Below are 115,343 nucleotides of genomic sequence, written 5' to 3'. Positions count from 1 at the left end.
TGGCGCACAGGTTGTCTTGTGCGCCGTTACCGAAGCCGATGACCGAGGTGGCGCCCGCCGCGGTAGCGGTGCAGACCACCAAAGCGGCTGTGGCCGCGGCGACCGAGACTCCCCGCTTGCTCACTGACATGGTGAACTTCCTCCTGCCTATGACAGAAATGCACCGATATTGGTGCAATGTGTACCTTGCGGCAACGATCCCGCTGCCTGCCGCGTTACTGGTTGCCCGAGTGGCCGAAAGAAGGGCGGTTCGAGCCCGGTGGACATGCCACATGCTGGGGACGCGTGTTCGGATGTCGCGTGGAAGTTGTACGGACCCCCTTGTTGAGAGGTTGGACGGGCCCGGTGAACGACATTGTGGCTACGAACTCCTCGCCGGATGCAGCGGCGAGCAGAGGAGCGGTCGAGGATGTCTGGGCGGTTTTCTGACGGCCAAGGCCCTTGGTGCTGCCGGGCGGCCGCCCCTGCCCGTCGGAGACAAGGTCATCGAACGCCGCTGACCGCTAACCAACTACCTGACTGCCTGCGGCACGATCCCGCGCAAGGGAACACTCCCGCCGGACCGCAGAGGCGATCCGCACACCGTCGTGACGCATCGGGGCGTCACCCCGCTGCCCGGTAGCGACCAGAGCGGCGAGCGGACGGGCAGCTGTCGCTGCGCCGTAGCAAGGCGGTAACAGCTCTCGTCAGCCGCTCGCCTGGTCTGACGAGAGCTGCCTCACCGGATCAGCCTTTCAGACCGTAGAAGTGGATAGGGGAGTTCGGCTCGAACCCGATGCGCGGGTACACGGGGGCCCCGGCGGCGGTGGCGTGCAACGTGGCGCGGGTCAGCCCGGTGGCCCGCGCGCCCTCGTACAACGCTTTGCGCGTGACTGCTTCGCCGTAACCCTTGCGCTGCCATTGCGGGTCCGTGGCGACGAACGCGACGAACAGGCGGCCTTGTGCTTCGACCGTGGCCGCGCACGCTACTGGTTCGTCATCTCGCATGGCCAGGTAGGCGTGCAGCTCGTTCTTCCAGAGGGCGGATCCCATCAGTCCGTCGCGGCTCTCATCCATGGGGAAGCCGTACGCGCGTGATTGGAGGTCGGCGTAGGCCCGCAATTGCTCGTCGGTGCGCACGCGGGCGAATGTCAGATCGGGGTGGACCGGCTCGGGGATGGGGAGCAGGTCGCCGGCCATGCCCGTGCCGGGGAAGGCGTACTGGAGGCCGGCCTGTTCGGCCGTCGCCTCCAGCGCGGAGCGGGCCTCGTCGTCGAGAAGATCCTCGAAGAGCCAGACGAAGCCCGGGTGCTTCTTCGTCCGCATGATGTCCGCCGCCTGGCCCAGACGGTGCCTGAGAAGTTCTGCTCCCGCTTCGGTCTCAGTCAAGGTGATGCAGTTCAAGAATCCGAAACGGCTGTCGGCCCAGCGAACAGTGATGCCCGGAAGCTCGCGCACGTCTGCGCCTGCGGTGCGGTCGAGCACCAGGGTCCGCCAGACCGTGGTGAGCTGCTGTACCGATTCGATGGACTCCGCGGAAACCGTCACCGTGCCTCCATTGCTCGTTGTGTCGGGAGGAGCCCCTGTCCGTGCCTTCGCGGCATGGGGACACGAGGGGCAACGTGCGAGTCTGCTGTCATCAGATGATGGTCTCAGCCTCTTCGGCCCGGTCGTGGGCATTCACCGTGCTGCTGCTGGAGCGGGGCACATCGTAGGAGCGGCGGCCGAAGCGCCACCACAGGGCGGCCATGGCGAGAGCCACCAGCAAAGCGATGGGAGTGTAGTTGAAGGTTGTGGCGGTGACCGGACTGGCCTGTGGCAGCAGGAACAGCACGGTCACACCGGCTGCCCACAGCACTGCCACCCAGCCGATCGGCCGGCTCCAGCGGCCCAGGTGCCAGGGCCCGGGGGCGAACCGGCCCGGGTGGCGCAGGCGCAGCAGCACCGGGATGGCGTAGGCCGGGGTGAAGCCCACGACGGAAATCGCGGTCACCGCCGAGAACGCCGAGGCGGAGTACAGAGACGGCAGGGCCAGTAGGAAGGCGACACCGACCGCGAGCCGGACGGCATTCGCCGGGACGGCAGTACGGCGGTTGACCTTCCGCCAGTGCGCCGAGCCGGGCAGGGCACCGTCCCGGGCGAAGGCGTAGATCATGCGGCTGGCGGAGGCGGTGACGGTGTAGCCGCACAGGAACTGCGCAACGATGATCACCAGCAGCAACGCTTTCGCCGTGGCCACGCCCAGAGCATCCAGGAGGATCTGGGCCACCGGCACCCCGGTCTCGCTGCTCAGCGTCCCGGTGTAGTCCTGGATGGCGAACAGCAAGGCGGCCAGCAGAATACCGCCGGCGATCCAGGACACCGCCACGGAGCGGACGATGCCGCGCGCCGCGGCCACGGAAGCTCCATTGGTCTCCTCGCTGAGGTGGGCCGAGGTGTCGTAACCGGCCAGGGCGAAGCACGGCAGGAGCATGCCCAGCAGGATGACGTACATGGAGCTCGACCAGCCGGTGTTGTTGGTGAATTCGGAGAACACGAAGCCGGCCGGCTGGTGGTGCGAGGGGACGAGCGTCAGGGCACCGATGATGACGACGGCCCCGGCCAGGTGCCACCACGCGCTCAGAGAGGTCAGGACGCTCAGCAGACGGGTGCCGAGGAGATTCAAGGCGGCGTGCAACGCGAGGATGACCGCGTACAGGACCAGCAGGGACCCCGGCGTCGGCACGAAACCGCACTGCAGGTTCGCCCAGGCGGCGGTGAAGATCGCGATGCCGTAATCCTGGGCCGCGATGCCGCCGAGCAGCCCCAGGAGGTTAAGCCAGCCGGTGTACCAGCTCCACCGCTCACCGCCGAGCTGGCGGGCCATGTAGTACAGGCCGCCGCTGGTGGGGTAGCGGGAGGTGATCTCGGCCAGCGCCGCGGCCAGGCACAGCACCAGCGGTCCCCCGACGAGCCACCCCCACACCACCACCGCGGGTCCACCGCTGTTCAGGCCGTAGCCGAAAAGCAGCAGCGTCCCGGACATGATGGAGATGACCGACAGGGAGGCGGAGAAGTTGCCGAAGGCGCCCATGCGCCGGTGCAGTTGCTGGGTATAGCCGAGCTCCTTGAGCATGCGCTCGTCGTCATCCAGTGGCTCGGACCGCTGCCATCGTGCAGGTCTTGATGGACGCATCGAGAGTCTCCGCACAGGAAAGAGCAGAAGAGAAAGAAGGGGGAGAACGGGGACACGGATGCCGTGACGCGGCTGTCGCCTGACAGCCGTCGGCAACGTGGGGCACCGTAGCAGTCCATCATGCGCCTGAAGAAGTGAAGTACCCGCCAATTTGCCATAGTTGATGGCGTTCGTACTGTCACGCGGCGGCGCCACTGGCCATCCCGCTGTGCTCCTGGTCGCCGCCGCTGCGTTCCTGCGGCTTCTGCCGCCGACCGCCGCAGTGTCCCCGGGTGAGGGCCGGGCTCCTCATGCACCTCGCGCACGATGGCCGCTGACGGCGCTTCGCCGGCGTCGATGGCACCGGCAGCAGGCATACGTGGCGGTAGTCGACGTGGTTCGGTGGAGTCACGGGGTGCCGGGAGGGCCAAGGCAGGCATGGCGGCGTCGGCGAGGGGCTGGTGTCCGGCGCAGACTGCATCCTCCCGAACGGCACGTCAGTGGCCGTTGACGGGCCCTGAGAGCCGGTCAATTACGCGCCCTGCCGCCATGCATGGGGTGGCGGAGCAGTCGTCGGCGCATCAGTACCAGGGGCACGGCGCCCGCGAAGGCCACCGCGGTCGGGGCGGCGACGGCCGCCTTGTCGATGCCCTTTTGGCCGAAGGTATCGGGGACGGACAGGGTTTCCCAGCGATCGACAGGCCAGGCGATGACGATGGCGCGGCCCACTACATCGTCCACAGGGACGAAGCCCTTGTCGTCCTCTTCCTGGTGGTAGCGGGAGTCCTCCGAGTCCTCGCGGTGGTCGCCCATCACCCACAGCCGGTCCTTGGGCACCGTGACCTTGAACTGGCTCCTCGGGTTCGTGCTGCACGGAGCATTGCCGGGAAAGACGTACGGCTCCTTCAGCGGTTTACCGTTGACTTTCAGCGGACCGGTGCCCTGGCACTCGACGGTGTCGCCGGCAACGCCCACGACCCGCTTGATGAGGTCCTTCTCGCCGGCGGACGGCAACAGCCCGATGAAGCTCAGCGCCTTTTGTGCCACATTGGGCTCGGGCGTCGGGTGGCCCTTCATCCACTGCCCCGGGTCGTGGAAGACGATCACCTCGCCACGTTCGGGCTTCGCACCGAACCAAGGGGTCAGCTTGTCGACCAGGACCCGGTCACCCGGTTGCAGGGTGTTCTGCATGGAGTTCGAGGGGATCGAGAACGCCTGGACCAGGAAAGTCTTTATCAGTAGTGACAGCACCAGCGCGACGACGATGAGCAGCGGCAGTTCCTTCCAGAACGGCCGCTGTGTTCTCGCGGGTTTTCCGGCCTCACCCCTCCTCCTCCTGGTCATTCCCGCCGGCCGCCCGGGCCCCTCACCCGGGCCGTCCTGTTCCGACTGCGCGCCGATCGTCACCCGTCCCCCACATCCCCTCTTCGCTTCAACCACGGCCCGCTCCGTCCGCGGTGCGGGCCCCGGAACCCCTAGTGAGTGGGATGTTCCGACGATGTCACCTTATGTGAAGGAGGATGACGGCCGTTCCGGAGGCCGTAAGGGCTCCCTGGTGCGGTAGCCCAGGCTCCAGGACCTTTTGCGGAGGGTAGTGACGGTGGCCTGAGGCCGGAGTCCCCGATCAGCCTGCCAGTCGGGCGAGGGCCATCGCGTGAGCGCGGTCGAGGGAATCAGCGGCGGCGCAGGGGATGTCCGGCTGGACGCCGGTGCCCTCCCAGTTCGTGCCGGAGACGGGGTTGATCGCGCGGCCGACAGGGATAGCGGCTTCCAGGTGCGGGTGCACGGTCCAGCCCTTGCGCGGGTGCGCCCCGCCGCGGGTGCGCTCGCCGACGACTACGGCGCGGCCGAGCTGCTGCAGGTCGTATGCCAGTTCCTCGGCAGCAGAGAAGGTGTTGTTGCTGGACAGTACGTACAACGGCTTGCTGCTGCCGAAGCGGGCGCCCGGGACGTGCGGCAGGCTCCAGGACTGTTCTCTGCGCTCGCCGTCGCGCCAGTGCATGGTGTTGAGGTGGGTGCGCTTGTCCAGGAGGTAGCTGCAGACGAAGGCGACTGTGTCCGGGTCGCCGCCCCGGTTGGAGCGGAGGTCCACGATCAGTGCCTGGGCGCGGGAGGCCAGGGTGAGCGCGGCGCTCAGCGGTTCGGCGGCCCATTCCAGCGGAAACAGCATCGGTGCCAGCTCCACCACGGCGACCCCGCCGTCGAGCAGCTCCATCCGGGGCGCACCGCCCAGCGAGGTGTCGAAGTCCCGGCGCATGGCCGCCAGGGTGGCCGCCCCTTGCTCCGGGGGAACCGGGTCGGCGTAGTGCTTGAGGCTCAGGTGTCGGTCGCCGTTGACGGACTGCAGATCCGCGGTGACCAGCCGGGCGAGGTCCTCGGCGCCGTCGACGTCGTAGGCGCCCTCGTTGAGGCGCCGTTGCAGCAGAGCGGTGAGCTGCTCGGCTATCTCGGGGAAAACGTAGTGCTCGACCAGGAGCCGGGCTGTCTCGTTGATGACAGGAGCCGGTCGAAGCTTCGTAAGCGTCGTCATGACCGGGAGTAGACACCGCCCTTGCGAAAGCGTCAAACAAATTAGACACTTTCAGCATGAGCGACCAGCCTTCTCATCCACCGCCTCCTGAGGACATCCTGGAGATCAGTGCGCCTGAGCAGTTCGCGGCGCTCGCCCACCCGTTGCGTCAGCGGTTGCTCTTCGCCCTGGGCCACCGGCCTGCCACCATCAGCCGGCTTGCGGCGCAGCTCGACGCGAAGAAGGGCAACGTGGCCCATCACGTCAAAGTGCTCCGCGAAGCCGGGCTGGTCCACGTCGCCGAGAGCCGCCAGGTCCGCGGCGGCACTGAGCAGTACTACCAGCGCACGGCCCGTCGCATGGTCGTCGCCGAACCCCAAGCGGCAGGCACCGCCGCGATGCTCGCCGCGGTCGCCCAGGAACTGGACCTCTCACCCGCCAAGACACATCTGACGCTGCGTCATCTGCGCCTGAGCCCCGCGAAGGCAAGAGAGCTCGGCGAGACGCTCGCCCAACTGGTCGACGAGGCGGAGGAAAATGGAGACGACCAACCCGTGCACGGCGTGTTGGTAGCGCTCTATCAGCAGGGCCAAGATCAACGACCTGGCGACCGGACATCTTCTCTACGATGATCGCTGCTGGTCCGGGCGGGTGTGATCCACGAGCGTCCGCACATCGGTGTTCGCGCCGCAGAGCACCACGGCGACCTTCTCGCCGCTGCCGGGCCGGTAGCGGCGGCCGGGCTCGACGGGCCGGCTCGGCAGGTCCCGTTCGGACAGATGCTGGTCGGACAGGCGCTGGTCCGGGGACGTCAGTGCCGCCAGAGCCGTCGCAGCGCCGTGCTCGGTCGCGACGCGGCGGTGGTCCCACAGTGCCTGGCGGGCCCGGACGATCTCGCTGTCCGTGACCAGCACGGAGTGCACGCCGCCCTGCTGGGCGGCGTGCAGGGCCATTGCCGAGGCGCGGCGGGCGCCGAGGGAATCGGCGGCGATCGAGTCCACCGCCACGTCGACCGGGCGGCCGGCTTCGATGGCGGCGTTCAGGGCGCGGCTATTCTCCGGCTCGACCGCAACCGTGCGGATGCCGTGGTGCTGGGCGGCTGTGGCCACCCCGGCGAACAGCCCGCCACCACCGACCGCGACGACGACAGTGTCCAGGCCCGGGATCTGCTGGCGGATCTCCTCCAGCAGGGTGCCGGCCCCGGCGGCGATCAGCGGGTGGTCGTAGGCGTGCGAGGCGAGCGCGCCGGTCGTCGCGGCGAATGTCTCGCAGGCGGCCAGGGCGTCGGCGTACTCCAGGCCGACCATGCGCACGTCGGCGCCGTAGCCGCGGAGCCTGGCGACCTTGACCGCCGGGGCGGTGGTCGGCAGGAAGACGGTGGCGGTGACGCTCTGCTGCTGGGCGGCCCACGCGCAGGCCAGCCCGGCGTTGCCACCGGAGGCGATGGTCACCCCGGCGTCCGGCAGGGTGCCGGAGTCGCGGTGGGCCTGAAGGAAGTTCTGCGCGCCGCGGGCCTTGAACGAGCCGGTGTGCTGCATGAACTCCAGCGCCAGCCACACCTCACAGGGCTCGGGCTCGCGGCCGCCCAGGGGGTCGCGATGGGCGGTGCTGATCGCACCCGGATCCACCCGGGACAAGGCGACGGAGCGGACGCGTCCGGCGATCCGACCAGTAGCGGCCTTGATGTCGCCGTACGTGAGCTGGTGCACTGCGTTACTCCTGCGATAAGAGGGTCACGACCAGGCGATGAGCCGGCCGGTGGTGGTCAGGGCAGGGAAGAAGGCGAACGCGATACGGCGTTCGTCCGGGTTCGGCTCGACCGCATGAAGTCTGAAGGATCGACCAATTCCGCACTGTACGAGCTGCCGACGGGCTGCGCACCCCCACGGTGCCGACCCCGCCGGGCTGCCGCCATCACCTGTCATGCTGAGCGAGTTCGAATCGATCCTCATACCTTGGAGGCTTGATGCGTTCTGGTGTCGTGGTCGCCGCACACCCCGGTGTGGAGGATCTCGCTGTGCGGGCCGAGGAATTGGGCCTGCACAGCATCTGGGTCAACGACACCCCGATGGTCCACGGGGACCCGTTCGTCGCCTTGAGCCTGTGTGCGAAGGCCACCCGTCGCATCCGGCTCGGCATCGGCGTGACCTCGCCGGCGCTGCGTTCCGCCCCGGCACACCAAGCTCTACCCCGGCTACCTCGGACGCATCGCACCGCGAGACCGGGACCTGGTTCTGCCCTCGCTGATGGACACCCTGGCCCTGGTCGGCACCCGCGACGATCTCCTCGCTCGCATCGTCACCCTGGAACAGGCCGGCGTCGACGAACTCCTCATCCAACCCGTGATCGACCCGCCCACCGAGATGGCTCAGCTCGCGTGGCTCCTCGCCTGAGCGGGCCTACTGACCACAACTGCCGATGCCGCAGCCCACCACTGCGCGTCTGAAACTTCGACCTGCGAAAGGAGCTGAGACAGCTCTCAGGCAGCGCGACCGCGCCTCCGGCCAGCCCCTTGGGCGCCCATCGGTGCCTCCGTCGCGGTCGGTGATCCGCAGTGCGATGCGCTGGTCCGGTACCGGCCGTGAAACCGCGGGGCAGGGGGCGCCGCATGCTGAGTGGTGGCCGGTTTTGAACGGGGGAGTGAAGGGACGTACAACCCCTTTGGGGCGTGGAGTGTCTGTATGTGCACGAGACGGCCGTCCCGCGTACGTCCACCAACCGGCACCATGCGACTTGAGACTTCCACGGAGGACGCAGTGAAGCATGCTGTACGTGCCCGCGTTGCGGGAGCCGCACTACTCGCCGCCGCCACAACCGTCACCGCGCTGGTGGCGGGCACCGGGACATCCGTCGCCGCTCCGGCCCGCGCCGCCGCGTACAACCGGGAGTGCGGCACGGGATACGCGCAGGTCAACCAGGTCCCGATACCGGGCCGCGGAACGGTCTTCCTGACCTATAACGCCGCCACCGGCAAGAACTGCGTGGTCACCAAGCGGAACAGCTCGACCGGCTCGCCGGTGTGGATGGGCTCCTGGCTCCAGCGCAACAAAGAACTGAAGTCGAAGCAGGAACAGTACGGCCTCTACACCTCGTACTCGGGGCCGGTCTATCTGGACGCCAAGGGCAAGTGCGTCGACTGGGGCGGCGAGATCGACGGCTACGTCGTGGCCCGCTACAAGACAAACTGCGGCACCCTGGCCCAGGCCGTGCAGCAGACCCGCTGACCCGGGACCACGTCGGTGAGTGGAGCGGTGGGCGGCAGACGTACTGCCCTGCCTGCCGCTCCGCTCACCGACGTCCGAGCGTGAGGGAGAAACCGTCACGCCTTTCAGCTCCAGGTGTCCGGCAGCGTTGCTGACGACCATGCTCCGCGGCCGCCGGACCGGACGCACGCCGCGCGAGCACCAACCGCGCCGGCCTTCATCAGCAGGGACCGGTGGCCGGCCCGTGCCCGCGGCCCGTGGCGGAGGCGAAGCCGAGCCAGGTGTGGCGGTTGCCCCACCAGCACCAGCCGACCTTGGGGGCGTTGCGCCGCTCGCGGCCGTCCCGCCCGGTGCCGTTGCTGATCCAGATCGCCGGGGTGCGGGCGTCCAGGGCACCGTTCGCCTTGCGCAGTCGGGAACCGATGGTCATGAAGCAGCGGTTGCGTTCCAGGATCGCCGGCTGCTGGAGCACCCAGTGGATGCCCTCGGTGAGCAGCAGCGGAGTGCGGTCCTGCTGGGTGAGGGCGGGCAGCGCCTCCTCCGGGCTCCAGTTGGCCATGTGGTCGCCACGGTCCGGGCCGGTGACGAGGTAGAGGGGGGTGTCGGGCAGCTCCACGGCGCAGGGATCGAACCGGTCGACGTCGGGCATGTCGGTGACGACGAAACCGGGCTTGCCGTCGCGCCGGAGCAGCGGGGCGAGAGCGGAGGCGGGAACGCGCTCCGGGTGGACGGCGAGCAGGGCGTCGCCGCTACCGCGGCCGGCGTCCGTAGCGAAGGCACGTAGCCGGTCGGCAGGTATCCCTGCGAGCTCGTGCACCCCGAGGTCGATCAGGCGTTCTGCCTGGGCGACGAGCGAGGGGAGAGGGGCCGCGGTGACGGAGGGCGGGGTGACAGGCAAGGTATTCCTCAGTTCGAGGTCAGGAGCGGCAGACCCAGGATCAAACGAGGCGGCCCGCCGGAAGGTTCCCGGCGCGGCAGCACCGCGACAGACCCACGTCAGAGATGGATCTATAGCTGAACAGGACGTTCCCTCGGTTGCCCCCGGCGCGGTGCGCGACGATGAAGCCGTTACCCGTACGGCTCAAGGAGGCTGCCATGGGTGAGCACAAGGAGCCCGCGCCCTGGTTCCACGAGCTGAGCCCGGCCGGCAGCGACTCGGGCGTTCTCAAGGGAGCTTGGGCGCTCGGTGCCCTGCTCGGCCGCTAGCCGCAGCATCGAGCGCCTGTGCGAGGATCTCGGCGTGAACGATCTGCACTTCCGCCTCGCCGGCGACGCCGACCTCGCCACTCTCGTTCGCCTGCGCGACGACTCTGCCCGCTGGATGCTCGCCCAGGGCATTACCGGCCAGTGGCAGCCCGGGGAGCTGGGTGAGGACCACTTCCGGCGGATCATGGCGAGTGGCGAAGTCTGGCTTGCGGAGGCCGGTGGCCGCGTGGCCGGGGCCTGGGAGCTGTGGTGGGCGGACCAGGACGCCTGGGGGCCGCAGCCGCCGGTGGCCGGATACGTGCATCGGCTGATGGTGGACCGCAGCAGCGCCCGGCCGGGCGTGGGGCGGCTGCTGCTGCGAGCCGCGGAGCGCCGAGTCGCCGAGGTGGGTCGGGAGTTCGTACGGTTGGACTGCCTGGCCGGCAACGCGCGCCTGAACGCCTACTACGTGGACGAGGGCTACCGGCCCGTCGGCCACAAGGCGGGCAAGCCGCAGCCGGGCGGCGCCCCCAAGTCGTTCACACTCCTGGAGAAGACCTTGCAGGACGGCCGCCAGGGCTAAGGGCCTGGGTAAGGGTAACGAGCCTACTGAGGCGAGGATAAGCATGGGGCGCGGGGGAGCCCCCGGAGAACGTGCCCGGCCGGACGGGAGCGCTTTGCGCGGGGCACCTGGCGGAGCCATGCCAGGCCCCCGGAAAATCAGTGGTGGGCCGGCCCACCCGTGGTAATGATCGCGGTATGCCTCACTTCCTGGAGACCGAGCGCCTCGTCCTGCGCGCATTCACGACGGCCGACATCGACCACCTGCTCGCCCTGGACAACGACCCCGAGGTGATGCGCTTCATCAACGGCGGCCGCCCTACGAGCCGGAAGGCGATCGAGACAAGGACCCTTCCCCGGCTCCTGCACGACTACCCGTGCTGGCAGACCCGCGGTTACTGGGCCGCGCAGGAGAAACACACCGGTACCTTCCTGGGCTGGTTCGAGTTCCGACCGCTGGAGGAGAACAGCCCCGCCGTAGTCGAACTCGGCTACCGGTTGAACCAGGCGGCGTGGGGATGCGGCTACGCCACCGAGGGATCTCGGGCGCTGATTCACAAGGGGTTTATGGACCTGGAGGTCGAACGGGTCACAGCGGACACCATGGCCGTCAATACACGCTCCCGTCGCGTCATGGAGAAGTCGGGCCTGTCCTTCGTTCGGAACTTCAAGGGAGACTGGCCGGAGCAGATCGAGGGCTCCGAGCACGGTGAAGTCGAGTACGCACTCACCAGGACCGAGTGGGAGCAGCTTCAACAAAGGTCAACGGATTGATCGCCAACTCGTGATCGCTATCTCCCTCTTCGGCCGATCCCAGGCCCTGGACCCGCGTCCCTTCTCCCGTGCGGGCGTCCGCGTTACGCATCGGCACACTGGTCGTTGACGTCCGTGAAGACCTCGCGGAGGAGCACAGGGGCTGGGGGATCCGATTGACCCGTGACCACTACCGACGCCATGTCATGCCGTACTACCGAGCGTTCGAATCACGGCTTGGGTACGCTACGTTGCTCGGCCGGACGCGTCACTTCGGCTGGTATGAACCCGGTGCTTCCCCTTGGAGGTTCTCGACGGCCATGCGCCGTATGGAAGTCGTCCTGACCCGCAAACTGGCCTTGCCACCGACGGCTTCGGTACTCGATGCCGGATGCGGGGTCGGTGACACGGCACGCACGGTCGCACGAACGGGCGGGGTACACGTCACCGGAATCGATGGGATCGAGTCGGACATCGCCATCGCGCGTCAGCGATCCGCCCGTGCGGGCGAGCCGGGCAGTCACACTGGCTTCCTCCTGGCCGACTACCACGCGCTCCCGTTTACCGACGCCTCCTTCGACGGCGTTTACACGATGGAGTCCTTCGTTCACTCGCCCGACCCGCCGCAAGGGCTTGCCGAATTCTTCCGCGTCCTGCGCCCTGGTGGGAAGCTTGTGATGTTCGAGTATTCGAGCACTCCTCAAGACCAGTTGACACCGCCGGCGCGAACCGCGCTGCTCAGGGTCTGTGAGCTCTCCGGCATGCCGGGGATGCTCACGCTGATCCATGGGCAGTTGGAGCGGCTTCTTCAGCAGACCGGTTTCGCTGTCGAATCGACATACGACGCAACAGCGAAGATCCTGCCGATGCTGAGGGCCTTCTCCGTGCTCGGTCGACTGCCCTACGCGCTCGCGCGCAGCCTGGGGCGCGGCGACAGGCTGGTCAATGCGATGTCCGGGGTGGAGATGTACCGGCACCAGGACGCATGGCGGTACACCATCTATGTCGCCACCAAGCCGTGAGCCCAAGGGCAGGCCTGATAAGAAAAGGGAGTCAACCGCGCTGGTCAGCCCGCTTGGGTGAGGTCTTTGCGGAGGGCGGTGCCGCACTGCCGTCGACGTCCGCTCGGCACAGCCGGACGCCCAGCGCACCGTCCGCCGCACCTGCTCCCAGGTCACAGAGCCCAGGACCCCAGAGACCTGCGTGGAGGCGGAGGGCGTGTCCGGCTTGGCACTCACTATGGCGGCGGCCGGAGCGCCCCGCACGCCGCAACGCTCTACGCGCGCCGGACGGACTCGCCTGCCGCGCGCGGGTCACGGCGGCCCCTTGGCCGTCGGCCCGCGTCGCGCCACGCGGTGGGAGGATCGAGCCCATGACGACTGAGCCCGGCGCATTCGAGCTGACCATGGATGAGCTGCGAGTCGTGGCGCTCTACGTGGCACAGAGCGCTCAGGAGGTCCTCCCCGTGTTCGAACGGGCCGTTCCCGGTGATCCTCGTCCGCGCGCGGCCCTCGATGCCGCCCGGGAGTTCATCAACGGCGCGAAACGGACCAAGCTGCAGCGCGTCACCTCACTGGATGCGCACCGGGCCGCGAAGGAAGCAGGCACTGAAGCGGCACGTCTTGCCGCACGGTGCTGCGGCGATGCCGCATCCGCCGCGTACTTGCACCCGATACCGCGAGCCACCCAGGTAGGACACATCCTGCGCGCCGCCGCTAGTGCCGCGCGCATTGCCGAGCTGCGCGCAGACAACGACCCCGCCGTCGGGAACATGCTGATCGAACAAGCCCGGGAACGGGCCACGCCGACATTGGTCGCCGTTCTCTCCCGGTACCCTCTCGCACCGACCGCCAAGAACCGCGTGGCGCAGCTCATGAGCACCCTGGACGCTTCCCTGCGCGCCCCCGACTGAGGGACCGCCGCACGCGCCCCGGCTCCGCAGCCGGCTACTCTGCCGCCCGCTATGACGGGGCCCCGCCCCAGCTCCCGCCTCGCTGAAACTCGTGCAGCGAGGATCAGCGCCCAGCGATCACCCCGCACGGGCGAGCAGGTGGCTGTGTCTGTGTCAGCTGAAGGTGCGGCGGTAGGCGTTCGGGCTGACGCCGGTGGTCTTCTTGAAGCGGTCACGGAAAGCGGTGGGCGAGCCGAATCCGACCTGGGCGCCGATGCGTTCGACGGAATGATGGGTGGTCTCCAGCAGATGCTGGGCCTGGCGGACGCGGGCGCGGTGGAGCCACTGGAGCGGAGTGGTGCCGGTCTGCTCGCGGAAGCGTCGTATCAGGGTGCGGGTGCTCGTTCCGGCATGGGCGGCGATCTCGGCGAGGGTGAGATCGGAGCCCAGGTTGTCCTGCAACCAGGCCAGCAGCGGTTCGAGTACCGATCCCTGAGGGGCGGGCGCGTGATGGTGGACGATGAACTGTGCCTGTCCGCCCTCACGCTCCAGAGGCATGACGGACAGCCGGGCGGCGTCGGCGGCGACGGCCGAGCCGTAATCGCGACGGATCATGTGCAGACACAGGTCCAGTCCCGCTGCGGCGCCGGCGGAGGTGAGGATCTGGCCGTTGTCGACGTACAGGACGTCCGGATCCACCGCGATGTCCGGGTGGGCGGCGGCCAGGAGATCGGCCGCGGCCCAGTGGGTGGTGGCGCGCAGGCCGTCGAGGAGCCCGGTGGCGGCCAGGGGGAAGGTACCCGAGCAGATGGAGGCTATGCGCGTGCCGTTCGCGGCGGCTGCGCGCAGCGCGTCGCGAACGGCCGGGGCGAGGGGGAGGGCGGGGTCGGCGACACCGGGAACGATGATCGTGTCCGCGGTCTCCAGTCCCTCCAGCCCCCAGGGCACCCGCAGGGTGAACACACCGGCGTCGACCTCGGGCCGCTCCGCGCAGACACGGACCTGGTAGCCGGGGCGCCCGTCCGGAAGGCGGGTGCGGGAGAAGACCTCGATCGGGGTGGAGAGATCGAAGGGGATCACCTGGTCCATGGCGAGGACGGCAATGGTGTGCATGGCCAGAAGGTACCCGCCCTTCCGTAGCCGCGCCCTCGTCCCAGCACCATGAATATCGCCCTCTGGGCAGTCCAGAGCTTCACGTACAGCTCTGGCGATATTCCGTTGAAAGGTGTCACTCATGCCACTGGGGGCCGGGCTGACAGGCCGTTAGCGTCGGGAGCACTCCGGCGAGGACCGGACGGCGACCGCACGCGGAGGAACCGATCCATGCACGCCCAGATCATCCTGTTCGACGGCTTCGATCCGCTCGATGCCATCGCCCCCTACGAAGTGCTGTACGCCGGTGGCATCGCCTCCGGCGGAGCGGTGAGTGTGGAACTGGTCTCCGCCGAGGGACCGCGCGAGGTGGTCAGCGGCACCGGGGGCCTGGCACTGCGCGCCACCGCCGTCCTCGACCCCCGGCGTGCGGGCCTGATCCTCGTCCCCGGCGCCTCCGGCCGCGTGGGAGAGCCGGTCGAGGCACCCGGCCGCGACCCGGAGGACGGGGAAGGGCAACGGGACGCACCCATCCCTGTGCTGCTGGGCCGCGTCCTGACGACCGAACTGCCCACGCTGCTGAAGGCGGCGAAGGACAACCCTGAGGTGACGCTCACCGCGGTGTGCGGAGGGTCGCTCGTCCTGGCCATGGCCGGCCTGCTGGAGGGCCGCTACGCCACCACCCACCACCTGGGCCTCGACCTGCTCGATGCCACCGGCGTCCACGCGGTGAGCGCCCGCGTCGTCGACGACGGCGACCTCGTCACCGGGGCAGGCGTCACCTCCGGTCTCGACCTGAGCCTGTATCTGCTGGAGCGCGAGGTGGGCCCCCGGATCGCCCACGCCGTCGAAGAACTGTTCGCCTATGAGCGCCGTGGCACCGTCTGGCGCCACGAAGGCCCCGCGCCCGCCGGCCTCTGAACGCACATCCCGCCCGCACCTTTCATCGCACCGCACACGTGAGGAAGAACAGCACCATGGCCGTAGAAGGCATTTGGGACCTGGCCGTCTCCACCCCCATCGGCACGATCAAAGCCGTGGTCGAACTCTCCCGCAAGGCCGGTGTCCTGACCGGGACAGCCCACGGGGCAGGAGAGGACGTTCCACTCGGCGACATCACCCTCGACGGTGACCGACTCACCTGGGAGCAGGCCATCACCAAGCCCCTGCGCTTGAACCTTGCCTTCGCGGTCACGGTCGACGGCGATACCCTGACCGGCACCTCCACGGCCGGACGCCTTCCGGCCTCGAAGGTCACCGGCCGGCGCCGCGCCGTCCCGGCGGCCGTGGAGCGCTGAACATGACGAAACTCTTTCTCTCCCTTCACGTCCTGGCGGCAGTACTGGCCGTAGGACCGGTCACAGTCGCCGCGAGCATGTTCCCCACAGCGCTGCGCCGCACGCACAGCGCCCCGGATCACCGCGAGGCGCTCGCGACCCTGCGCACCTTGCACCGCATCTGCCGCGTCTACGCCGGCATCGGCATCGCGGTTCCCGTCTTCGGGTTCGCCACGGCCGGCACTCTCGGCGTCCTCGGCAGCGGGTGGCTGATCACCTCGATCGTCCTCACCGCCGCAGCGGCCGCCGTCCTGGGCCTGCTGATCCTGCCCGCCCAGGACAACGCCCTCACCGCCGCGCAGGCCCCCGCCTCCGGCCCCGCCCTCCACCCCGCTGCCCGACTCGCCATGCTCACCGGTGCCTTCAACCTGCTGTGGGCAACTGTCACCGTTCTGATGATCGTCCGTCCCGGCTCCACCACGGGAGCATGACCGTGCGCCTTCATCCCCTGCGCATCGCGGCGCAGATCGAACTCATCTCGTTGATCGCCATGCTGGCCAACCTCGCCACCGCCCACGTCAAGCCCATCTCCTCCCTGATGGGCCCCACCCACGGCTGTGCCTACCTGTTCGTCGTGATCGCGACATGGCGCCTGGCATCGGCCACGGCCACCACCAAGGCCGTCGCCGTCATTCCCGGCGTCGGCGGTCTCCTCGCACTGCGCCGACTCCACCGTTTCCGCGTCAAGGACGAGACCCCGCCGGCACCGCGAGGCCAGTGATCGTGCGGCACCGGGCCATGCGCGACCGCTCCGATGACGACGCCGCCTCTGAGAGAGGGCGCGCTGCCCGTGGCTGTGGCGCGGGGCCCCGGCTGGTGCAGCGGCGCCGGCGTCAGGCCGGACACGCTGGTCGGTGGCGAAGGATCACCTCATCGCTTCTACTCCCGCGATAAGCATGGTCAGGACTGATTCGAACAGGACGTCCGGGGGCTCGAAGTCGGACTCGGCTATGACGCGACGCAGGTGCGGAAGCTCCCCGGCTGCCAGGTTCGATGGCACGCCGGTCCACGCGGCCGGGTCCGTACCGGGCGGTGGCCGGTCGTGCCAGGCGTCCCACATCTCTGCGAAACCGGATACCTGGAGGACGGTGATCGACCAGGCCCGATAGGCGTTCTGCGGGGAGAGCCCGAGGCCGAGGAAGAACTCTACGAGGATGTCGTCGGGCCGCAGCAGGTCGGCGGATGCGAACGGGGTCAGGTCCTCGGCGCGGGCGAGAGCCGGCATTCCCGGGTGCGCGCGGTACCAGGCCCGCAGATCCCGGCAATAGGTCCGCAGGCTTTCCTGCCAGCGGTCGGTGTCCAACCGGGGCTGTGGCCGGGCCCGCTGACAGACGGCAACCATTTCCCCCAGCAGATCCCGCCGGTCGGCCACGTAGTTGTAGAGGGCCCGCGGCGATACACCAAGGCGCGCACCGACGGCGCGCATCGTCAGTTCCGCCGGTCCCGTCTCACTCAAGATCTCCAGGGCGGCCCGAGCGATCCTCTCCCTGGTCAGAGTGGGCCGGCCCTTGCGGAACTCAGGGCGCCTCCGGGCCCCGGCCGCATGCTCACCCGGGGATGCTGTGAGCCTCTCGGTGTCGTCTGTCTCTGCCACAGCATCATGCTAACGAACCTAGAACTTCATAGTGTGTTGACTTTAAAGGTGGGGGAAGGTTAGGTCAGGCTTGCCAAAGTCGAATGCTTCGGGAGGTTGGCATGCAGTGGTCGGCAGTCCTTGGGTACGGTTTCGGCTACGGAGTCGCGTTCAGCGTGCTGTTCACTGCGGCGGTGTTCGCAGGAGCAGCCATGAGCAGGGACTTCCTGCTGAACGACTACCCACCCGAGATCCAACGCCGTTACGGCAGACCCAAGAGCGCCCGCGGCCGCCGCGTGGCGGTGCTCTTCGGCGTCTTCATCTGGGCCGCCTGCGGCCTTCCCTTGATGATCGGGGCGATGATCGGTCTCAACGGCGCACTGCACGACGGCCTGACATTCCTGCCCGCAGCTGTGTGCGCGGCCCTCATCTTCGCCACGCTGACCGTGTGGGACCTGGTCGTCTTCGACTGGATCATCTTCGCCGGGCTGCGCCCCCGCCTGCTGGTCCTTCCCGGCACCGAGGGCATGGCCGAGTATCGCGACCTCCGCTTCCACCTCAACGCTGCCCTCAAGGGCAGCCCACTGATCATCGTCGTGGGGCTGCTCACCGGAGGCATCGCCACTCTGATCACCTGACCCACGCGCGAGCACCACCGAGCCCTACGGCCCCGGCGTCGCGTCACCGCCCATTCCACCCGGCGGGGAACGCGCCTCAATGCGCCCACCCCGCCGCGTGTGATCCGGGCCGGCTCCGCGAATGAACGAAGCATGAGCAGCGCAGCGGAACCGCGGAACGCCCCCGTCGCACGCGACTTCTGGGACCGGCTCCCCTTCGACGTGCGCAGCGCGGAGTTCCACGCCGACCCCTACCCGTTCTACGAGCGGCTGCGTGCCGCCGCCGGCCCGGTGACCCCGCTGCCCGACGGCGCGCTGGCCGTCACCGGTTACCAGGAGAGCCTCGCGCTGCTGGGGGACCCGCGGTTCGGGTTCGGTGATCTGCCGCTGGAATCCGCGTCGTTCCTCATGGCCGATCCGCCGGAGCACCGGAGCCGGCGCGCCCGCGTCGCCGCTCCCTTCGCGGTACGCGCGGTGGAGCGGCTGCGCCCGGTGATCCGGCAGAAAACCGATGCGCTCCTCCTCCGGGCCGCCGACCGCGCCGAGTTGGACGTGGTCACCGATCTCGGCGTCCCCCTGGCCCTCGACCTGATCTGTGCCCTGGTGGGTGTGCCGCTCGACGCCCGGTCGCGGTGGTACGGGGCGCTGTCGTGGCTCGCTGCCGGCTTCGACCCCGATGCGCTGCGCGCTCCTGCCACAGGGGCCCGCGTCGAACCCGCCAGGGTGGAGTTCGCCCAATATCTCGGTGCTGTGATCAAAGAACGACGCCGGTCACCGCACGACGATCTGGTCAGCGCTCTGCTGGCACCCTCAGCGGACGGCAGCCTGCTGACGGGGCAACAGGTCATCACGGCCGTGGGACAGCTGGTGGTCGCGGGTTACGAGCCCGTGGTCAACATGATCGCTAACGGGATGCACGCGCTGCTGCGCCACCCCGAACAGCTGGAGCACCTTGCCGGTCACCCGGCTGCCGCGCCCTCCGTGGTGGAGGAGCTGCTGCGTTACGACCCCCCGATCCAGCTGATCCCCCGGCTGGCGCTGACGGATGCCGACGTGGGGGGCGTGCGCGTGCGCGCGGGCACGGTGGTGGGGGTGCTGCCAGGTGCCGCCAATCGTGATCCCGCGGTGTTCACCGACCCCCACCGGTTCGACGCCGGACGTTCCCCGCAGCATCTGGCGCTGGGCCACGGTGAGCACTTCTGTCTGGGGGCCCGGCTCGTCCGCGTGCAGGCTCAGGTCATGCTGAGCGCCCTGGCCCGCTGCCGCCCGGTGCCCACCGGAGAGCCGGTGCGCTACAAGCCGACACTCATCAGCCGCGGTGTCGAGAGGCTGCCCGTGGTCCTGACACGCCGCCCGGACGAGGGGGACGACGGGGAATGAGCGCAGTCGGGCCCGTGGTCAGAGGGGGGTACCCGGCTTGACCCGGCCGAGCCGCCGGACGCAGGCCCGTGCGAGACCGGTGACGTTGCCGCTGTTGAGGATCTCCATGGCGGGAAGGGCACAGCCGAGCTGCTGATGGACCGAGGTCATCAGTTCCGCCCCCATGAGCGAGTCCATGCCGAGCCCGCCCAGGGACTTGTCCGGCGGAATGCGGTCGGGCGTGGTTTGCAGAATCCGGGCGAGAATGCTGGTGAGTACCTCGGTGACCAGGGCCAGCGCCTCCTCCGGCGTCGCCGCCGCCAGGGTCTGGAGAACCTGCTTGCCGGTCCGGCCGTTGTCGTCCTCTTCGTCCGGCCGGACCGCGGAGAAGCGCGGGGCGGCGATGGCCGTGACACCGTGCCGCGTCCGGCTCCAGTCGATCCGGGCCACGACGGCGACCTCGTCCCCCCGGCCGAGCAGTGCGCCCAGAGCGGAGAACGCCTCGCGCGGAGTCACCGGGTCGAGGCCCACGCGCCCCATGAAGTCGGTCAGTTCGTTCCGCGCGACATAACCGACTTCGGCCAGGGCTCCCCAGGCCACCGCGAGGGCGGGCCTGCCGGAGCACCGCCGGGAACGGGCGAGGGCTTCGAGGAACAGGTTGGCGCCGATGTAGTTGGCCTGGTTGTGGTTGCCCAGCAACCCCGCACCCGAGGAGTACAACACGAACAGGTCGAGTTCACGGTCGCGGGTCAGCCGGTCCAGGACGTCCGCGCCCAGTGCCTTGGGCGCCAGCGACCGCCGTACGCGCTCGTCGGTGAGCTTCACCAAAGGGGCGTCGTCGAGCACCATGGCCGCGTGGACCACCCCGCGCAGGGGGTGTTCCGGCTTGTCCACCGCGTGCAGTACGGCGCTCATCGCCGCCGCGTCGGCGGCATCGGCGGTATGGGCGGTGACGGTGACGCCCCGGTCCTGGAGCTCCTTGAGGAGAGCCGGGGCCTCCGGGGCGCCGGCTCCGCGCCGGCCGACGAGCGCGAGGCGCCTGGCGCCGCGTTCGGCGAGCCAGCGCGCGGTGGCGGCACCGAAGCCGCTGAGACCACCGGTGACCAGATAGCTCGCCCGCGCGTCCGCCCGGAAGGGCGCGGGCTCCACCCGCAGGCGTGGCGGCGTCTCCAGGGAGACGACCACCTTGCCGATGTGGCGGGAGTGCTGCAGGGCCTCGAAGGCGTCGTCTACGCGGTCGGCGGGGTAGACGTGGTGGAGGATCGGGCGGTAGACGCCGTCGTGTACGTGCTGGACGACCTCCGCGAAGCACGCTGCGAAGGCCTGCGGTCGGTCACGGGCGAGCATGGCGAGGTCGACCGTACTGAAGGTGACGTTCCCCAGGAAGGGCCGCAGGAGCAGCCTGCCATTGGCGTACAGGTCGCGCTTGCCCAGTTCGATGAAGCGCCCGCCGGGCCGGAGCACCTCCAGGCCGCGGCCGATGGCCTCACCGGCCAGGGAGTTGAGCACCACATCGACGCCCCGGCCCCCGGTGAGGGACTTCACCCGCTCGGCGAAAGCCGGGCTGCGGGAATTGAGCACGTGCCGCACGCCGAGCAGCCGGAGCAGGTCCCGTTTGGCGTCCGTGCCGGCGGTTCCGATGACATGTGCCCCGGCACGCCGTGCGCACTGCAGCGCGGCCAGCCCCACGCCGCCCGCCGCCCCGTGCACCAGTACGGTCTCTCCGGGCGCCAGCCGTGCGAGATCGGCCAGGCTGTGATGCGCCGTCAGGAAAACCACCGGCAGCGTGGCCGCCGCCTCGAAGCCCATGCCGTCGGGGATGCGGGCGACGGTCGCCCGGTGCACGGCGATGTGGGAACGCAGCGTTCCGCTGCCGAAGGCGAGGACGCGGTCGCCCGGGGAGAAGGACGTGACCGCGGAACCCACGGCCGTGACGGTGCCCGCGCACTCCATGCCCACATCGGTGTCACCGGCGCGCACTTCCTGTGTTCCGTCGAGCGGAACGGCGCGCAGGGCCTGCAGCACATCACGGTAGTTCAGCGCGGCCGCGCGCACGTGGACGACGACGTCGTCCGGGCCCGGGTCCGGGATCCCGGCCGGCGACCAGACCAACTGGTAGGAGGAGCCCGGCTCGCGCAGCCCCAGGGCGAAAGCGGCCGCCGCCGAGCCCGGTCGGCTCCGGCTGAGATCCTCCCTGGCCCGCAGCCGGGGCACGAACCGGCCCGAGCGGGTGAGCAGCACCTCGTCCTCGGCCGTCGGGCCGGTGAGTTCCGCCGCCAGCCGGCCGGCGTCCGCCGCGGGTCGCCCACAGGGCTCCAGGGAGATCCGGCGGACCGCGATGTCCGGGTGCTCGTTGGTGACGCAGCGGGCCACACCCCAGGCGACAGCCGTGGTGGGGGCCAGCGGCACCTCGGGCGCGGGCAGAGCACCGGAGGGGGGTGTCACCAGCCACAGCGCCACCTCCGACGCGTCGGTGAGCCGGTCCGCGGCGCCGGCGAGGGCGCGCAGCGCCGCCACGTGCGTCAGGGCACGGTCCAGGTCCAGCACGCCCCCCGGTCCGGCACCGGGAGAGGTGTGCTCGTCCAGCAGCATCACCACGCCGGTCGCCGCCGTCCGATGCGCCCGCCCGGCGAACAGCGCGGACCAGGCGTCGGTATCGGTGGCGAGGCCGGTGCGGGCCACGGAGCACCCGGCGGTGGCACCGAGCCGCTCGGCGAGGGCGGCCGCCAGTTCCTCGCGGCCGGGCTCCGCCGCGACGATCCAGGCCCCCTCGCGGCGGTCATTGGACGGCACCTCCCCGTCCGGTGGGCTCTGCCTCTTGGCGGGTGCCGTGCCCCGGACCCGATCCGCGGGTGCGGCGCGGCGTGCCCGCTGGGCGAGCAGAACCGAGCCGTCGGCCTCGCCGGTCCGCTGGCCGTCGCCCGCGAACACGTCGCGCGGCAGAACGGCGGTGTCCCGGTAGCCCGCCTCAGTCAGCAGGCGCACCCAGGCGTCGGCGTCCAGCAATGGCGCGGCCGGGCGCACGTCCATGTCCTGTCCGCTCCAGAAGCTCGGCAGCTGCCCGAAGAGAAGAGCCAGCGCGGCGGGATCGTGGGCTTCAGCGATGAGCAGATGGCCGTCGTCGGCCAGCAGCCGGCCGAGGTGCTCCAGGGAGCGCCGCAGGTGCCGGGTGGCGTGCAGGATGTGTCCGGCCACCACGACGTCGAACGAGCCTTCCGCCATTCCCTGGCCGACCGGGTCCCGGTCCAGGTCCAGAACCCGGTAGTCCACGAAGTCATAGGTGGCGAAGCGGCTCCGGGCCCGGGGGAAGAAGGCCGCTGAGACATCGGTGAGCACGTAACGCGTACGTTCCGGGGGCAGGACGGGGAGCAGGAACGCGGTGGTCCCCCCGGTGCCGGAGCCGACCTCCAGCACGCGCAGCGGCCGGCCGGCGGGCCATGTGCCGACGACGGCCGCCATGACCGCACGGGCTGCCCGGTTCACATGCCACGTCATGCCCGAGTCTGTGTAGAACTCCTCCAGAAGGTACCGGTTGGCATCGGAGAAGACCTGCTCCACGGGATCGCGGTTGCCCCGCAGCACCTCGACGAGCTGTGTACCGCAGGTGCCGAGCAGGGTCAGGTCCACGGCGAGCCCTGGGCGCTCCTGAGCGAGCGCGCGGAACCTCTCCCGCGGTGCCGGGGCCCGTACCGTACGCCAATGGCGGTCCCGCGGGGGCGTGTCGGCGGAATCGCCGGTCTCCAGGGGCTCGACCAGGCCGTGGGCGTGTGCGGTGCGGAGCATCAGGTCGAGTGCGCGGGCGTACTGCGGGAGGGCGCCCGCGCGGATGAGGTCCCGGGGGGTGAAGACGGTCCGGCGGTCGGCCGTGTCCGGGAGCAGGGCGGCCACCGCCGCCGCTCCGAAGTGCGCCGCGAGTTCCCGTGCCGTGTCGAAGGAATCCGCCTGACCGCTGTGCCGCCAGGCTGCGCAGATGCGGCGCACCTCGTCGCGGCAGAGGCGTGCGACCTCGCCGGGGGCGGGCAGCGGGGCGGCCCCCAGGTCCTGCTCTCGTGGCGCGGCGCGCATCACGGTCGTGTAGTGCGGGCCGGGCACGCGCGCGCCCTCGTCGAACCGCCGCAGCCGACAGCCCTCAAGGGTCAGGCAGACCAGGCCGTTGGTGCTGAGCACGGTCACGTCCCACAGCGGCTCCCGGTCCGTGCGGGCCCGGGAGCGCACATGGAACCAGCCGGTGGCGGGCAGGGGGCGCCAGGCACGCACACGGTCGATGGACACCGGCAGGAAGCGGATGCCGGCGGTGCCGCCCCGGTCCAGCAGTTGAGCGCCCGCCTGCAGCGCGCCGTCGAGCAGACCGGGGTGCGCCTCGTAGCCGGAGCGGTCCGTCTCGCTGTCGTAGCGTGCCAGCACCTGGTCGTCGTCGTACACCAGGTCACCGGTGAGCACCCGGAAGGCGGGGCCGTAGGACAGGCCGAGGCGCGCGGCGCGCCGGTACAGCTCCTCCGCACTGCTCCGCCCGGTCAGGCTCCCCGCGATCCGGTCGGTGTCGACGAGCGGGGGCGTGGGGGCGTACATGCGGCGTACCCGGCCCCGGGCGTGCTGCTGCCACGTTCCGCCGGCCTCGGCGCGGCCGGCGATCTGCACCACGCCGTCGTCGGCCGAGACCGTGGTCTGGAGCTCGAGCTGGGACTCGTCGTCGAAGGGCAGGAGCAGGGCCCGCGGAATGGTGAGGTCTGTGATCTCCACGCTCGCGTCGTGGACCCGCCGCCCGGCGGCCAGGGCCATCTCCACCAATCCCGTGGCGGGCATGACGACCGTCTCCCCGACCTTGTGGTCGGCCAGCCAGGGTGCGCGCGCAGGGTCGAACGGGCCGTGCCATGCGGGCTCGGCGAGGGCGGCGCGTTCCCCGAGCAGCGGGTGGTCGATGGTCCCGTCGCCACAGCCCCTCACCCAGTCGGTGGGGTGGTACGTCCAGTGGTGCTCGCGTTCCCAGGGGTAGGCGGGCAGGTCCATCACCCGGCCGGGCCGGGGGAAGAACGTGGCCGGGTCGCTGCGGGCGCCGGCGGCCAGCAGGTGGCAGAGGGCGTGCCGGACGGCCGTCGGGCCCGGGGTGTCGCGGCTCAGGGTTTGCACGACGGCGGTGGGGGGCGCGGCCTTGCGGGAGCCGGTCAACCGCCGTAGATAACCGCAGAGCACGGGGTGCGGACCCACCTCGACGAAAATGTCGCAGCCCAGTTCCCACAGCTGTCCGGCCGCCGCCGCGAACAGTACGGGCCGGCGCAGGTTGTGCCACCAGTAGGCGGCGTCCAGTTCCCGGCCGTCCAGCAGGGTTCCTGTGGTGGGGGAGGCGTAAGGCAGGAGTGCCTGCTGGGGTTTGAGGCCGTCCAGGGCGTCCGCCAGCCGGTCCTTGAGTGGGTCCATGGCGTGACTGTGGAAGGCGTAATCCAGGCCGAGGTCGCGGAAGAAGACCCCCTGGGCCCCGAGCTGGTGTCCCAGCCTGGCCAGGGCGGCCCGGTCACCGCTGACCGTGACGTCCTGGCCGCTGTTGACCCCGGCGATCTCCAGCAGACCTTCGTACGGGGCGAGGTGGTGCCGTGCCCGGTCCTCGTCGGTGCCGATGGCCGCCATGCCCCAGTCGCCGCTCGTCGTCGCCTGCGCGCGAGAGCGTGCGACGACCACGCGAGCCGCCGCGTCCAGGCTGAGGGCTCCGGCCGCCCATGCGGCGGCCATCTCGCCCGAGCTGTGCCCCACGACCCCGCTGGGCCTTACGCCGTGCGCGCGCAGCAGGGCCACCAGACCCACCTGCACGGCGAAGAGCAGGGGCTGGGCGACGTCGGTGGTGTCCGGACGCCGGTGCCCGGGCGGTGCGGTGAGCTCCGCCAGCACCGACCAGCCGAGCACCGGGCGCAGGGCCTCGTCGGCGTCGGTGACGGCCGTACGGAACACCGGCTCCGCCTCCAGCAGGTCCGCGCCCATGCCCGGCCATTGCGAGCCGTTGCCGGAGAAGGCCAGGGCGACACTGCCGCGCTCGGCTGCGGGCACGAGCGCGCCGGCCAGCGGGTCGTCCCCGGCGGCCAGCCGGCGCAGCAGGGCCGCGGCTTCCGGCGGATCGGAGGCCAGGACCGCTGCTCGCTGCTCGTGACGGCCGCGCCGCCGGGAGGCGGTGTAGGCGAGGTCGTAGAACTCGCCGGGAGCGCACCGGTCGAGCCGGTCGGCCATGCGCCGGGCCGCCGCGACGGCCGCCCCACGGGTCCGGGCCGAGACGACGACCGGCAACCGCGTGCCGTCAGGGAGCTCCGGGGGCGTGAGCTGCGCGGGTGCCGGGCCGGCGGTGAGGACGACGTGCGCGTTGGCGCCGCCGAAACCGAAGGAATTCACGCCGACCACGGCTCGGCCGGAAGGTGCGGGGGAGAGGGGCCGGGCCTCGGTGACCGGGGCGAGGCGCCAGCCCGCGAAGTCGATCCCGGGGTTGAGCGGGTGCGTGTGGAGGTCGGCGGGTACCCGGCCGTGCCGCAGCACCAGCATGGCTTTGAGCAGGCCGGCCATGCCCGACGCCGGCTCCAGGTGGCCGAGGTGGCTCTTCACCGACCCCACCGGCAGATCCGTGCCGGGAGAACGGCGCGTCCCGAGCGCCCGGCCGACGGCCCGGCACTCCACCGGGTCGCCCACGGGCGTGCCGGTGCCGTGCATTTCCACATAGGCGACGTCATCGGCGCTGATGCCCGGGGCCGCGTACACCTGGCGCAGCAGGGCCTCCTGGGCTTCCGCGCTGGGCTGGGCGAGCCCGGGGGTGCGGCCGTCGGTGTTGACCGCGCTGCGGAGGATGACGGCATGCACCGTGTCGCCGTCCGCCACGGCGCGGGCCAGCGGCTTGAGGACGACAAGACCGCCGCCCTCCGCGCGGACGTAGCCGTCGGCTTCGGCGGAGAAGGGGCGGCACCGCCCCGTGGGCGAGAGCATCGACGCCTGGGCGAAACCGATGAACTCGAAGGGGCTGAGCAGCACATGGACGCCGGCTGCCAGCGCCATGCCGCACCGGCCCGCGCGCAGGGCCTCGCACGCGTGGTGCAGCGCCACCAGCGACGAGGAGCAGGCGGTGTCCACGACCAGGCTGGGCCCTCGCAGGTCCAGGAAGTGCGACACCCGGTTGGCGATGATCGAGGCGGCACTGCCCGTCATGGTGTAGGCGTTGCTCGACCGGGGCGTCATGCCCTGCAGGTAGGCGAACGCCTGGCTGGAGGCCCCGACATACACCGCGGTGTCCGAGCCCGCGAGAGCATCGGCCGGGATACCGGCGTGGTCAAGGGCTTCGACGGCCATCTCCAGCAGCATGCGTTGCTGGGGGTCCATCCGGCCGGCCTCGCGCGGGGACACGTTGAAGTACGCGGCGTCGAAGTCCTGGATGTTCTCCAGGAAGCCGCCGACCGTGGCGTAGGTCTTGCCGGCGCGTAGTGGGCGGGGGTCGAACCAGCGCCGGGCATCGAACCGGTCCGGCGGGAGTTCGCCGATCAGGTCGCGCCCGTCGACGAGCGCGGACCACAGGGCGTCGGTGGTGCTGATGCCGCCGGGCAGCCGACAGGCGGTGCCCACCACCGCGATCGCATCGTTCACCTCGGGCTCCCCGGATCGTCGAGGCCATGGCCGGAAGGAGATAGGCCGATCGGGGGAAATTCTTTCCGCCGACGCCCCGGTGAAGCGCTGCATCGAGAAGTCATATGAACCGATGACATGACATGCACCTCCTCCGTGAACAGCCGAATCTTCCAGCCACTTCCGGGCAGTCACACTGGGGGAGGGGATTTGGTGGAGGAGCGTGGGCAGGACCATAACGGTGCGTTCATCGGCGCCATTTCGGGGCGTGCGCCCGACATCCATCCCACGGTGTTCATCGCGCCGACCGCGGTCGTCCTCGGGCCGGTCGCCCTCGCGGCCCGGAGCAGCGTGTGGTTCCACGCCGTACTGCGCGCGGACGGCGATGCGATCACCGTGGGAGCGGAGTCGAACATCCAGGACGGTGCGGTCCTGCACACCGACCCGGGATACCCCATTCGTCTCGGCGCCCGGGTCTCCGTCGGCCACCACGCCACCCTGCACGGCTGCGAGGTGGGAGACGACGTGCTGATCGGCATGGGCGCCACCGTGCTGGACGGCAGCCGCATCGGCTCACGCTGCGTCGTGGCAGCGGGCACCGTGGTGCAGGAGAACCGCCGGATCCCGCCCGGATCCCTGGTGGCGGGATCGGAAGCGCCTGTCGTCCGCCCGCTGGACGACCAGCACCTCGACCTCATCAAGACAGCCACCCAGTGGTACCTCGCCCTGCCCCGGCTCCACTCGCCGCCCGGAGCGGGGCCCCACCCGTGACCGGAGAGGTCGCCGGCACCCGCGCCACCACCGTCCGACGACCCCGGTACATCCTCGGCGTGCTCTCCAGCTCCGTATTCATGGCCATGCTCGACAACCTCGCGATGAACAACGCACTGCCCCACATCGGGGCGGAACTGGGGGCGGGGCTCAGCGGGCTCCAATGGGTGGTGGCGGGCTACACGCTCGTCCTCGCGGCCACCCTGCTGTCCGCATCGGCCATCGGCGGCCGGATCGGCCATCGGCCGGCGTTCCTCGCCGGGCTGGTGACCTTCATCGCGGGCTCCGCCCTCGGTGCCGCTGCGGGCGACTTGACCTCCCTCATGGCCGGCCGGGCGGTGCAGGGCCTGGGGGCGGCCATGGTCCTGCCGGCGAGCACCGCCCTGCTCCGCCATACCTTCACCGAGGACCGGCGGCGCGCCCGTGCCCTGGGCGTCAGAGGCGCGGCCGGGGGCCTCGGCGTGGCGCTGGGGCCCTCGGTGGGAGGGCCGCTGGTCGACTGGCTCGGCTGGCGCAGTGTGCTGTGGATCAACATCCCCATCGGCGCTGCCGCACTGGTCCTCGCGCTGCGGGTGCTGCCCCGTCCGGCTCCGGCCCCGGCCCGCTGGGACCCCGCCGGGCAGCTGCTCGCTGTCCTCGGCCCGGGCAGCCTGGTCTACGCCCTGGTTCAGGGCCCTGTCGACGGCTGGCGGGCCCCGCTCGTCATCGTCGCTCTCGTGGTGACGGCGCTGGCGCTGCCCGTCTTCGTCCTCATCGAGTCGCGAGGCACCGACCCCATGCTGGACGTGCGGCTGCTGCTCGACCGGCTGTGGGCGGGAGCAGCCCTGGCCTGCTTCACCGCCAGCGCGGGCCTGTTCGGGGGCCTGTTCTTTCTGACCCTGTACCTCCAGGATGTCCTCGGCTGGTCGGCCACAGGGGCAGGCATGTTGTTCCTCTCCGCCTCGGCGTTCATCGTCCTCACCGCCCCCGCCGCCGGAATCCTGACCGCGCGGTACGGGGCGCGTACGCCCCTTGTCGCCGGGCTGGCGCTGTGCGCCCTGGCCCTGGCGGGCATCGGCCGGTACGGCAGGGACGCCGCGTACGCCGAGTTCTGGTGGCTGCTCCCGCTCCTCGGCGCCGGGGCCGGGCTGGCCTTCGTCCCCGCGATGGTCGCCGTCGTCCAGCGGTCACCGGTCGGTCGCACAGCCGTGGCCTCGGCGGTCATGGACATGCTCCGGGAGCTCGGCGGGGTCGTGGGCGTAGCCGCGCTGGGTGCGATCCTCACCGCCCGGATGCGCCAGTCCCTGTTCGAACGGGCCGTAGAGGCCGGGATGCCGGATGCCTCGGCTCATGAACTGGTCCGGTCGGCCATCTCCCTGGGCCCGGCCGCGAGCCTCGACCCACCGGGCGCGGGCCCGGCACCGGCGCGAGTCACCGTCTGGGCGGAGGAGTCCTTCGTCGAGGGCCTGCGGCTGGCGCTGTGCTGCACCGCGGCGGCCCTGGGGTGCGCCGCCATCGCGGTCACGGTGCTTCTGCGGGGCCCGCGGCCCCGGTGATGGCGGCCGGTGACTACGCGAGAACCGGCCGGCGCTCGGCGACAAGTTGCTGGCCATCACGGCCAGGGACGACGAGGCCGCCTTCGAATGGTGCTGCGATGAGATTGGCCTTCCCGTCCGGACCGCGCGCCAGTACCGGCACACCGCTCGCCTAAGCACGTCAGCGGTGCGGCAGTTCGTGGCCGACAGCGGCGTGCACATGTCCTACAACGTCCTGCGCGAAGGCGCCCGGCTCGGGTCGGGCGGCTTGCCGCACGACGAGGGGTACGGCATCCTGCGGTCGCTGCTGGACGAAGCCCGTACCTCGGGAGCCGGCTGCGTGCTGGTGCGTCCCGGTACCGACAGGCCCTGGGCGCAGGCCAGCCGGTGCGGTCCGCGGTGCACTGGCGCATGGTGTTGACGTCCTCGCGCTTCCGCTTCGCCGAGCCTCATGGTGACGGTCGGGTAGTGGAACTGTCTGAATGCCTCGGCTGGGCTGCGGAGTTACTGGGGGAGCCGTAGCTCCTGCGACGCCTGGTCTGCGTCGGCGTGGAGTCCGTGGCAGAGCAGGTTGAATGCCTGGGCTGCCGCTGTGGCGACATTGTCCCGGGCGTCGGTGGGTGGTTCACCGGACAGGATTCGTTGTTGCAGTTCGCGCAGGGCGGCCCGGTGTGTGCCGGCGATGGCCCCTGCGAGGAGCCTGAACATTGAGTGGTTGCCCTGGTTCCATCTGGTGGAGGTATTCGGCGGGTGTTCGGCCAGGGCGGCCGCCAGCGCGGCCTCGGCGCGTTCGCTGATCTCGCGTTCGCGTGCGCGCAGCGCGGCGCTGTCGTGGATGACCTGCCAGAACCGCGGCGCGTCGGGGTGCAGCCCGAGCGCGGGGTCTTCGCGCCGCAGGGCGGTCAGCAGGTCGTCGCGGATGGTCTCCACCGGGCAGGCGCCGGGGGCACGGTTGCGTACCAGTGTGGCGAGATGGCCCTCTACTTCTGCCTGGCGATCGAAGAAGAGGTCTTCCTTGGTGGGGAAGTAGTTGAACACGGTGTTGGTGGAGACGCCTGCGTGTCGTGCCACCTCGGCGACCGTGACCTGGTCGAAGCCGTGCTCCAGGAAGAGGGGCAGGGCTGAGTCGGCGATCGCCGTGCGGGTCTGCTGCTTCTTGGTCTCTCGAAGGCCCATGCCCAGATGATAGAGTCACCACAAATTTGCAGTGACACCAAGATTTCTGAAGTGGGGTAAAGCGTGACTTTGCACTTCGGTATCTATCCCGGCGGGATCCTGGGCGACGAACAGGGCATCGTCCACCCGGTCCGCCCGGACGTGCCGGACCGCATCACCGAGGCGCTTGACACGCTCCAAGGCGACACGGCCGGCCTGTCGGTGCGCGCCTACCACTCGTTCGCCGCGACCGTGACGCCGCTGGAACCGCCCACGCCCGCCGATCCTGCGACATATCTCCAACGGGGCCGCAAGCTGGACCTCGTGCTGCAGTTCCGTGAGCCGTCCGGCGAATTGGAGGGGTGGCTGGAGTTCGTCCGCGAGGCCGTCCGCACCGGCGGGCCGAACCTGGCATCCGTCCAGATCTGCGAAGAGCCCAACGCCGACCTGCCTGTGGTCGACGGCAGCATCCCCAACGTTCTGAATGCGCTGATCGAGGGGGTTGTCGCGGCCAAGCAGGAGGCGCGGGCCCTGGGTCACAGTGTGGCGGTCGGATTCAACGCCGTGCCGACCTTCAACCCGGCCGACACCTTCTGGTCCGAGCTCGGCACCCTGGCCGACGACCGCTTCCGGCAGAGCCTGGACTACGTCGGCCTGGACTTTTTCCCGGACGTGTTCCGTCCCATCGCCGCTGAGCAGTTGGCGGAAGTGGTCACTGCGGTCCTCACCGCGTTCCGGCGCACCGACCTTCAGAGAGTCGGCATCCCCGACAGCGTCGCGGTCCGCATCTGCGAGAACGGCTGGCCCACCGGACCGGACCGCAGCGAGCAGCGACAGGCCGCGGTCCTCGAAACCGTCGTGCGAACCGTGGCCGCCCTCTCCGCCGACCTGAACATTGACGGATACTCGTTCTTCGCCCTGCGAGACGCCGACAGCACCGCCGAGGGACTCTTCCACCGCTTCGGCCTGATGCGCGACGACTACACCCCCAAGCCGGCCTTCGAAACATACCGGCGCCTCATCAACGAACTGGGCAGCCCGCCGGTCGCGCCGCACTGATCACCGGAGGTCACGTAGGTCTTTCCTTGCCGGAGTGATCGGGTGGCTCGCCGGCCCTCGCAGCCGAACCGGGGACGTACGTTCTCCACGTAGTCGGCGATAGCCTCCACCGCCCGGTCCCTCACCGACAGCACGTTGCGACGACTCCGGCTCGGCGGTAGGCGCTGTCCTGCGGCGGGGGAGCAGCAGCGGAGTCGTCAGCAGAAGCACACCGGCCAGACCGATGGCCGTGCGCGGGCCGAGCAGGCTGCCCAGCACACCCCAGGCTGCTGTCAGAAGCGCGGTCGTGGCTTTGGTCGTCACGGCCCAGGCGGACAGTGTGCGGGTGACCCGGTCGGCCGGAGTGCGCTGGAGGCGGTAGGTGGTGGAGACGGGATTGAAGACTCCGCAACAGAAGATGAGCCCGAATTCGACGCACATCACCAGCACCAGCCCACCGGTCCCCGGTCCCACGAAGGCCAGGCCGACCGGCCAGACCGCGCGCAGCGCCCCGGCCGCGACCAGCACCCGGTGCCGGCCGAACCGGGTGACGAGCGGCGGGGTCAGCCGCGAACCGAGCAGGCCGCCGATAGCGGGGACGGCGAAGGCGAGACCGTACTGCCACGGCGCGAACCCGAGCCGGCCGAGCATCAGGACGGCCAGCAGTGGCGAGGCGGCCATCACCAGGCCGTTGAAGAGCGCGGTGTTGAAGAACAGCGGACGCAGCGTCGGGTCGGCGAGGACGAGCCGCCAGCCGTCGAGCAGATCCCCGGCCTTCATGCGCGCCGCCTCCCTGCGCCCGGGCGGTGGCTCGTGGTCGCTGCCCGTCGCGCGGATGCCGAGGGCCGAGAGCAGGTAGCTGACCGCGTCGGCCACCACCGTCGCCACCGGGCCGAGCAGCCCGATCATGGCGCCGCCCAGCGGCGGTCCGACGATCGTGGTCGTCCAGGCCGTGGACTCCAGCCGGGCGTTGGCGACGAGCAGGTCCTCGGCCGGCAGCAGCGTCTTCAGGTACGCGCCGGAGGCGGCGCGGAAGGTGATGTCGGCCGCCGCGACGACGACCGCGACCAGCAGGAGCTGGAGGAAGGTGAGCGCGCCGAGGGCGAACGCGGCGGGGATCGTCAGCAGGGCGACGCACCGCACCAGGTCCGTCGTGATCAGCACCGGCCGCTTGCGGCGGAACTCCACCCACGGTCCGAGCGGCACCGCCACGGCGGCGCCCACGGCCGTTCCCACGGCGGAGAGGGCGGCGACCTGGGCCGGTCCGGCGTCCAGCACCTCGATGGCGATCAGCGGGAACGCGCCGAAGGCGAGCCACGTGCCCAGCGCGCTGGTCCCGTAGGCCGCCCGGAGCCACCCGAACCGCCGCCCCAGCCGATGCCCGCCCCGCACGCCCACGCCCGCCCTCTCGCACAACCAACCAGCTAGCAAAAGCATCAAAGCGAGCGCCATCACTACTGGTCAAACAACTACAGGGCCTCTACCGCACAACCATTGGTTGTGTGGCTAGGGTGGCAGGTATGGACTTCAACGCCGTCCGGACCTTTGTCGCCGTCGCCGACGCGGGACAGTTCCAGGTAGCCGCCGTCGAGCTGGCCGTCACGCAGCAGGCCGTCTCCAAGCGCGTCGCCGCGCTCGAGCGCGACCTCGGTGTGCGGTTGTTCACCCGCACCGCGCGCGGTGCCGAGCTCACCATCGACGGACAGGCACTTCTGCCGCACGCGCGTGAGCTGCTGCGCGTGGCCGAGCGCGCGGCCGCGTCGGTGCACGCCGGGCACAGGCCGCTGCGCGTCGACGTGATCGCTTCGCGCAGCGCACAGTCGGCGCTGATGCGCGGCTTCCACCGCGCGCACCCCGAGACGGACCTCGACGTGGTGATGCTCTTCGATATCGACACGGCCGTCGAGGCCATCCGCTCCGGTGCGATCGACGCGTCCTTCCGCGCCGTCGCCGCGCCCGGGCACCCCCTTCCCGAGGACATCGAATGCGTCCGGGTGCTCGATGAGAACCTTCAGCTCCTCACCGGCCCCGCGCACGCGCTGGCCGCGGCCCGCTCAGTGACCGTCGCGCAGCTCGCGGGGCACCGGATCTGGATGCCCGGTATCGTCCCCGGCACCGAGTGGGCCGCCTACTACGACGACCTCGTCGCCGAGTTCGGCCTCACCATCGAGGCGACCGGCCCCAACTTCGGCTCCGACGCGCTCCTCGACACCATCGCCGACACCCCGGCCCTGGCCACCTTCATGGGCGCCGACTCCCGCCTCGTCTGGCCCGCCGGCCACGGCTTGCGCCGTATTCCGGTGACCGATCCGACCCCTGTCTACCCGCACTCGCTCCTGTGGCACCGCGACAATCCCCACCCGGCGCTTGGCACACTCCGCGCCCACCTGACCGCCACCACGGCCGGCCACGGCGCCGCCGGGACCTGGACGCCCAGCTGGGCGCTCCCGTGCTGAACACCGCCGCGCCTTCGGCCACCACGGTCCGGGAAGAGCCCGGCACCGGGCGGACCCCGCTGGGCGCCTGGAAAATCTGAGGGATTCCGCTGAACCTGTACCTGTGCTGTACGCCCTGCTGTACGGTCGGGGCATGGCATCGAAACCTGTGACGATCCGGGTCCCCGAGGAACTCCACGCGCGGCTCCAGGAGCGTGCCGAGGCCGAGGGCACCACGGTGACCGCGCTCATCACCGAGGCCGCGATCAATGCTGTGCGCGATCCCCGCCTGGAAGGTGCGGCCGAGGTGTTCCGTGCCTTTGTCGCGGACAATGCCGATGTGTTCGACGCGGCCTTCCCCGACGACGCCCCCGACCGGCTGGACGCTCCGGGGCGGGCCGCCTGACTGTGGAGCTCCACATCGATATCCGGTGGCTCCTGGAGCGTCAGGCGGAGGTCCTGCCCAAGGCGCCCGTCATCCACGATTTCAGCTGTCTCGTCGCGGCGGTCGGACGTCACCGCGTCAACACCCCCAAGGTCGGCGCGCTCGTCGACAACGCCTGGCGCGCGGCCGCGCTCATGCACGCCGTCATCCGGCTGCGTCCGCTCCCGGCCCGCAACGCGCTGTTCGGCGCGGGCATCGTCGTGGCGTACATGAACGCCGCCGGGGAGGGCATCGACGCCCCGTACGGCGCGCTGATAGACCTCGCCCGCGACATCGACGCCGGGCGCAGTGACGCGTACGCCGCTGCCGACCGCATCCGCGCCTGGCGGATCTGACCACCTGGCCCCAGTCATCCGGGACGCCCACCTCCGCACCCCGGCAGGTATGCGCGTTGCCCGGCCTTTCCGCCGGTTCGGCTGAATCGGCGGAAAGGCTCGCCTCCGGTGAGCGGCGGGGCGCTACGGTCCGGGTGTGAGCAGTCGTCACCGCCGCTGCCTTGCTGTGCCCCTCCTGTCTCTCCTGGCGCGTCTGCATGCTCTGCGCATGCGCGCAACGGGCGGAAGGGGCGCTGGATTCCCAGCGGCAGCGCTGCTGCCCGATTCCATATCGGACGCCCTGCGCCGTGAGGGGCTGGACCCCGTCGTCGGCGCAGCCGGGGAGGGCGGATCGGAACCGATCGTCAGCGTGGCCAAGTGGTTCGGCGTGAACGCCTGGCTGGTCACCGGCCGTGACGAGGTCAAGGCTGTTCTCAGTCAGGCGGACGCGTTCAGTAACGACTTCTCCCGTTTGGTGGAGCAGGCGGGCGTCGACGCGGGACGCAATCCTGGGGGGCTGGGATTCACCGACCCGCCCGATCACACCAGGCTCCGCCGCCTGCTGACCCCGGAATTCACCCTCCGGCGGCTCGTGCGACTTGCTCCCGTGATTGACGAGATCATTGAGACCAGGCTCGACGCGATGGCGGGCGCAGCCGGCCCTGTCGACTTGGTGCAGTCGTTCGCCCTGCCCCTTCCCGCTCTGACACTCTGCGAACTGCTCGGCGTTCCGCACGCAGGACGAGCGGAGTTCCAGAAACTGAGCATGGCCCGTTTCGACGCGTCCGATGGACCTGACGGAATCCTCGGTGCGACGTCGAGTTCCATGACAGAGCTCGTCGAACTCGTGCGACAGCAGCGCGTATCCCCGGGGAACGGCCTGATCGGCATGCTCGTCCGCGAGCACGGCGACGAGATCGACGACAGGGAACTCGCCGGCCTGGTCGACGGAGTACTGATCGGCGGGCTGGAGACAACGGCAAGCATGCTGGCCTTGGGCACCCTGATTCTCCTGCAGGACCCCGAGACATGCCGCCGGATCCGCGACGGACAGATCTCCGTCGACGGGCCGGTGGAGGAACTTTTGCGCTACCTCTCCGTGGTCCAGGTGGCGTTCCCGCGGTTCGCCCGGCGGCATATCGTCATCTCCGGGGTGAGAATAGCGAGGGGAGACCTGGTGCTGTGTTCGCTCAGTGCCGCCAACCGCGACGGCTCCTACGGCCCGGGCGCCGGGGAATTCGATCCGGCCCGCCACGTTCCGGCCCACTTGGCCTTCGGTCACGGAATTCACCGCTGCATCGGCGCCGAGTTGGCGAGAATGGAGCTACGGGCCGCCTACCCCGCGCTGCTACGACGCTTCCCGGCCATGCGTCTGGCGATCGAACCGGAGGAGGCGGCTTTCCGGGAGCTCTCCATCGTCTACGGCCTCCGGTCCCTGCCGGTCTTCCTGACGTGACGATCCGGGCCCGGCAGCCACCAGTTCGCCCGGCCGGCGAGCTGCATCACCGCGGGGACGAGCAGCGCGCGGATGAGAGTGCAGTCCAACAGGACCGCCATGGCCAGCCCGGCACCCACCACCTGCAAGTGCAGCAGGTCCGACAGCGCGAGTGAGGCCGAGACGGTCGCGAACACGACGGCTGCCGAGGTGAACAGCCTCCCGCTGTGTTGCAGGCCGGTGGCCACGGCGGTCGGCGTGGAAGCACCACGACGGTGCTCCTCGACGATGCGTGACAGCAGGAACATCTCGTAGTCCATGGAGAGACCGAACACGATCGAGAACATCATCGGCGCAATCACATCGGTGACGCCCACGCCCCGGGGCCCGGAGAACGGGCCGGCCGACCACCCTTCCTGGAAGACGGCCACCAGGAACCCGAAGGTGGCCAGCAGGCTCAGGGCGTTCAGGAGCAGTGCCTTGACCGGTATGAGGAAGCTGCGGGCGAACGCCGAGATCAGCACGAACGTGACGCAGGCCGCGATGCCGACGGCCGGCGGCAGCCGTGCGGTCAGCGCCTCCTCCACGTCCGCCAACTGGGCTCCCGCCCCGCCGACAAGCGCCGGCACCGGAGCGGGCAGTCCACGAAGCCTCTCGGCCAGGGCCCTCGCCTCCGGCGTGAGGGTACCCGCGGCAGGAGGAGCAGCGGGGGAGGGAACCACCGACAGCCACGTGGTGGTGCCGGCCGCATACCGGTCGGCACTGCCGGCCGGCAGCTCCGACCTCCGGCTCTGCTGGTAGGCGCCGCTGGCCGTATCCACACGCCGCACGCCCGGGACGCGGGACAACCGGCGGGCGTACGCGTCGAGGGCGTCCGCGGAACGTGCGGCCCGCAGACCGGGAAGCACGACGAACGCCCCCTGTGACGCGTTCGCCGCGAAGTCGGTGCGCACTTCCCGGGTCGTCCGGGCGACGGGGGAGGACTGTGGGAGCAGCCGGTCGCCGTACATGCCGAACCTCGTCAGGGCCGACGGTGCGGCCAGGAGCCCCAGAAGCAGCAGCACGCCGAGCGTGACCGCTGCCGGGCGCCGCGTCACCCACATGGCCAGCCGGTACCACGCCCCCGCCCCTTCACCGGGGCGAACCTTTCCGCGAGGGCGCAGCCGGGCGAAGACGTCCCAGCGGTTCACATGTTCCCCGAGCAGCACCAGCAGAGCCGGAACCACCACCAGCACCGCCGCGACGGAGGCCAGCACCACCGTGACACCGCCGTAGGCGATCGACCGGACCAGGGGGAGCGGGAAGAGCAGCAACGTGGCCAGGCACACGGCGACGATGGCCCCGGAGAACCTCACGGCACGCCCGGCCGTCCGCAGCGTGGCCCGCAGGGCCGGGCCGGGAGCTGCCCCCTCAGCCAGTTCCTCCCGGAAGCGGCTGACCAGGAGCAGGCAGTAATCGACGGCGAGCCCGAACCCCAGGGCCGTGGTGATATTGAGAGCGAACGCCGACACCGGGGTGACCTCGGTGAGCAGGCGCAGGAACGCTGTGGTGGTGACGACGGCGAGTACACCCACCACCACCGGGATCAGCGCCGCCACCGCACTCCCGAGCGCCCACAGCAGGACCAGCAGCACCAGGGGCACCGTGACGGTCTCGGCCAGGCGCAGTCCGCGCTCGCTCAGACGATCGCTCTCGGAGAGGACGGCGACCTTTCCGGCTGCGGAGATACGCAAGGGGCCGGCTTGCCCCGTGTACCGGGCGATGACGTCGTCCCCGGCGGAGCGCGCCGCGCGTTCGTCCCCTCGGAAGCGGACGAGCACCAGTGCTCGGCGCCCGTCGGCCGTACGTAACTCGGCGGGCCCATGCGGCCAGTAGCCGCGTACCCATACGGTGCGAGGGTCGGCCGCGAGTCGGCGGGTGAGGTCCTGGCCCGCCCTCGCGGCCTCCGCGTCGTCGACGGATCCGGAAGCCGTGGCGCGGAGCAACAGGTGTGGTTCCCCGGCGCCGAAACGGGAGACCAGAACGGCGTCGGCGCGCAGTGACTCGGCCGAGGCAGGCATGATCGTCTCAGCGGACAGCAGGGGCTGGAGACCGTGCGCTCCCACGGCCGCCCCACACCCGAACAGGCACACCAGGAGCAGCAGCACCCAGGCCCTCCGCCGCGACCAGGGAGCCGCTGGTGGGCGCCCGGCGCCTGGTGCCCCTGGAGCCCCTGGTGCGGTCAGTGTTCCTCGCCCGGGGGTGTGCCGCAGTTCGGGCCGCCAAGGCCGTCGGACTGCGCGGAGATGAAGAAGTCACCCTCGCCGGTCGGGCCGGCGGAGGTGACGGCCGCGCAGCTGGTGTAGTTGGCGGCGGGCCGGGGACGGACGGTGGAAGACGTCCTCATCCAGGTGCGCTCCTCGATCCGGTGACGAAGAAGTGCGTCGACGGCCACCCGTCGTGCCAAGGATCGGGGAAGCGGTGCTCGGTGCCAAGCGATGCTCCCGTGTTCACCCCTGAAAGGGGCGCGCACGGCGCGGGGGAGCGGCACGCGTCCGCCCTGGCCGCCGGGCTCGCCGACGCGTGTACGACTACGACTTCGGGCGGCGCTCTTCCTGACCGGCGTGGCCTCCGGCGCCGCCGGGCTCGCGGCGCGTGCGGACAAGGCATCGGCGGTGCGGGCGCCATCGGCCGCTTCGGCAAGGACACGGCCACAACAGCACCGCAGCGCCCGACGGCCACCACAGCACCGACGGCGAGCGGATCGTGTTCGGCCGCGAGAACCGCGACGGCACGGTCAACCTGCTCGCCTGGGCGACCGGCGGCGTCACCAGGGACACGCTCATGATCCGCCGGACAGGCCGTAGCGGGGACCACCGGCCTTGGCCTGTGCTGCCGGAGCGGCTACCAGGCGCAGGTTCTCCCGCGGTGGTCAGGTGTTGATGTCGAGCATGTAGTTGTCGGTGATGACGAACGTCACCAGATTCGTGCCCGTCCCGAAGATGCCGGTGCCGGAGTCGCGCGCCTGGCTGCCGGTGCCACGCTCGGTGGCGTTGCCGGACGCGGCGGTCGTGTCCCGGTCGAAGCGACGGTCGATCGTGAACCGGAGGCTCTGACCCGTGTCCGTCCGCCTGAGAGTGTCAGTGGTTCGCGTCTGGTAGAAGAGGTCGCCGCTGCCTGTCACCGAGCCGGAGATCATCAGCTCGGCCGGGAAGGACTCATCCGGCGTCGCACAGCGGAAGTTGCTGCTGCTTCTGCCGTCGACGGCACCGTTGACGGGATGGACGTTCACGTTGATCGAACCGGCGCAGTTGAAGGTTGCCCGTTGCGTGCGCCCGGGGTCGGCGGCGGCCACAGGCCCCGTGGCGGCCGCCGCCGCCAAGAACAGGGCTGCCGCCGCACCGACGGACCTGACACGCATGAACATGGACATGACGGTCCTCCTTCGGTCTGCGGAACAGGGGAAACGGATGTGCGCACCGTCCCCCTCCCGAGTGTGGCGCCACCGACCCCAGGGTGAAATCGCTCGTTCAGGTGACGGCCGAGGTATCGCAGGCTCCCTCGGATACTTCGCCCTACGCAGAGTGCCGTGTCTGTCCGCCGTCAGCGTCCGCCTGTCGAGCGTTGGCCGCCTCATCGTCGGACGTATTGACCGGCTGCTTCGGCGGCCGGCAGCAAACGCCTTCACGCCGCCGTTTTTCTACCGGCTGCGTGGTTCCTCCTTATCAGATACCCGGCAGCCGTCCGTTCTGAGGACGGGCGGGTGAGCTGAAACGAGTTGTGCGCCCCGGTGATGCGCCGCCGCGGCTGCACGCCGATCGTCACAGAGCTTGTGCGGGACTTGTACCGCGCCAGGGCCACGAGGCCCCGGCCGGTCCTGGCGCGTGTTACCGGGCGGGCAGGGCACTGACGGCCTTGCCGCCGGACGGCCGGCGGGTGACCGGGGTGGCGCGGGTGAGACGGTGGAGCGCGGTCTCACTCAGACCTACCCTGGCCCGCTCGCCACAGGCTCAGTGCACAGAGTCGTGCGACAAGCATGTCCCAGCGGCTGCGGTCAACTCAGTGGAGGCAGAAGCAGAACGGGTGGCCGGCCGGGTCCGCATAGACCCGCCAGTTGGCCCCGGGGCGGATCTGGTCCGTCCGCTCCAGCAAGGTCGCGCCGAGGGCGAGCGCCCGCTTCTCTTCCCCGTCGAGGTCGTCCACGTCGAAGTCCAGGTGGAGCTGCTGCGGGTGCCGTTGGCCGGGCCATTCGGGTGGCTGGTAGCCGTCCACGCGCTGGCAGGCCAGCGGCGTTCCCTCGAACCCGTGCACCTCGAACCAGTCGGAGTCCTCCGGGTCCGCGACGACCCGGCCGCCGAGCAGATCCGCGTAGAACTCCGCGAGCTGTACCGGGTCGGCGCAGTCCAGCGCGACCGCCTGCAACCTTCTAATCACTTCGGGCACCCCTCGCTCATCGGTCGCTTCCGCGAACCCATCGTACGGGGGGGACCCGCCGCTGCGGCGGGCACGTGCAGCGTTACGCCGGTATGCCGCCTGGCAACTGGTGCTTGATCTTGGTGGCCAGGGCGGCGGTGCTCGCAGCGGGTGCATTGCGGTGTGCCATGGCTCAATCTTTCTTCCCCCGGCGCCAGTCGACCGCCGAGTGAGCTGGTCCGGGCTGGTCGCCTTGACGGCGAAAGTTTTCCGTACCGTGTCGGCGCCGGCGGAGCGCGGGTGGTCTCCAGGCCGAGTCCGGAGTAGCCCCCGGTTACGACGGCGCTCTTACCGCAGAGGTCGAAGCCGGCGATGACGTCCTGGGCCGTGCTGGTAGCAGAGAAGGGCGAGCTGAGCGGCTGTTGATCAGTGCTGGTCATGCCGCCAACGTTACGAACTGGAGCGAGGTCTAGATCAAGTCCTGGACTGCGTTGCGTGACGTCTACCGAAACCTCGGCCGAGCGACTGCACATCGGTGAGGTGGCCGAGCAGACCGGTTGCAGCAGTTCGCCGAGTTGGTGCGGCACGGTCCCGCCAACGAGGCGGAACGCCTGTGGCTCCTCGACACCCATCGCCGGCGCGTCGACGCCCAGGCCGTGGGCCTCGTTCTAGGCCTGTGTTGCGCGGCCTTGCTGGCGGGTTGGAGCTGGCCCTCGTCGTAGGCATCGGCGGCGAGCGCGGCCGCGTCCACCGTATCCGCCTCGGCAGCCCCGCCGCGGCGGCAGCCGATGCCTCCTCCAGGCGCCGGAGTCAGCCTGATCGCCGCCCTCACCATGGCTCTGCAGATCGCCCCGTCCGAGCTGACCGGGGCTCTTCGAGTGGGGTTGCACGACTGGGTGGATTGAGCGGCAGCCTTGAGGCACGGTCAGATGCCCGGGGGCGGAACCCGTCGACGTCGGCCGTGACCGCGTGGCACGACATCGTCGTGGAGCACGACGCGGCAGTACATCGTTCGTCGCGCGCGAGCTCCGGCAGGACCAGGCCGAGGAAGGAGGCCGGCACCGCGAGAGCGGGTGTTATATGAGCCGTGGATGGTCCCCCGCGTTCCGCGTACCGCACAGCCCATGCGTGGTTTCGAGAACACGAGAACAGGGGTGGCCGCGAGGCGGCGAGGAGAGGTGCGGTAAACGTGCATGCCGTGAAGGGGAGCGGACGCGGCGCCCGCGCAGCGCGCCGTCGGCAAGGGCGCGTGGCACTGGTGGCCGTTCTCGCCCTTCTCAGCGCCGGGGCGCTCCCGGCCGCGTCGACCGCGGCCGTGGACGATCAAAGCCAGCGGGTGTTGCGGCACGACGTGGACGCGATCCGCTCCGCCGGTGTCACCGGAGTTCAGGCAGAGGTGCGCACTCCGCGCGGCCGGTGGTCGGCTCGCAGCGGAGTGGCCGACCTGGGAACCGGCCGACCGGTGCCGAAGGGCGGGTACTTCCGAATGGGCAGCAATACCAAGACGTTCGTGGCCACGGTGGTGCTGCAACTCGCGGGGCAGCGGCGGCTGTCCCTGGACGACACCGTCGACAGGTGGCTGCCCGGCGTGGTGCAGGGCAACGGCAACGACGGCACCAGGATCACTCTGCGGCAGCTGCTCCAGCACACCAGCGGCCTGTACGACTATGCCAACGACCTGCCCGTCCTCACCTCCGCCCAGGGGTACCGCTGCCACTGGAACGACGACATCCCGCCGGAACGGTTGTTGGCGATAGCGATGCGGCACAAGCCCGGTGACGGGAGCTGGTCGTACTCCAACACCAACTACGTCGTACTCGGCATGATCATCAAGAAGGTGACCGGTCGTGACTGGTCCACGGAGGTGGCCGACCGCATCCTGCGGCCGCTGCGCCTGACAAACACCTTCGCGCCCCACACGCTTACGCCCCAGCGGCGGGCTTACCTGCCGCGTCCGCACGCCAGAGGTTACGAGCAGTTCACCGAGGGCGGGCCACTGATCGACACCACGAGGCTCAATCACAGCTGGGCCGGTCCAGCCGCTGAGCTGATCACCACCACCGATGACCTGACCCGCTTCTGGCAGGCGCTCATGGGCGGCCGACTGCTGCGTCCCGCGCAACTGGCGGAGATGAGGACCACCGTGGACACGCGTCTCGGCGGACGGTACGGCCTGGGCGTCGCCCGGCTCCCCTTGCCCTGTGGCGGCTGGTACTGGACCCACCCGGGCAGCGTCCCCGGCTACGCCACCCGCGCCGGCGTCACCGGCGACGGCCGCCGGGCCGTCGTGCTCTCCCTGTCCTCCCGGGTGATGGCCTGGCAGCCGGTGGAGAAGGCCACCGATACGGCGATCCAGCACGCCCTGTGCCGAACTGACCACCACGGGGGCCGCCTTTTGACGGAGCTCTCGGACCGGGCTCCTTCCCATCCCACCGCTGCCGGTGTTTCAGCTCGGCTGGGGGTGGCCGAAGAGAAGGTCGTAGCCCGGCGGGAGCTGGATCAGGACCCGGTTGATCAGGGCTGGGCCCGCGGTGTCGGCCACGACGCTGAGCACGGCACTGACGTCCCACCAGGCGGTCTTCTCGGTCGCGCCGTCGATCCAGGCGGCAGTCGCCCTGACGAACCGCTCGGGCGAGAGTGGCTCATGCGCCTGCAGAGGGTTGAGCAGGATGAGTGCCAGCGTCTCGGGGAGCCGGGCGGCCAGCTCGGCTCGCACTTCTCCCACCAGATGCGCACCGAGCAGGGCGAGAACGACGCGGGAGGCCCGTTCGGCCTCGGCCTGTGTGGAGTATTCGCCGCGGTCTTGGACTGCGGACAAGAACGCGCCCCAGTGCATAGGCATTGGTTCCTCCCGAGTGGACGGCCCGTAGGGGAGGCTTGTCGCGCGGGCGGAGCCCGTATCCGGGACCCCCGCCCGTCGCTGCCGGTTCAGCCGCTGATCTGCTTGCGTGTGTCGCCGCCGCTGATGGCGATCTTGCGAGGCTTGGCCTGCTCAGCGACCGGGATCCGCAGTCGCAGCACCCCGGCCTCGTAGGAGGCGTCGATGCGCTCGGTGTCCAGGGTCTCACCGAGGAAAAGCTGGCGACTGAAGGCTCCGGCGGGCCGCTCGGAGATGAGGATCTCGCTGCCTTCGCTTGTGCTCGGGCGGCGTTCGGCCTTGACCGTCAGCACGTTGCGCTCGACGTCCAGGTCGATCGACTCCGGGTCCACGCCGGGCAGGTCGAGCTCGACGACGAAGGTGTCGCCCTCGCGGAAGGCGTCCATCGGCATGGCCGCCGGCCTCGCCGCGGTGCCCAGCACCTGCTGAGTGAGGCGGTCCAGCTCGCGGAAGGGGTCGGTTCGCATGAGCATCATCAGTCACTCCTCTCCCGAAGACGAGATGCGCATGACGACACCATCTATATACTCCGCAGCAGCAAGATTGACAAGCCTCGACTCAAGGTGAACGGTGTTATGGCTGGTCAGGGCTACTAGGTACAGCGGTGGACTTTGCCCCGCCGGGTGGAACGGGCGCCCATGAGCGGGTCGCGGCCTGCGGCACCTGCCATGCCGCCGTCGCCCGGGATCAAGCCGCGCCCGCTGTCCACGCAGAAGGGTGGTGGGGCCGCCCCGGCGCCCGAGCTGAAGCCGGCCGACGGCATCGGTCAGTAGCCGGGCAAGCTCCGGGCTGGCTCGACCGGCGGCGCGCGTGAAGGGCATTCGTAGGCGGCCGTGGTGGTAATCCGGTGATGCCATGGCATCTGCAAGGCAACGGCTGGTGTGCGACCTCGATTTCCGAGGCCACACACCAGCCGGGTGATTCCTCAGCTCATGCCGAGCGAGGTCACTGCCAGCTGCCTCCCCAGACCGCGGAGGTGCCCACCGGGCAGGTCAGCCGATGGTTCCACGTGCCGTAGAAGACGGTGTTGAACTTGTACCGGCCGTTGGTGCAGTCCAGGTAGACCTTGTAGCCGTTACCGGAACACGTCATGTAGAAGTCCCGGCCCGAGACACGTCCGTTCCAGCACCGTGCGAGACCGCGCTCGGAGCTGCTGCTGGCCTGCTCCGCGTTGTCCGCGGGGGCCATGGGAGCCGCCGTGGCGGATCCGGTGTCGGTGCGGCCGTCGTCCTGCGACGTGGACTGGGAGACCGCGTCATCCGGACCAGCCGCCGCCGCGGGAGACTCCAGGCCACTGAAGGTCCCGAGTATCAGTAGCGCGGCAGCCCCGAACGAGGCCAGGGAGTTACGGATCTTCATATAGCTGTCTGTCCCTCTCTTCCGCATGCCGGTGCGTTACAGCAGTCGGGCGGAAACCGGATGCCGACACCAGCGGGCCCATCGTTGCCGCACCGAGGCGGGTATCTGAACGGCCGCTCCGCGCTGCCACCACACGACAGAAACGTTACGAAGTGCGCGGAGTTCAGACCCGAGCGGGACGCTGGTTCCTCCTCATAGGTGATGACTGTTTGCCCAGCTTTACATCAGATCGTGTCACTGTGCGTCATCAGAGTTTAGGAATGCCTTCTTGTCGTTTATGTGACGCACCGTGGTTTTGTGCCCATATTGCGGTGCGGCTGTACGCCTCGCCGGTGGCGAGGACGCTGCCCACGTCATGACGGGGTACCTGTTGCCCGTTCGCGGTTCCCGCAGATCGGCCGGGGCCGGGCCGGGAACATCGTGGTGCGCCCGCTGGAGAGGCCACCGTCGGCCGGAGGGATCTGAACCCCGCCTGGTCCGGGCCGGATGTTCGGACGGGGCCGGTTTCTTTCCTGGTGGCCGTCCCTCTGGGCCCGGCGGCGGTGGTACGGGCCTGCTCGCCGGACCTGGGCGGTACCGGGCCCCTGTTTCCGGTGCCGCCCAGCCCATGCCCTCGCTCAGGCAGCTGTCGCCGTCTCCTCGTCCAGCATGGTCTGGAGCGGGCCGGCCACCACCGCACCGACCACCACGGCCAGGATGATCGCCCCGACCAGCAGGACGGTGGAGAGCCACACCATCGTGGAGACGGGCAGGACGAAGGCGAGGATCACCCGGGCCGCGCATTCGGCGGTGAGGGCCGTGCCCCAGACCAGCGTGGTCCGGCGCTCCACCCGCCGGAACGCGGGGCGGTCCGCTATGCGGTCCCACGCCGCGAGCCGCCCGGGATCGCCCTTGGTGAAGAACGGGCGCAGCCCCTCGGTCATCATCGGCCGCGTGGTGAACGCCGACCAGAACGTCACCAGGCCGATCACACCACTGCCGAACGAATCCTTCGCGATCATGAACTGCTCGCTGCCGCTGACCAGCGACAGCACCATGCCGACGACACTGCTGATCAGTACCAGCAGCGGCAGCGGCTCCAGCCGCCGGTGCCGCACCAGGCCGATGCCCCCGCGGACGGCCCCCACCGCTGCTCCGGCCGCCAGCGCCCAGAGCGAGGACACCCCGAAGCCGCAGCGCAGGCCGTAATAGAGCGCGAGCGGCACTCCGAGGTCGATCACCAGCGGGGTGAGCGGCGACCCGCCCCGTGCACCCGGACCCCCCGCCCCGCCCGCCGGACCGGCACCGGCCGGCCCCGCCCCCGTCTTCCGCGGCCCGGCCACCGTCTTCGTGCTGCTGCTCATCGCTGAACTCCTCGCGCCCTTCGGCGCCTCGCTTCTCGTTACGTGATCATCCTTCCGGCCCGCGACCGCCCCGGCCATGGCGATACGTCAGCAGTTCCGCAGGACAAATGTCGTAGCTCGAAGGAGGCAAGAACGCGGCAGGGTACAGCGAGGCCGTGGTCCCTTCGGCCCAGAGGCGCTGTTGGTGCGGCTGTGCCGTGTGACACTGCGCGCCGACGACGAGATTGAGACGCCGCGCCTGCTCCTGAGCCGCTATTGCAGCCCGGCCGCGACCCGGCGGGTGTCGCCCCGCGACGGAGCGGCCGTATGCTGCTCCAGCTCTGTCCTGCCATGGGCCCTTACGGCCATGGTGTCCGGCCCGGCTCCGGCAGACTCCCCCGCCGTCCACCGGAGCCGGACATCCGGCCCTCGCCTCGTGTTGTCGGGCCGACGCTTCGTACGCTATGACCTCCACCGCACGGGAGATTCAAGGGGCTGAGATGCAAGTCACTTGGTCGATTGGGGAACTTTCCACACGTACAGGGCTGTCGGTGAAGGCCATCCGCTACTACACCGACATCGGCCTGCTGCCGACGGCCCCGCGCAGCGAGGGAGGCCATCGCCGTTACCCGCCACAGGCGCTGGAACAGCTGAAGCTGGTGCAGCAGCTACGTGCGCTGGATGTGCCGATCGCGGCCATCACCAACGTCGCGACCGGTGGGCAGCGTCTCGGCGATCTGGTGGCCGAGCAGTTGGCGAGTACACAGACGCAGTTGGCGGAATTACGATGGCGTGAGGCGGCGTTGCAGGCGCTGGAGGGATGCTCCGGCCCGGAGCGGCTGCGCCGGCTGCGCGTGCTGGCCAGGGTTCAGCGCCGGCCACAGGCCACTGCGGACTTCGCCCGGGCGTGGCAGCGCGTCCTCCCTCCGACCTTGCCGAGGCGCCTGGCCGATGCCATCACCGCACAGGCCGTTCCCGAGCCGCCGTGCGACCCCACACCCGATGCCGTACTGGCCTATGCCGAGCTCCACTTCCTCGTAGCGGAGCCCGCGTTCCTGGGTTACTGGGCCGCGTCCCATGTGCGGGACAAGGCGTCGATGTATGCGGCGCTCCTCGACGCAGCGGACGGTGCCGCACCCGCCGTCGCCGCTGGACGTGCACCGCACAGGTGCGAGGCGCTGGACGCTTTCTGCCGTGCTTGTGCCCGTGCCTACGATACGGAGGACACACCTCACTTCCGTGCGTTCATGGCCACGGATATGCAAACCACCGTTGCTCCGTTCCGTCGCTACTGGCAGCATCTGGACACCCTCACCACCACCCCCGGACCCAGCCTGGGAAGGGCGCACTGCTGGCTCGCGGAGGGGGTTATCGCCGAGTACGGCTCCGCGCGTTGAACAGGTACCTGCCCGGATCCGGCGCCGGAGGGTCCGGCGGCGCATCACCCTCGTTCTTGCTGCGTCTGTCCCTCCCGGTCGGCTCCGCGGGGCCCGCTGTCGGACAGATCTGGCGCCCGCGACCGAGATCGGCGCTGAGCAAGTGTTACTGCGAGGCTGCCCGCAAACGACTCACTCTCGCTGCTGTTCGAGGTCGATTACCTCACTGTCGAACACGCGGAAATTTATGTTGGCGGCAGTAGACATTGGGTGCTGGCGTGATTATGGTTTCTCTCGTAGCCGAGATCCACAGGGCCTGGCAGAGATGAACTGCCGGCAGTAGTACCCGTAGTTGCAGTGTGCAGGACGGTGCGGCGGTGGAGTTCCGAAGCCAGGGTTTTTGCAGGACGGTGACGGGACTGACTGCCGGACCGGGTGGCCCGCAGTGATCAGGGGCCGCCATGAGCAGTACCCAGCAGTGAGGTCAGTGAGCAGCACCTCGGTGAAGGCGTCGGCTGCGGGCGCGCGCACCGGGAAGTCCGGCAGTGGGGTTCTAAGCCAGCGCAGACGCAGGACGGGCAACGGGGCTGGCTGCCGGAGAGTGGCGCTGTCGCAGGCCACAGAGCAGTGCGCAACACCAGCAGTTGGTAAGTGATTGATCCCAGAGGGAAGAACGGAGGAAAGCGCGCCATCAGGATCGCCCGGGCGGAAGTGGTGAGCCCGGGTACCGCAGGACATCGATAGTGAGGTGGTCTCCGGTCAAGCAACCGCGATCCCCGCACCCCCGACAGCATTCCGGTCGGGGCGGCGGAAACAGAAGGCCGACGCAGTATCAGGGTCGGCAGATGGTGTAGCAGTTCCTTCGGGGCCCTGGTGCCGTTATGGCACCAGGGCCCCTCCACACGTTCTACAGACTTGTTCGGCCGTGGGGGGCGAACCGTCGAGGGGTTCTTCACCACCCCGACGAGGCCGCGGAGGCCCTCAAGCTGATGGGCGGCCACCTCGCGACCCGTGGTGTGCATCGCCTGCCGCGGCCTCGAACTGGCGCCGTACGGAATCCAGGATCACGGTCACGGCCCGGGTTGCGGAGAGGTGGCATCTCCGGGGCGGCCGACCGGTCATGACGGCCTCCGTCATATCGCGGTACACCTCGGTACGCAGTCCCGGAACATGCATGACGGGCCGTTCGACCGGCCCGGCGGCTCCGTCGGTGACGATCCGGCCGTCCTCGATGATCAGGCTCTGGTCCACGTCGAGAACGGCAAGCCTCTCGATACGGGTGGGGGACTCGCAGGTCACTGCGAAGCTCAGTACGCCGCCGGCGGCGAAGCGCACCACACCCGCCACCCGGCCCCCCGCGTTCCCTGCTCGTTCCTGCGGGCCCGCGACAAGGACTTCGGCCAGAGGCCCGAGTAACTGGCAGACCACGTCGAGGTAATGCATGCCCAGGCGCGTGATGACTCGGGCCACGGCCGGGGCTGCGCCGCATTCGGCGGAGCACCCGGGCGGGGCAGGAGGGTGGTAGCGCGAGATCGCCAGCGTGGCGGTGGCGCTGCTGCGCCAACCTCCCTGCAGCAGATCCTGAGGGAGACCGTACCGGTAGGGGAGCATGACCCCGGCCGGGCGACCGGTCCGTTCCGACAGTTCCACGAGCTGGTCCAGCTCGGCGGTCGAGTGGGCCGCGATTCCCTCCAGCAGCACCGCCTTGCCGGCTCCGAGAGCCTGCCGGGCAAGGCGCGTCTGGGTGCGGCCCTGGGTGCAGAAGGACACCAACTGCACTGACGCGTCGCTGAGTAACTGACTCCAGGAGAGGTACCTGGCGTTGGACTCAGGGAATCCGGTCATGGGGCTCTGGTGCAGAATGCCGCGGAGTACTGCACCGTCCACATGGGCGAGTGCCTCGACATGTCGTCGGCTCACGCCTCCGGGGCCGACCAGCGCGACACCGACTCGATTCACGAGCACTGCCCTTCCGTAGATGACTTCCCGGCTCGTTGTCAGACGGGGAGGAGTCCGCCGGCACCACTCCTGGGCGGCAGTGGCTACCGGCGCGGTTGTGCATCCCGGCATTGTGCTGGCTGCCGGGGGAGGCGAACAGGGGGCCGACCTGCGGGAAACAGCCACGGTGCTGGATCGCCAGGCAGTGCCGAGCGTCTCGTCCTCGACTCCGGAGCAGCCACGCAGGCCGACCGTTACGAACAGCTTGTTAGGCAAAAATGGCAATGTAGCACCAAGTAATGCATAAATCTTGACAAAGTTATGTCCGATTTCCGACTTGCCCGACTGCATGCCCCATGAGAGGTTCCGTTTCGTCATGATCGCTTGCGGAGCCTGCCCCCCACTGACCGGGGCGGGCGTGTCTGTGGATCGGAGCAGGATGGCGAGGGGAAACCCGTCCTCCGAGGAACTGGGGCAGCGGCTCTACGAGCTCGCGTTGCGGCAGGGGAGTTGGACGATGGGTGAGGCGGCCGTGTCGCTGGGCGTCGCGGAGGAGGAGGTCGGGGAAGCCCTGGACGGCCTGGAGAGGGTCGGCCTGATGCGCCCCGCTCCTCGCACCCCCAGCGGGTATGCCGTAGTGGCGCCGGAGGCGGCGCTCAGCGGATTGCTCGCTCAGGAGGACCGTCAGCTCACCCGGTACCAGGAGCAGATGGCGCACACCCGTGAGGCCATCGTCTCCGTCATGCAGGACTACCTCGTGCCCCGGTCGTCGCCGACGCGCACGCTGGCCGTCGAAGCCCTTCCCACCACCGAGCATGAGGAATCCTTCCTGGACAAAGCGGCCGCCCTCGCCCGGCGGGAGGTCTGGTTGATGTACGGGGCCCCCACTCCATCGGCTGCGTCCCTGGACGAGATGCTCTTGAGGTGCCTGGGGATGCTGAGCTCGGGTGTTGCCGTCCGGGCCCTCTTCCTTCACCAGCAGGCGTGCGACCGAGTGGTGTCAGGTCATGTGCGGGAGCTGGCGGATGCCGGTGCCCAGGTGCGCCTGGCCACTCACCTGCCTCAGCGCATGCTGATCATCGACTGGGACCTCGCGCTCGTCCCGGTTGATCCGGAGAACAGTGCGCGGGGCGTCTGGGCCGTTCACGGCACCGCGCTGGTGCCCTCCTTGCGTGCCGTATACGACCATTGCTGGGTGGCCGCCGCCGGGGTGGATGCCGCGGCGGACGTCTCGTCCCAGCGGCTGAGCGCGGTGGAGGAAGCGGTGATCCGGATGCTCGCCGCAGGAGTGAAGGACGAGACCATCGCCCGACGAGTGGGCATCTCCTCACGCACGCTCAGCCGGCTGATCTCCACCCTGCTCGACCGCTTGGGCGTGCAGACCCGCTTCCAGGCGGCTATCGAAATGAGCCGACGGGGCTGGCTGGATGCCGCCCCCGGGACCGATGCCCTGTCACATGAAGGAGCAGCCTGACCGCTCAGGCCGCTCCCGCCCGGTGAATCCGGTCCGAGCGCGTGGGGGAGAGCGGGGGTGCGGCACGTATTTCGAACTCCCTGCGGAGCGCCGAGCGTGCGGCCAGATAGCCGGCCATGCCGTGCACCCCCGGACCCGGAGGGGTGGAGGCGGAGCACAGATACACCCCGCGCAGTGGCGTGCGGTACGGGTCCCAGCGGGGTACGGGGCGCAAGAGCGTCTGCTTGAGCGTCATGGCCCCCGCGGCGATGTCACCGCCCACGTAGTTGGGGTTGTACCGTTCCAGATCGGCGGCGCTCACGGAGCGCCGCTCCACCACCGTGTCGGTGAAGCCCGGCGCGTACTGCTCGATCCGCGCCGTGACCAGGTCCCCCGGGTCCGTCGGGTCACCGTTGGGCACATGAGCGTAGGCCCACACGGGCCGGAGCCCGTTCGCCCCGACGCGACCGGAGTCGGTGGCGGCCGGGTCCACCACGAGGACGAACGGAGCACCTCCGCGTTTACCCCGGGCGGTCAGTGACTCCTGACGGAAGACGTCCCGTTGCCGTCCGCCCAGGTGTACGGTTCCGGCCCGGCCCACCATCGGGTCGGCCCAGGGGATCGGGGCCGATGTGAGGAAATCCACCTTGGCTGCGCCGGGGCCGTACCGGAAGGAGAGCAGCCCCCTGCGGTAGCCGCGTGGCAGCAGGGGACCCGCGATGGCCAGGAATTCCTTGGGGCCGACGTCGAGCAGCACGGCCCGGGCCCCCCGCAGCTCCCGCACATCGGTGATCCGCTGCCCCGTCGTGACGGTGCCCCCGTGGGCCGTCACGTCCGCCAGCAGCGCCTCGGCGATCCGCGTGCTCCCGCCCCGCGGCACCGGCCAGCCGGTGCCGTGCGCGAGGTGGCCCAGGAGCAGGGCGGTCGCTGCCGACGAGGGCGTGGGCATCCGGCCCACCACGTGGGCCGCCACGCCGGCCAGCAGCGCCGCCGCCTCTTCCGTGGCGAAGGCCAGTCGGGCCAGCGGGGTGCCGTGGCTGAGCATCCCCCGTGCCAGCAGCAACGGCGCCGCCAGGGACTCGGGGAGGCCGCGCTGTCCGGAGAGGGCGAAATCCACCACCGCCCGGCTGTGCGCCAGCAGCGGTTCCATCAGCGCCCGCCAGGCTCGCCCGTCCCGCCCCAGACCCGCACAGGTGGTGTCCAGGTCGTGATGGGCGAACGCCGCCCGCCCGTCCGGGAGCGGGTGGGCGTAACCGATGGCCGGCTGCAGCAGCTCCACCCCCCGCGCCTGCAGGTCGAACTCCCGGAAGAACGCGGAGGCCGCGGCCATCGGATGCACGGCGGAGCAGATGTCGTGCACCACGTCCTGACGGAAGAGCGCCTTGCTCCGCAGCCCGCCCCCGGCCTCCGGTGCCGCCTCGTACACCTCGACGCGCAGGCCGGCCCGGGCCATGGTGACCGCGGCCGACAGGCCGTTCGGTCCGCTGCCGACCACGACGACATCCGCTGTCATGCGATTTCCTTCCGCCTTCCCCGCCGTCCGGACCGGCTCAGGAGCCGGGTTCGTACACGAAGGGCTTGGTCCAGGTCACGACCTCGAACCCCCGCTTGCACAAGGTGGGTTCGGAGGTCGGCAGCGCGTCGACGAAGACGTGGGTGCGCCCCCGCTCACGCGCCTGCCGCAGCCTGCTGCCGACCAGCGCTGTGAACAACCCCTTGCGCCGGTGCTCCGGGCGGGTCCTGCCGCCCGCCAGTTCGGCATAGGGTCCGCCCGGCCGGAAGTAGACGCGGCCGCAGGACGCCGGTTCCCCGTCGACGTAGGCGATGTGGATGCTCATCGCCTCGGGCGCCTCGCGCAGTTCGGCGGCGAGCCGCTGCCGTTCCTCCTCGGCGTTCTTCCGCCCGAGCGCGCGGGCGATCTCCGCGTAGTCCGCCAGCCCGCGCTCGTCGGTCACCTGCCGGATGTCCTGGCCCGCCGGGTCGAAGGAGGCCAGGCCGGCCTCGTCCAGGGGCAGTACCAGCACGCTCTCGCGGTCGTCCGGCTCCAACCCGGCGGCGGTGAGCCGGTCCGCCAGATCCGCGGGGGAGTCATGGCCGTACAGCTTCCACTCCAGGGTGTAGCCGTGGTCCCGCGCCCGTGCGATCTCCTCCCGGATCACGTCGTCCAACTCATTGGGAGCACAGTGCGCGTACACGATCCGGCACTCGGATCCGTCCGGTGCGTTCTCGCGGACGATGCCGCCCCGCCCGGCGCTCTCCCCCAAGGCCCGGCGCTCCTCGTCGAGTCCCGCCAGAATGTCCTCGCTGTTCACGCGGTCCCATCCCCTTCCCGCGTCAGAATGTCGGAGACCGACCGGTCTTCGATCATGAAGTGGAGAATAGAGCAGAGCCTCTCCAGCAGGCCCTGCGCATGTTCTCCGGTGAAGATCTCGCTGTTGTACGTCAGCGCGATCTCGAGTTCATCGGTGGAGCGGATGAAGACGAACTGCAGGTCCGCCTCCTTCGAGCGGCGCGGCAGATCGCGTGCCCGGAACGAGACACCGCCCTCGTGCCGCGGTTTCTCCTCCCCGTCCAGTTGGTCCATCGCCACCATGACGTCGAACAGCGGGCTGCGGTCACGGCCGCGTTCCCAGCCGAGGTCACGCATGGTCCAGCCGTAGGGATACTCCTCGTGCCGGAAGGCCCGCAGTATGTCCTGCTGGGAGCGGGTGAGGATGCTGCTTACGTCGTCGCCGGGCAGGAGCCGGAACCGCAGCGGGACGGTGTTGATGTGGAAGCCGATCTGACCTTCGAGGTCCAGCCGGTCGCGACCGCTGGTGTAGGTGCCCATGGTGATGTCCGACTGCCCGGTCTCGCCCAGCAGCAGAAGCCCGACGGCGGCGCGCGCGACCACGAATTCCGTGACGCCCTGCCTGCTTGCCAGGGTGCCCAACCGCCCGGCCTGATCGCCGGTCAGGGCGCGCCGCAGCCGGACGCCGGCCAGTGCGCTCACCGGCGGCCGGGGGAAGTCGGTGACCAGTGGCACGACGGGGGAGGCGCCGTCCAGCTCGCGCTTCCAGAACTCCAGGTGCTCCCGTCGCGCTTCCGGCGTCAGTCGCTCGTCCCGCCAGGCCGCGATGTCCTTGTACTGCACGGTGAGTTCCGGCAGTGCGGCGGGGCGGCCCGCCGCCAGCGCGCCGTACAGTTCCTGCCACTCCCGGTGGAGCACGGCGGCCGAGATCCCGTCCGAGACCAGCTGGTGCACCGACGTGAGCAGGGCGTACCTGCCTTCGCCGGTGTGCAGCAGGTCGGCCCGCACCAGGGGCTGCGCGGTGATGTCGAACGGTATCTGGACGCGGGCATCGACGAACTCCTGTACGGCGCCGTCCGGGTCGGGGCGGTCCGTCAGGTCGTGCACCAGGAAAGCCGGGGTGAGTGCGCCCGCTGCGTGCACGGTCTGGACCGGTGGTTGGACGTTCGTGTCGAAGGTGGTGCGCAGGGTCTCGTGCCTGTCCGCCAGGACGGCGAAGGAGCGTTCCAGCAGGGCGGGATCCACCGGGCCGTGCAGCTCGATGAGGTCGTTGCGGTTGAACGCGGCGCGCTGGGCGGGCGTGTAGTGCTCCTCCACGGCCAGCAGCAGGTGCTGGGTGGGGGAGGTTTTGTAGGTGCCGGGGCCGCCGAGGGAGCGGATCGTCCCGTGTTCCCCGGCGTCGGTCGCCCCGGGCAGGAGCGCGGCCAGCCCCGCCACGGTGGGGTGGGAGAAGAACTGCTCCAGGCCGAGGTCGGCGGCGAGCCGGCCGCGGACCCTGGCCAGCACCTGGATGGCGCGGAGCGAGTTGCCGCCGACGTCGAAGAAGCGGTCCGTCACTCCCACCGCGTCCAGCCCCAGTACCTCCGCCCAGATCTCGGCCACCACCCGCTCGGCATCCGTACGCGGGCCCACGGCGGCCGCGGCGTTCCGCTCCGCCCTCAGGCCGGCGAGCGACGGGCGGTCGACCTTGCCGTTCGCGGTCAGCGGCAGCCGTTCCAGCACCACGAACTCGCTCGGCACCATGTGATGCGGCAGTTCGCGCCGCACATGGTCGCGGCAGCCTTCCACCGTGCCGCCGTCCCCCAGGACGAGGTAGGCGTAGAGCTGTTTGTCCTGCCCCGCCCCTCCGTGGTTCTTGACGACCACCGCCGCCTGTTTGACGCCGGGCGCTTCGTCCACCCGTCGCTCGATCTCCCCCAGGTCGACCCGGAAGCCGCGTACCTTGACCTGACTGTCGGTCCGGCCGAAGTACTCCAGCTCCCCCTGCTCCGTCCAGCGGCCGTTGTCGCCCGTCTTGTACATCCGCCGACCGGGCTCGAAGGGATCCGTCATGAACGCGCGGGCCGTCTGCTCGGGTGCGTTGAGGTATCCGCGGCTCACACAGATGCCGGAGACGTATATCTCTCCCCGCGCACCCTGCGGGACGACGCGCAGGTGCTCGTCCAGGACGTAGATCAGGGTGTTGGGAACGGGGCGGCCCAAGGGCACGATCTCGCTGTTCACCGGCCGGTCCATCACATGGTGGGTCACGTCGTCGGACGCCTCGGTCGGACCGTAGGCATTGACCACCGGGATGCGCGGGTACTCCCGCAGCCAGCGGTTCACCTGACGGGGCAGGCACGCCTCGCCCGTGACCATGAGGTACCGCAGGTTCTCCAGCGGGATCCGCCGCTCTGCGCGGTCCCAGGCGTCGAGCATCGCCTCAAGGTAGGAGGGGACCACTTCCAGGACGGTGACCTCCTCGGCCTCGACGCGCTCGGCGAAGCGGACGGGGTCGAGCTGGAGGGCCTCCGCCGCGACGACGGTGCGGCCACCGACGAAAGGTGCGGCGAACATCTGCCACAGCGAGATGTCGAAGCTGTTGGAGGCGTTCTGGACGATCACGCTCTCCTCGGTGATCCCCAGGTCGGCGATCTTGGCGTGCAGGTGGTTCAGCATCCCGAGGTGTTCGACCATGACGCCCTTGGGCTTCCCGGTCGACCCCGAGGTGTAGATCACGTAGGCGAGCCCGGACTCTTCGACGGGCAGCCCCGGATCGCCACCGGCGCAGTGCTGCCCGGTGTGCTCGGTCAGCTCGACCAGCCGGCATCCCGAAGGCACGTGGGCGGCCAGCTCCTCGGGCTCCTGCCGGGGGTCCAGGGCCACGACGCGCACACCCGAGGACTCCAGCATGCCGCGGATGAACGAAGCCGGATATCCGGGATCGACCGGGAGATACGCCGCACCGCACTTCCACAGGGCGAGGATCGACTCCACCATCAGCACCGACCGGTCCATCACCAGCGCCACGACCTCGCCGCGTCCCACGTTCAGCTCTTCGGCGAAGTAGTGGGCGAGCCGGTTGGCCCGGGTGTTGAGCTCGCCGAAAGTACGCCGGTCGGCCGGGACGGTGGCGGAGGACAGGGCGAGCCGGTCGGGCGTCGTCGCCGCGAAGTGCTCGACGGCCCGGTGGATCTGGAAACCGCGGTCGAACTCCAGCTCCCGGTGGCCCAGAGTGCGCACCCGCAGCTCTTCACGGGCGGACAGCAGCGGGAGCCGTCCCAGGGGGGTGTCCGGATCGGTCAGCGCCGTGTCCAGCAGGGCCTCGAACGCTTCCCAGAGCCCGTCGACGGTGGCCGGCTCGAAGAGGCGGGTGTCGAAGCGGACAGCTGCTCCCAGCGTCCCCCGCTGCTCGGCCAGCATGATGTTGAGGGGGAAGACGCTCGTCTCCAGGGTCACCTCGACCTGCGCGACGCCCAGCCCGGTGGCGGCCATGGCCTCCAGCGGTCCCGCCCCGGCATCGGCGAACTGCTCGAACTCGATCAGGACGTCGAACAGGTCCGGTGTGTGCGTCCGCCCGCGCTGCTGGAGGTCGCGGACGAGGTTCTCGTAGGGGTAACCCATGTGGCGCAGGCCGTCGCCGAAGGTACCGCGCACCTGCTGGTACAGGGCGTCGAAGCCGGCCTCGGCATCGACGCGCAGCCGCAGCGGCACGGTCCGCACCAGCATGCCGACGAGCTGTTCCAGGGATTCCTCGCCGCGGTCCGCCACCGAGGTGCCCAGCACCAGCTCACCGTGCTCGCTGAAACGGGAGAGGGCCGCGGCGAAGGCGCTGACCACGGCGGTGAACGCGGTGCCGCCCCGGGACCGGGCGTAGGACGTGAGCCGCTGCCACAGAGGGGCGGGCAGAGCGTAGTCACGGTACGCCCCGGTGTACGCGCGGCTTTCGGCGGAGCCCGCCCGGGTCGGCAGGGCGAGTGCCGGGGGCACGGAGGCGAACGTGTCGAGCCAGTACGCGGCGGACCGCTCATGCTGCTCCTGCGCGCGCCGCGCCTCCCGGACGTGGTGATCCCGGTAGGTACCGTCCACGGGTGGCAGAGCGGCCTCCGCATCTCCGAGGGCGGCGGCGTACAGCGTGGACAGATCGCGCACCAGCAGCCCCAGGGACCAGCCGTCGGCGACGATGTGATGGGTACTCAGCGTCAGCAGGTGGCGCTGGTCCCGGAAACCGGTGAGCTGGACACGCAGCAACGGGCCGCGGCCCAGATCGAAGGGGCGTGCCGCGAACTCCCGGACCAGCCTGACCGCCTCGGGGCGCTCCGGAAGCGCGGTCGCCTCGGTGCGCACCTCGACGGCGACCGCGCCCGGCTCGGCCGGCGCGATCTGCTGGACCAACTGCTCGTCCTCCAGGCGGAACGAGGCGCGCAGGCCGTCGTGGCGGAGGACCAGGCCGTCCACCGCCTTCCGGAGCGCGGCGGCGTCCACCGGGCCGGTGAGCTCGAAACTCCGGGTGAGGTTGAAGGCGACCGAGCCGCCCTCGAACTGGGAGGCCAGCCAGACGTTCAGCTGGGCGGCGGAGGCCGGGAAGGGTCCTGGTCCGGCCGGAGGAGACGCCTCCTCGGCGACGGCCGGCGCGGCGTCCGGACCGGGAGCCATGAGCGTGCCGAGGTGGTCGGTGAGGGTCTCGGGGGTGTCGTAGTCGAAGAGGGTCAGGACGTCGAGTTCGATGCCGAAGAACTTCTGAATCCGGTTGACCACCTGGAGGCCGCTGATGGAGTCACCGCCCAGATCGAAGAAGGAGTCCGACGGGGAGACGTCCTCCGTTCCGAGGACGTCCCGCCAGATTCCCGTCACCGTCTCCAGGACGTCGGTGGGCGCCGGGGCGGACCGCTCCCCGGGTGCCTCGGCAAGGTCGGTGGCCGGCTTCGCCGCGGAAAGCACGTCGGCGTCGTCGAGCCAGCAGCGGATGGTGTCGAACTGGTAGGAGGGAAGCTCGATCCTCCGGCCCCCGCCCGCGGTGCTCGCCCAGTTCCAGTCGGCGCCACTCGCGTAGAGATCACGCAGCAGGGAGGAGGGCCCCTCCGTCACGGACACCACCCGGTACCCGGCCCCGCCGCGCGCGGCGAGGGCCCCGGAGATGGTGGACAGCGGGCCGGCTTCCACGAAGAGGACCGGTTGCCCGCCCACCAGCTTTCCGAGCAGCCGGTCGACGCGCGCGTCCAGGTCGGCGGGCTCGGCCGGCTGCGCGGCGCGTTCGGCGTGCGCCAGGCGCAGCGCCTCGGCGAGCGGAAGCCGGCCGGCCGCGGCGTCGATCACGTGCTTGCCCGCGCCCTCTCCCACGACGTGGCGGAAGCCGAGGCCGATCTCGAGGAGCAGCCCGTGCAGGGCGTACTGGAAGGCGAACTGCTCGTCGGGTGCCGTCCCGTCCGCATCCGCGGCGGCCCGCTCGCACTGGGCGTAGAGCTCGTCGAAGCGCGGCTGGGCGGCGCGGAAAGCGGAGACCTGACCGGGGCCGGCGTGACAGCGCCCCGAGACCAGCAGGACGGTGACCGGCCCGGTGGCCGCCGGGGCGCCGAGCGGCTCGGCCAGTGCCCGGGAGAGGCCGTCGAGGTCGCCGGCGGCCACCGCGTACCGGTACGGGTGGTGGTCACGCCCCTCCGTCAGGGTTCGCTGGATGTCCGCGAGCCGCAGCTGCGGCTCGCTGCCGATCCGGGCGCGCAGTGCGGCGACGTTGGCGGCCAGGGCGGTGGGCGTCTTGGCGGAGACCGGGATCCAGTACCCGTCGGCGGCTGAGGCCGCGGGAGCCCCGCTCGCGGTGGGCTCGGGCGCCTCTTCGAGGATCGCGTGCACATTGGTGCCCATGACGCCGAAGGAGCTGACCCCTGCCCGGCGCACCCCGCCCGCAGGCTCCCAGGGTGTGAGCTGCCGGGTGACCCCGACGGCCGTCTCCGAGAAGTCGATCAGAGGGCTGAGGGCGTCGGCGTGCAGGCTGGGGAAGAGCTGCCGGTGTTGCAGCGCCAGCACGGCCTTCACCAGACCGACCAGCCCGGAGACGCTCCAGGTGTGGCCGATGTTGCTCTTCACCGAGGAGAGCGCGACGGAGTGCTTCCGGCCGGGGTTCCTGCCGAAGGCCTGGTCGAGGGCCTCGATCTCGATGGGGTCGCCGAGCCGGGTGGCGGTGCCGTGGGCCTCGACGTACGAAATCGTGGCGGGGTCCACTCCGGCCTTCCGCCAGGCACGCGTGATGACCTCCGCCTGCGCCGCGCTGTCGGGAGCGGTGAGGGAAGTGGACCGGTCGGCGACGTTGTTGGCCGCGATGCCCTTGATGACGGCGTGCACGGGGTCCCCGTCGCGCAGGGCGTGGTCCAGCGGCTTGAGCAGGACGGCGACCACGGCTTCACCGGACCCGGTGCCGTCCGCGTCGGCGGAGAAGGCCCGGGTCTTGCCGTCCGCCGACCGGATGCCCAGGTCGAGGCCGTCGTCGTAGCGGGCCGGCTCGCCGAACAGGTTCAGGTTCACCCCGCCGACCAGGGCCATGTCCGCGTCGCCGAGCACCATGTCGTTGACCGCGTGGTGCACGGCGAGCAGCCCGGAGGAGCAGGAGGAGTCGACCATGGCGGCCGGCCCGGAGAGCCCGAAGAAGCGCGAGAGGCGGCCGGCGGTGGCGGCCACGTGCACGCCCATCACCATCGGGGCTTCGATGGTGCGGGCGAGCTGGTGGTACGCGATCCGGGTGTCGCCCACGTACACCGAAATCCTGCGGCCGTTGAGGGATGCCGGGCGCTGGGCCGCGTTCTCCACCGCCTGGTAGGCGGTCTGGAGCAGCAGCCGGTGCTCGGGGGCCATCAGCTGTGCCTCGCCGCGCGAGATGCCGAAGAAGGCGTGGTCGAAGGAGTCGATGTCCTCGATGTAGCCGTTGAGCTGGAAGTCCTCGTCGGCCGGCATCGAGGTGCGGCGGCGGCGCTCGGCCGAGATCTCGCGGACGCTGTCGCGCCCGCTGCGCAGGTTCTCCAGGAACTGCCGTGTGTCGTCGGCCTCGGGCAGGCGTACGGCCATGCCGACGACGGCGATGTCCCGGGCCCCCGCGGCCGCGGAGTTCTGATCAGAAGTCATGCTCGGAAACCTCGTCTTGTGTGTGGTTCTGGGTCTCGCGGGCAGCCGACGGTTCGGCCAGCCGGGCTTGACGGGCGATGGTGGGGTGGCTGAACAGCTGCGCGACCCGGAAGGTGGCGGGGAAGTGCTCTTCCAGCAGTGCGTGGAGCCTCAGGAGCTTCAGCGATGTGCCGCCGAGCTCGAAGAAGTCCTGGTCGACGCCGGAGACCCGGCGGCCCAGGGCCGACTGCCAGGCTTCCTGGATCCGCAGCTCGGCCGCGCTCCGGGGGGCCTGTCCGGTGACGGGCGCGTCCTGGAGGAACTTGGGCGCGGGCAGGGCCCGGCGGTCCGGCTTGCCGTTCGCGTTGGTGGGGATGCGGTCGAGCACGACGAACTCACCCGGGACCATGGCCTGTGGGAGCTGGCCGGTGAGGTACTGGCGCAGCCGTCCCCCCATCCCGTCCCCCTCGGCACCGGCGTCCGGCACCACATAGGCCACGAGGTGGTACTCGTCCTGCGGGCTCTTGTGGGCCGTCGTGACGCAGGCCGACACCAGCGGGTGGTTCAGCAGCACACCTTCGATCTCGGCCGGGTGGATGCGGACGCCGCTGATCTTGATCTGGTGGTCCGCCCGCCCGATGACCTCCAGCAGTCCGTCGGGACGCAGCCGTCCTATGTCACCGGTGCGGTAGAGCAGGTCCCGTTCGTCGGCGCGGTGCGGGTTGGGGAAGAAGGCCGCGGCGTCGGCCTCGGGGGCGTTCAGGTAGCCCAGTGTCCGGAACGGGGTGCGAATGATGATTTCGCCGGGTTCTCCGACTCCGCAGATGACGTCGTCGAGCATCACGATCGCCTGGCACTGCGGCAGCGGTGAACCGACCGGCAGCACCGGCGGCAGCTCCCCGGCCTCCGGGACGCGATAGGCGAACTTCGCCATCGTGGTCTCGGTGGGGCCGTACAGGTTCACGATCTCCCCGCTGTCGGGGAAAACGTCCCGGAACCGCTCCACCAGGGCCGCCTTCAGCGGCTCGCCCGCCAGGAAGGTCAGGCGCAGACGGGGCAGGCGGGACGTGGCCGGGGCGTCCAGGAGCCAGGACTGCAAAACCGTCGGCGCGGCGTGCAGCACACTGACCTGCTCGCGCTCCAGCCAGGCGAACACCGCCTTGCCCCCCAGCAGGTCCGAGGGCTCGGGCACGACCGTCGTGCCGCCCGAGACCAGGGCGAGCAGGGTGTCGCGCAGCATCACGTCGAAGGAGGGGCTGGTCAGCTGGGCACACCGGTCCCCGGCCGCGATGGCGAACTCGCCGCTCTGCCAGCGCAGGAAGTGGCTCAGCGACGCGTGCCGTCCCACCACGCCACGCGGGGTGCCGGTTGTGCCGGAGGTGAAGAAGAGATACGCCGGCGCCTCCGGGGCCACAGGCGGGAGATCCCCGGCGGGGGCCTCCTCCGCGAGCGTTCCGGTGTGCGCGTCCACCAGGACCACCGGCACCGCGCCGTCATCGGCGCTGTCCGCGCCGCCGGCGAGGAGATCGCAGGCCCGTACCATCAGCTCCGGCCGGCCGACGCTCAGCAGGTGGTCACGGCGGCCTGGGGGCAGCGCCGGGTCCAGCGGGAAGAAGACGGCGCCGCTGCGGAGAACGCCCAGCATGGCCACGTAGAACCCGATGCTGCGCGGCCCGGTCACACCCACCACCCGGCCCGGCGCGCACCCTTCCGCGACCAGGCGCCGGGCCAGGTCCTCGGAGCGCCGCACCAGCTCCGCGTACGACAGAGAGCGGGTTCCCTGGACGAGGGCCGCGTGCCCGGGGGACCGGGCCGCCTGTGCCGCGATCAGCTCGGTGACCGGTGGCTGCGCAGGTTCCTCGACGGCCGTGCGCAGGCGCGCTTCCGCGGTGGCTCCGGGCCGGACCAGCGAGTACGCGGCGAGCGGCCGCTCCGGGGCCTCGGCGACCTGCTCCAGCAGGGCGCCGAGCTGGTGCAGCATCGCCTCGGCGCGTGCGGCGGAGAACAGGGCGGACTTGTGCACCAGCTCGATGTGCAGGCTCTCGCCGCCCGAGCCGTCCTCCTCGTCCCACACATAGAAGGTCAGCGGGAACTTGGCCTCGGGTTCGAAGAGCTGGTCGTCGAAGTCGACCCTCAGCCCTTCGATCTCGGCCTCCTCGCGCAGGCTGCCCAGGTAGTTGAGCAGCACGTCGAAAACGGGAGTGCGGTCCAGCTGCCGGACGGGGTTGAGCCGCTCGACCAGCAGCTCGAAAGGCGCGGACTGATGCGCGTACGCCCCGTGGATGCCGGCGCTCACGCGCTTCAGCAATTCGGTGAAGGCCGGTTCGCCGGAGAGGTCGGTGCGCAGTACCAGCGTGTTGAGGAAGAGACCCATGATCCCTTCCAGTTCGACGCTCTGCCGATTGGCCACCGGGTAGCCGATGCTCACGTCCTGCTGGTCACCGAGCCGGGACAGCAGCAGGTTGAGGGCCGCCATGGTCACCTCGAACGAGGTCGTCGACGTCCGTGCGGCCAGGTCGCGCAGCTTGCGGGCCGTCGCGGCGGGGAGGGTCAGCCCTGTCCTGCCGCAGTGCCTGCCGGTGGCTCCGGGGTCCGGCACGTCGGTCGGCAGCTCCAGGGCGGGGGCGCCGGCGAGCCGTTCCGTCCAGTACCGCAGGTCGGCGTCGACGGCCTGCTGGTGCCCCTCGTCGCGCACCGCCGTGGCGTAGTCGATGTACTGCACCGCAAGGTCCGGCAACGGCGCGGAGGCCCCACCCGTGTGCCGGGTGTAGAGGATCGAGAGCTCTCGCATCATCAGCCGTGTCGACCAGCCGTCGCCGGCAATGTGGTGCAGCGTGGTCAGCAGCCGGTGTTCGGTGTCGTGCACCTTGAACAGCACGAACCGTACCGGAGGCTCCTCCCGCAGCCGGAACGGCCGGGTACTGTCCTCGCGCACCGCACGGGCGACGGCCTCCTCCGCCTCCTGCGGGTCCAGATGTGACAGGTCGGTGTGCGAGAGGGGAAGCGCCAGACCGGCGTGAGGCCGCTGGAAGGGCTGCCCGTCGGCGGTGCCGTACGTGACGCGCAGGATCTCGTGCCGCTCGAACAGATCGGACAGCGCCGCACGGAGCGCCTCGGGGCGGAGCCGGCCGTGGAAAGAGGCGAGCGTGGGGATGTGGTAAGCCGTGCTCTGCGGATCGAGCATGTGCAGGAACCACATGCGCTCCTGGGCATAGGAGAGGACGTGCCGCTCGCCGCGGGCCACCGGCTCCAGGGCCTGACGTGCGACCGCGGCCGCACCCTCGACGAGCCGTGCCTGTGCGGCCACCGTCCGGTGCGTGAAGACCGCAGCCGGCTGCAGGTCCAGCCCGAAGCGCTCGTTGATCCGGCTGCTGAGCTGGAGTGCGATCAGCGAATGCCCGCCGAGCACGAAGAAGTCGTCCGTGACGCCGATCCGCCCGACAGGCAGCAACGACTGCCAGATCCCGGTCAGGGCCTGCTCGGTCCGCGTGGACGCCTCGACGAACTCGGCGGTCGCGAGTTCCGCACCGGACAGCCGGGTGAGCGCCTCGCGGTCCACTTTGCCGTTGCGCGTGACCGGGAACGTCTCCGTGCGGACGTAGTGCGAGGGCACCATGTAACGCGGCAGGCGCCGCTCCAGAGCGTCCCGCAGCCGGTCGGCGGGCGGGCAGCCGTGGCGCGCCTCCACATACGCGTACAGGAAGTCCGTGCCGGCGGGGTCGTGCCGCGGCAGCACCACGGCGCGTTCCACCCCCGGCTGGTCGCGCAGCGCCTGCTCGATCTCGCCGAGTTCGACACGGTGTCCGCGGATCTTCACCTGGCCGTCGCGGCGCCCCAGGTAGCGCACTTCGCCGTCGGGGAGCCACCGCGCCAGGTCACCGGTGCGGTAGATCCGCTCACCCTGGAGGAAGGAGGCCGGGGTGAACCGCTCGGCGGTCAGCTCGGGACGGTTGAGGTAGCCGCGAGCCAGCTGGACGCCGCCGATGCACAGCTCGCCCGTGACGCCGACAGGGCACGGCTCCCCTGCCTCGTCGACGATGTAGAGGCGGTTTCCGGGCGCGGGACGGCCGATGGTGACCGGCAGATCCCCGTCCTCGACGTGCAGCGTCGTGACGTCCACGGCGGCCTCGGTGGGGCCGTAGTAGTTGAACAGGCGGGTACCCGTTCCGCCCGTCGCGGAGAGGAACGCGCCGGCGAGGTCGCGGTCCAGTTCTTCGCCGCTGCACACGCAGACACGCACTCCGGCGAAGGCATCGGGCGCGGCCGTCAGGTACTGGCTGAGCATCGAGGGAACGAAATGCACGAGGGTGACGCCGTGACGCTCGACGGTCGCCCGGATCAGTTGCGGGTCGGATTCACCGCCCGGGCGGAGCATGACCTGCGTGGCGCCGATGATCCCCGGCAGCAGCAGTTCCCACACGGAGACGTCGAAGGAATACGGGGTCTTCTGCAGTATGACGTCGTCCGCGCCCAGCCCGAGGTCGTCCGCCATCCAGCGGAGCCGGTTGACGATCGCGCGGTGCTCGATGAGGGCGCCCTTGGGGCGGCCGGTCGAGCCGGAGGTGTAGATGCAGTACGCCAGGTCGTCGGGCCCCGCCAGCGGCGGGAGATCGTCCGTGCGCGGTGACAGCGCGGCCTGGTCGGTGACGTCCAGGGCCGGCAGGCCTTCGGGCAGGCGTCCGGCCGGCTCGCCGCCGGTCAGCACCAGCCGGCTCCCACTGTCGTCGAGGACGGTACGCACCCGGTCGAGCGGGTCGGCGGTGTTGACGGGCAGATAGGCGCCGCCCGCCTTGAGCACGGCCAGCACGGCGACGGTCAGTTCCACCGACCGTTCCAGGTACAGGGCGACAAGCGTGCCCGCGCCGACCCCGTAGGACTCGCGAAGGGTCCACGCGAGCCGGTTGGCCCGGGAGTTGAGTGCGGCGAAGGTCAGCGATCCGTGGTCGTCGACCGTCGCGACGGCGCCGGGGGTACGGGCCGCCTGCTGCTCGAAGAGCTGGGGGAGGGGCGTGTCGAGGTCGTAGCCGCTTCCGGTGCGGTTGAAACCGTGCACCACCCGGTGCCGTTCGTCCTCGCCCATCAGGGCAAGGGTCTCCACGGCCTGGTCGGGGCGGGCCGGCGCGTCCCCCAGCAGCACGTCGAAGTGCTCCAGCAACCGCTCGACGCGATCGGCGTCGAAGAGCTCGGTGGAGTATTCCACCGAGGCCCTCAGGCCCGTGGGAGTCTCCTCGAAGAAGAACGTCAGGTCCATCTTGCTGTGCCCGTTGGCGGCCCTGAGGGCGTCGATGCGCAGTCCGGCCGGGGCCTCCGTCGGCTGTCCCCAGGCGTGGTCGGCGATGACCATGACGTCGAAGAGCGGGTTGCGGCCGGCCTCGGTGGCGACACCGGCATCCCGTACGACCTGGTCGAACGGGTACTCGTGGTGGTGCAGTGCGCCCTGCAAGGTGTTCTGGACGGCACCCAGCAGTTCGCGGAAGCTCATGCCCTGCCGGACGGTGTCGCGCAGCGCGACGCTGTTGATGTAGCAGCCGATCTGGTCGTACAGCTCCGGCACCGGCCGCGACAGGGAGGGGGTGCCGAGCGCGACGTCACGCCGGCCGGTGTACCGCAGCAGTTGGACGCGGAGCGCCGCGGACAGCCCCGCGAAGAGCGTGACCCGCTCCTGCCGGCACAGGGCCTTGAGCGCGTGGAGGGTGTCCCGCCCGATGAACCGGCTCGCGACGGCTCCCCGGTAGCTGCGGGCGGCGGGGCGTGGCCGGTCGGCCGGCAGGTCCAGCGGGGGGACGTCCTCCTGGAACTGCTCCCGCCAGTACGCGCGCGACTCCTCGAAGGCTCCGCCCTGCAGAAGACCCTGCTGCCAGCTCGCGTAGTCCTTGTACTGGATCCGTGACGTCCCGGTCCCCGGCTCCTCGCCGCGGGTGAACGCACTGTAGGCCGCGGTCACCTGGTCGATCAGCACCGTCAGCGACCAGCCGTCCACCGCGATGTGGTGCGCGGAGACCACCAGGACATGCCGGTCCTCGCTCTCGCGCGCCAGAAGTACCCGCAACAGGCGGCCCGCTGCGAGGTCGAACCCCCGGGCGGTGAATTCCTCGACGAGGTGCTCCGCGTCCCCTTCGGCGACCTCGTAGGTCCAGTCCAGCGTGGCATCGGTGACGGGGCGCTGCCGCGGTATCCCGTCCACCACCTCGAACGCTGTGCGCAGCGACTCGTGGCGTACGAGCAGGTCCTCGAAGGCCCGTCGCAGTGCGGCGGCGTCGAGAGCGCCGCTCAGCCGGTAGACACCCGGCACAGTGTAGGCGCCGTGGGCCCCGCCTGTCTGTGTCGTCAGCCAGATCGCGAGTTGTGCTGACGACAGCGGGTACCAGTCGGCGGCCGGGGCGCGTCCGATCTCGTGCCGGCTCGGGCTGCTGTTCGCGCTCACGGGTTCCTCGCTCTTCGGGGTGGCGGTCGGCTGTGGACCGGGGAGGGGTGCGGGTTTCACCGGGCGGGCTCCTCGGCAGGTACGTCCGCCAGTTCGGCACGGGCGATCACCACGCCCCCGCACTCGGTGCGGCAGATCAGTTCCAGAGCCCTGTACTGCTCCCAGCCGGGCAGCGCGTTCCGGACCAGGGGCACGACCTCGCGGAGAAAGCGGGCGGCCGGGTATTCCTGTGCCGAGGTGTGCTCCGGCCGGTCCGCGGGTTTGGCCGCGACGTCCTCGACGGCGACCTCACGCACCACCTTGGCGTACTGCGACCAGCGCACGGGGGGTGTGGCGCCGCGTTCGTGCAGCAGGTGGAAGAGGCGCTGGGGCCGGGCCCCGTCATCCGCGGGGAGGGCCCAGATGTCCTCCATGTACTCCTGGTCGACCCACGGGCGCTGCCAGGCCCCGTGGCGGCCGCGTGCGGCCCGCACGGCGCGCGAGTGCAGTTCGGCGCGGCCGGGCAGGACGATCCGGTCGGCACTCCGCGTTCCGTTGGAGTACATCGGCACACTGGTGAAGGGCCACTGCTCGGACTCGGTCACCAGGATGTACACCAGGGCTGCGGCGGTGAGGCAGCCGAGGACGGCGAGCGTCATGGCCCCCGCCCCGCCCTCCGGGACCGCGGGGTGCCCGGGCTCGCCGCCGGTGACGAGGGACACGAGCCGGGGCCAGTCGAGGAGCAGCAGGTAACACCACATCTGGACCCAGTAGGCGGGCATCATCATGCACAGGATGCCGAGGTGCAGGCCGACCCAGCAGAGGATCAGGGGCAGCCGTGCCTGGTGGCTGAAGACGGCGGCCACGGATCCCAGTTCGATGACGAGCGTGCCCCAGGCCGCGAGGCGGCACAGGGCCGGGCTGCCGGTCACCAGGCGGGAGAGCCACGGCCAGCGGGCGACGGGGGCGGACTCCGACAGGTAGAAGCGGAGCGCGGAGCCGTCCCGCCAGCCGGACCAGCCGTAGCGCACCTTGGCCGCTCCGCCGGCGAACATGGTGTAGGCGAGGAGAATCAGCAGCAGCGCGGGGGCGAACCCCGAGGTGAGCACGGAGTCTTCGGACAGCAACCGGGGCCAGGCCGTGTGCTGGGCGAGCAGGCGGTCGAGGGAGAAGTCGTACGAGACCGAGAAGCTCATGGACAGGAGCGCGTAGACCGCCGAGTGCGTGGAGTGATTGGACCCCAGGGCACCGGCGTTGACGGCGTGGAGGAACGCGAATCCCACGAAGGTCAGCACCCCGGTGACGGGCTGGAGGAACCCGACGGCCGCGGCGATCCACACCGCCACCGTGAGCTTGGCGACGAGGGCGAGCACCCAGGGCCGGACCCAGCGGATCCGGAGCAGCCGCAGCACACCGACCGGCGTGTAGAACGCCGGCTCGGTCTTCGCGATGATTTTCGCGGAGTGCAGCGGCGAGGGCTGGTCGACGAGACAGATGACCAGGAGCCCCGCATAGAAGACCGCTCGGAGGATTCCCGGTATCGGCGGCATTTCATTGAGCCACCAGTGCGTGATCATGCTGAAGTCCACCTCAGGAGAATTCCGGCTGGACGGCCGACGTGGCCGCAAGACAGCGGGGTGCCGTTACCAGCGGTGCGTCTCCGCGAAGAAGCCGGGGATGTCGATCGCGGTGCCCGCCTCCTGCGCTCGGTGCAGGACGTGCGAGCCGACCGCGAGGTCGAGCACGCCGAGCCCGAAGGGGGAGAAGATCACCGGCAGGTCGTCGCCCGGCGTCACCTCGCCGTTCAGCACGGCGGCCAGCGTGCCGGTCACGAACTCCCGCCCACCGGTGGCCTGTTCCGCGAGGTGGGGGGAGGTGTCGGCCTTGAGGCAGTGCTCGACGTCGTCGAGGATGTTGGCCGCTTGAGTGATCACGCCGGGGGCGAGGTCGCGCAGCGAGATGTTGAGCACCAACTGACCCGGCCTGAAAGGGGTGTGCACATAAGGGGTGGCCACGGTGGTGGTGAACACCACGGTGTCGGCCGCCAGCGCGGTGTCCAGGTCGGCGACGAACGCGGCCGGCGCTCCCAGGTGCTCACGAATGTGCTCCACGAGGGCCTGGCCGGACGCCGGGTCCAGGTCGTGCACCAGGTAGGTGTCGGGGCGTACGCCCGCGGCGTGCGCATAGTCGCAGACGTTGCGCGCGATGATGCCCGCGCCGACCACGGAGAGCGTGCTGCCGCTGTGGCCACCGGGGCGCAGCGCCGTGGCGGCCACGGCGGCGGAGGCGGCGGTACGGGCCGAGCTGATGGTCGCGGCCTCCAGGCAGGCCGTCGGGTAGCCGGTCTCGTAGTCGTTGAGGACGAGGACTGCGGAGGCCCGGGGGCGCCCTGCGGCGGTGTTGGCCGGGAAGCTGGAGATCCACTTGATGCCGGCGCGCTGGACGTCCGCGCCCAGGAAGGCGGGCAGGGCGATGATCCGGGAATCGGGTTTGTCGGGGAACCGCAGGAAGTAGCTGTCCGGGTTGACCGAATCCCCGGCTTCGTGGTGCACATAGGTACGGCGCACGAGGTCGATGACGGCCGGCCGGTCCTTGTCCAGCGCTTCGCGCACAGCCGGTCCCGGAACGACGGTAAATTCGAACATGGTGGGTGTCCTTCCTTCGTGTGGTCTTGGGTTCCGGCGGTCAGCCGAGGTTCGGCGCGCCGGTGTTGCTCCGCACGAGTTGCACCGGGCCGATGGGATGCAGGGGCTGCAGCGGGCGGAGGGCCTCGGGGCCGAAGTTGTCCAGCGCCCAGCGGTCGTCGTAGATGGTGGTGAGGTAGCGGTCGCCCATGTCGGGGGAGATGCACACCGAGCTCAGGGTCCGGCTCGGGTCGTACCGCTCCAGCCACTGGAGCGCGCCCGCGACCACCGTGCCGGTCGACCCGCCGAAGAGCATGCCGTGCGAGGCGAGGGTCCGGCAGAGCCTGACGGTGTCCAGTTCGGAGACCTGGACGAGGTCGTCGAAGGCTTCCGCGTCGAACAGCGGCGGCAGCACACCGGCGCCGAGTCCCGGGATCAGCCGGGGCCGGGGCGCTGCCCCGAAAGTGACCGAGCCGACGGCGTCGACGGCCACCAGCCGGGCGCGGCTGCCGCTGTCACGGAAGTAGCGTGCGCAGCCCATCGCGGTCCCCCCTGTGCCCACCCCGACGAAGAGCACGTCCACGTCGGGCAGATGCTTGAGGATGGCGGGCGCGGTGACCTCGTAGTGCGCACCCCAGTTGGCGGGGTTGGTGTACTGGTTGAGCCACACGTACCGGTCGTCCTGCGCGCACAGCGCGCGCACCCGGTCCAGCCGCGCCTTGAGGTAGCCGCCCTCGGGGTCGGGCTCGTCCACCACCAGTAACTCGGCGCCCAGTGCGCGCATGGTGGCGGCCGTGGTCTTGTTGCACCGCGCGTCGGTCACGCAGGTGAAGCGCAGGCCCTTGCCCGCCGCGATGACGCTCAGTGCGACGCCCAGATTGCCGGAGGAGGACTCGACGAGGACGGAGTCCTCGCGGAGCAGGTGGCTCCGCTCGGCCGCGGCCACCATCGAGGCCGCTGCCCGCAGCTTGATCGAGCCGCCGAGGTTCAGCCCCTCGCACTTCATCTGGAGCGCGTGCCCGAGCATCGGGGACAGATCGACGAACAGATCGGAGTCGGTCATCTCATGCGGCGACGATATGGACATCACAACACAACCTCCTTTTCCGCGCCAGGATTTGATACGGCATCACGGGCGCCGGCTTTGATGGTCACCACGGTGTCGGCGGCCTTCAGCAGGTCCGGATTGTGCGACACGACGATCCACGCACCGGGCCACTGCCCGGGGAGTGTCTGCCAGAGGGAACGGGCCGTCGCGCCGTCCAGGGACGAGTCGCAGTCGTCGACGACGTACAGTTCCGCGGGTCGGCAGAGCATGCGGGCCAGTGCCAGCCGCTGGCGCTGGCCGCCGGAGAGCCGGCCGGCCGCACCCGAATCGAGGTGCGTGTCGAGCCCGTCGGGCAGTTCGGGCGATCCCGGCCGCAGGTGGACGGCTGCCATGACCCGTTCCAGGTGCTCGGCGGTGATCCCCGTGGTCCCGAGCAGCAGGTTGTCCCGCACGGTTCCACGGAGGAACAGCGACTGCTGCCGGGCGTGGCCCACGCGCGGCGCGCTCAGCCAGTCCTGGTCGCCTGTGACGTCGACGCCGTTCCAGCACACACGCCCCCGCACGTCCGGCTGGAGCGCCAGCAGGCTGCGGATGAGCGTGCTCTTGCCGGAGCCGATGTCGCCCGTGATAGCGACGAGCTGACCGGGACGGACCTCAAAGCTGACCGGCTCGGGCGCTGCCACGCCCGCCGGGGCCGCGCACGTCAGGGCGGTCACGGCCAGCTCGCGCAGGGGACCCCCGGCGGCCGAGGCGGCGGGGGCGGGCGACCGCTCCTCGGCGGGGGCGAGTTCGGCGAGCCGGCCGTAGGAGACCTTGCCGCTCTGATAACGGGCCAGGATCCTGCCGAAGAAGTACATCTGCTGCCCCAGCCAGCCCGTGTACGTCAGGAACAGCACCAGTTTGCCGACGGAGAAGTCACCGTTGGCGACCCGGACGCTGACCGTGAGCAGCACCACCGCCGTGCCCACCATGACCAGGTTGCGGAACAGGTCCGACAGGAGATCGAGGTAGACCTGGTGACGCAGTTGCACCCCGCGCCGCCAGGCGAACCGCCGCTCCAGCCGCTCCAGGCGCTCCTCGATCGCACCGGAGAGCCGCAGATCGCGGATGCCCGCCAGGGTGTCGGCGACCTCCGAGCCGATGAGCCCCTGCCGCACCCGGGTCTCCGCCTGGAGCTCGGCCACGCGGTTCTTCAGCGCGACGGACGCCCACAGGCCTCCCAACAGCAGCAGCAGGGGGATCGTCATCACGAGATCGCTGACGGCCAGCACGGTGACGGCGACGACCAAGAGAACCGAGCGGTAGATGAGGTCGGTGGTCCACTCCAGCAGACCGCCGATCTCGTCGCTGTCGTCGCGCAGCCGGTTGAGGATCTCACCGTTGCCGCGCACGGCGGCGTGCGACGCCGGCCGGCGCAGCAGCCGGCCCAGCACCGTCACCTTGATCCAGGCACTGGTACGGAATATCAGGACGAAGGTCAGCTGAAGGCCGCCCCACAGGGCCGCGGCGCGCAGCACCATCAGCGCGACGGCGGCTGCCAGCAGCCACCGGACGCCACTGCCCTCCATCGGTTCGGCCGCGCGGTCCAGCATGGCCGAGATGGCCGCGCCCGCCAGCAGAGGAATGCCGTAGATCGCACTCCAGGCCGCCATGGCGGAGAAGTACAGGGTCCTCAGCCGGCTGCCGCAGCGGGGCAGGAAGCGGCTGAACGGTACGGCCCCGAGCCGGGCTCCGTGTTCGGTGGTCACCGGTTTCCCTTCGGCGTGAGTGCGGCGGGGCGACCGGCTTCGTCGCCCATGGCGCTGACGTCGGTGATTTCCTTGACCCGGCCGTTCTCCATGGTCATGATCCGATCCACCCCGCGCAGCGCGCCCGTGCGGTGCTCGACCATGACGACCGTGCGGTCCCGCATGACCGTGTCCAGCATCTGCGCCCAGGCATGCTCGGTCTCCGGGTCGAAGCGGGACGCCGCCTCGTCCACGATCAGCAGGCTGTACGGGCGGGTCAGCGCCCGGGCTCCCACCAGGACCTGCATCTCGCCGTCCGACAGCTGCCGTGCCCCGGCGCCGACGCGGGTCTCGAGTCCCTCGGGCAGGGCGCGCACCCGGTCCGCGGCGTTGAGCTGCTCCAGCACCTCCCAGACGCGCTCGACAGGCACCGACTCGTCGAAGAGGGTGATGTTCTCCCGGACCGTGGCGGAGAAAATGTGTGCGCGCTGACTGAGCACGGTGACGCGCTCGGCGAACTGGGCAGGGGTGAGCCTGCCGACCTCGACACCGCCGATGAGCACCCGGCCCCCACCGGGCTCGGCCAGCCCGCAGAGCAGGTTGACGACCGTGCTCTTGCCGGCGCCGGTGGGGCCGACGATGCCGAGACTGCGGCCGGGGGCGACGGTGAAGGACACGTCGCCGAGCACCTGGGTGCCGCCGTAGCCGAAGGAGACGCCCTCGAAGGCGACCTCCAGGGGCCCCTCCGGCAGCGACGCCCGCCTGTCCGGCGGCGCCACGGCCTTGGTGGACCCCTCCGGGCCGAGCTTGCGCGCGGCCGTCTTCAGCACCGCCATCATCTGCTGCAACTGGCCGAACTGGGAGGACATCTCCTCGAGCGGGCGCTGGAGGAGATCGACGTAGAGATAGATCATCGTGAGTGTGCCGATGGAGATGACGCCCGCCTCCAACTGCCGCAGACCGAAGCCGAACCCGAGGCCGAAGGCGAGGGCGAAGCACAGCTGGGTCATCGGCCAGAAGGCACGGCCGCTGATGTACGCGCGGCCCTCGGTGCGCAGCAGCGCCTCCAGACCGGTACGGGTCCGCTCGGTGGCCCAGTCCGACTCGTGCGCCAGCAGCAGGTCGTCCCGGGCGCTGAGGGAGTCGCCGACGAATCCGAACAGGCTCGCCTGCTGCTCCCGCGCCGCCTCCCAGCGGAGCACCGAGCGCCGGGCCAACCGGGTGAGCAGGAAGCACATGGCGATGACCAGTACCGAGATGGCGAGGCCGGCGACCGGAATGACCACGGACATCGCGATGACGGTGCCGATCACGAGCGCGATGTTGCTGAGCATGCGGAAGCCGGACTCGGCGATGGCCTTGCCGACGATGTCGGCGTTCCCCTCGACCTGTTCCAGAACCTCGCCGACCGGCCTGCTTTCCACCTCCAGCACCGGCTGGTCGACCGCGGTGTGGCGCAGCAGCCGGGCCCGCAGGCTGTCGGCGATGCGCCAGCCTGCCTGCACGGCCAGGTAGCTGGCCCAGATCCGGGCTGCTCCGGCGACGACCGCGGCGGCCAGATAGCAGAGGGCCACGGAGATCAGCACGGACTGTGCGCTGCCCGAGGTCGCCTCGTTCACGAAGTACTGGACCAGCCAGGGGCCGGCCAGGGTGGCGAGGACGCTGACCATGAGAACGGCCAGGGCGCCCGCCGCGACCGGTCGGACCGGTCGTGACTCGCGCCACAGCAGGCGGAGGGACGAGGCGCGCGTCTCATGCATATGAGGGTGCTCCTGACCAACGGGGTGGCATGGTTCGGCTCCTGAAAGTGCGCGCGGGAGAATTCCGGTGCGGCGATGGCTGCCCGCGGAGATGTCCGCGTTCGGGGAAAGTTCGGGGAAAACGGGGTCGTCGACCGGTCAGGGCGACGTCGTGTCGGCCCGCCCGGTGACCATTCGATCCCGCAGCAGGGCGACGACCGCGGACTGCTGCGGCTGCGACGAGAGGTAGAAGTGCCCGCCGGGGAAGACACGGAGCTCGTGCGGGCCCGTGGTGTGGTCGGCCCAGGCGGCGGCCTGGTCCAGGCTGACCCGGGGGTCGCTGTCCCCGGTCAGGGCCACCACGGGTGAGGTCAGCCGTGGGCGGGGCCGGTGACGGTAGCTCTCCACGGCCCGGTAGTCGGCGCGGACGGCAGGGAGGACCATCCGGAGGACGTCCGGGTCGGAGAGCAGCTCGTCCTCAGTGCCGTCCATTTCTCTCAGCTCGGCGACCACGGCTTCGTCGTCCATGGCGTGGAGAGGCTTGATGTCGTCGGGGCACGAGGGGGCGCGCCGCCCGGAGACGAACAGCGCCTGCACCGGAGTGCCGCGGTCCTGGAGCTGGTTGGCGACCTCATAGGCGACCAGGGCGCCCAAGCTGTGTCCGAACAGGGCCAGCGGGAGGTCGTCCGGGCAGGCGGCGGGTGACGTCAGCGCGGCGACGACGTGGTCGGCCAGCTGCCCGATGTCGGTCAGGGGCGGTTCGTGGTGCCGTTCGAGGCGACCGGGGTACTGCACGGCCAGCACGTCGAGGTCTCCGGCGAGGGCCTGGGAGAAAGGGAAGAAGTAACCGGCCGAGCCGCCCGCATGGGGAAGGCAGACCAGACGGGCGGAGGGCCGGTGTGGTGTGGCGTGGAAGCGCCGCAGCCAGCGTTCGACGGCGGCCGGGGCGAGGGAGAAGCTCATGGGAGGCCTTTCAGGAACTCGTGCAGGACGGCCGGCGGGCGAGGTCCGAGATCTGTGTCAGTGCCGTGCGCAGCTCTTGTGCGAGCCGGCGGACGTGGATGTCCTCGACGCCGTCCTCCCGCCACAGGATCACCAGTTGCCACGATCCGTCGGCTGCCGGGACGGCTTCCAGCATCAGTTCGACGGCGGTGCGCGGAGGCCGCACCCGGACCGGATCCATCGTCACCTCGTCGCCCAGGCGGCCGCTCGGCGGCTCGGCCTGGAGGACGGCGAAGGCCTGGAACCAGGGGTGTCGGCCGCGGTCCGGGGCCAGCTCGCGCACCAGCTCGTCGAAAGGCGTGCGCGTGTGCGCGAGACCTGCCACGACCCTGTCCGCCACCCGGCCTACCAGCGAGTCGACGTCCCCGTCCCCGCCTGCGGAAACGCGGATGCCGAAGGGGTTGACGAAATAGCCGATCACGTTCTCCAGAGCGGGGTCGAAGCGGCCCGCCGTGACCGAGCCGAGAGCGAAGTCTTCGGTTGCGAAGGTCCGGGCGATCGCCCTTGCGGCGCCGGCGACCAGTGCGGTGAGCGGCGGGCCACCGTGCCGGGCCGACACCTTCGCCAGTCTGCCGACCGTCTCGGCGTCCAACCGCAGCGCGGTCTCCAGCCGGCGGGCTTCCCCGCCGCCCGTGGGCGCGGGCAGGAAGGGGCGGGGTGCTCGGCACAGCTCTTCCTGCCAGAAGGGAAGGTCGTTCCCGGCCCACTCGGCGAGCCGGGTCTCCTCCCAGGCGCTGTACCTGCCGTACGCGAGCCGCTCCTCGTGCCGCACCGGCGGCGGTCCGGCCGCCCGGGCCCGATACGCGGCCTGCAGGTCCGCCACCAGCACGGATTCCGACCAGCCGTCGAAGGCGATGTGGTGTACCTGGACACACAACAGATGCCGGTCCGCGGCCAGCCGGCACAGCCGGACCCGCAGCGGCACCTCGTGCTCCAGGGAGAACGGGCGGTCCCACCAGTCGGCGGTCACCGCCTCCGCCAGTTCCTGGAGCCCGAGCCCGGTCGCATCTGCCGGGGCTGCGGTCAGTTCCATACCGATGCCCGCCTCGTCCAGGGGCAGGACGCGCTGCACAGGGGCTTCCCCGGCCCAGGGGTACGTGGTGCGCAGCCCAGGATGCAGGCGCACGGTGTCCTGGACCGCCTCGGCCAACACCTGCGCGTCCAGCGGACCTGTCAGCGCGTAGGCCAGCACGATCATGTTGTCGGCGGCGCCCGGGGAGCTCATCTCGGCGAGCCAGAAGCGCTGTTGGGCATGCGAGAGCGGAGCGTCACTCTCCTCCTTCCCCGCGGGCTGCGGAAGCACCTCGGCAGGCACCGCGGCTCCCGTCGAGCAGTGGGCGCCGATGTCCTGGAGGGTGCGCAGCCGGTAGACATCCGAGGCCGTCAGCCCGGCGTTCAGGCGGTGGCCGAGCCGGGCCGCCAGCCGGATGACGTCGAGGGAGTTCGCCCCTGCGAGCACGAGGTCGTCCCGCCTGCCGAGTGCGGGCAGGCCGAGCAGGTCGCGCACCTCGGCAAGCAGCGGGTCCGCCTTCCGCGGGGTCTGCTCCGGCACTGCGAGGCGGCCGAGCACCTGCTGTGCCGAACGCGCCACCGCCGTGCGATCGGTCTTGCCGTTGCCCGTCAGCGGAAGCCGGTCCAGGTGGGGGAGCACGGTCGGCACCATGGCATCCAGCAGGTGCCGTGCGGCGAAGGCGCGCAACTCCGCCGCGTCCAGCGGCTGTCCGTGCGTGGTGGCGTATGCCGCAGCCAGTGCCCTGCGGCCCGGGGCGGTCTCCACGGGCAGCGCGCAGACCGCCGTGATCTCCGGGTGCGACTCCAGCACGGACTCGACCTCGCCCGCTTCGATCCGTACCCCCCGGATCTTGAACTGATGGTCGATCCGGCCCCGGTACCGCAGCAGACCTTCCGCGTCGCGCACGGCCAGGTCGCCCGTGCGGTAGTAGCGGGTGCCGTCGGCGTGGAAGAAGCGGCGCTCGGTCTCCTCGGGGTTGTCCGCGTACCCCAGCGCGACGCCGTCGCCGCCGATCGCCAGTTCCCCTTCACCCGGCTCGCCGTCGGGGACGAGCCGGCCGCCGGGATCCAGCAGCGCGACCGCGGTGCGCGGCAGCGGGGTACCGATGGGGATCTCGGCGCTGTCCTCGGCCACGTCCTCGGGGCGGATGATGTGGTGGGTGGCGAAGATGGTCGCTTCGGCGGGCCCGTAACCGTTGACCATGTGCAGCTCCGGGAAACGGCGGAGCACTCGCCGGGCGGCGGCGACGGGCACCCGTTCGCCGCCGACGAGCAGCAGTCGCAGCCGGCCGAAGAGGTCCGGCCGTTCCTCGGCCAGCACGCCGAACAGCGAACTGGTCAGCCACAGACTGTTGACGCCGAGGCGTACGACCCGCTCCAGCTGCTCGGCGTCCAGCGTCGCCGAGCCCGCCTCCAGCAGGACACTGCGGCCGCCGTTGAGAAGCGGTGCCCACAGCTCCAGCGACAGGGCGTCCCAGGGCAGGGGCGCCGCCTGGAGGAAGACGGAGCCGGAATCCAGCGGGATGGAAGGGCAGTTGACCAAGGTGCGCAGAGTGCCCCGGTGCGGGGAGAGTACGCCCTTGGGCCTGCCCGTGGAGCCCGAGGTGTAGAAGATGCTGGCGGTACGGGTACCGTCGAGCTCCGGCGGGGGTGCCGCGGCCGGATCACCCATGAGCAGGGTGCCGAGGGGCACCGCGGGAATCTCCTTGTCCACGCCGGGAACGGGCTCTTCCGTGATGAACAGCTCCGTTCCCGTTCCCCGCACCGTGTCCAGCACACGGGCGTGGGGCCACTCCGGATCGGTGGCGACGTAGGCTGCACCGGCGCGCAGCACCCCCAGCAGGGCGACCACCAGCTCGGGGGAGCGCGCCATGCGCACGGCGACCCGCCCGCCCGCGCTCACGCCGCGCTCGCGCAGGGCTGCGGCGACGGAGTCCGCGCGCCGCGCCAACTCGCCGTAGGTGAGCAGGTCGTGACCCTGTTGTACGGCGATGTCCGCGGGCCGCAGCCGGGCATGGTGAGCCACCACCTGCTCGATGCGCTCACCGTGGACATAGGGGTCACAGGGGTCCGGACGGCTCGGCGGGGCACTGGGGGACGACGAAGGGTGCATGGGGGAGATCACCGTGTTCTGGACGCGGGACGGGAGGGGCGGGGCGAGCCGGGGACGGAAGGGGACGGGCGGGCGGCTGCGACCGTGCTCGTACAGCTCTGCGCGGGCTACACCGCGGGCGTGCCCGCAGGACACCGGCGAGCCGGGTCGGTGGGTGGCCCCGGAGCGGTCATCGACCGGGCACCTGAGAGCGCGAGGCGTCGATGGCCGCTGCCAGATCCTTCAGCCGGGTGTTGTCCAACAGGGTGGGGAAGGGCAGCCGGGCGTCCAGCTCGCGATTGATGCGGTGGTGCATGCGGAACGCCAGGAGCGAATGGCCTCCCAGGCCGAAGAAGTCCTCGTCCCGGCCGGCCTGCTCGACGTTCAGCAGGTCCTCCCAGAGCCGGGCCAGGTAACGCTCGGTCTCGTTCTGCGGCTCGGAGTAGGCCGCCGCGCGGGTCTGCTGGGCGGCGAGCACCTCGCGCAGCGCGTCCAGGTCGCGCTTGCCGTTCACGGTAGCCGGAATCTCGTTCTGCAGGATGAACCGGCTGGGCACCATGAAGTCGGGCAGGTCTCGTTCGGTGCGGGCGCGCAGCTCCTTGACGTCCAGGGAGCCGTCGAGGACCACGAAGGCCACCAGCCTGCGGTCGTTGCCCTCGCCGTCGGTGAGTACCACGGCCTCCTGGACCTCCGGGTAGCGGCGCAGCCCGCGCTCGACCTCGCCGGGCTCGACGCGGTAGCCGCGGATCTTCACCTGGTCGTCGGCGCGGCCGACGAAGACCAGGACCCCGTCCTCCCGCTGCCGGGCCAGGTCGCCCGTTCGGTACATGCGAAGAACGGTGCCGTCCTCGGCGGGCACGTCGAGAAAGCGCTCCCGGGTGAGGTCGTCGCGGTCCTGGTAGCCGCGGGCCACGCCGGGACCACCGACGAACAGCTCGCCGATCTCGCCCGGGGCGACCGGCCGGAGCCCGGCGTCGAGGATCCGGACCGTCGCACCCGCGATGGGATGACCGATCGGGATGACGTCGGACTCGGCGTCCTCCCGGGTCACCAGGTGTGCGGTGCACCCGGTGGTGATCTCCGCGGGGCCGTAGCAGTTGTAGAGGCTGCCGGAGAACCTGCCGCTGAGCAGCGAGCGGCAGGCGGACGGCAGGAGAACGTCACCGCCCGCACCCAGTACCCGCAGCGAGGCGAAGGCGTCCCGGTCCTCGTGCACGACATGGTTGACGACCATGGTCGGAACGACCATCGCGGTGATGCCGTATTTCTTCATCTGCCGTGGGAAGCCGGCGGCGAGCAGTTCCGGCACCGTGGGCAGGACGACGGTCCGGGCGCCGGCCGCCAAGGTGGTCCACATCTCGAAGTGGAAGGCGTCGAAGGAGACGCTGGAGACCTGTCCTGTCCGGTCCTCCGGCCGGAGGACGGGCATGCCCGGGTTGCAGGCGAAGGAGACGATGTTGCGGTGCTCCAGGACGATCGCCTTCGGCTCGCCGGAGGACCCCGAAGTGAACAGCACACTGGCCGCGTTCTGCGGTGCGACGACGCCCTCGTCGCGCCGTCCTTCGAACTCCGACCGGTCGCTGACGGCGACGACTTTCGCGGAGATCTCGCCGATCCGGTTCTCCCAGCCCTCCTCGGTGAGGATGACCTTGGCGCCGCTCCTGCCGAGCATCAGATGGCGGCGCGCCTCCGGATAGCGGGTGTCCACCGCCACGTAGGCGCCACCTGCCTTGAGGATCCCGAGCACGGCTACGAGAAGTTCGACGGACCGGTGGAGGTAGACGCCGACCCGGTCCTCCGTATCGACACCGTGACTGCGCAGCAAGGCGCTGACCGCGTCGGATTCCTTGTCCAGCTCCCCATAGGTGAGCGACCGCCGGCCGTCGCTGACGGCGACCCGGTCGGGGTGGAGCTGCACCGAGCGACTGAAGAGCTCGGTGAGCGTGCCGACGTCTGTGCTGGTTGTCACTGCTTCCTCCCGTAGGCCCGCGGGCTGTACTGCCGTGTTCACGTTGGTTACCGACGTCTCAGCCGCGGCCGAGGCGACGGAGGGCGCGGAACCGCAGCGAACCTCCGGACACGCATTCACCGAACGGAACTGCTCGGCCCCGGAAAAGCTAGTGAGGCTTCCGGACATGCGTCGACGAATTCCGGAGTCGACGAGAAGCCATGGCAGAAAGAAGCCAGCCCGTCTGGAATCTCAATAAGTGAGACGGCGGGAGAGCGCAGTTGCCTCAATGGCCGTGGCGGCCAATTCCGGTGGCAGATCCGGTCGAACAACCGGCAGGAACCGGCTGAACAAATGGATCGGACCTCGCACGGAAGCAAAAAGACCGCTGAGTGACCATAGGTATACCAGGCGACCAGAGGCGGGTCACTCGTGGGTAATCGGACTCACGCTGTACACGGCTCTGCCGCTCACGCGCTTTCTCGTGCGAATGATCAGCAGATGAGAAGCGGGAACTTCACAGCATTCATTCGCTGTGCATAGGGTGGCGCCATGAAAATCAATACCCAGACAGCCAGGGCAGGTTCGTTCGGTACGGCTGCTGCTGCCTACGATCGCGGGCGCCCTCCGTATCCTGCTGAAGCCATCGACTGGCTGCTTCCGCCGCAGGCACAACGCATCCTCGATCTCGGTGCCGGCACCGGTAAATTGACGGTCGACCTGCACAGGCGCGGCCTGGATGTCGTGGCCGTGGAGCCTTCCGACGGCATGCGCGAGCAACTGTCCCGCGTGCTGCCGGACGTCCCGGCCCTCGCCGGGACCGCCGAGCGGATACCGCTCGACGATGACAGTCTCGATGCCGTCCTCGTCGCGCAGGCCTGGCACTGGGTCAACACTGCGCAAGCCCTCCCTGAGGTAGCACGGGTGCTTGCCCCGGGCGGGCAGCTCGGGCTGTTGTGGAGCAACGTCCGTGACGCGCGAGTGGACTGGTTGGTGGAGCTGGAGCGCATCGTGGGAGGCCCCGGGAGCGAGCCTTCCGCCGGAGCCGGCCGGGTCGACGAAGTCGAGGACGGCGTTGCGGCCGCTGAGTCCTTCTTCGGCCTCGTCGAGCGACACACCGCAGAGTGGAACTACCGTCTCACCCACGACATGCTGGTGGATCTCGTCGTGTCACGCAGTCGCTTCATTACGCTGCCGGAGGCGCAGCAGTCGGCACTTCTCGCCGAGGTGCGGTCGCTCCTGGACACTCATCCGGCACTCGCGGGTACAGACGAGATCGTGATGCCCTATGTGACGGAATGCTTCCGCGCCAGGTGGGAGGGGTAAGAAGGCCCCGCCGGGGGAGGGGGACGCCGCACTGCCGACCCGCGCGCCGCGGTGATACCGGGGCGCGCGGTCACGGCTCGTGGTGAGGGCGGTGTCCGGCCTCGGGCCAGGGGGCAGCGTTTCCACGCGAGTTCGCCGGCCGGTCCGGCTGCCGTCCGCCACGGGGGGTCGCCGCGGACGTTCCCCGGCGAGGGGCCGCCCGTCCGGCTTGCCCTGCGATGCGGGCGCCGGCGGCCGGCCGTCAAGGCGTGCGCTCCGCCGGCCTCTTGGCGAACGGGATCGCGGACCGCATCGTAGAGGAAGGACGGCCGAATCGGCTGTCCGGCGGATGATCGGAGCGGACATGGCTGCTCTCACGGCGCGTGCGGGCGAACTGCGCGCGGAGTGCCGTTCGCTCTGTCGGCGCCTCGGTGGCCAGGGCATTGTCCATTCTCAAAGAAATGCGGGCATTGGCGGCATGCGTCCACCAGGAATTGACATGTTTAGGTTTACCTAACCTAAGGTTCGCCCCGTGAACGCGACCGACGCCCGGCCCATCCGGCCGCCCCGGCCCGCCGCCGGGCGACCCATGGCGGCACGCAGAGCACTCCTCCTCACCGGTGGAGCCGTCCTGCTCGCCGTCTGCGTGGCACTCAGCCTCGCGGCGGGCTCCCGCTCGGTGCCCCTCGGCACGGTGTGGCGGGCCCTGACCGACGGCGACCAGAGCCCGGACGGGCTCGTCGTCACCGGGCTGCGGGTGCCGCGCACGCTGATCGGCATCGTCGTCGGCGCTGCCCTCGGCGTCGCGGGTGCCGTCGCCCAGGGCATCACCCGCAACCCGCTCGCCTCACCCGCAACGCTCGGCATCAACCACGGAGCCGGCTTCGCCGTGGTCGTCGCCAGCTACGCGCTGCATCTCAACCACCCCGCCCAGTACCTGCCCTTCGCCTTCGCCGGTGCGGCACTGGCCACCCTCGCCGTCCTCGCCCTCGCCCGCCGCGCCGGCGACCTGGACCCCGTACGCCTGGCGCTCGGCGGCACCGTGCTGGACGCCGTGCTCATCTCCTGGACCTCCGCGGTGATGCTCACCAGCCACCGCACCCTGGATGAGGCCCGCTTCTGGCTGGCGGGCTCGCTCACCGGGCGGCAGGCCGACATTCTGCTGCCCGTCCTCGCCCCCCTGCTCGTCGGCCTCGTCCTGGCCCTGGCCGTCACGCCCGCGCTCAACGCCCTCGCCCTCGGCGACGAGACCGCCCAGGCGCTCGGCGTCCCGGTCGCCAGGGTGCGCGCCGTCGGCGGGATCTCCGTGATCCTGCTCGCCGCCTCCTCCGTAGCGGTCGCGGGCCCGCTCTCCTTCGTGGGCCTCGCCGCCCCCCACCTCGTCCGCAAACTCGTCGGCGCCGACCACCGCTGGCTCATCCCCGGCTGCCTGATCGCGGGCCCGCTGCTGCTGCTCACCGCGGACGTCCTCGGTCGCGTCGTGCTGCGTCCCGTCGAACTGGAAGTCGGCATCGTGACCGCCCTGCTCGGTGCGCCCCTGCTGGCCTTCCTCGCCCGGAAGGTGGCGCGATGACCTCCGTCGTGACCGATGCGAAGACCCGTGCGACGGGCGGCGGTGCGCTCGCCCGGCAGCGCCGGCGGACCGCCCTGCTGAGCGCGGCCGCCCTGGCGGTGCTCGTGGTGCTGACGGCGATCGGCCTCGGCACCGGCGAGGTGTCGATCCCGCCGGTGGACGCCCTGCGCGGCCTGGTGGGCCTCGGCGACGCCGGCAACGTGATGCTCGTTCAGGAGCTGCGCGCCCCCCGCGTCCTCTCCGCCGTCGTGGCCGGGGCGGGGCTGGGGGTCGCCGGCGCGCTCCTGCAGCGCGTCGCCCGCAACCCGCTCGCCTCGCCGGACGTGGTCGGGGTGACCGGCGGCGCCTCGCTGGGCGCGATCGCCGTCATCGCCTCGGGCGCGCCGGCCTCGCTGATCTCGCCCGCCGCGCTCGGCGGCGGCCTGCTCGCCGCCGGTCTGCTCGGACTGCTGGCCTGGCGGGGCGGATTCACCGTCTCCCGGCTCGTCCTCGTCGGCCTCGCCGTGCAGTCCGGCCTCGCCGCAGCGGTGAACCTCCTCATCGTCCGCTTCCCCGCCGAACTCGCCTCCTCCGCCCTCCAGTGGACCACCGGATCGGTGTACGGACGGACCTGGACCGAGGTCCAGGCCGGGGGAGGAGTGATCCTCGCCGGCCTCGTTCTGGCCCTGGTCGGCCACCGCCGGCTCGCGGTCCTCGACCTCGGTGACGACAGCGCCGGCTCCCTCGGCCTGCCCCCCACCACGGCCCGGCTGCAGCTGCTGCTCCTCGCCGTCGTGCTCGCCTCCGTCGCCGCCGCCCTCACCGGCCCCGTCGGCTTCGTCGCCCTCGCCGTACCGCACATCGTGCGGTTCCTCGCCGGACCGCCCACCACCGGCACTCTCGCGCTGACCGCGCTGGCCGGAGCCGTCCTGCTGCTGGGCGCCGACCTCGTCGTCCTGTACCTCCTGCCCGTCCACGGGCTGCCCGTCGGCGTCGTCACCGCCACGCTCGGGGCGCCCTGGCTACTCGTACTGATGCTGCGTCAAATAAAGCCCCACGCTGGGAGTGCCACCCGATGAGCGCGACGAACGCCGACCAGCTCGCGGCCCAGGGCCTGACGCTCGGCTACGGGAACACCGTCATCGTCGACGGCGTCGACCTGACACTCCCCGGCGGGGCCGTCACCGCCGTCGTCGGCCCCAACGCCTGCGGCAAGTCCACCCTGCTGCGTGGCATGGCCCGGCTGCTGACCCCCACCGCCGGCACCGTCACCCTCGACGGCGCCGGCATCCACCGGATGTCGGCCCGCGCCCTCGCGCGCCGCATGGGCCTGCTCCCGCAGCAGACCGTCGCCCCGGAGGGCATCACCGTCGAGGCGCTCGTACGCCTCGGCCGCTATCCGCACCAGCGGATGCTCACCCCCTGGTCCGCCGCCGACCAGACCGCGGTGGAGGAGGCGCTCGCGCGCACCGGCACCGAGCCCCTGCGCGACAGGGCCGTCGACGAACTCTCCGGCGGCCAGCGCCAGCGCGCCTGGATCGCCCTCGCCCTCGCCCAGGACACCCCGCTGCTGCTCCTGGACGAGCCCACCACCTTCCTTGACCTGCGCCACCAGCTCGACGTGCTGGATCTGGTCGGGGAGCTCAACACCGAGGCCGGCCGGACCGTCGTCATGGTCCTGCACGACCTCGGCCAGGCCGCCCGCTACGCCGACCACCTGGTCGTCATGCGTGACGGCCGCCCGGCCGCGGCCGGGTCCCCGGCGGACGTCCTCACCGCCGAACTCGTGGAGGAGGTGTTCCGGGTTCCGTGCCGGGTCGTCCCCGATCCCGAAACCGGCACCCCCCTGGTCGTCCCGCGCGACCGCTCGCGCAAACGCCCCCACTCCACCGCCTCCTGACCTCCACCCCCTCCGACCGCTCGAATAGGGAACCCCACCATGACCGTGCTCCGGCCCACCCCGAAGAGAATGCGCAGGGTGTCCGCAGCCCTGCTCGCTGTGATCATCAGCGGCTCCGCACTCGCTGCCTGCGGCGGCGACGGCGAGAAGGACGACGAGTCCAAGCCCGCCGCCTCCGCCGACGGCTTCCCGCGCTCGATCACCCACGCCATGGGCACCACCGAAATCAAGAAGAAGCCCCGACGCGTGGTCGTCCTCGACACCGGCGAGCTGGACGACGTCACCATGCTCGGCATCAAGCCGGTCGGCGCGGTCTCCCCCCACATGAAGACCGAGGGCGGCTTCCCCGCCTACCTCGGCGACAAGATCAAGGACACCAAGGACGTGGGCCCCATGGCGGAGCCCAACATCGAGCGCATCATGTCGCTCAAGCCGGACCTGATCCTGTCCTCCAAGGTCCGCCACGCCAAGGTCTACGACAAGCTCAAGGGCATCGCCCCCACCGTCTTCACCGAGACCACCGGCGCTCCCTGGAAGGACAACCTCAAGGTCCACGCCAAGGCGCTGGGCCTGGAGAAGGAGGCCGCCACGGCCATGGACGCGTACGAGAAGCGCGCCAAGGCCCTGGGCGAGGAGATCAAGAAGAAGAACGACGGCACGATGCCGACCGCCTCCGTGGTCCGATTCGTCGCCGGCCCCACCCGCCTCTACCAGAAGCAGTCGTTCAGCGGCATCGTCCTGTCCGACATCGGCCTGCGCCGCCCCGAGTCGCAGGACGTCGACGAGCCCATGCTCGAGGTCTCCCCGGAGCAGATCGACAAGGCCGACGCCGACCTGGTGTTCGTGACCGTCGCCGACGACCCGAAGAAGACCCAGCAGGGCGCCGTCCAGGAGAACCCGCTCTGGAAGGGCCTCGAAGCCGTCAAGAACGACAAGGTCGTCCAGGTGCCGGACGAGACGTGGATGTCCGGCATCGGCATCCAGGCAGCCAACCGCGTCCTCGACGACATCGCCAAGGCCGCCGGCGTCGACGCGCCCAAGTAGCCCCGCCCCCGGGCGGCCGGATACCACGGCCGCCCGGGTACGACCCTTCTCCCCACTGCTTGTGCCGGGCCATGTGTGCGGCGCGGTCCGGCCCCAGGCGGCCCGCGCGCAGCCCGTAGCGTGGGCCTGGGATCAGGCCAAGATGACGCACATCCCGCCGTCGGCCAGGGCGAACGGGCGGCCAAGGCGGGCACGGCGTTCACCATGGCGGCGACGACGCGAGCTCCGAAATCTGCCCTCCCGGCTTCGGAGCAGGGCGCACAGAAGCGGGTCGAGGTCCGACCCCCGCCGGAAGCGGCAGCACGCAACAGCCGGACTCTGCACCATGCATGACACAGACAGCAGGTTGCTCAGCTGCTTCGACGCTGCGGCACAAGGTTTCAGTGCTCGGCTACAGGCGGTACCGGACACGTGCTGAGAGAACGCCCCGCCCCCGAACCCCCTCATCGGCGTCGCACGCACCACCCTGTGTGGGCCCTCGGGTAAGGGGGCAGGGTCTCCTCAGCCGTCGAGTAGCCGCCACGCGGTGAGGGCGAGCCTGACCCGCATCAGTCCAGTGGGTTCAGTGAGTTCGATCCCCAGGGACTTCGCGATCTGTTCGAGCCGGCGGGCGACGCTGCTGTGGTGCAGGTGGAGGAGGTCGGCGGCCCGGCGCAGGGATCCGGTGGCGCAGTAGGCTTCCAGCGTCTCCATCTCTTCCGGGTTGCCGGAGAGCCGGGCGATGCCGGCTACATCGGCGTTCTCGCGCGAGGCGTCCTTGGGGATCTCGGCCAGGAGCGCCAGCGCGCCCAGGTCGGCGTAGCGGACGACCGGTTCGCGGGGGCCGGTGAAGCGGAGGGCGGTGCGGGCTTGCCGCCAGGATCGGTCGGGGCTTTCCGCGGCGCCGATGCCCGCACGTACGCCTGCCGGAAACCGGGCCGGGTCGACGGCGGTGGTCAGGATGACGCCCACGTCGGCTAGACGTGCTGCCTTCACCGGGCGGGCCGGGCACAACAGCTCACCGAGCTGGTCGAGCGGGAGCTGGGACCGTACGGCGACGACGTGGACCGGGATGTCGGCGGCGAAACCCAGCAGCCGTAGCGCCCGGGCCTGGGATGCCTCGTCGCTGTCGGTGCTGATCGCCAGTTCGACGAGGGCGGGGTCGGCCATGGTGGTGCGGGCCGGGCCGTACTGCTCGGCGACGGCCGCGGCGGCGATGGCGAGCCGTTCGAGGAGCACTTCGTCGAGAGGATTCGGCGGGCCGGGGCGTTCCAGCCACACCATGCCGATCTCCTCCTCGTCCAGAAGGATCGGCACTGTGGTGGACGAGGGTGCCGGCGGGGCGGACGCGTGCCTGCCGTCGGGCGAGACACGGGTCACCCGCCCCGTGCCGTGGAGTCGGATCCCTGCCACACACTCGGCCAGGCCCGCCGAGGCCCGGGCGAGCGCCGGAAGATCCACCCGCCGGCGCATCAGCGTGTCGTAGAACGCGACGATGCGCATCGCGCCGTCGACGTACGGATCCAGTCCCGACAGCCGGACGGCCAGTGCTTCCATGGCAGGAGGATAGAAGGACAGGGCTGCGCCGATCGGCGCGGGATCGCGGTGGGATGCGCGACGGATGGCGGATGACCCGCCGGGTGACGGCCGTGAGGATGGTCGTCATGGATCCCGAACTCGAAGCATTCATCCCTTTCCTCCCGCAACTCGACATGAACGACCCGGTCACCTCGCGCAAGAACTTCTCCGAGCGTGCCGCCGCGGCGCCGGCACCGGACACCTCGAACATGGAGGTCGAAGACCGCACGGTGCCCGCCGACCCGGACGTGGCGGTGCGGGTCTACCGCCCGCACCAGGCGCAAGGCGCCGTCGTCTGGCTGCACGGCGGCGGCGGAGTCTTCGGCGACCTGGACACCGAGCACCCCTGGGCCGCCCGGATCGCGGACCTCTCCGGGGCGACGGTGATCTCGGTGGGCTACCGTCTGGCGCCCGAGCACCCGTTTCCGGCCGCCCTCGACGACGCCTATGCCGTCTTGGCCTGGACGGCCGAGCACGCGGACGAACTCGGCATCGACCCGGCGCGGATCGCGGTCGCAGGACACAGCGTCGGCGCGAACATCGCGGCCGCGGCGGCCCTGCGGTCGCGCGACGAGCGGGGACCGGCGATCCATTTCCAACTGCTCAATCAGCCGGGCCTGGACGACCGGCAGGAGACGTGGTCGGCGCGGAACTTCACCGACACGCCCTGGTTCAACCGCGACAAGCTCGCCGCAGCGTGGCGGCACTACCTGGGCTCTCAGCCCGCCACACCGTACGCCGCCCCCGCGCGGGCCGCCGACCTGTCCGGACTGCCCCCGGCCTACATCGCCACCGCCGAGTTCTGCCCGAACCGCGACGAGGGCATCGCCTACGCGCTGCGCCTGCTGCAGGCGGGCGTGTCGGTCGAGCTCCACCAGTGGCCCGGCACCTTCCACGGATCGCAGGCGATCCTGTCCGCCGATGTCTCGCAGCGCCAGATCGCCGAACTCGGCGCCGCTCTACGCCGCGCGCTGGCCAAGTGAGCCGTGGATGCCGGCCAGCACGGGGAGAGTCTTCGACCCACTCACTGACCATGAGGGGAAAGATGTCTTGAGAATCCGACTGGCCACATGCGGGAGCGTGGCCGCCCTGGGTGCCGGCGCGGGCACGGTGGCGGCAGCTCCCGCGCCCGACGGGACAAGGGCCGTCCTGGTCGCCGGCACGAGCCCGGCGACCGGGACGAGCGCGTAGAGCTGGAGTCCGCCATGGAGGGTGTCCACCGCGCCGGCGTGCCGGGGGTGTTCGTCGAGGTGCGCGATGCCGGCCGGACATGGCGCGGCTCCCCCGGGGTCGCCGATGTCAAGGCCGGCCGTCCCGTTACGCCCGACATGCGCCAGCGCGTCGGCAGCATCACCAGGACCTTCACCGCCGCCGCAGTCATGCAGCAGGTCGAGCAAGGCCGGATGCGACTGGAGGCTCCGATCGGCGACTATCTGCCGCAACTGGTGCCGGGAGAACGTGACAGGAAGATCACGGTCGGGATGCTGCTCAACAACACCAGCGGCTTCCCCGACTACGTCCGCTACGCGTTCCCTTGGAGACAACGGTTAACCCTTACCTGGAGATGGCCCGCCTGAAGACCGCAGTCCTCACCGCTGCCGCCTGCCGGACAGAGGCAGTGCTCGGCGGCGCCACTCCGGTGCGTGCGAAAGCTCTCACCTCGTCCCCGGAGCAACGGCGCGGTGTTGCTCAACTGCCTACGCAGGGCTGCTCCTCGGCATCGTCCATCCCTTTGCGGTGGGCGCCGGCCCGCGCCGGCGATCGGATTCCTGGAGTCGTTAAATGAGGCGGTACGGGGCCGGGGCGTCGTTGGCACAACGGCCACGCTCAGTCGGCGATGTTTCTGCTCACCGGGGCAGATGCCCGATTCTGGTGCTCCGTGGGCGGCACGCTATCTGCTTTGGGCAAGGCCCGCTGGAAGATGGGCTTAGCAGTTCCCGTCCAGGTCGGGATACCGGACGTGGACCGCACCCGTCTTATCAACGTGCAAAAATTCGGCCTTTCCGTCTCCGTCAGCATCGGCGAACTGAATCTCCTCCGGAGGGGCATAGCTGTCCGGCACGATCTGGCAGATGTCGTCGGAGTCGATGCCCGCTTCCGCGCCGCTTCGGTTGAGCCAGGCCCGTGCGCCGCCCTGAGGGGTGATGAGGATCTGGTCGGCACGCCCGTTTCCGTCGAGGTCGGCAAGTCTTATTTGACGGTCGAAGGTGTGCTTACCGATCCTCGTGGGAGGGGACCATTTCAGACGCTTTTGGCCGCCCCCGTCCATGCGGCCCCGGTTGAACCAGACGGTTACCTTGCTGCTCGGTTCGATCCACAGGTAATCGACGCGCCCGTCTCCATCGATGTCGGCGAACTGGATCTCCTTGAGGTCCGGTACACGGTCGGCGGTATCGCTCAAGGGGACGTTCGCCTCGCCGTCGAACCGGTCCATGCACATACGGGTGCCAGCCGGATTCTTTTCGATCCAGGTGTGGACGGTCACCCCACCGGTCTGGTCGACCACCATGCAGTCGGGCCAGCCGTCACCGTCGATGTCGCCGAAGCGCAAGGCGGCGCCGTCCGCGCCGGGCGCGGGGGCGTACGAGTTCCGTCCCTTCCCATCAGAACGCAAGCGGTTCGCCTTGACGCCGCCGTTCCACCAGAACTCGAAGCTCTGGTCTTTGCTGACCGTGAAATATTCGGCCTTCTTGTCCTTGTTGACGTCGACCAACCAGAACCGGTTCGTTGGCGGAAATTCCGCGGGTGGGATCGCGCCGCTGTCCTTCTGCATCGGGTTCGGAGGGCTCGAACCGGTGCCTGCGGCAGGCTGTTTGGGGTCCGTGGCGGCTGAGTTGTCGCTCGATTTCCATGGCATCGGGGCGAAGTGCAGGATTGAGGCGGCGACGGCCAGGGCGACGGCCAAGGCGGTCGCGATCACCCGGCGCCGCCTCCCGGAAGGTTCTTCCGTAGCCGTAGCCGTAGCCGTAGCCGTAGCCGTAGCCGTGGCCGTGGCAGTGGCCGAGGTAAGAGTTAAAGGCTCCGCCGCCGGTTCGGGCTCGGGCACATACGGCTCGCTGCGTGTGGCGAGGGTGAGGCGGCGGAGGGCGGTAAACGTCCGATGCTGGGGCGTATCGGCCTTGAGGATGCTCGAGTGGTCGCCCGGCAGGGCGGAACTGTCCGGGAAGACGGACTGTGCTGAGGCGCGGGACACCACGCCATCGCTCTCACCCGCGTAGACCGACACCGGAATGGGACAGGTTCGGTCGGTGACCGCGGTGGCGTGCACGACATCACGCACGATCGTGCGCAGGGTCGCGCTGACCTGGTCATTCAGCGGGCGGAGATCCTTCTCCTGCGGATGGCGCACGCCTAGTGCACCCCGCCGCAGGGAAAGCAGCAGTTCGGAGCCGTTGCTCGGGCAGGCAAGCATGACCAGCCGCTGGATCCGGGCGAGTTCGCTGCCTCTGCCGTCATGGAGCATACGGGCCAGATAGCGCTGGGCGACCAGCCCACCTTGGCTGTGGGTGACCAGGAAAAGCTGGTCGAACGCGCCGGCTTCCGTGACCAGGTACTCCTTGAGGCTGTCGGCGACCGTGTCGATCGACGGGAAGACCCGCAGCGGATTGACCGACAGCAGACCGGTCGCGTACTCGAACGTCAGCGTTTCGACGAACCCGAGATCCCGGTCCGCAGCGATCAGTTTGCGTAACGGCTCCCACACCTTCGGCCCGGACATGATCCCGTGGACCATCACGAGTCCCAGTCGGCTGTCCCCCACGATGCCGATCCCTTCACCGAAAGATGGTCACCATAATGCCTTCCCTGAACCCTTTCCTCACGGAAAACACGGGAATGGCCAAAAGCCCACTCTGGAGCCGGGCAGGGGCGCATTCCAGGACGGTGTGCGAGATGTTCACCGCGCTCGGCCTGCAAGGCGACGTCCCCGCGTGTCCGTCCGAGTTCGACCGGCTCCAGCGGTGACGGCGTCGTGGTCGCGCTGCAGTCCATCGGCGAAAGCGTGGAAAGCAGGCAGGTCATCGGGACGAACAGCGTCCATCCATGCGGTGAGGTCGTCTTCCCGGAGGTCACAGATCATCCGTGCGAAGGCGTGCATGTGACTGCAGGCTGCCGCCAGCTCCGGGCGACGCAAAAACGCTGCGCTGAGCCGGTGTTCCTCCCCGGCACACAGATGCTGGGATCCCGCGTGATTCAGTTGCTGACCTGCTGGGGTTGGAGAGCAGGTGCGGGTGGCCGGATCGCCCGTCCGGGACAACCTGCACACCCACCGCGCGGTCGGCATGCGCGACTTCGTCGCCACCCACGACTGGCTAACGGTCTTTCCACCTACCGCCCTGCGCACCCGGCCTCTACCCCGTCGAAGGCAACTGGCCACTGCTGCGGCGCAGCAACCAGGCCGGCACCGCCCTTACCGACCCCGACCACTTCCTCCGCCCCCTGCGGCACGGCCTCCGCCGGCTCCAGTACCGCAGCGGCCTCATCGACGGCTGCCTCACCGCAAGCAACCTCCACACCTGATGACACCACGCCTGCAACCTCAGTAACGGAGCGACCGAGAGGGCCCGACCGCACCGGTGGGCCGAGTGAGTCCTTCCAGCCGGGCGGCGCCTTCGGCCCGATGGACGACTTCTTGTTCCACATCCACCGCGGGATGCTGGAGTTCGTCGGTTTCCAGGTCCTTGACCCTGTGGTCACGTATGGGCCGGCCCGCATGGCTGATCAGGAACGAGTAGCTGCGCTGGAGGCGGTCAGAGAGTCTGTTGCGCGCATCGCGGCGGACACACGGATCAATATTGGTTGACCCCGACGTCGACTTCCGCGGAGCGGACCTGGAGTGCCGGCTCAATGAGCGTGGCGTCCGGGCGCAGTTGCTGCGCCCCTACGGTGAATGACCAGCGTCGAGACAGGAGCCCCCAAGCAGCGGGTGCCCGCAGCGGCAGCGGGGACGCGGGCGCGGGTCGGTGGCAGCGCCTGAACGACCAGACTGCGCGCCAGGTCTCCGAGAGCCGCGGGCAGGTCCTTGAGGCTCCCGCCCTTACATGCAGGACTGGGGTGCGCGCGTTCCCTGGCGGGCTGCCTCGACGAGTAGGGCAGGCGCCTGGCTAAGGGAGAGCTGGCCGGGACGAGTACCGGCGACTGTCATGGCGTTATGGGGACGACACGGCAGCGACCATCCGTTCGGTGAGCCCTGTGTACGATCACCGCCCTGCTCAAAAGAGTTCCCCCGGCTCGGGAAGTACCTGATCGACCCGCACGATCTGATATCGGCCTCGTTCGTAGAGGCCACCCCGCCGTCCCCAGATCACCGAGGCCCGCCATGCGGCCTCACTGATCGAGGAGGCCATCAGGTGGACGGTGACCGCCAGGGTGCCGCTGTGCGCTCCACCGTCCCGCTGGGCCACGATCCGGTAGACGCGCTCGCGTACGACGGCAGCGGTATCTCCACCGGCCTGGCCGGCTTCCGTAAGCTGGCAGGATAGGCGCTGCAGACGTATCTCTTCCCGGCGTGCCACACGTCTGTCCCGCGCGGGCTCGTAGACGGGCATCCGCTGCTTCGCCATCACATGGGCGATCCTCTCCCATTCGTGACAGTGCCACACCGCTATCGCGAGCTCACCAAGGCTGGTTGGTTGAGCTGGCTCGCTGCGCGACTGCTCCTCGTGCTCCTGCGCGAGTCGGACTTGCTCCCGCACTCAGCCCAGGTCGACCCCGGCAGCCTTCCGCTGCACATCGAGACGTGCTAACTCCCAAGGCAGGTACTCATAGACGGACATCGCTCTCCATATGCGGTGAGAATATGTGCCCCATTGTGCGGGGCCACGAAGCGGGTAATGAGGGATCAGACCACTCGGGTATGCGGAGTGACCGACAGTGCTTCGATCTCGTCGTCACTCAGGATGCGTTCGGCTGTTTCCTGCGAGCAGCCGACGTAGGTGGAGGTGAGATCGTGGTCGCTGGTGACTACCCAACTGCGGTCGTGTGGCCACCAGAATTCCGGACCGTCCATTGCAGTGTGCTCTTCCTCGACCATCTTCCGGAGTGTTTCCAGCTCGGGCAGGGGAGCGGTACGGATGAGCGGCTGCTCCTCGCCGTTCAGTAGGGCCTCCAGGTCGTAAGCGAAGAAGACAGGCTCGTCGCCCGTGGTGGCGGTCAGGACCCGGACCAGCGCCCGGCGGGTGCGGTCGTCGGGCTCACCGGTCCTGGCCAGCCATACCGGCTTTGGCGCGTCCAGCAGTGAGTAGTGAGTCAGTTCGGCGTGGAAGGATTCCCCGCTGTCTGCGGCCCGGGACCACCAGGACTGTGTCAGGCCGGAACCGTCCGGTGCCTCGAACTGATGGAAGATCCGTACGTAGGCATCGAAGCCGCCCGGTAGCAGTTCAGCGACCGAACAGCCCGCATTGCCGCCGGACGGGGCCAGCCCCGCTTGCAGCCAGGCCAGTTTCGTACTGTCATAGCTCCAGAGATGGGATCTCATCATGTAAGCCATAGTCCCTGGATGCGCGAGCGAGTAGCGCCCCGGGGTTCTGGAGCGCCTTGTGTAGTACCGCCGGGGGGAGGGCCCAGGTCCGCCAAGGACGCCCGGCTGACCGTCACCGATCGGGGCACCCGGGTGGAGATACACCTCTGAATTGGCCGTTCCCCGCCTACTCCCACAGATGGTGGAGTACTGGTCGATGACAGGCGCCGCGAGGTCAGGCAAGGCGATGCCCGTTACGGCTGCCGGCTCCTTGAGCGGCGGCTGAAGGGGACGCCCGCCCGGACTGAGGACGACCGCCGGCCACGCGTGCGAGCCTCGCGCCGGCAGCGCACCTCGCGCGACCGCCGGGAGCAGACCCGCCCGCACCAGGGACCCTAGTTCGACGCGGCGCTGGACAGATGCGCGGGTTTCGGTCTTTGACATTCTGAGTTCAGAGATCAGCCGATCGAGATCGGCGTGCGGGAAGCAGAAACGTGGCCGCTTCCTCATCCCGTGGCCGGCGCCTGCCCGTCGGGGAGGAAGCGCCGAAGCGCGGGCAGCAGCCCGGCGCGCAGCGCATGGTCCCGCACGCCCTGCCCGTCACGGGCGGCCAGGCAGCGGACGGCCACCTTGCCGTGGTGCGCACCGCGGGCCACGGCACGGACCGCCACCGGTGCCGAGGCCAGGGAGTAGGTGGCGGAGAGGGGCGGGTGGACGCGGCCCCTGCACACCAGCCGGTTGGCTTCCGCGGCCTCGCGGTGGTCGGCGCAGTGCACGCCGACCACGCGCTTGAGCTCCGTCCACAGGTACCGGTTGTCGTACAGGTGCCAGGGGCCGGTCGTGGACGCGCAGGTGGTGATGGTGCCGCCCCGGCGGGCGGCGTAGACGGAGGCGCCGAAGGTCTCACGGCCCGGGTGCTCCACGACGATGTCCGGGTCGTCGCCGCCGGTCAGCGCGCGGATGTGCCGGGCGAAGCGCCGCCACTCGCGCGGGTCGGGCGTGTCGGCGTCCTTCCAGAACCGGTACTGCTCGGCGTCGCGGTCGATGACCAGTTCCGCCCCCATCGCCCGGCACAGTGCGGCCTTCCGGGCGGAGGAGACCACGCAGACCGGGATGCCCCCGCCGCCGAGCGCGTACTGGGTGGCGTACGAACCGAGCCCGCCCGCCGCCCCCCAGATCAGAACGGTGTCGCCCTGCTTCATGCCGGCGCCGTTGCCGGAGACGAGCTGCCGGTACGCGGTCGAGCCCGCCAGCCCGTTGCACGCCGCCTCCTCCCAAGTGAGGTGACCGGCCTTGGGCAGCAGCTGATCGGCCCTGAGCAGGGAGATCTCGGCGAGACCGCCGAAGTTGGTCTCGTAGCCCCAGATGCGGCGCCGGGAGCCGAGCACCGCGTCCCCGCTCCCTGCCGCGTCCACCGGTTCGGTCGACAGACAGTGCGCGACCACGTGATCACCCGGGCGCGGGCGGTGGACGCCGGGTCCCGTTCGCAGCACGATGCCGGCCAGGTCGGAGCCCAGCACGTGGTACGGAAGGTCGTGGCGCCGCCCGGCGGGGCTGGTGCGCGCGTAGTCCTCCAGGAACCGGAAGGTGGGCTGCGGGTCGAACAGGGCGGACCAGACCGTGTTGTGGTTGACCGACGAGGCCATGACGGCGACCAGGACCTCCCCGCACCCGACCTCGGGAACCGGCACGTCCTCCACACGCAGCGACACCACCGGATCCCGTTGCTCCCGGGGCACCCCGGCGAACACGCCCGCCTCCTTCCGGCGCACGGTCAGCGCGCGGAAGGACCGCGGCAGCGGCAGCCGGCCCACCTCCGCCGGAGGCAGGTCGGGATCGGCGAGAGCGTCGGCCAGCGCACACATGATGGCGGCTCCTCGTGCAAGGCGGCGCGGGCAGGGGCTGTCACGGGGGAGGGGCGAGGACGAGGCAGGCGTTGTGGCCGCCGAAACCGAAGGAGTTCGACAGCACCGGACCGCGCCCGACCTCCCGCGGCTCCCCGCTGACCACGTCCAGCCGGCAGCGCGGGTCGGGGGTCTCGTAATTGGCCACGGGCGGCGCGAGCCCGTGTTCGGCGCTCAGCGCCGCGGCCACCGCTTCCACGGCGCCCGCGGCGCCCATCAGGTGGCCGAGGACCCCCTTCGGCGCGGTGACCGGCGGCGGGGTGCCGGCGAAGGCGCGCAGCAGGGCCGCGGTCTCCGCGCGGTCGTTGAGAACCGTGCCCGTCCCGTGGGCGTTGACCTGGCGGATGCCGGCGGGGGCGAGCCGGGCGTCGTCGAGGGCGGCCGTGATGCACGCGGCCGCGACCGCACCGTCCGGGCGGGGCGCGGTGAGGTGGTGGGCGTCGCAGGTCTGGGCGTAACCGGCGACCTCGGCGAGGACCGTGGCGCCCCGGGCCCGCGCCGCCGCGAGCCGCTCCAGGTGCACGAAGGCGGCGCCTTCGCCCAGGACGTAGCCGTCACGGTGCCGGTCGAAGGGCCGGCAGGCCCGCTCGGGCGCGTCGTTGCGGGTGCTGAGCGCACCCGTGCGGGCGAACGCGGCCATCGACAACCGCGTTACCGGGGCCTCGGTGCCGCCGGCCAGCACCGTCGTACAGGTGCCGTCGCGGATGAGCCGGGTCCCCTCGCCGATGGCTGTGGTCCCCGACGCGCACGCCGTCGACACCGTCATACAGGGGCCGGTCCGCCCGGCGAGCCGCGCGATCAGCGAGGCCGCCGCGTAGGGCAGAGCCCGCGGCCAGGTGAGACGGTCCACCGCGGCCGGCCCCTGCTCGTGCAGGGCGCGGGACTGGGCGGACCAGGTGTGGTCCCCGGCGCCGCCGACCCCGCACAGCACCGCCCCGCCGTCGTCGCCGCGCTCGCGCACGCGGGCGTTCGCCAGGGCGTCGAGGGCCGCGCAGGCCGCGTACTGGGCGAAGGGGTCGGTCCGCCGTACCGTCTTGGCCGGCAGCCGCGCTCCCGCATCGAAGCCGCGCACGCGGCAGGCGAACCGCACCGTGAGCCCACCGGTGTCGAAGTCGGTGACCGTCGTGGCCGTGCCCCGCGCGCCCAGCAGCGCCCGCCACAGGGCACCGGTGTCCCGCCCGGCGGGGCAGACCAGACCGACCCCGGTCACGGCGACCCGCCACCGCCCGTACCCGTCGCGCGGCCCGCTCATCACCCCTCCGGTCCCGGCGCCAGCACCAGGCAGGTGTTGTGCCCGCCGAAACCGAAGCTGTTGCACACCACGGGCCCCGCCGGCAGGTCCCGCACGCCGCCGCGCACGGCGTCGATCTCGCAGCGGGGGTCGAGGGCGTCGAGGTTGGCGACGGGCGGTGCCGCGCGCCACCGGACGCTGAGCGTCGCCACCACCGCCGCGATGGCCCCGGCCGCGCCGATGGCGTGGCCGAGCACCGCCTTGGAGGAGGTGACGGGAACCGCGCCGGCCCCGAAGACGGCGGCCAGCGCCCGTGCCTCGGCCAGGTCGCCGAGTTCGGTGGCGGTGCCGTGGGCGTGGACGTGAGCCACATCCCGGGGGGTGAGCTGCGCGTCCGCGAGGGCCTGCCGCATGCAGGCCGCCGCGCCCGCGCCGTCCGGCAGGGGCGCGGTGAGGTGGTGGGCGTCGGAGGTGCGCCCGTAACCGACGAGTTCGGCACGGACGTTCGCTCCACGGGCTCGGGCGGCGGACCACGATTCGAGGATGAGGAAGGCGGCGCCCTCGGCGAGGACGAAACCGCTCCGGTCGCGGTCGAAGGGCCGCGACGCCCGTGCCGGGTCCCCGTTGTCCCGGGCCAGGCTGCCGGACTTGGCGAAGGCCAGCACGATGGTGGGTGTCACGCACGCTTCGTGGGCGCCGGCCAGCACCACGTCCGCGGCTCCGGTCCGGATGAGCTGTGCGCCTTCCCCCACCGCGTGCCCTCCCGAGGCGCACGCGGTGGAGAAGCAGAGACCGGGCCCGGTGATGCCGTACAGGAGGGAGAGCATCGCCGCGCCGGCGTTGGCCATGTAGGCCGGCACGTGCGAGGCGCGCGGCCGGCCGTGGCCGCGGGCGTCCGCGTCCAGCAGAGCCGCCTCGCGCGTGGCCTCGCCGCCGTTGGCGGAGCCGGTGACCACCGCCCAGCGGGGACCGCCGGTCCGCTCCCGCAGCCCCGCGTCGGTGAGCGCGTCCGTGGCGGCGCAGACGGCCAGTTGGGTGGAACGGTCCGTTCGCGCAGCCTCCTTCGCCGACAGGTAGCCCACCGGGCTGAAGTCCGGGATTTCGCAGGCGATCCGTACCGGCAGACCCTCGGGGTCGAAGCCGGTGATGCCGCGGGCGCACGAGCGGGGTGCACACAGGGCGTCCCACATCTGCGCCACCCCGCCGCCGGCCGAGGTGCGCACGCCCAGCCCCGTGACCACGACGCGGGGCCGTCCCGTCATCCCGCGTCCTCCCGCCCGGTGCCGGCCGGCGGTGCGGCCCTGGCGGCCACCAGCTCCACCACGTCGGCGAACGTCTCCACCGACCGCAGCTCCTCCTCGTCCACGCGGACGCCGAAGGACCGGCTCAGGCTGTCGGCCAGTTCGGCGTGGTCGAGGCTGTCGGCATCCAGGTCGGTGATCAGCCTGGCGCCCGGCACGACGTCCTCCAGGGGCACGCACAACACCTCCGCGCACAGGTGCCGCAGCCTCTCGTACGTCTCCTCGCCGAGCTGTGGGCCGGTGTTCCGTGTCTCGTCCTGCATCTGCCACTCCTGCCTGCGTGCGGGTCCCCTGCCGCCTGTGCCGTACCGGCTCACGGCAGGGGACCCGCCCGGATGGCCACCGTCGCCCGGGCCCGTACGAGCCGGGTGCCTTCCGGTCCGCTGACAACGGCCACCGCCTTGACGAGGGACGGTGACGGGCACCCTGCGGCCTCCTCGTCCGGTGGCGAGGCCGTGGCCACGCACGTCAGGGTCCCGCCGCCGCCGGCGTACGCGGGGGCGCGGTAGCGCAGGCGCAGTTCGCGGGTGACGGGGTAGGCGCCCGGCGGCAGCAGCGTCTGCACGGCGTATCCGCAGGCGGAGTCGCACAGGGCGGCGGTGACGCCGCCGTGCACGATCCGGGTCTGGGTGAGATGGACGGCGCCCGGCACCAGGCGCAGTGTCACCCTGCCCGGCCCGGCCGTGACGAGCCGGTAGCCCAAGGCCCGCGACGCGGCGGCCAGTTCGGCCGGTTCCTCCAGCAGCCTGCGCACCACGGCGAGGCCGTCCATCGATCGCAGGCGAAGGAGGGCCTCGTCGCCGCCGGGAGCGCCCGCGCCGGGGCCGGTCACGGGTGCAGCCCTCCGTGACGCAGGGCCCGCAGCACGGTGTCCCGGCCGATGCGGTCGGCCGCCGCCAGCGGGCCCAGGGTGTGACCGAGCCCCTGCTCGCACAAGAGGTCGATGTCAGCCGCCGTGGCGGCGCCCTGATCGCGCAGACGCATGGCCTCCGCGATCAGGACGCCGAACAGCCGACTGGCGACACTGCCGGCCACCGACCCGTCGATGACCACGCAGCGCACGCCCAGGCCGGTGAGGATCTCCCGAGCCCGGCCCAGGACGGCGGGACCGGCGGCCGGGGCGGGCTGGAGCTCGCACAGGGGCCGGTGTGGCGCGGGGTAGAAGAAGTGGGTCCCCAAGAACCGCTCGGAGTGTGCCGACAGGGCCGGGGCGAGCGTGGCCAGGGGCAGCGAGGAGGTGTTGGTGGCGAGCACGGCGCCGGGGGAGCAGCAGGCGTCGATTCGGCCCAGCACGTCTCTTTTGACGTCCGGGTCCTCGATCACTGTCTCGATCACCAGATCCGCCGCGCCCATGTCGTCCAAGGTGCGTACGGGCACGACGTGTTCGCCCAGCCGGCCGGCCGCCTCGCGCGTCATGCCCCGCCGCAGCGCGGCCCGCACCAGCTTGCGTTCCGCGCGCCGCAGGGCTTCCTCGGCGCGCTCCTGCCGCCGCCCCCAGACCAGACACCGGCTGCCGCCGAGCGCCACCGTGTGGGCGATGCCGGTACCCATCACACCGGCTCCGACGACTCCGATGGTCCACGGCTCCCGGGAAGAAGTGTCCACGGCACACCACCTCCTGGCCCGGTGACTGTCCACCGTTCGCCGCACGATGCGCCATCGGACCGGTATTCGCTCCAAAGGGGCGATCGGCATCTCACCCGATAAGGAGCCGGTATTTCCGCAGGCGCCTCACCGCGGTACCGGCGGCGTCACATGGCACGGTGAGGACCGGCGGACCGCCCTGTCACGGGCATTCCGCGATGGCGCTCCCCTGCCTCCCGTATCCTGCACAGCAGGGGAAGAATCATCACATTTTTGGTTCGATGGTGTAATGCCCAGCACAGCGGGTGATGCAACAGTTCCGGGTACTTCCTCCACATGAGAGGAAAAGGAAATGTCCGCACAGAAAACCGGTGACATCATTCTCCGCGGCCGCACACAGGTGCGCGCGACAAGGGTGTTCTCCCCGCGCGACGGCCGTTCCCGTCTGGAGAAGACGACGGAGGGCACCGGCACCCTCGCCGGCACCGAGATCCTCATCCAGAGCACCGCCGAACTGGTCGAGATCGGCCCTGACTCCTACACCGCCACCTCCACCGCCGTCCTGACGGCCAAGGAAGGCGGGGACATCGTCCTCTCCTCGGCCTGCGGCGCCGCTCACCGGGAGGCGGGGGCCCAGAAACTGATCTGGCGGGGCCACCTCGCCCTGAGCACCCGGTCGTCACGGTTCGCCGACCTCGACGGGGCGCTCGTCGCCTTCGTGAGCCACCTGAGCGACAGCGGAGAACTGACCGTGGAAGGGACGAAGTGGCGCTGAAGCCGGCCACCCCGCCGGGGCCCGCACTCCGGCCGCGGGCCGGTGCTCCCGCCAGGTGGGGACAACCGGCCCGCTCGGGTAAGGGTGACCGCATAGCCGGCTAGTGAGTTGCGCCCGAAATCGCGGGCTCAACTCTGTCCATGGTTTCCAGTGGCTGGGAGTGTGATCTTGGCGAGGTAGCCGGGCGGGGAAGTGAAGGACCTCGTCGGCGGTCTTGGCCCAGGTGAGGGGCTGACGTTCTCGTTCCACGTGTCGATCCAGGCCCTGATGTCGTTCTCCAGCGCCTTCACTGAGGTGTGGACGCTGATTCAGCGCAGGCCCTGCCCCGCCGGCCCGCACGGCTGCCAGGACACCCTGGCGCACGGTGGCAAGGCCGGGGGCCCTTATGTCTTTGGTCGGGGGAAACGGGGGTGCGTTGGGTTGGCGAGCCAGGCAGCATGGCGGGGTGACCGACCTGCTGTGGGATGACGTGAAGCGTTTCTTTGACCCGGACCTGATGGGGCCGCTGCCGGACGTGCGTGTCCCGAACGCCTCAGTGGAGGATTGGCAGGCGGTCCTCGATCTTGTCGCGGAGAAGGAGTGGAAGTGCCAGTACTCCGAGGGAGAGACAGCGCTTCAGGTGCCCCGGGCGGAGGCCGTGCTGTCCCGCCTTGCGGATGCCGAGTGCCCGAGCCTGAGGGTCTGGCCGACTGCCGATGTGCTGGCGATCTTCCGTTTTCTTGCCGACGATGAAGTCGACTTCGACGTCGACCTGCGGGAGTTGCAGGGCCAGGGTCGACTCGATGTGTTCTGCGGCTTCCTTCGGGAGATCGGGCGGCGGCTGGGCAAGCCCGTGCTGATGGACCCGGAGGGTGACTACGGCCATCCGGTGCTCGGCTTCGATGTCGAGGTCGATCGAGTCATTCTCCTCGCAGACCCGCAGGGCAGGTGACTGAGGCCGACGGCTGCGGTGCGTAGAAGGTTCCGTCGCGAAGCATGCCGAACAGGATGTCGGCCCTGCGTCCGGCAAAGGGCTGTTCGCCTCCGATTTCGGAGTTCGGGCGAAGCCGCTGTTCAGCCAAGTCGCCGCGCACACCCTCCGGGATGCCCATGAGCCGGCCCTCGCGGCTCTCGGTCCGGCCTCGTGGCCCGCACCGTCTCGCCGTCGGCGCAAGTGGCTGGAAGGGGATTGCCAAGTGGTCGAGCGGTTCCGCCCGCGGCGTGGAGCGTTGCCTCCTGGCTAACGGGGCGGCCGTGGCGGTACGGTGCTGGGGCACCCGACCCGGGGGAGGCCCCTGTGACACCGAAGCCGTCGCCTACTCCGGAGCGCGGGCCCAAGGTGCCTCCGGGCTATCCGCCCAAGACACCTCCACCGCCGAAGTCACCGCCCTCGCCGTTTCCTCCTGATCCGCCGACGAAGGCTGTGCCGGCGGCTTACCAGAGCCGTCTGACGATGACCAACCGTCGCGGCGTCAACTGGCCCATGGAAGACCGCCCGTGGACCCCGGGGAAGGCGCGGGAGCGGGTTCTCGCACAGCTGCGGGAATGGGGTTACACCGCCGATGAGGCCATGGTGGGGGACCTTGTCACCACGCTCGTCGGCCAAGCCGTGCAGGACACCCGCGCCCGAATCAGCGTGCACATGTCTCCGAAAGGCGACCAGATTCTCGTCGTCGTCCTCAGCCACCAGAGCGGCCGTCCGGCGGCTGACGAGGCCACGGTGCGCGGTCTTGCCGGGCACCGTGCTGTCGTGAGTTGTGGTGTGGAGACCAGCACCGAGGGGCCGAGCCTGTGGGCGGTCATGGACCTCAACCGGCCGCGCCCCTCAGCGACGGCCACCCGGCGGGAGACTCTCGGCTCTGCGCTCCGCAGGGCGCTCTGACCTGCGCATTTCCGCGCGGTCTTAAGCGTTGCCGCCGTCAAGAGGGCCATGAAGCTCTCAGCTGATCAGAACGGAGGCTTCGTGACCGACCACGGGTCGTCAGCAACCGGCCGGCCGTCACCGGCACCCTCGCAGCCCTCATAGACGTGCCAAGGTAAGACCGATGCTTCACCGCGTCACTGGTGTCCGCATCCGCACTCATCGAACACTCTGTCCTGTTCGGTCGGCCGTCCATCGCGTGCCGAGTGCGTCCAGGTCCGCCCGGCGTTCGGTGATGCTTACGGCTCGTCATTGCTGTGTCCGTCCGGACGCAGAGCCTCGACGGGCCAGTCGAACACAGGAGCCGGACTCTCCGTGACCGGCCAGCCGTTGACCACGGCGAGCAACTGGAGGTACCGATCCCTGGAGGGGTTGTTCGCGCTCTCCAGCCGAGTCGCCGGCCGACGGCGGAGCTCGACGCCGTCGGGGCGGCCGAGAAGGTGCGTGTAGCGCGCCGTGAACCCCGCGACGACCGGATCAGCCTGGGGCGCGGCCGGGTCGGTGCCGACGGTCAGGGCCTGGCTGCCTTGGTCACGGACGGTTGCGACACTGTCGCGTCGCGGGCCCATCACGTCGCTTCCGGCCTGCTCGGCTGCTGCTTGGTCCTTGGCCATCTGCCGCGCGAGCGGTGCAGGGGGAGACGAGGCGTTCGACGGCTTCGCCGAGGATGTGCCAAACATGCCCTACCGGCGGCCCTTCCTGGTCGCGGACTCGCCCACTCGCAGCACTCGCGGCACCGCCCGGGCCGGCTAGGTGTACTGACCGGAGACGTTGATTGAGAGCAGGCCGTTCTGATCGGTCACGTGGCTGGGGTCGAGTGTCTTTCAGCCAGGTCTCTGGCGAGCTGGCTGATGCGTTTGCGGGCTGTCTGCGGGGTGAGTATCTCGATGTGGTCGCCGAATTGGAGGAGTTGACGCACTGACTCGATGTCGGGGTAGCGGACGACGACGGTGCGTGATCCGTTTTCCGCATCGGAGACATCATGGATGCGTGTGCCGAGGATGCGCCGCGCCAAGTCGAGGCCATGTTCTGGCAGGCGAAAGGTCACGCTCACACGACCTTGCCCTTCGGTGCGTTCCTTCAACGCGGCCCATCTGGTGCGGAGGGTTTCGTCTGGTCGAAGAGCAACTGGCGCGTCGAGTTGTTCGTAGGCCGAGAGCCGTTCCAGAGCGAACAGCCGACCATCGCCCCTGTGATCGGCAACGAGATACCAGCGGCCGGACTTCGCCACGATTCCGTACGGGTCGACCACCCGCGTTGAGGCCTGATTCTCGGCGCTGCGCCGGTATTGGATTCGCAGTCGGCGTCGGTGCCGCAGGGCCGATGCCAGATCGGCTACGTCGACCGCTGTCTTTGAGTCGGCAAACCATGCGGTGCTGTCCACCAGCACTAGATCCGCCAGTCGCAGCTGGCTTGGGTACTCAGGTGGTGCGGCCTGACGGGCGGCGATCTTGCGTGCGGCCGACTCCCACATCGCAGACAGGCCCATGCGCTCACGTTGCGTGCTGTCCAAACCCGCTACGGAGAGTGCTTCCAGCTCTGGTGGTTCCAGATGGGATGCGTTGAGCCGTGCACCGGGGAGCAGGACGATCCCACCGTTGCGCCCGCGCTCGGCATAAACAGGCACCCCTGCAGTCGAGAGCGCCTCAACGTCGCGCAGCACAGTTCGCCGAGACACCTCCAGACGCTTGGCCAGCTCGGCGGTGGTGATGCGCTGGCGGGCCTGCAGGAGCAGCAAGAGGTGCAACAACCTTGAAGCCTTCATGCTGACCAATGTTCGCAGAAAAAGATGACAGGTTCTGTCGCGATTCGGCGATCAATTGAAGCGGTACCGAGAAAGCACTGAGTTGAGGAGCGCTATATGCCCGCACCGAACCTATTCCTGATCGGCGTCCGCGACGCCAAGTCCGCTACCACCTTCTACAGCGACCTGTTCGAGATCGAACCGACCTTCACCAGTCCCCACTACGTAGCTTTCGAGGTTGCCCCCGGCGTCCTGTTCGCGCTGTGGACCGGCTACAGCGAGCAAGCAGTCCCGAACACCCCTCGCACAACCGAGGTCGGATTGATGGTGCCGGGACCACCGTCGGCAGTTGACGAAATCTTCACGAACTGGGTCTCAAAGGGAGTCCACGTCGTGGAGAGGCCGCACGACGCTGTCTTCGGTCGCACGTTCGTGATCACGGACTCCGACGGCAACCTCATCCGGGTATCCCCGGTGGATTGACCTGCACGCCCCACACCCGCCAAGTTCGTTCTCGAAGGGCCGACCACACACACGATGGTCGGCCCTTCGCCCTATCCAGGAGCGCAGAAATGTCACATCCGAACGCTGTCCTCACCCCGCGCGAGACTCGACATCGCCCCGTCGGCAGTGCACCGAATCCTGCGATCAGCGCGACTGAACCGCCTCGCCTACCTCGATCGCGCGACCGGTGAACCCGTCCGGCGGTACGAGCACGACCACCCCAGGATCACTTGTGCACGTGGACGTGAAGATGCTCGGGAACATCCCCGATGGCGGCAGCTGGCGCTACGTCGGTCGCCGTCAAGGCGAGAAGCATCGCGTCGCGACACCGGGCAAGTCACGCAACGCCTACGGCGGCCCGAAGCTCGGGTACGCATTCGTGCACACCATCATCGACGACCACTCCCGCGTCGCCTACACCGAGATTCACGATGACGAAACAGCCGTGAACGCAGTCGGCGTGCTATACCGCGCGGTCAAGTGGTTCGCCGAGCGCGGAGTCACCATCGAACGAGTGCTCTCGGACAATGGAGGTGCCTACCGGTCCTGCCTGTGGCGCGACACGTGCGGAGGCCTCTCGATCACCCCGAAGTTCACGCGCCCTTACCGTCCGCAGACCAACGGCAAAGTAGAGCGCTTCCACCGCACCATGGCCGACGGCTGGGCCTACGCTCGCTGTTACACCAGCGAGCAACAACGCCGAGATGCTCTGCTGCCGTGGCTACACCACTACAACCAACACCGCCCACACACCGCTTGCGGCAACCAGCCGCCGTACTCACGGTTAATCAACGCCCCCGATCAGTACAACTAGGGGTTCTCCTGCAAGGTGAGGCCGTAGTAGTCGACGTGGTAGTCCCCGACACTCTGTGCGTGGTCGGTCAGGCTGAGGTCCTTCGGTGAGGAAACGCCCAGGTCGCGCAGGGTGGCGACCATCATGCGGGCCAGCCAGCGGCCGTCCACCTCGCCGATGCCGAAGTCCTCCGAGTGGTAAGGCGCCTCGTGCCAGTGGTTCAGGGCGGCGGGGCGGGTGGCCTGTGGGATCCAGCCGAAGGAGGTCGGATCGGTGACGCCCTCTCCGAGTCGCTCCGGGTCGTAAATGATCTCCAGTCTGTCACCGCAGAGGAGGTGGAACAGGGTCGGGCCATAGGTACCGGGCACCAGAGCGTGGAAGCCGAAGTCGAGCTCGATGCCGAGCGCGTGCGTCTCGGCGGGGAGGGTGTCGAGGAAGTCGCCGAAGGCGTGGGAGAAAACGTCCCAGTCGTCGGTGCGCCAGCGGCCTGGGAAACCCAGGCCCGCGTTGGCGGGGTCGCGGCGGCTGCCGAAGAACCCGCCGAGGGCGTAGTGCTCACCGTGTCCCTGCCGCCAGAACCAGTTCTCCACCGGGTCGGTCGGCTGGAGCAGCAACTCCGGTCCGTGCTCGCCGGCGTGCAGCTCCAGCGTGTTCTCGCGCTCACGCCAGCGGCGGAAGGGACTGCCCCACAGCGGAGCGGAGTCGTAGAACGGCCCGGGGTCGCCGTACGCGCCCATGATGGAAGCCGGACCGAACTCCTGCGTCAGCACCTCGGCAACCGCCAGGAAAGCCGCCGCCTTTCCCGCGGCACCGCCCTCCGGCAGCGCGACGGGCACATACAGCCCGACGTACTCCTCGCCGCCGTGCACGTAGTCCTTTTCGAAGCGGTCCACCGGGCGCAGCCGGGGCACCCACTGAGGGGACGTGGCAGGCTCCAGCCCCGTGACCAGCCGCGGCCCGGTGGCACCCTCTTGCCACTGCCAGCCGAGGCCCTCGACCACCGCCCGCAGCGCCGGCCCGCTCCAGCCGCCGGTCTCCGCTCCCCTCAGCCGTCGTGCCAGCTCCACCACTCGCGCCTTGTCCCAGGCCCCCGTCATCCCGAACTCCTCATCCGTTCCGTGTTCGTGCGAGAGACCTTGCCATACGGCACTGACAAGAGCTCACCTGCCGCCCTCCGGGTGGTCGAGGACACCCTGCGACAGCTTGTCAAGGCGAGCCCGCCGGGCACCTCCCAGTCGACCGGGCCGCCACGGAGACTGAGGCCGCCGGTGGGCCGCAGCCCGCGCGCGTCGTACGGCAGCGCCCCGGGGACGGGGGAGTGGGGCGTCGAGACGTGGATCCATCCCGGTGCCGCCGCGCAGCCGCGGCCCGGCAACTGCCTCGGCGGCCCCGGCGGCCGGTTCGGCTGCCAGTCCAGCACCGCCGCCCGACCGTTGCTGTGCGAGGGTCAGCTGATGGCCGGTACTGACGGCAACCCGGAGGTCTTGGAGATGCCGCGCAACGGCACCCTGCGGAGATGCCCGAAGGCGTCGTGCTCTCAGCCCGCGCACCGCCGCGTTGTCAGACCCCCCACTGCCTGATGGTCCGGGCGCCAGAGATCTACCGTCCCCGACTGGGTCCGGTCACCCGACGACCGCGTTGGCGAGGTCGTCGAGCTCCTGGTCGCCGAGCCGCGTGGCAGTGGTGAGCTTGAGTTCGGTTTCGGCCAGGAGATTACCCAGCGGCCGCACACCGTCCTCGTTCTGGGGCCTGTCCGGCCACAGTTCCGGATCAAGGACGGGCTCGGCGCCCAGGGCGGCCAGCGCCGCGTAGATCCCCTCCGGTCTCACCGGGTGCGCGCTTCTGATCGTCACACCCCAAGCTTCCGTGCCCACACCGTGCCCCCACGTCTTGTCACGGGCACGGCACCCACGACAACACCGCCGCCCGCCACGACCACATCCTGGCCCACATGCGCGCCACCGGTCTCGCCGACCTCGGCTTCCGCGGCCTGGACAACGAATCTGCGACCCCGTGATCGAAGCCATGCTCGACCGGCGCACGTCCCACGGCGAGGACGCGGTTGGCGGTCCTCCGGCCAGGGGTGAGCTCGTGGGCGCGGCTGGCGGTGTATTTGGTCTTCACAGGCGTTGACCTTAGGGTCCTTGCTGTTCGTGGTGGAGGGTGCGCAGCCGTTCGCGGGTGGTGGTGGGCAGGTCGGTTACCACGCAGTCCCAGGCGTGGTGGAGCATGTCGGTGAGGTCTTCGTCGGGCACCGTGTTGTCCTCCAGGTGCACGGTGAGCCAGTGCCAGCGTCGGCCCTGGTACCACGGGTGTACGGCCGCGTGCTGTTCGCACAGGTGCAGGGCGAGCCGGGGTTCGCACTTGACGGTGACCTGGTCGGGGTGGGTTCTGGTGGCTGCCGCGAGCATGGCGAAGATGCTGCCGCCGACCTTGTAGACGGGCCGGTTGGGACCGTAGGGCTCCTCTTCCGTCACCTCCGGCAATGAGAGGGCGAGCTCCGCGATGTCTTCGGGAGTCATGGTGATGTCCTTGGTGTAGCCGGCGTTGCCAGGGGGCTCGCGTTCAGCGGTAGTCGTCAGGGTTCGGTGCCTGTCCGGTCCTCATGTACTCCTGGAAGTAGTGGACGGAGTCAGGGGCCGATCCGTCGGCGTCGGTGAAGCCGTACTGCCTGGCCAGTGTGCCGACGGACAGGGAGTCGCCGGTGAAGCGGGCCACGTCCGGGTCGGCGGCGAGCGCGGCGACGGCCCGGGCGGTGAACAGCGGGGTCTCGGAGATGGCGAACGTGGGGTCCACCTTGCAGCCGTCACGCCAGTTCTCCTCGGCGATGCGGAACGCGTCAAGCATCGCCTCGGTACGCATCCAGCCCGGCGCCAGGCCCAGGGCCGTACAGCCGTACTCCTTCAGCTCCTCAGACAGCGCCCACGTCATCCGGAAGGGCGCGAACTTGGCGAGGTCGAAGGCGAACGGGGCCCGGTAGTGGCCGTTGTTGAACTCTGCGGTGCCGTCGGTGAGCTCCACCACCAGGCCGCCGGGCCGGCGGATCAGCAGGGGCAGGAGGTAGTGGCTGGTGACGTAGTAGGTCTCGATGCCGAGCCTCAGCATGCGCAGGCCCTTGTCGAGGTCGCAGTCCCACATCTTCTTGCCGCGCTCGACGAGGTGCTCCGCGCCCCAGATGGCGTTGACCAGGATGTCCAGCCGGCCCTGTTCCCGGTCGATGCGCTCGGCCAGTGCTTGCACCTGCTCCGCCTGGAGGTGATCGACCACGGCGGGGATGCCCTCGCCGCCGGCGGCGGTGACCAGTTCGGCGGTGTCCTCGACGGTCTCGGCCGGGCGGCCGGACTCGCGCGCCTTGCCGCGGGTGGAGCGTCCGGTCACGTAGACGGTGGCGCCGGCCCGGCCGAGCTCGACGGCGATCGCCCGGGCTCCGCCGCGGCTCGCCCCGGTGACCAGTGCCACCTTCCCCGCCAGGGGCTTACCTTCGTCACCCTCGTCGTGGTTCATGTGGGTCATTCCTCACTCGCTCATAGATGATGACCGGAGCACGGCCGTATCCCGATGTGTCGACCCCCGGCCGTCCGCTGCCACAGCGCGGACCGAGGGGTGTTTCACCCGTTCTTACCGGCGGCGCTGATGCAGAAGGGCTGGCCGGAGGGGTCGAGCAGCACCGTCCAGTGCCTGCCGCCGGGCTGATGGGCGGGCTTGGTGGCAACGAGCCCGCTCAGCCGCCGTTCGGCGGCTGCGACGTCGTCGAAGGCCAGGTCGAGGTGGAAGACGAGCTCGTCCTCGGGCCAGTCCGGCGCCATGAAGGACTCCGCGGTGTAGAACACGTACGTGGTGGTGCCATCGCTGATCATCGCCGCCGTGTCACCGAACGTCTGGGTGACCTTCCAGCCCAGGGCGGCGGCGTAGAAGTCGGCGAGCGCCTTTCCGTCGTGGCCCCAGAACGCCGCGCACTTCACCGCGCCCGCGGCGGTGGTGCTGTTGTTCTGCGCCACGGCGGTCACCAGGTCTGCTTCTGGGTGACGGCGATGACGTAGCCGTTGGGGTCGGTGAAGTAGAAGAGCTTCTGGCCCTGGTGCTCCATGACGTCCTTCTGGACGGTGACCAGGGGGCGGATGCGCTCGACGTAGGAGTCGAAGTCGTCCACGGCCAGGTAGAACATGCCGAACGCACCGACCGGGGTGTCCTTCAGAACGGGCAGCCAGCCGCGCAGGTGCTCGTCCCGGTAGACCATCAGAGCGAACTCGCCCTCGAAGAGCAGAATGCGCAGGTCGTCATCCGGGTCGTTGCCGGCGGGCAGGGCGGTGAAGCCGAGCTTCTCGTAGAAGTCGACTGCCGCCTGGGTGTCGGAGACACCAAGGCACGGAGAGATGGCGGGGGGCTTCATCAGGGGTCACTCCTGGAAGAGGGGATGCGAACAGAAAGATCGGAGCTCCTTGGGGACGTACAGCTCGCCTCCGAGAAGCTCTATCGGAAGCATGCCCTCCATATAGGACAGACCACGTCCTATCCCGGTTGACGTGCGGATTTTTCACACGGTGAGGGGCAAAACTGATCACGAGCGCTCGCGTACCAGCAGCCCGGGCCACAACGTATGCAAGGTCGAAGAAGGCCCGCGAAGGAACCAAACCGAGCAGAAACCGGCGAACCGACCGGCTCGCCAGACGATCTTTTCCATGGACCGTCGCCCCCGACCAGCATGAGTACCCCATTTCATGAGCAACGGGATACTCGCCGTCCAGCGTTCACTCGTCGTTGCCGAGGTCGAAGAACCAAAGTCGCGTCGTCACGACGGGGGCGGCGGACGGGTGCGAGCCGGGGGACCTCGCATGGTGATCAGCGCGCTGGTCATGGTGACGGCTCCCAGGTGCTCGAGTGACTACGCGAGCGCGCGCGGGGAACCTCAGCGGCGGGCCCGTGAGCGCGCAGATCAACGACCGGGTCTGCGAGCAGCGCCGGTCCCGCTGCTCGCGGACCTGCGGTGGACGGGCGACCACGCACTGGATATGAAGGTCGCGGACGCACCAGCCGTGGCGGTGTGAGGCCCGGATGCTGGTCGAACAGGGTGTGGCGGAGCCGGAGGCGCGCAGGAAAGTGCGGGTACCGATGCCGGTGAAGCCGGTGATTCAGAAGCTGCACCGGATCAAGGGCGACTCGCGGGCGGTCCCGTTCGACACCGGCAGGTTCGGCGCCAGGCTCGCCAACAGACCACCGGCTACAACCACGGTCCGAGGGGGCCGGGCCGGCCACCTGCCGAGGGGCCCGAGCCACTCGGTTACGCCGATGTCGCCGCCGCCCTCTCCGGTGTGGTCGGCCGGACATTCGTCACCGCGGTGTCCCGGCTCGCGACCGGCCGGCCGCCACCGGGATGCATGCGCTGTGCTTCAACGCTCACACCGTCAACGCCCGCAAGTGGTGTGCTTTCGGACCCCCTCGGGACCAAGGGCCGTTCCGGAAGCGGACGCACCACTCCGCGCGGCCGCGGTCGGGTGAGCTGTGGCCGAAGACCGGCGGGCGGGGGAATGGCAAGGCTCCCTCGCCGTGGCCGGGCGGCCTGGGTTACAGGCGGGATCCGCTGCTGACCAGGTGGCCGCCCGAAACCTCGGAGTGGCCGGTTCGGCACTCCCGGCACTCGACGGCGTCACCAGTCGCCCCTTAGCTTGCTGAGGCCGGGCGATCGGCCGGAAACACTCTTTGCTCCGGTCGTCCTCCGTCCGGCCGGACAACTGCACCATCGCGATGCCAAGGGGGAACATGAGTAAGGGGCATGCACAGTGGAGTGCTCTGGCCGCAGCTCTGGCGGCCACGGCCGGGCTGTTGGCGGCGGCTCCGGCGTCGGCGGCCGAGGCGGCGCCGAACGCCCGGGGCTCGAGCGGGGATGTCGAGTTCTCGCTGTTCGACAGAGGCACCGGGATGTCGGAGGGGTCGACGTTCCAACTGGCTGATCTAGGCCGGCAGGGCATCTCGAAATCCGCGATCGAGGACCTCGCAGCCGGGCGCCAGGCGCGTCCGCAAGCCACGTCGCAGCAGACGCAGGCGGGGCCGGACGACGTAGTGGGCGAGTGGACGGAACGGGACGGCTGGAACACCGTCATGCGCCGGGGTTACTACGACGCCACGACGGACAGGGGCTTCGGCCTCACCAAGGTCGACCAGAAGCACAACCTCAGCCTCAGCGCCGTGAAGGCGACGACGAAATACCCGCGCCCCGGCCCCACCGGCAAAGAACCGCTCGCCGGGTCACAGACCACCTACAATTACCGCACCGAAGTCCTGCACGTGAAGTGCAGTGGCTGGTGGATCTTCCGGACCTGCCGGGTCGTCGAGGTGAAGACCATCCGCGCAGGCGTGGATTTCCGTATCCCGCCCAACGGTGACGGCAAGTCCAAGGGCGTCATCACCGCGTTCTGCGAGAACACCCCGGGACGGTGCCCCGACTGGGTCAGGAAGGCCATCAACATCTGACCCGGAACGCACGCGCCCCGGCCGTGCCGCCCGCCTGCTGCAGAGGCGGGCGGCACAGCGGCGCTCTCCCGAAAGGCTTCCCTGATGGCGTCTCGTCCTCGCAGGCCGGCCCCCGGGCTCCCCGCTGCCGAGTGGTGGGCCCCGCTCCTCGTCGACCTGGCGGCCGTCCAGCGGGGCAGCGCGCCGCTGGGCCTTCGCGTCCGGGCCGTCGACCTCACCTCGGAGCGCGCCGCGGTGACCATCGACTGGACCGACGGCACCGGCACGACCTTCCGGCCGGCCCCGGAGGCCGACCGCGCCGCACTGCTCCGTCACATCACCGGATCGGGGCCCGCCCACAACGCGCCGGCGGAGCACGACACCGAGTTCTGGGCACCTGGCGGAGCGGACCGTACGCCCCTGCTCAGCCACGCCTGGCTGCTGGACGAACTGGGCCGTCGCAGCGACGCCTGGTACGCGTACCTGTCCGAGCCGGTGGAACTCCTGCACGTGGGCACCGATGGCCAGGACACCGCGACGGTCACGGTCGGCCGCGTCTCCCGCGAGGACGTGGTGGTGGTCCGGATCCCCCTGGCGGGGCTCGGCGCCGACGGCCTGGACATCGGGCTCGCCTACACGATCGTCGAGAACGCGGCAGCCGCCGACCGCAGGACCCTGCCCCCGGCCGAGCCCGTTCGCGGGTGGCCCGGATACGTATCGACGCTGCGGCCGGCGGCCCCGGAGTAGACCTGGCGAGGAAACCGGCGTGGCGTTGGTTGCCGGACACCACCAAGTCGTATCTGCGGGCTCCGCAAGGGAGTCGGATATGTCAGCTGCGAGCAGTGGCTGCGCTGGGCCGGAGGGGAGCCGACGCCCACGGGAGAGCACGTTCCACCGATCGGTTCCGGCTGGAAGGAGCGCCATGAGCTGCCAACAAGGGCTGGCGCACGAATACGAGCAGCTTCGCCAGGCGCAGTTCGATCCCGCGCGCAGAAGCACTGCGCCGGGACAGTGGCAGGCTCTGGTGGGCAAATACCGCAGGGCCTTGCAGAACCACGCGGACCTCGAAACGTCCCGCGGCCTCGCTCGCGCACTGTGGCGATGGTCAATGGCGTTGAACGCGGCGGGCAATGCCGTCGGCGCGGTTGAGGCGGGACGCCAGGCGGCATCCGAGTTCGACTCTGTCTTCCGGAAGACGCTGGACTGGGATGCCGACGAACGTTCGCCCGTAGTCGACGAGGCGTTGGCGGAGCTGCTCGTGGCCCGCACCGATCTCGCCGAGATGCTCGCCGGGGCAGGCGCCCTGGACGAGCGCATCCGTGTTCTCGAGGACGCCCGTGAGGCCGGGCACAGCCTAGAGGGCGGTCCACGGACGCGGCGGGCGCTGGGAACCGTGCATCACAATCTGTCCAACGCCGAGACGGCCCGCCTGCTCGACGCCGTGCGGCGCGGACAGGGCGGCATCGACCCGACGGTCCCCACCCTGTCGGCCTCCCGCGCCGTGGAGATCCGGCAGGGACTGATCGACCCCCGTGACCCGCTGACCCTGTGGGAACTGGCCAACAGCTATATCCAGTACCTGCGGTGCCTGGGCATGGTGGAGGAGCTGGACCGCGCGGTGATGGTGGTCAACCTGGCCGCGAAGCTCATCGCGACGATGCCCGCAGGTACGCCCGCCGACCTCCGTCCCCAGCTCGACATAACGGTGGACATGCTGCGCACGGCCTATCCCGGTCACGCCCGGCAACTCGCGAAGGCTTACCAGGCAGGGGCCGCCGGCCGCCGGCCATCACGTTTCGGGTTCCGGCGTCCCCACCGCCGGCCACCGTACGGGTAAGGAGGAACGGCTGTGATCGTATTGCGGCTCGAGGCGCGGGAGGTAGCGGGACCTGATCGGTGGCTATGGCGGCTGACCGGGCCCGACGACCGGATACTGGCCCACCACGACATACGTCTGAACCTTGCCAGCCCGCAGTACGAGGCGGCACTGGACCTCCTGGGCTACCTGTGGCGGCATACGGCTCCCGACCTGCGCGACATCCGGGAGACAGAGATCGTCCGCGAGGTGGGCGGCTGGCTCGGCGAGCAGGTCCTCGGCCCCGTGGCCGACGCGCTGCGCACGGCGGCTCCCGCCGTGGTGCGGGTGGTGGTACCGGCGGGCGCCGGTGAAACAGCGCGCCGGCTCCTGGACCTACCGCTGGAGCTGGCCCATGCGCGGGAGCAGCCGCTGGCCCTGCAGGACATCACCCTGGTGACGCAGTGCGGGCCGGACCCCCGGCCACCGGCCGGCGAGCCGATGCCGCGCGCTGGTCAACGGGTGCGGATCCTGGCCCTGTTCAGCCTGCCGGTGGACAGCCGGGCGCTGAATCTGCGCCGTGAACGGCGGCGCCTCGAGCAGCGGTTCACCGAAGCGGCGCGGGCGGGCCGAGGTGTCGAGATCCACTGCCTGCAGTACGGGGTGACCCGCGAGCGCCTCAAGGCCGTCCTGGCGCGACCCGAGGGCTGGGACGTGATCCACATCTCCGGCCACGGCACGCCCGGTGAACTCCTTCTGGAAACCGATTCCGGGCTGGCTGACCGGATTGCGGCGGACGAGGTGACAGACCTGCTCAGCAGGGCGCGGGGCGTCAAGCTGGTGACGCTGTCGGCTTGCTGGTCCGCGGGGCGGGCCGTACGGCAGCAACGGCGGTTGCTCAGCCTCTCCGATCAGCGCGAGGCGGAGCCGACGGCGCAGGACACGGAGCAGGAACGCCCGCCCGGCCCGGTCGGCGCGCTCGCAAGCATGGTCGCCGAGCGGCTGGAGTGCGCGGTGCTGGCCATGCGGTACCCGGTGGCCGATGACTTCGCGGCGGCGCTGGCCGAGCGGGTCTACAGCAAGATGATTCTCGACGGGCAGCCGCTGCCGCGTGCCTTGGCCGGCACGATCAAGGAGCTGTCGCAGCCCGGCGAGCCTGTGCCGCAGCTGGCTCTGCAGTCGGGGACTCCGACCCTGTCCGGTGCGCGGGCGCTGGAGCTGACCATGCCTGCGCCTGCGCCTGCGCCTGCGTCAGCCGAGGCAGCGGCGGCGGTGACGGTGACGGCGGCAGGAACGCTGCCGGTGCCGGAACGCTTCGTCGGCCAGGTTATGACCATGGCGAGGGCCGGTGTGGCCCTGTCGCCGGACGGCGGAATGCGCGGAGTGCTCCTGCAGGGCATGCCCGGGGTGGGCAAGACCACGTGCGCCGCGGAGCTCGCGGCCACGCACGAGCATGCCTTCGACAAGGTCATCTGGTTCCGGACAGCGACGGAAGCAGACGCGCGGCCGGACCCGGGCAGCGCCCTCACCGCACTCGGCGAAGCCATCGAGCGGGCGGTGCCCGAGCTGGGCAGCGCCGAACTACCGGTGGGCCCCGGCCGCTTCGGGGAACTGCTGACACGACTGCGCGCCTGGACCGGGCGCCGCCGACTGCTGCTCGTCATCGACGGCATCGAGCACCTGCTCACAGCGGACCGCAACTGGCGGGACAGGCGCTGGAACGACCTGCTGCTCGCTCTGGCAGGCCGCACACGACTGATCCTGTCCGGCCGCACAGTGCCGCGTACCTACCCGAGCGGCCTGCTCACCGTTCCCGTAGGACCACTCACCCACGACGAGTGCATGCTGCTGCTCCCGGAACTGCCGACGCTCGCCCGGCTGGCGCGCGGGGGCAAGCCCGGCATGACCCACGACCAGGGGCGGCGGGGGCCCACCACCGCGAGGGGGGGGAGGTGGGGCGACCGGCCCGACGG

General features: G+C 70.3%; 90 protein-coding genes and 6 pseudogenes (1 of these 96 running past the window's edge). 43 read left to right on the top strand and 53 right to left on the bottom strand.

Annotated elements, in window-relative coordinates; genetic code table 11:
• From ABZ951_RS07100 to ABZ951_RS07080, 5 genes are all read right to left on the bottom strand, one after another.
• Positions 1-130 carry the start of a hypothetical protein gene (locus ABZ951_RS07100; RefSeq protein ID WP_344083654.1) on the bottom strand. 176 nt of this gene lie to the left of the window's left edge, so 130 of the gene's 306 nt are visible here — the first part of the coding sequence; the start codon lies at positions 128-130; its stop codon lies off the left edge, out of view.
• 596 nt (positions 131-726) lie between these two features.
• Entirely contained in the window at positions 727-1,527 is an 801-nt protein-coding gene (locus ABZ951_RS07095; protein WP_344083656.1) for a GNAT family N-acetyltransferase, read from the bottom strand.
• A 91-nt stretch (positions 1,528-1,618) separates the two neighbouring features.
• Complete coding sequence (locus ABZ951_RS07090; protein ID WP_344083659.1) at positions 1,619-3,154, bottom strand: amino acid permease; 1,536 nt, start codon at positions 3,152-3,154, stop codon at positions 1,619-1,621.
• 507 nt (positions 3,155-3,661) lie between these two features.
• Positions 3,662-4,477, bottom strand: a complete 816-nt coding sequence (gene lepB, locus ABZ951_RS07085) for a signal peptidase I (RefSeq protein ID WP_344084268.1) — start codon at positions 4,475-4,477, stop codon at positions 3,662-3,664.
• Between the two features lie 280 nt (positions 4,478-4,757).
• Positions 4,758-5,663: a S41 family peptidase gene (locus ABZ951_RS07080; protein WP_344083662.1), complete on the bottom strand. Its 906-nt coding sequence runs from the start codon at positions 5,661-5,663 to the stop codon at positions 4,758-4,760.
• 56 nt (positions 5,664-5,719) lie between these two features.
• Here ABZ951_RS07080 and ABZ951_RS07075 point away from each other — a divergent pair, with 56 nt between their 5' ends.
• Positions 5,720-6,274 carry a winged helix-turn-helix domain-containing protein gene (locus ABZ951_RS07075; protein WP_344083665.1) on the top strand — a complete coding sequence of 185 codons (555 nt, stop codon included), beginning with the start codon at positions 5,720-5,722 and terminating at the stop codon, positions 6,272-6,274.
• On the opposite strand, the gene ABZ951_RS07070 is transcribed toward ABZ951_RS07075, so the two are convergent.
• Positions 6,266-7,351, bottom strand: coding sequence for a threonine/serine dehydratase (locus ABZ951_RS07070; RefSeq protein WP_344083668.1), 1,086 nt, complete (start codon positions 7,349-7,351; stop codon positions 6,266-6,268). The two genes, ABZ951_RS07075 and ABZ951_RS07070, sit on opposite strands and share 9 nt — an antisense overlap.
• A 257-nt stretch (positions 7,352-7,608) precedes the next feature.
• Here ABZ951_RS07070 and ABZ951_RS07065 point away from each other — a divergent pair.
• The 3 genes and pseudogenes from ABZ951_RS07065 to ABZ951_RS07055 form a co-directional block, all read left to right on the top strand.
• A pseudogene (locus ABZ951_RS07065) lies at positions 7,609-7,761 on the top strand (5,10-methylene tetrahydromethanopterin reductase); the annotation flags it as partial.
• Between the two features lie 127 nt (positions 7,762-7,888).
• Positions 7,889-8,035, top strand: a complete 147-nt coding sequence (locus tag ABZ951_RS07060; RefSeq protein WP_344084305.1) for a hypothetical protein — start codon at positions 7,889-7,891, stop codon at positions 8,033-8,035.
• A gap of 363 nt (positions 8,036-8,398) precedes the next feature.
• Entirely contained in the window at positions 8,399-8,866 is a 468-nt protein-coding gene (locus ABZ951_RS07055) for a spore-associated protein A (RefSeq protein ID WP_344083671.1), read from the top strand.
• 199 nt (positions 8,867-9,065) lie between these two features.
• Here ABZ951_RS07055 and ABZ951_RS07050 read toward each other — a convergent pair whose 3' ends face one another.
• The gene (locus ABZ951_RS07050) at positions 9,066-9,743 is read right to left on the bottom strand and encodes a DUF5701 family protein (protein WP_344083674.1); all 678 of its coding nucleotides are present in this window, start codon (positions 9,741-9,743) and stop codon (positions 9,066-9,068) included.
• A 342-nt stretch (positions 9,744-10,085) separates the two neighbouring features.
• Here ABZ951_RS07050 and ABZ951_RS07045 point away from each other — a divergent pair, with 342 nt between their 5' ends.
• From ABZ951_RS07045 to ABZ951_RS07030, 4 genes are all read left to right on the top strand, one after another.
• Complete coding sequence (locus tag ABZ951_RS07045) at positions 10,086-10,613, top strand: GNAT family N-acetyltransferase (protein ID WP_344083677.1); 528 nt, start codon at positions 10,086-10,088, stop codon at positions 10,611-10,613.
• 176 nt (positions 10,614-10,789) lie between these two features.
• Positions 10,790-11,365, top strand: a complete 576-nt coding sequence (locus ABZ951_RS07040; RefSeq protein ID WP_344083680.1) for a GNAT family N-acetyltransferase — start codon at positions 10,790-10,792, stop codon at positions 11,363-11,365.
• A gap of 308 nt (positions 11,366-11,673) precedes the next feature.
• Positions 11,674-12,366, top strand: a complete 693-nt coding sequence (locus ABZ951_RS07035) for a class I SAM-dependent methyltransferase (protein ID WP_344083683.1) — start codon at positions 11,674-11,676, stop codon at positions 12,364-12,366.
• Between the two features lie 350 nt (positions 12,367-12,716).
• The gene (locus ABZ951_RS07030) at positions 12,717-13,256 is read left to right on the top strand and encodes a putative immunity protein (protein ID WP_344083686.1); all 540 of its coding nucleotides are present in this window, start codon (positions 12,717-12,719) and stop codon (positions 13,254-13,256) included.
• Positions 13,257-13,409: 153 nt separating this feature from the next.
• On the opposite strand, the gene ABZ951_RS07025 is transcribed toward ABZ951_RS07030, so the two are convergent.
• Complete coding sequence (locus ABZ951_RS07025) at positions 13,410-14,348, bottom strand: helix-turn-helix domain-containing protein (protein WP_344083689.1); 939 nt, start codon at positions 14,346-14,348, stop codon at positions 13,410-13,412.
• Positions 14,349-14,558: 210 nt separating this feature from the next.
• Here ABZ951_RS07025 and ABZ951_RS07020 point away from each other — a divergent pair, with 210 nt between their 5' ends.
• From ABZ951_RS07020 to ABZ951_RS07005, 4 genes are read left to right on the top strand one after another with little or no spacing between them, the layout of a single operon-like run.
• A complete protein-coding gene (locus tag ABZ951_RS07020) occupies positions 14,559-15,248 on the top strand; it encodes a DJ-1/PfpI family protein (RefSeq protein WP_344083692.1) in 690 nt (229 codons plus the stop codon).
• Positions 15,249-15,304: 56 nt separating this feature from the next.
• Positions 15,305-15,625 carry a hypothetical protein gene (locus ABZ951_RS07015; RefSeq protein ID WP_344083695.1) on the top strand — a complete coding sequence of 107 codons (321 nt, stop codon included), beginning with the start codon at positions 15,305-15,307 and terminating at the stop codon, positions 15,623-15,625.
• A gap of 2 nt (positions 15,626-15,627) precedes the next feature.
• Positions 15,628-16,095 (top strand): DUF2269 family protein, encoded by a 468-nt coding sequence (locus ABZ951_RS07010; RefSeq protein WP_344083698.1) that lies wholly within the window; start codon positions 15,628-15,630, stop codon positions 16,093-16,095.
• Positions 16,092-16,385 (top strand): DUF3817 domain-containing protein, encoded by a 294-nt coding sequence (locus ABZ951_RS07005; RefSeq protein ID WP_344083701.1) that lies wholly within the window; start codon positions 16,092-16,094, stop codon positions 16,383-16,385. The genes ABZ951_RS07010 and ABZ951_RS07005 overlap by 4 nt, the downstream gene beginning before the upstream one ends.
• A gap of 144 nt (positions 16,386-16,529) precedes the next feature.
• Here the strand turns inward: ABZ951_RS07005 and ABZ951_RS07000 are convergent, their stop codons facing one another.
• Positions 16,530-17,258 (bottom strand): TetR/AcrR family transcriptional regulator, encoded by a 729-nt coding sequence (locus ABZ951_RS07000; RefSeq protein WP_344083704.1) that lies wholly within the window; start codon positions 17,256-17,258, stop codon positions 16,530-16,532.
• A 191-nt stretch (positions 17,259-17,449) separates the two neighbouring features.
• On the opposite strand from ABZ951_RS07000, the gene ABZ951_RS06995 reads away from it, so the two are divergent.
• The gene (locus ABZ951_RS06995) at positions 17,450-17,875 is read left to right on the top strand and encodes a hypothetical protein (RefSeq protein WP_344083707.1); all 426 of its coding nucleotides are present in this window, start codon (positions 17,450-17,452) and stop codon (positions 17,873-17,875) included.
• Positions 17,876-18,007: 132 nt separating this feature from the next.
• Complete coding sequence (locus tag ABZ951_RS06990) at positions 18,008-19,234, top strand: cytochrome P450 (protein WP_344083710.1); 1,227 nt, start codon at positions 18,008-18,010, stop codon at positions 19,232-19,234.
• Between the two features lie 18 nt (positions 19,235-19,252).
• Here the strand turns inward: ABZ951_RS06990 and ABZ951_RS06985 are convergent, their stop codons facing one another.
• The gene (locus ABZ951_RS06985) at positions 19,253-26,818 is read right to left on the bottom strand and encodes an SDR family NAD(P)-dependent oxidoreductase (protein ID WP_361279291.1); all 7,566 of its coding nucleotides are present in this window, start codon (positions 26,816-26,818) and stop codon (positions 19,253-19,255) included.
• A gap of 270 nt (positions 26,819-27,088) precedes the next feature.
• On the opposite strand from ABZ951_RS06985, the gene ABZ951_RS06980 reads away from it, so the two are divergent.
• From ABZ951_RS06980 to ABZ951_RS06970, 3 genes are read left to right on the top strand one after another with little or no spacing between them, the layout of a single operon-like run.
• Entirely contained in the window at positions 27,089-27,568 is a 480-nt protein-coding gene (locus ABZ951_RS06980; protein WP_344083716.1) for a gamma carbonic anhydrase family protein, read from the top strand.
• The gene (locus tag ABZ951_RS06975; RefSeq protein WP_344083719.1) at positions 27,565-29,103 is read left to right on the top strand and encodes a DHA2 family efflux MFS transporter permease subunit; all 1,539 of its coding nucleotides are present in this window, start codon (positions 27,565-27,567) and stop codon (positions 29,101-29,103) included. The genes ABZ951_RS06980 and ABZ951_RS06975 overlap by 4 nt, the downstream gene beginning before the upstream one ends.
• Positions 29,104-29,149: 46 nt before the next feature.
• The gene (locus tag ABZ951_RS06970) at positions 29,150-29,503 is read left to right on the top strand and encodes a hypothetical protein (RefSeq protein ID WP_344083722.1); all 354 of its coding nucleotides are present in this window, start codon (positions 29,150-29,152) and stop codon (positions 29,501-29,503) included.
• Between the two features lie 83 nt (positions 29,504-29,586).
• Here ABZ951_RS06970 and ABZ951_RS06965 read toward each other — a convergent pair whose 3' ends face one another.
• Positions 29,587-30,258 carry a helix-turn-helix domain-containing protein gene (locus ABZ951_RS06965; RefSeq protein ID WP_344083725.1) on the bottom strand — a complete coding sequence of 224 codons (672 nt, stop codon included), beginning with the start codon at positions 30,256-30,258 and terminating at the stop codon, positions 29,587-29,589.
• A 63-nt stretch (positions 30,259-30,321) separates the two neighbouring features.
• Here ABZ951_RS06965 and ABZ951_RS06960 point away from each other — a divergent pair, with 63 nt between their 5' ends.
• Entirely contained in the window at positions 30,322-31,296 is a 975-nt protein-coding gene (locus tag ABZ951_RS06960; RefSeq protein WP_344083728.1) for a hypothetical protein, read from the top strand.
• On the opposite strand, the gene ABZ951_RS06955 is transcribed toward ABZ951_RS06960, so the two are convergent.
• Positions 31,297-32,667: an MFS transporter gene (locus tag ABZ951_RS06955; RefSeq protein WP_344084271.1), complete on the bottom strand. Its 1,371-nt coding sequence runs from the start codon at positions 32,665-32,667 to the stop codon at positions 31,297-31,299. It lies immediately after the preceding gene.
• A 128-nt stretch (positions 32,668-32,795) separates the two neighbouring features.
• On the opposite strand from ABZ951_RS06955, the gene ABZ951_RS06950 reads away from it, so the two are divergent.
• From ABZ951_RS06950 to ABZ951_RS06935, 4 genes are all read left to right on the top strand, one after another.
• Positions 32,796-33,731 carry a LysR family transcriptional regulator gene (locus tag ABZ951_RS06950; protein WP_344083731.1) on the top strand — a complete coding sequence of 312 codons (936 nt, stop codon included), beginning with the start codon at positions 32,796-32,798 and terminating at the stop codon, positions 33,729-33,731.
• Positions 33,732-33,864: 133 nt separating this feature from the next.
• Positions 33,865-34,116, top strand: coding sequence for a ribbon-helix-helix protein, CopG family (locus tag ABZ951_RS06945; RefSeq protein WP_344083734.1), 252 nt, complete (start codon positions 33,865-33,867; stop codon positions 34,114-34,116).
• A complete protein-coding gene (locus ABZ951_RS06940; protein ID WP_344084274.1) occupies positions 34,113-34,490 on the top strand; it encodes a toxin Doc in 378 nt (125 codons plus the stop codon). Before ABZ951_RS06945 ends, ABZ951_RS06940 begins: the two co-directional genes overlap by 4 nt.
• 208 nt (positions 34,491-34,698) lie before the next feature.
• Entirely contained in the window at positions 34,699-35,925 is a 1,227-nt protein-coding gene (locus ABZ951_RS06935) for a cytochrome P450 (RefSeq protein WP_344083737.1), read from the top strand.
• Here ABZ951_RS06935 and ABZ951_RS06930 read toward each other — a convergent pair.
• The 5 genes and pseudogenes from ABZ951_RS06930 to ABZ951_RS06910 form a co-directional block, all read right to left on the bottom strand.
• Positions 35,889-38,009: an MMPL family transporter gene (locus ABZ951_RS06930; RefSeq protein WP_361279283.1), complete on the bottom strand. Its 2,121-nt coding sequence runs from the start codon at positions 38,007-38,009 to the stop codon at positions 35,889-35,891. The two genes, ABZ951_RS06935 and ABZ951_RS06930, sit on opposite strands and share 37 nt — an antisense overlap.
• 116 nt (positions 38,010-38,125) lie before the next feature.
• A complete protein-coding gene (locus tag ABZ951_RS06925; protein WP_344083743.1) occupies positions 38,126-38,290 on the bottom strand; it encodes a hypothetical protein in 165 nt (54 codons plus the stop codon).
• 525 nt (positions 38,291-38,815) lie between these two features.
• Entirely contained in the window at positions 38,816-39,316 is a 501-nt protein-coding gene (locus ABZ951_RS06920) for a hypothetical protein (protein WP_344083746.1), read from the bottom strand.
• Positions 39,317-39,942: 626 nt separating this feature from the next.
• Complete coding sequence (locus ABZ951_RS06915; protein ID WP_344083749.1) at positions 39,943-40,317, bottom strand: VOC family protein; 375 nt, start codon at positions 40,315-40,317, stop codon at positions 39,943-39,945.
• 272 nt (positions 40,318-40,589) lie between these two features.
• Positions 40,590-40,736, bottom strand: a pseudogene (locus ABZ951_RS06910) (oxidoreductase); the annotation flags it as partial.
• A gap of 117 nt (positions 40,737-40,853) precedes the next feature.
• Here ABZ951_RS06910 and ABZ951_RS06905 point away from each other — a divergent pair.
• Positions 40,854-40,949 (top strand): annotated as a pseudogene (locus ABZ951_RS06905) (MerR family transcriptional regulator); the annotation flags it as partial.
• Positions 40,950-41,383: 434 nt separating this feature from the next.
• Positions 41,384-42,592: pseudogene (locus ABZ951_RS06900) on the top strand (serine hydrolase domain-containing protein); the annotation flags it as partial.
• Positions 42,593-42,742: 150 nt separating this feature from the next.
• Here ABZ951_RS06900 and ABZ951_RS06895 read toward each other — a convergent pair.
• From ABZ951_RS06895 to ABZ951_RS06880, 4 genes are all read right to left on the bottom strand, one after another.
• Positions 42,743-43,138 carry a DUF2267 domain-containing protein gene (locus ABZ951_RS06895; RefSeq protein WP_344084277.1) on the bottom strand — a complete coding sequence of 132 codons (396 nt, stop codon included), beginning with the start codon at positions 43,136-43,138 and terminating at the stop codon, positions 42,743-42,745.
• 86 nt (positions 43,139-43,224) lie between these two features.
• On the bottom strand, positions 43,225-43,647 hold the full coding sequence (locus tag ABZ951_RS06890; protein ID WP_344084280.1) for an Hsp20/alpha crystallin family protein: 423 nt from the start codon (positions 43,645-43,647) through the stop codon (positions 43,225-43,227).
• A 472-nt stretch (positions 43,648-44,119) separates the two neighbouring features.
• Complete coding sequence (locus ABZ951_RS06885; RefSeq protein ID WP_344083751.1) at positions 44,120-44,533, bottom strand: hypothetical protein; 414 nt, start codon at positions 44,531-44,533, stop codon at positions 44,120-44,122.
• Between the two features lie 617 nt (positions 44,534-45,150).
• A complete protein-coding gene (locus ABZ951_RS06880) occupies positions 45,151-45,876 on the bottom strand; it encodes a VC0807 family protein (RefSeq protein WP_344083754.1) in 726 nt (241 codons plus the stop codon).
• 443 nt (positions 45,877-46,319) lie between these two features.
• Here ABZ951_RS06880 and ABZ951_RS06875 point away from each other — a divergent pair, with 443 nt between their 5' ends.
• Positions 46,320-47,252 (top strand): MerR family transcriptional regulator, encoded by a 933-nt coding sequence (locus ABZ951_RS06875; protein ID WP_361279278.1) that lies wholly within the window; start codon positions 46,320-46,322, stop codon positions 47,250-47,252.
• A 960-nt stretch (positions 47,253-48,212) separates the two neighbouring features.
• Here ABZ951_RS06875 and ABZ951_RS06870 read toward each other — a convergent pair.
• Complete coding sequence (locus ABZ951_RS06870; RefSeq protein WP_361279315.1) at positions 48,213-49,301, bottom strand: Gfo/Idh/MocA family oxidoreductase; 1,089 nt, start codon at positions 49,299-49,301, stop codon at positions 48,213-48,215.
• A 307-nt stretch (positions 49,302-49,608) separates the two neighbouring features.
• Here ABZ951_RS06870 and ABZ951_RS06865 point away from each other — a divergent pair, with 307 nt between their 5' ends.
• Entirely contained in the window at positions 49,609-50,643 is a 1,035-nt protein-coding gene (locus tag ABZ951_RS06865; RefSeq protein WP_344083760.1) for a helix-turn-helix transcriptional regulator, read from the top strand.
• Positions 50,644-50,647: 4 nt separating this feature from the next.
• On the opposite strand, the gene ABZ951_RS06860 is transcribed toward ABZ951_RS06865, so the two are convergent.
• The 12 genes from ABZ951_RS06860 to ABZ951_RS06805 form a co-directional block, all read right to left on the bottom strand.
• Complete coding sequence (locus ABZ951_RS06860) at positions 50,648-52,135, bottom strand: NAD(P)/FAD-dependent oxidoreductase (RefSeq protein ID WP_344083763.1); 1,488 nt, start codon at positions 52,133-52,135, stop codon at positions 50,648-50,650.
• Positions 52,136-52,172: 37 nt separating this feature from the next.
• Positions 52,173-52,934 (bottom strand): GNAT family N-acetyltransferase, encoded by a 762-nt coding sequence (locus tag ABZ951_RS06855; RefSeq protein ID WP_344083766.1) that lies wholly within the window; start codon positions 52,932-52,934, stop codon positions 52,173-52,175.
• A complete protein-coding gene (locus ABZ951_RS06850; protein WP_344083769.1) occupies positions 52,931-60,004 on the bottom strand; it encodes an amino acid adenylation domain-containing protein in 7,074 nt (2,357 codons plus the stop codon). The genes ABZ951_RS06855 and ABZ951_RS06850 overlap by 4 nt, the downstream gene beginning before the upstream one ends.
• The gene (locus ABZ951_RS06845; protein ID WP_344083772.1) at positions 59,994-66,467 is read right to left on the bottom strand and encodes an amino acid adenylation domain-containing protein; all 6,474 of its coding nucleotides are present in this window, start codon (positions 66,465-66,467) and stop codon (positions 59,994-59,996) included. The genes ABZ951_RS06850 and ABZ951_RS06845 overlap by 11 nt, the downstream gene beginning before the upstream one ends.
• Positions 66,464-67,963, bottom strand: coding sequence for a hypothetical protein (locus ABZ951_RS06840; protein WP_344083775.1), 1,500 nt, complete (start codon positions 67,961-67,963; stop codon positions 66,464-66,466). The genes ABZ951_RS06845 and ABZ951_RS06840 overlap by 4 nt, the downstream gene beginning before the upstream one ends.
• A 66-nt stretch (positions 67,964-68,029) precedes the next feature.
• Positions 68,030-69,031: a 2,3-diaminopropionate biosynthesis protein SbnB gene (gene sbnB, locus ABZ951_RS06835; RefSeq protein WP_344083778.1), complete on the bottom strand. Its 1,002-nt coding sequence runs from the start codon at positions 69,029-69,031 to the stop codon at positions 68,030-68,032.
• 40 nt (positions 69,032-69,071) lie between these two features.
• Positions 69,072-70,097: a 2,3-diaminopropionate biosynthesis protein SbnA gene (sbnA, locus tag ABZ951_RS06830; RefSeq protein WP_344083781.1), complete on the bottom strand. Its 1,026-nt coding sequence runs from the start codon at positions 70,095-70,097 to the stop codon at positions 69,072-69,074.
• Positions 70,097-71,806, bottom strand: a complete 1,710-nt coding sequence (locus tag ABZ951_RS06825; RefSeq protein ID WP_344083784.1) for an ABC transporter ATP-binding protein — start codon at positions 71,804-71,806, stop codon at positions 70,097-70,099. The genes sbnA and ABZ951_RS06825 overlap by 1 nt, the downstream gene beginning before the upstream one ends.
• A complete protein-coding gene (locus ABZ951_RS06820; protein ID WP_344083787.1) occupies positions 71,803-73,545 on the bottom strand; it encodes an ABC transporter ATP-binding protein in 1,743 nt (580 codons plus the stop codon). The genes ABZ951_RS06825 and ABZ951_RS06820 overlap by 4 nt, the downstream gene beginning before the upstream one ends.
• A 138-nt stretch (positions 73,546-73,683) precedes the next feature.
• Positions 73,684-74,487, bottom strand: a complete 804-nt coding sequence (locus ABZ951_RS06815; protein WP_344083790.1) for an alpha/beta fold hydrolase — start codon at positions 74,485-74,487, stop codon at positions 73,684-73,686.
• A gap of 10 nt (positions 74,488-74,497) precedes the next feature.
• Positions 74,498-77,650: an amino acid adenylation domain-containing protein gene (locus tag ABZ951_RS06810; protein WP_344083793.1), complete on the bottom strand. Its 3,153-nt coding sequence runs from the start codon at positions 77,648-77,650 to the stop codon at positions 74,498-74,500.
• A 169-nt stretch (positions 77,651-77,819) separates the two neighbouring features.
• Positions 77,820-79,598 carry a non-ribosomal peptide synthetase gene (locus ABZ951_RS06805; RefSeq protein WP_344083796.1) on the bottom strand — a complete coding sequence of 593 codons (1,779 nt, stop codon included), beginning with the start codon at positions 79,596-79,598 and terminating at the stop codon, positions 77,820-77,822.
• Positions 79,599-80,129: 531 nt separating this feature from the next.
• Between ABZ951_RS06805 and ABZ951_RS06800 the strand changes: the two genes are divergently transcribed.
• The 5 genes from ABZ951_RS06800 (at position 80,130) to ABZ951_RS06780 (ending at position 85,378) form a co-directional block, all read left to right on the top strand.
• Complete coding sequence (locus ABZ951_RS06800) at positions 80,130-80,903, top strand: methyltransferase domain-containing protein (protein ID WP_344083799.1); 774 nt, start codon at positions 80,130-80,132, stop codon at positions 80,901-80,903.
• 568 nt (positions 80,904-81,471) lie between these two features.
• The gene (locus ABZ951_RS06795; protein ID WP_344084286.1) at positions 81,472-82,455 is read left to right on the top strand and encodes an iron ABC transporter permease; all 984 of its coding nucleotides are present in this window, start codon (positions 81,472-81,474) and stop codon (positions 82,453-82,455) included.
• Positions 82,452-83,513 carry an iron ABC transporter permease gene (locus tag ABZ951_RS06790; protein ID WP_344083802.1) on the top strand — a complete coding sequence of 354 codons (1,062 nt, stop codon included), beginning with the start codon at positions 82,452-82,454 and terminating at the stop codon, positions 83,511-83,513. Before ABZ951_RS06795 ends, ABZ951_RS06790 begins: the two co-directional genes overlap by 4 nt.
• The gene (locus ABZ951_RS06785) at positions 83,510-84,334 is read left to right on the top strand and encodes an ABC transporter ATP-binding protein (RefSeq protein WP_344083805.1); all 825 of its coding nucleotides are present in this window, start codon (positions 83,510-83,512) and stop codon (positions 84,332-84,334) included. The genes ABZ951_RS06790 and ABZ951_RS06785 overlap by 4 nt, the downstream gene beginning before the upstream one ends.
• A gap of 69 nt (positions 84,335-84,403) precedes the next feature.
• Positions 84,404-85,378, top strand: coding sequence for an iron-siderophore ABC transporter substrate-binding protein (locus ABZ951_RS06780; RefSeq protein ID WP_344084289.1), 975 nt, complete (start codon positions 84,404-84,406; stop codon positions 85,376-85,378).
• A 501-nt stretch (positions 85,379-85,879) separates the two neighbouring features.
• On the opposite strand, the gene ABZ951_RS06775 is transcribed toward ABZ951_RS06780, so the two are convergent.
• Positions 85,880-86,914: a helix-turn-helix domain-containing protein gene (locus ABZ951_RS06775; RefSeq protein ID WP_344083808.1), complete on the bottom strand. Its 1,035-nt coding sequence runs from the start codon at positions 86,912-86,914 to the stop codon at positions 85,880-85,882.
• Between the two features lie 107 nt (positions 86,915-87,021).
• Between ABZ951_RS06775 and ABZ951_RS06770 the strand changes: the two genes are divergently transcribed.
• Positions 87,022-87,918 (top strand): alpha/beta hydrolase, encoded by an 897-nt coding sequence (locus ABZ951_RS06770; RefSeq protein ID WP_344083811.1) that lies wholly within the window; start codon positions 87,022-87,024, stop codon positions 87,916-87,918.
• A gap of 222 nt (positions 87,919-88,140) precedes the next feature.
• Positions 88,141-88,512: a serine hydrolase domain-containing protein gene (locus ABZ951_RS06765; protein WP_344083814.1), complete on the top strand. Its 372-nt coding sequence runs from the start codon at positions 88,141-88,143 to the stop codon at positions 88,510-88,512.
• Between the two features lie 350 nt (positions 88,513-88,862).
• Here ABZ951_RS06765 and ABZ951_RS06760 read toward each other — a convergent pair whose 3' ends face one another.
• Complete coding sequence (locus ABZ951_RS06760; RefSeq protein WP_344083817.1) at positions 88,863-90,695, bottom strand: FG-GAP-like repeat-containing protein; 1,833 nt, start codon at positions 90,693-90,695, stop codon at positions 88,863-88,865.
• Positions 90,696-91,106: 411 nt separating this feature from the next.
• Between ABZ951_RS06760 and ABZ951_RS06755 the strand changes: the two genes are divergently transcribed.
• Positions 91,107-91,736, top strand: a complete 630-nt coding sequence (locus ABZ951_RS06755) for an NAD(P)H-dependent oxidoreductase (protein WP_344084292.1) — start codon at positions 91,107-91,109, stop codon at positions 91,734-91,736.
• 409 nt (positions 91,737-92,145) lie between these two features.
• Here the strand turns inward: ABZ951_RS06755 and ABZ951_RS06750 are convergent, their stop codons facing one another.
• The 8 genes from ABZ951_RS06750 to ABZ951_RS06715 form a co-directional block, all read right to left on the bottom strand.
• Positions 92,146-92,499: a hypothetical protein gene (locus tag ABZ951_RS06750; RefSeq protein WP_344083820.1), complete on the bottom strand. Its 354-nt coding sequence runs from the start codon at positions 92,497-92,499 to the stop codon at positions 92,146-92,148.
• Positions 92,500-92,774: 275 nt separating this feature from the next.
• Positions 92,775-93,422, bottom strand: coding sequence for a hypothetical protein (locus ABZ951_RS06745; protein ID WP_344083823.1), 648 nt, complete (start codon positions 93,420-93,422; stop codon positions 92,775-92,777).
• A 476-nt stretch (positions 93,423-93,898) separates the two neighbouring features.
• Positions 93,899-95,257, bottom strand: a complete 1,359-nt coding sequence (gene ccrA / locus ABZ951_RS06740) for a crotonyl-CoA carboxylase/reductase (protein ID WP_344083826.1) — start codon at positions 95,255-95,257, stop codon at positions 93,899-93,901.
• A gap of 40 nt (positions 95,258-95,297) precedes the next feature.
• Positions 95,298-96,548 carry a beta-ketoacyl-[acyl-carrier-protein] synthase family protein gene (locus tag ABZ951_RS06735; protein ID WP_344083829.1) on the bottom strand — a complete coding sequence of 417 codons (1,251 nt, stop codon included), beginning with the start codon at positions 96,546-96,548 and terminating at the stop codon, positions 95,298-95,300.
• On the bottom strand, positions 96,548-97,789 hold the full coding sequence (locus ABZ951_RS06730; RefSeq protein WP_344083832.1) for a beta-ketoacyl-[acyl-carrier-protein] synthase family protein: 1,242 nt from the start codon (positions 97,787-97,789) through the stop codon (positions 96,548-96,550). Before ABZ951_RS06730 ends, ABZ951_RS06735 begins: the two co-directional genes overlap by 1 nt.
• On the bottom strand, positions 97,786-98,091 hold the full coding sequence (locus ABZ951_RS06725; protein WP_344083835.1) for an acyl carrier protein: 306 nt from the start codon (positions 98,089-98,091) through the stop codon (positions 97,786-97,788). The genes ABZ951_RS06730 and ABZ951_RS06725 overlap by 4 nt, the downstream gene beginning before the upstream one ends.
• 50 nt (positions 98,092-98,141) lie before the next feature.
• Positions 98,142-98,660 (bottom strand): PaaI family thioesterase, encoded by a 519-nt coding sequence (locus ABZ951_RS06720; RefSeq protein WP_344083838.1) that lies wholly within the window; start codon positions 98,658-98,660, stop codon positions 98,142-98,144.
• Positions 98,657-99,433: a 3-hydroxyacyl-CoA dehydrogenase family protein gene (locus ABZ951_RS06715; RefSeq protein ID WP_361279258.1), complete on the bottom strand. Its 777-nt coding sequence runs from the start codon at positions 99,431-99,433 to the stop codon at positions 98,657-98,659. Before ABZ951_RS06715 ends, ABZ951_RS06720 begins: the two co-directional genes overlap by 4 nt.
• Before the next feature lie 331 nt (positions 99,434-99,764).
• On the opposite strand from ABZ951_RS06715, the gene ABZ951_RS06710 reads away from it, so the two are divergent.
• The gene (locus tag ABZ951_RS06710) at positions 99,765-100,187 is read left to right on the top strand and encodes a hypothetical protein (protein ID WP_344083843.1); all 423 of its coding nucleotides are present in this window, start codon (positions 99,765-99,767) and stop codon (positions 100,185-100,187) included.
• Between the two features lie 177 nt (positions 100,188-100,364).
• On the opposite strand, the pseudogene ABZ951_RS06705 reads toward ABZ951_RS06710, so the two are convergent.
• A pseudogene (locus ABZ951_RS06705) lies at positions 100,365-100,492 on the bottom strand (IS630 family transposase); the annotation flags it as partial.
• A gap of 140 nt (positions 100,493-100,632) precedes the next feature.
• On the opposite strand from ABZ951_RS06705, the gene ABZ951_RS06700 reads away from it, so the two are divergent.
• Both ABZ951_RS06700 and ABZ951_RS06695 read left to right on the top strand, forming a co-directional pair.
• Positions 100,633-101,118: a hypothetical protein gene (locus tag ABZ951_RS06700; RefSeq protein WP_344083846.1), complete on the top strand. Its 486-nt coding sequence runs from the start codon at positions 100,633-100,635 to the stop codon at positions 101,116-101,118.
• 501 nt (positions 101,119-101,619) lie between these two features.
• The gene (locus ABZ951_RS06695; protein WP_344083849.1) at positions 101,620-102,048 is read left to right on the top strand and encodes a hypothetical protein; all 429 of its coding nucleotides are present in this window, start codon (positions 101,620-101,622) and stop codon (positions 102,046-102,048) included.
• A 278-nt stretch (positions 102,049-102,326) separates the two neighbouring features.
• On the opposite strand, the gene ABZ951_RS06690 is transcribed toward ABZ951_RS06695, so the two are convergent.
• Together ABZ951_RS06690 and ABZ951_RS06685 are read right to left on the bottom strand one after the other, a co-directional pair.
• On the bottom strand, positions 102,327-102,767 hold the full coding sequence (locus ABZ951_RS06690) for a hypothetical protein (RefSeq protein ID WP_361279254.1): 441 nt from the start codon (positions 102,765-102,767) through the stop codon (positions 102,327-102,329).
• 119 nt (positions 102,768-102,886) lie between these two features.
• Positions 102,887-103,852 (bottom strand): WYL domain-containing protein, encoded by a 966-nt coding sequence (locus ABZ951_RS06685; RefSeq protein WP_344083855.1) that lies wholly within the window; start codon positions 103,850-103,852, stop codon positions 102,887-102,889.
• A 96-nt stretch (positions 103,853-103,948) separates the two neighbouring features.
• On the opposite strand from ABZ951_RS06685, the gene ABZ951_RS06680 reads away from it, so the two are divergent.
• Complete coding sequence (locus ABZ951_RS06680) at positions 103,949-104,314, top strand: VOC family protein (RefSeq protein ID WP_344083858.1); 366 nt, start codon at positions 103,949-103,951, stop codon at positions 104,312-104,314.
• 120 nt (positions 104,315-104,434) lie between these two features.
• Positions 104,435-105,149 (top strand): annotated as a pseudogene (locus tag ABZ951_RS06675) (IS481 family transposase); the annotation flags it as partial.
• On the opposite strand, the gene ABZ951_RS06670 reads toward ABZ951_RS06675, so the two are convergent.
• The 6 genes from ABZ951_RS06670 to ABZ951_RS06645 form a co-directional block, all read right to left on the bottom strand.
• Positions 105,146-106,225, bottom strand: coding sequence for a hypothetical protein (locus tag ABZ951_RS06670; RefSeq protein WP_344083861.1), 1,080 nt, complete (start codon positions 106,223-106,225; stop codon positions 105,146-105,148). The pseudogene ABZ951_RS06675 and the gene ABZ951_RS06670 overlap by 4 nt on opposite strands.
• Positions 106,226-106,750: 525 nt before the next feature.
• Positions 106,751-106,981 carry a hypothetical protein gene (locus ABZ951_RS06665; RefSeq protein ID WP_344083864.1) on the bottom strand — a complete coding sequence of 77 codons (231 nt, stop codon included), beginning with the start codon at positions 106,979-106,981 and terminating at the stop codon, positions 106,751-106,753.
• Positions 106,982-107,263: 282 nt separating this feature from the next.
• The gene (locus ABZ951_RS06660) at positions 107,264-107,650 is read right to left on the bottom strand and encodes an MmcQ/YjbR family DNA-binding protein (RefSeq protein ID WP_344083867.1); all 387 of its coding nucleotides are present in this window, start codon (positions 107,648-107,650) and stop codon (positions 107,264-107,266) included.
• Positions 107,651-107,693: 43 nt separating this feature from the next.
• Positions 107,694-108,632, bottom strand: a complete 939-nt coding sequence (locus ABZ951_RS06655) for an SDR family oxidoreductase (RefSeq protein WP_344083870.1) — start codon at positions 108,630-108,632, stop codon at positions 107,694-107,696.
• 104 nt (positions 108,633-108,736) lie between these two features.
• On the bottom strand, positions 108,737-109,135 hold the full coding sequence (locus tag ABZ951_RS06650) for a VOC family protein (RefSeq protein WP_344083873.1): 399 nt from the start codon (positions 109,133-109,135) through the stop codon (positions 108,737-108,739).
• Positions 109,132-109,518 carry a VOC family protein gene (locus ABZ951_RS06645; protein ID WP_344083877.1) on the bottom strand — a complete coding sequence of 129 codons (387 nt, stop codon included), beginning with the start codon at positions 109,516-109,518 and terminating at the stop codon, positions 109,132-109,134. The genes ABZ951_RS06650 and ABZ951_RS06645 overlap by 4 nt, the downstream gene beginning before the upstream one ends.
• Before the next feature lie 1,367 nt (positions 109,519-110,885).
• Here ABZ951_RS06645 and ABZ951_RS06640 point away from each other — a divergent pair.
• The 4 genes from ABZ951_RS06640 to ABZ951_RS06625 all read left to right on the top strand — a co-directional run.
• A complete protein-coding gene (locus ABZ951_RS06640) occupies positions 110,886-111,596 on the top strand; it encodes a hypothetical protein (RefSeq protein ID WP_344083880.1) in 711 nt (236 codons plus the stop codon).
• A gap of 84 nt (positions 111,597-111,680) precedes the next feature.
• A complete protein-coding gene (locus ABZ951_RS06635; RefSeq protein ID WP_344083883.1) occupies positions 111,681-112,322 on the top strand; it encodes a hypothetical protein in 642 nt (213 codons plus the stop codon).
• Between the two features lie 175 nt (positions 112,323-112,497).
• On the top strand, positions 112,498-113,412 hold the full coding sequence (locus ABZ951_RS06630) for a hypothetical protein (protein ID WP_344083886.1): 915 nt from the start codon (positions 112,498-112,500) through the stop codon (positions 113,410-113,412).
• 12 nt (positions 113,413-113,424) lie between these two features.
• Positions 113,425-115,343: CHAT domain-containing protein (locus ABZ951_RS06625; RefSeq protein WP_361279243.1), on the top strand; the 1,919-nt coding region annotated here is incomplete at its 3' end.

The sequence above is a fragment of the Streptomyces sp. NPDC046215 genome, assembly GCF_040646215.1.
GTDB lineage: Bacteria > Actinomycetota > Actinomycetes > Streptomycetales > Streptomycetaceae > Streptomyces > Streptomyces stramineus.
This window is presented reverse-complemented; position numbering and strand designations above follow the sequence as displayed.

Bases quoted from the DNA above. Each gene is read 5' to 3' on its own strand.
- ABZ951_RS07090 (WP_344083659.1), bottom strand. From the start codon at position 3,154: ATGCGTCCATCAAGACCTGCACGATGGCAGCGGTCCGAGCCACTGGAT.
- lepB (WP_344084268.1), bottom strand. From the start codon at position 4,477: ATGACCAGGAGGAGGAGGGGTGAGGCCGGAAAACCCGCGAGAACACAG.
- ABZ951_RS07080 (WP_344083662.1), bottom strand. From the start codon at position 5,663: ATGACGACGCTTACGAAGCTTCGACCGGCTCCTGTCATCAACGAGACA.
- ABZ951_RS07075 (WP_344083665.1), top strand. From the start codon at position 5,720: ATGAGCGACCAGCCTTCTCATCCACCGCCTCCTGAGGACATCCTGGAG.
- ABZ951_RS07060 (WP_344084305.1), top strand. From the start codon at position 7,889: ATGGACACCCTGGCCCTGGTCGGCACCCGCGACGATCTCCTCGCTCGC.
- ABZ951_RS07040 (WP_344083680.1), top strand. From the start codon at position 10,790: ATGCCTCACTTCCTGGAGACCGAGCGCCTCGTCCTGCGCGCATTCACG.
- ABZ951_RS07035 (WP_344083683.1), top strand. From the start codon at position 11,674: ATGGAAGTCGTCCTGACCCGCAAACTGGCCTTGCCACCGACGGCTTCG.
- ABZ951_RS07030 (WP_344083686.1), top strand. From the start codon at position 12,717: ATGACGACTGAGCCCGGCGCATTCGAGCTGACCATGGATGAGCTGCGA.
- ABZ951_RS07025 (WP_344083689.1), bottom strand. From the start codon at position 14,348: ATGCACACCATTGCCGTCCTCGCCATGGACCAGGTGATCCCCTTCGAT.
- ABZ951_RS07020 (WP_344083692.1), top strand. From the start codon at position 14,559: ATGCACGCCCAGATCATCCTGTTCGACGGCTTCGATCCGCTCGATGCC.
- ABZ951_RS07015 (WP_344083695.1), top strand. From the start codon at position 15,305: ATGGCCGTAGAAGGCATTTGGGACCTGGCCGTCTCCACCCCCATCGGC.
- ABZ951_RS07010 (WP_344083698.1), top strand. From the start codon at position 15,628: ATGACGAAACTCTTTCTCTCCCTTCACGTCCTGGCGGCAGTACTGGCC.
- ABZ951_RS07005 (WP_344083701.1), top strand. From the start codon at position 16,092: ATGACCGTGCGCCTTCATCCCCTGCGCATCGCGGCGCAGATCGAACTC.
- ABZ951_RS06995 (WP_344083707.1), top strand. From the start codon at position 17,450: ATGAGCAGGGACTTCCTGCTGAACGACTACCCACCCGAGATCCAACGC.
- ABZ951_RS06990 (WP_344083710.1), top strand. From the start codon at position 18,008: ATGAGCAGCGCAGCGGAACCGCGGAACGCCCCCGTCGCACGCGACTTC.
- ABZ951_RS06965 (WP_344083725.1), bottom strand. From the start codon at position 30,258: ATGGGCCTTCGAGAGACCAAGAAGCAGCAGACCCGCACGGCGATCGCC.
- ABZ951_RS06950 (WP_344083731.1), top strand. From the start codon at position 32,796: ATGGACTTCAACGCCGTCCGGACCTTTGTCGCCGTCGCCGACGCGGGA.
- ABZ951_RS06945 (WP_344083734.1), top strand. From the start codon at position 33,865: ATGGCATCGAAACCTGTGACGATCCGGGTCCCCGAGGAACTCCACGCG.
- ABZ951_RS06935 (WP_344083737.1), top strand. From the start codon at position 34,699: ATGCGCGCAACGGGCGGAAGGGGCGCTGGATTCCCAGCGGCAGCGCTG.
- ABZ951_RS06925 (WP_344083743.1), bottom strand. From the start codon at position 38,290: ATGAGGACGTCTTCCACCGTCCGTCCCCGGCCCGCCGCCAACTACACC.
- ABZ951_RS06920 (WP_344083746.1), bottom strand. From the start codon at position 39,316: ATGTCCATGTTCATGCGTGTCAGGTCCGTCGGTGCGGCGGCAGCCCTG.
- ABZ951_RS06895 (WP_344084277.1), bottom strand. From the start codon at position 43,138: ATGCCTATGCACTGGGGCGCGTTCTTGTCCGCAGTCCAAGACCGCGGC.
- ABZ951_RS06890 (WP_344084280.1), bottom strand. From the start codon at position 43,647: ATGCTCATGCGAACCGACCCCTTCCGCGAGCTGGACCGCCTCACTCAG.
- ABZ951_RS06885 (WP_344083751.1), bottom strand. From the start codon at position 44,533: ATGAAGATCCGTAACTCCCTGGCCTCGTTCGGGGCTGCCGCGCTACTG.
- ABZ951_RS06880 (WP_344083754.1), bottom strand. From the start codon at position 45,876: ATGAGCAGCAGCACGAAGACGGTGGCCGGGCCGCGGAAGACGGGGGCG.
- ABZ951_RS06875 (WP_361279278.1), top strand. From the start codon at position 46,320: ATGACCTCCACCGCACGGGAGATTCAAGGGGCTGAGATGCAAGTCACT.
- ABZ951_RS06870 (WP_361279315.1), bottom strand. From the start codon at position 49,301: ATGCCGGGATGCACAACCGCGCCGGTAGCCACTGCCGCCCAGGAGTGG.
- ABZ951_RS06865 (WP_344083760.1), top strand. From the start codon at position 49,609: ATGGCGAGGGGAAACCCGTCCTCCGAGGAACTGGGGCAGCGGCTCTAC.
- ABZ951_RS06860 (WP_344083763.1), bottom strand. From the start codon at position 52,135: ATGACAGCGGATGTCGTCGTGGTCGGCAGCGGACCGAACGGCCTGTCG.
- ABZ951_RS06850 (WP_344083769.1), bottom strand. From the start codon at position 60,004: ATGACTTCTGATCAGAACTCCGCGGCCGCGGGGGCCCGGGACATCGCC.
- ABZ951_RS06840 (WP_344083775.1), bottom strand. From the start codon at position 67,963: ATGATCACGCACTGGTGGCTCAATGAAATGCCGCCGATACCGGGAATC.
- sbnB (WP_344083778.1), bottom strand. From the start codon at position 69,031: ATGTTCGAATTTACCGTCGTTCCGGGACCGGCTGTGCGCGAAGCGCTG.
- sbnA (WP_344083781.1), bottom strand. From the start codon at position 70,097: ATGTCCATATCGTCGCCGCATGAGATGACCGACTCCGATCTGTTCGTC.
- ABZ951_RS06820 (WP_344083787.1), bottom strand. From the start codon at position 73,545: ATGCATGAGACGCGCGCCTCGTCCCTCCGCCTGCTGTGGCGCGAGTCA.
- ABZ951_RS06815 (WP_344083790.1), bottom strand. From the start codon at position 74,487: ATGAGCTTCTCCCTCGCCCCGGCCGCCGTCGAACGCTGGCTGCGGCGC.
- ABZ951_RS06810 (WP_344083793.1), bottom strand. From the start codon at position 77,650: ATGCACCCTTCGTCGTCCCCCAGTGCCCCGCCGAGCCGTCCGGACCCC.
- ABZ951_RS06800 (WP_344083799.1), top strand. From the start codon at position 80,130: ATGAAAATCAATACCCAGACAGCCAGGGCAGGTTCGTTCGGTACGGCT.
- ABZ951_RS06795 (WP_344084286.1), top strand. From the start codon at position 81,472: ATGGCGGCACGCAGAGCACTCCTCCTCACCGGTGGAGCCGTCCTGCTC.
- ABZ951_RS06790 (WP_344083802.1), top strand. From the start codon at position 82,452: ATGACCTCCGTCGTGACCGATGCGAAGACCCGTGCGACGGGCGGCGGT.
- ABZ951_RS06785 (WP_344083805.1), top strand. From the start codon at position 83,510: ATGAGCGCGACGAACGCCGACCAGCTCGCGGCCCAGGGCCTGACGCTC.
- ABZ951_RS06780 (WP_344084289.1), top strand. From the start codon at position 84,404: ATGCGCAGGGTGTCCGCAGCCCTGCTCGCTGTGATCATCAGCGGCTCC.
- ABZ951_RS06775 (WP_344083808.1), bottom strand. From the start codon at position 86,914: ATGGAAGCACTGGCCGTCCGGCTGTCGGGACTGGATCCGTACGTCGAC.
- ABZ951_RS06770 (WP_344083811.1), top strand. From the start codon at position 87,022: ATGGATCCCGAACTCGAAGCATTCATCCCTTTCCTCCCGCAACTCGAC.
- ABZ951_RS06765 (WP_344083814.1), top strand. From the start codon at position 88,141: ATGGAGGGTGTCCACCGCGCCGGCGTGCCGGGGGTGTTCGTCGAGGTG.
- ABZ951_RS06755 (WP_344084292.1), top strand. From the start codon at position 91,107: ATGCTGGGATCCCGCGTGATTCAGTTGCTGACCTGCTGGGGTTGGAGA.
- ABZ951_RS06745 (WP_344083823.1), bottom strand. From the start codon at position 93,422: ATGGCTTACATGATGAGATCCCATCTCTGGAGCTATGACAGTACGAAA.
- ccrA (WP_344083826.1), bottom strand. From the start codon at position 95,257: ATGTGTGCGCTGGCCGACGCTCTCGCCGATCCCGACCTGCCTCCGGCG.
- ABZ951_RS06735 (WP_344083829.1), bottom strand. From the start codon at position 96,548: ATGAGCGGGCCGCGCGACGGGTACGGGCGGTGGCGGGTCGCCGTGACC.
- ABZ951_RS06730 (WP_344083832.1), bottom strand. From the start codon at position 97,789: ATGACGGGACGGCCCCGCGTCGTGGTCACGGGGCTGGGCGTGCGCACC.
- ABZ951_RS06725 (WP_344083835.1), bottom strand. From the start codon at position 98,091: ATGCAGGACGAGACACGGAACACCGGCCCACAGCTCGGCGAGGAGACG.
- ABZ951_RS06710 (WP_344083843.1), top strand. From the start codon at position 99,765: ATGTCCGCACAGAAAACCGGTGACATCATTCTCCGCGGCCGCACACAG.
- ABZ951_RS06695 (WP_344083849.1), top strand. From the start codon at position 101,620: ATGACCAACCGTCGCGGCGTCAACTGGCCCATGGAAGACCGCCCGTGG.
- ABZ951_RS06690 (WP_361279254.1), bottom strand. From the start codon at position 102,767: ATGTTTGGCACATCCTCGGCGAAGCCGTCGAACGCCTCGTCTCCCCCT.
- ABZ951_RS06685 (WP_344083855.1), bottom strand. From the start codon at position 103,852: ATGAAGGCTTCAAGGTTGTTGCACCTCTTGCTGCTCCTGCAGGCCCGC.
- ABZ951_RS06680 (WP_344083858.1), top strand. From the start codon at position 103,949: ATGCCCGCACCGAACCTATTCCTGATCGGCGTCCGCGACGCCAAGTCC.
- ABZ951_RS06670 (WP_344083861.1), bottom strand. From the start codon at position 106,225: ATGACGGGGGCCTGGGACAAGGCGCGAGTGGTGGAGCTGGCACGACGG.
- ABZ951_RS06660 (WP_344083867.1), bottom strand. From the start codon at position 107,650: ATGACTCCCGAAGACATCGCGGAGCTCGCCCTCTCATTGCCGGAGGTG.
- ABZ951_RS06655 (WP_344083870.1), bottom strand. From the start codon at position 108,632: ATGAACCACGACGAGGGTGACGAAGGTAAGCCCCTGGCGGGGAAGGTG.
- ABZ951_RS06645 (WP_344083877.1), bottom strand. From the start codon at position 109,518: ATGAAGCCCCCCGCCATCTCTCCGTGCCTTGGTGTCTCCGACACCCAG.
- ABZ951_RS06640 (WP_344083880.1), top strand. From the start codon at position 110,886: ATGAGTAAGGGGCATGCACAGTGGAGTGCTCTGGCCGCAGCTCTGGCG.
- ABZ951_RS06635 (WP_344083883.1), top strand. From the start codon at position 111,681: ATGGCGTCTCGTCCTCGCAGGCCGGCCCCCGGGCTCCCCGCTGCCGAG.
- ABZ951_RS06630 (WP_344083886.1), top strand. From the start codon at position 112,498: ATGAGCTGCCAACAAGGGCTGGCGCACGAATACGAGCAGCTTCGCCAG.